This window comes from Acinetobacter sp. 25-47-122 (assembly GCF_056779695.1).
On sequence record NZ_JBWYIJ010000010.1, the window covers coordinates 1 to 115,343 of the forward strand.

Annotated in this window: 101 protein-coding genes (1 of these 101 running past the window's edge); 50 read left to right on the forward strand and 51 right to left on the reverse strand. The window is 39.6% G+C overall.

Annotated elements, in window-relative coordinates:
• Positions 1-307 precede the first annotated feature (307 nt).
• The 5 genes from AC1M9P_RS10250 (at position 308) to AC1M9P_RS10270 (ending at position 4,388) form a co-directional block, all read left to right on the forward strand.
• Positions 308-1,282 (forward strand): MlaA family lipoprotein, encoded by a 975-nt coding sequence (locus tag AC1M9P_RS10250; RefSeq protein WP_481587538.1) that lies wholly within the window; start codon positions 308-310, stop codon positions 1,280-1,282.
• A gap of 117 nt (positions 1,283-1,399) precedes the next feature.
• On the forward strand, positions 1,400-2,368 hold the full coding sequence (gene gigA / locus AC1M9P_RS10255) for an RsbU family protein phosphatase GigA (RefSeq protein WP_481587626.1): 969 nt from the start codon (positions 1,400-1,402) through the stop codon (positions 2,366-2,368).
• A gap of 112 nt (positions 2,369-2,480) precedes the next feature.
• Entirely contained in the window at positions 2,481-2,987 is a 507-nt protein-coding gene (gene gigB, locus AC1M9P_RS10260; RefSeq protein ID WP_035268529.1) for an anti-anti-sigma factor GigB, read from the forward strand.
• 38 nt (positions 2,988-3,025) lie between these two features.
• Positions 3,026-3,853, forward strand: a complete 828-nt coding sequence (locus tag AC1M9P_RS10265) for a carbon-nitrogen hydrolase family protein (protein WP_481587539.1) — start codon at positions 3,026-3,028, stop codon at positions 3,851-3,853.
• 109 nt (positions 3,854-3,962) lie between these two features.
• The gene (locus AC1M9P_RS10270; protein WP_179998598.1) at positions 3,963-4,388 is read left to right on the forward strand and encodes an organic hydroperoxide resistance protein; all 426 of its coding nucleotides are present in this window, start codon (positions 3,963-3,965) and stop codon (positions 4,386-4,388) included.
• Between the two features lie 228 nt (positions 4,389-4,616).
• Here the strand turns inward: AC1M9P_RS10270 and gspE are convergent, their stop codons facing one another.
• Complete coding sequence (gspE, locus tag AC1M9P_RS10275) at positions 4,617-6,104, reverse strand: type II secretion system ATPase GspE (protein ID WP_035268540.1); 1,488 nt, start codon at positions 6,102-6,104, stop codon at positions 4,617-4,619.
• Positions 6,105-6,203: 99 nt separating this feature from the next.
• Here gspE and AC1M9P_RS10280 point away from each other — a divergent pair, with 99 nt between their 5' ends.
• Both AC1M9P_RS10280 and AC1M9P_RS10285 read left to right on the forward strand, forming a co-directional pair.
• Positions 6,204-7,022 (forward strand): hypothetical protein, encoded by an 819-nt coding sequence (locus AC1M9P_RS10280; RefSeq protein WP_092768367.1) that lies wholly within the window; start codon positions 6,204-6,206, stop codon positions 7,020-7,022.
• A 9-nt stretch (positions 7,023-7,031) separates the two neighbouring features.
• The gene (locus tag AC1M9P_RS10285) at positions 7,032-7,949 is read left to right on the forward strand and encodes a mechanosensitive ion channel family protein (RefSeq protein ID WP_180028502.1); all 918 of its coding nucleotides are present in this window, start codon (positions 7,032-7,034) and stop codon (positions 7,947-7,949) included.
• Positions 7,950-7,995: 46 nt separating this feature from the next.
• Here AC1M9P_RS10285 and AC1M9P_RS10290 read toward each other — a convergent pair whose 3' ends face one another.
• Positions 7,996-10,689, reverse strand: coding sequence for a DUF2339 domain-containing protein (locus AC1M9P_RS10290; protein WP_481587540.1), 2,694 nt, complete (start codon positions 10,687-10,689; stop codon positions 7,996-7,998).
• Between the two features lie 160 nt (positions 10,690-10,849).
• Between AC1M9P_RS10290 and polA the strand changes: the two genes are divergently transcribed.
• Entirely contained in the window at positions 10,850-13,609 is a 2,760-nt protein-coding gene (gene polA, locus AC1M9P_RS10295; RefSeq protein WP_481587541.1) for a DNA polymerase I, read from the forward strand.
• 78 nt (positions 13,610-13,687) lie between these two features.
• Here polA and AC1M9P_RS10300 read toward each other — a convergent pair whose 3' ends face one another.
• The 5 genes from AC1M9P_RS10300 to ppx all read right to left on the reverse strand — a co-directional run bounded on the left by AC1M9P_RS10300 (position 13,688) and on the right by ppx (position 18,813).
• Positions 13,688-14,236: a YggT family protein gene (locus tag AC1M9P_RS10300; protein WP_092768361.1), complete on the reverse strand. Its 549-nt coding sequence runs from the start codon at positions 14,234-14,236 to the stop codon at positions 13,688-13,690.
• Positions 14,237-14,259: 23 nt separating this feature from the next.
• Positions 14,260-15,090: a pyrroline-5-carboxylate reductase gene (gene proC, locus AC1M9P_RS10305; RefSeq protein WP_481587542.1), complete on the reverse strand. Its 831-nt coding sequence runs from the start codon at positions 15,088-15,090 to the stop codon at positions 14,260-14,262.
• A gap of 21 nt (positions 15,091-15,111) precedes the next feature.
• On the reverse strand, positions 15,112-16,464 hold the full coding sequence (gene tilS / locus AC1M9P_RS10310; RefSeq protein ID WP_481587543.1) for a tRNA lysidine(34) synthetase TilS: 1,353 nt from the start codon (positions 16,462-16,464) through the stop codon (positions 15,112-15,114).
• Positions 16,401-17,225, reverse strand: a complete 825-nt coding sequence (locus tag AC1M9P_RS10315; protein WP_481587544.1) for an acetyl-CoA carboxylase carboxyltransferase subunit alpha — start codon at positions 17,223-17,225, stop codon at positions 16,401-16,403. Before AC1M9P_RS10315 ends, tilS begins: the two co-directional genes overlap by 64 nt.
• Before the next feature lie 67 nt (positions 17,226-17,292).
• On the reverse strand, positions 17,293-18,813 hold the full coding sequence (gene ppx, locus AC1M9P_RS10320) for an exopolyphosphatase (RefSeq protein WP_035268561.1): 1,521 nt from the start codon (positions 18,811-18,813) through the stop codon (positions 17,293-17,295).
• Between the two features lie 269 nt (positions 18,814-19,082).
• On the opposite strand from ppx, the gene trxA reads away from it, so the two are divergent.
• From trxA to AC1M9P_RS10335, 3 genes are all read left to right on the forward strand, one after another.
• Positions 19,083-19,409, forward strand: coding sequence for a thioredoxin (trxA, locus tag AC1M9P_RS10325; RefSeq protein WP_035268564.1), 327 nt, complete (start codon positions 19,083-19,085; stop codon positions 19,407-19,409).
• Between the two features lie 319 nt (positions 19,410-19,728).
• Entirely contained in the window at positions 19,729-20,997 is a 1,269-nt protein-coding gene (gene rho, locus AC1M9P_RS10330) for a transcription termination factor Rho (RefSeq protein WP_035268567.1), read from the forward strand.
• Positions 20,998-21,398: 401 nt separating this feature from the next.
• On the forward strand, positions 21,399-21,683 hold the full coding sequence (locus AC1M9P_RS10335; RefSeq protein WP_035268570.1) for a hypothetical protein: 285 nt from the start codon (positions 21,399-21,401) through the stop codon (positions 21,681-21,683).
• Positions 21,684-21,826: 143 nt separating this feature from the next.
• On the opposite strand, the gene AC1M9P_RS10340 is transcribed toward AC1M9P_RS10335, so the two are convergent.
• From AC1M9P_RS10340 to pheS, 3 genes are all read right to left on the reverse strand, one after another.
• Positions 21,827-22,123 (reverse strand): integration host factor subunit alpha, encoded by a 297-nt coding sequence (locus AC1M9P_RS10340; RefSeq protein WP_035265376.1) that lies wholly within the window; start codon positions 22,121-22,123, stop codon positions 21,827-21,829.
• On the reverse strand, positions 22,120-24,501 hold the full coding sequence (gene pheT, locus AC1M9P_RS10345) for a phenylalanine--tRNA ligase subunit beta (RefSeq protein ID WP_481587545.1): 2,382 nt from the start codon (positions 24,499-24,501) through the stop codon (positions 22,120-22,122). Before pheT ends, AC1M9P_RS10340 begins: the two co-directional genes overlap by 4 nt.
• A gap of 120 nt (positions 24,502-24,621) precedes the next feature.
• A complete protein-coding gene (gene pheS, locus AC1M9P_RS10350) occupies positions 24,622-25,602 on the reverse strand; it encodes a phenylalanine--tRNA ligase subunit alpha (protein WP_035265373.1) in 981 nt (326 codons plus the stop codon).
• 169 nt (positions 25,603-25,771) lie between these two features.
• Here pheS and AC1M9P_RS10355 point away from each other — a divergent pair, with 169 nt between their 5' ends.
• A complete protein-coding gene (locus tag AC1M9P_RS10355) occupies positions 25,772-26,797 on the forward strand; it encodes a hypothetical protein (RefSeq protein WP_481587546.1) in 1,026 nt (341 codons plus the stop codon).
• A 607-nt stretch (positions 26,798-27,404) separates the two neighbouring features.
• Here AC1M9P_RS10355 and rplT read toward each other — a convergent pair.
• The 5 genes from rplT to AC1M9P_RS10380 all read right to left on the reverse strand — a co-directional run bounded on the left by rplT (position 27,405) and on the right by AC1M9P_RS10380 (position 29,540).
• Positions 27,405-27,764: a 50S ribosomal protein L20 gene (rplT, locus tag AC1M9P_RS10360; protein WP_004867327.1), complete on the reverse strand. Its 360-nt coding sequence runs from the start codon at positions 27,762-27,764 to the stop codon at positions 27,405-27,407.
• A gap of 11 nt (positions 27,765-27,775) precedes the next feature.
• Complete coding sequence (gene rpmI, locus AC1M9P_RS10365) at positions 27,776-27,970, reverse strand: 50S ribosomal protein L35 (RefSeq protein WP_004278281.1); 195 nt, start codon at positions 27,968-27,970, stop codon at positions 27,776-27,778.
• A 158-nt stretch (positions 27,971-28,128) separates the two neighbouring features.
• Entirely contained in the window at positions 28,129-28,554 is a 426-nt protein-coding gene (locus tag AC1M9P_RS10370; protein WP_035265367.1) for a YqaA family protein, read from the reverse strand.
• Positions 28,551-28,850, reverse strand: a complete 300-nt coding sequence (locus tag AC1M9P_RS10375; protein ID WP_035265366.1) for a hypothetical protein — start codon at positions 28,848-28,850, stop codon at positions 28,551-28,553. Before AC1M9P_RS10375 ends, AC1M9P_RS10370 begins: the two co-directional genes overlap by 4 nt.
• 72 nt (positions 28,851-28,922) lie before the next feature.
• Positions 28,923-29,540 (reverse strand): glutathione S-transferase family protein, encoded by a 618-nt coding sequence (locus AC1M9P_RS10380; RefSeq protein ID WP_481587547.1) that lies wholly within the window; start codon positions 29,538-29,540, stop codon positions 28,923-28,925.
• 270 nt (positions 29,541-29,810) lie between these two features.
• Here AC1M9P_RS10380 and AC1M9P_RS10385 point away from each other — a divergent pair, with 270 nt between their 5' ends.
• Positions 29,811-30,281, forward strand: a complete 471-nt coding sequence (locus tag AC1M9P_RS10385; protein WP_179998611.1) for an Hsp20 family protein — start codon at positions 29,811-29,813, stop codon at positions 30,279-30,281.
• Between the two features lie 435 nt (positions 30,282-30,716).
• On the opposite strand, the gene infC is transcribed toward AC1M9P_RS10385, so the two are convergent.
• Both infC and thrS read right to left on the reverse strand, forming a co-directional pair.
• Positions 30,717-31,268 carry a translation initiation factor IF-3 gene (gene infC / locus AC1M9P_RS10390; RefSeq protein ID WP_081403231.1) on the reverse strand — a complete coding sequence of 184 codons (552 nt, stop codon included), beginning with the start codon at positions 31,266-31,268 and terminating at the stop codon, positions 30,717-30,719.
• 5 nt (positions 31,269-31,273) lie between these two features.
• A complete protein-coding gene (gene thrS, locus AC1M9P_RS10395; protein WP_092768341.1) occupies positions 31,274-33,196 on the reverse strand; it encodes a threonine--tRNA ligase in 1,923 nt (640 codons plus the stop codon).
• 325 nt (positions 33,197-33,521) lie between these two features.
• On the opposite strand from thrS, the gene AC1M9P_RS10400 reads away from it, so the two are divergent.
• Positions 33,522-35,141 (forward strand): glutamate synthase-related protein, encoded by a 1,620-nt coding sequence (locus tag AC1M9P_RS10400; protein ID WP_481587548.1) that lies wholly within the window; start codon positions 33,522-33,524, stop codon positions 35,139-35,141.
• A gap of 58 nt (positions 35,142-35,199) precedes the next feature.
• On the opposite strand, the gene AC1M9P_RS10405 is transcribed toward AC1M9P_RS10400, so the two are convergent.
• Genes AC1M9P_RS10405 through AC1M9P_RS10415 form a run of 3 tightly spaced genes read right to left on the reverse strand, consistent with a single transcriptional unit; the run spans position 35,200 to position 39,431 of the window.
• On the reverse strand, positions 35,200-36,399 hold the full coding sequence (locus AC1M9P_RS10405; protein WP_481587549.1) for an alanine racemase: 1,200 nt from the start codon (positions 36,397-36,399) through the stop codon (positions 35,200-35,202).
• Between the two features lie 3 nt (positions 36,400-36,402).
• Entirely contained in the window at positions 36,403-37,692 is a 1,290-nt protein-coding gene (locus AC1M9P_RS10410; RefSeq protein WP_481587550.1) for a D-arabinono-1,4-lactone oxidase, read from the reverse strand.
• Positions 37,689-39,431: a neutral/alkaline non-lysosomal ceramidase N-terminal domain-containing protein gene (locus AC1M9P_RS10415; RefSeq protein WP_481587551.1), complete on the reverse strand. Its 1,743-nt coding sequence runs from the start codon at positions 39,429-39,431 to the stop codon at positions 37,689-37,691. Before AC1M9P_RS10415 ends, AC1M9P_RS10410 begins: the two co-directional genes overlap by 4 nt.
• A 264-nt stretch (positions 39,432-39,695) precedes the next feature.
• On the opposite strand from AC1M9P_RS10415, the gene AC1M9P_RS10420 reads away from it, so the two are divergent.
• Complete coding sequence (locus AC1M9P_RS10420) at positions 39,696-41,336, forward strand: acyl-CoA synthetase (RefSeq protein ID WP_481587552.1); 1,641 nt, start codon at positions 39,696-39,698, stop codon at positions 41,334-41,336.
• A 57-nt stretch (positions 41,337-41,393) separates the two neighbouring features.
• Here AC1M9P_RS10420 and yjgA read toward each other — a convergent pair whose 3' ends face one another.
• The 9 genes from yjgA to mazG all read right to left on the reverse strand — a co-directional run bounded on the left by yjgA (position 41,394) and on the right by mazG (position 48,072).
• Positions 41,394-41,927 carry a ribosome biogenesis factor YjgA gene (gene yjgA / locus AC1M9P_RS10425; RefSeq protein ID WP_035265351.1) on the reverse strand — a complete coding sequence of 178 codons (534 nt, stop codon included), beginning with the start codon at positions 41,925-41,927 and terminating at the stop codon, positions 41,394-41,396.
• A 2-nt stretch (positions 41,928-41,929) separates the two neighbouring features.
• The gene (locus AC1M9P_RS10430) at positions 41,930-42,199 is read right to left on the reverse strand and encodes an HPr family phosphocarrier protein (RefSeq protein ID WP_035265349.1); all 270 of its coding nucleotides are present in this window, start codon (positions 42,197-42,199) and stop codon (positions 41,930-41,932) included.
• Positions 42,196-43,047, reverse strand: coding sequence for an RNase adapter RapZ (rapZ, locus tag AC1M9P_RS10435; protein WP_035265345.1), 852 nt, complete (start codon positions 43,045-43,047; stop codon positions 42,196-42,198). The genes AC1M9P_RS10430 and rapZ overlap by 4 nt, the downstream gene beginning before the upstream one ends.
• Before the next feature lie 39 nt (positions 43,048-43,086).
• Positions 43,087-43,926, reverse strand: coding sequence for a pantoate--beta-alanine ligase (gene panC / locus AC1M9P_RS10440; RefSeq protein WP_035265343.1), 840 nt, complete (start codon positions 43,924-43,926; stop codon positions 43,087-43,089).
• Positions 43,927-43,928: 2 nt separating this feature from the next.
• A complete protein-coding gene (panB, locus tag AC1M9P_RS10445) occupies positions 43,929-44,738 on the reverse strand; it encodes a 3-methyl-2-oxobutanoate hydroxymethyltransferase (protein ID WP_179998618.1) in 810 nt (269 codons plus the stop codon).
• A gap of 40 nt (positions 44,739-44,778) precedes the next feature.
• Entirely contained in the window at positions 44,779-45,267 is a 489-nt protein-coding gene (gene folK, locus AC1M9P_RS10450) for a 2-amino-4-hydroxy-6-hydroxymethyldihydropteridine diphosphokinase (RefSeq protein ID WP_035265339.1), read from the reverse strand.
• A complete protein-coding gene (pcnB, locus tag AC1M9P_RS10455) occupies positions 45,264-46,721 on the reverse strand; it encodes a polynucleotide adenylyltransferase PcnB (RefSeq protein ID WP_092768327.1) in 1,458 nt (485 codons plus the stop codon). The genes folK and pcnB overlap by 4 nt, the downstream gene beginning before the upstream one ends.
• A gap of 153 nt (positions 46,722-46,874) precedes the next feature.
• The gene (locus AC1M9P_RS10460) at positions 46,875-47,285 is read right to left on the reverse strand and encodes a ComEA family DNA-binding protein (protein ID WP_092768325.1); all 411 of its coding nucleotides are present in this window, start codon (positions 47,283-47,285) and stop codon (positions 46,875-46,877) included.
• Positions 47,278-48,072 (reverse strand): nucleoside triphosphate pyrophosphohydrolase, encoded by a 795-nt coding sequence (gene mazG / locus AC1M9P_RS10465; protein ID WP_481587553.1) that lies wholly within the window; start codon positions 48,070-48,072, stop codon positions 47,278-47,280. Before mazG ends, AC1M9P_RS10460 begins: the two co-directional genes overlap by 8 nt.
• Before the next feature lie 107 nt (positions 48,073-48,179).
• Between mazG and AC1M9P_RS10470 the strand changes: the two genes are divergently transcribed.
• Positions 48,180-48,956 (forward strand): SDR family oxidoreductase, encoded by a 777-nt coding sequence (locus AC1M9P_RS10470; protein ID WP_481587554.1) that lies wholly within the window; start codon positions 48,180-48,182, stop codon positions 48,954-48,956.
• Between the two features lie 79 nt (positions 48,957-49,035).
• A complete protein-coding gene (locus AC1M9P_RS10475; RefSeq protein ID WP_035265332.1) occupies positions 49,036-49,467 on the forward strand; it encodes a hypothetical protein in 432 nt (143 codons plus the stop codon).
• Between the two features lie 54 nt (positions 49,468-49,521).
• Here the strand turns inward: AC1M9P_RS10475 and AC1M9P_RS10480 are convergent, their stop codons facing one another.
• From AC1M9P_RS10480 to cysM, 4 genes are read right to left on the reverse strand one after another with little or no spacing between them, the layout of a single operon-like run.
• On the reverse strand, positions 49,522-51,828 hold the full coding sequence (locus AC1M9P_RS10480) for a RelA/SpoT family protein (RefSeq protein WP_035265331.1): 2,307 nt from the start codon (positions 51,826-51,828) through the stop codon (positions 49,522-49,524).
• Positions 51,829-51,881: 53 nt separating this feature from the next.
• Entirely contained in the window at positions 51,882-53,249 is a 1,368-nt protein-coding gene (rlmD, locus tag AC1M9P_RS10485; RefSeq protein WP_481587555.1) for a 23S rRNA (uracil(1939)-C(5))-methyltransferase RlmD, read from the reverse strand.
• 9 nt (positions 53,250-53,258) lie between these two features.
• Positions 53,259-54,080, reverse strand: coding sequence for a 3'-5' exonuclease (locus AC1M9P_RS10490; protein ID WP_481587556.1), 822 nt, complete (start codon positions 54,078-54,080; stop codon positions 53,259-53,261).
• 16 nt (positions 54,081-54,096) lie between these two features.
• The gene (gene cysM, locus AC1M9P_RS10495) at positions 54,097-55,017 is read right to left on the reverse strand and encodes a cysteine synthase CysM (protein ID WP_481587557.1); all 921 of its coding nucleotides are present in this window, start codon (positions 55,015-55,017) and stop codon (positions 54,097-54,099) included.
• Positions 55,018-55,168: 151 nt separating this feature from the next.
• Between cysM and AC1M9P_RS10500 the strand changes: the two genes are divergently transcribed.
• From AC1M9P_RS10500 to AC1M9P_RS10525, 6 genes are all read left to right on the forward strand, one after another.
• Complete coding sequence (locus tag AC1M9P_RS10500) at positions 55,169-57,973, forward strand: GacS-like sensor histidine kinase (protein WP_481587558.1); 2,805 nt, start codon at positions 55,169-55,171, stop codon at positions 57,971-57,973.
• Between the two features lie 110 nt (positions 57,974-58,083).
• A complete protein-coding gene (locus AC1M9P_RS10505) occupies positions 58,084-58,872 on the forward strand; it encodes a crotonase/enoyl-CoA hydratase family protein (RefSeq protein WP_481587559.1) in 789 nt (262 codons plus the stop codon).
• A 39-nt stretch (positions 58,873-58,911) separates the two neighbouring features.
• Positions 58,912-59,784, forward strand: a complete 873-nt coding sequence (locus AC1M9P_RS10510; protein ID WP_481587560.1) for an NAD(P)-dependent oxidoreductase — start codon at positions 58,912-58,914, stop codon at positions 59,782-59,784.
• Positions 59,785-59,796: 12 nt separating this feature from the next.
• Complete coding sequence (locus tag AC1M9P_RS10515; protein ID WP_481587561.1) at positions 59,797-60,570, forward strand: hydroxypyruvate isomerase family protein; 774 nt, start codon at positions 59,797-59,799, stop codon at positions 60,568-60,570.
• Between the two features lie 99 nt (positions 60,571-60,669).
• Positions 60,670-61,077, forward strand: coding sequence for a ribosome silencing factor (gene rsfS, locus AC1M9P_RS10520; protein WP_179998710.1), 408 nt, complete (start codon positions 60,670-60,672; stop codon positions 61,075-61,077).
• Positions 61,078-61,180: 103 nt separating this feature from the next.
• A complete protein-coding gene (locus AC1M9P_RS10525; protein WP_179998631.1) occupies positions 61,181-61,798 on the forward strand; it encodes a GNAT family N-acetyltransferase in 618 nt (205 codons plus the stop codon).
• 41 nt (positions 61,799-61,839) lie between these two features.
• Here AC1M9P_RS10525 and AC1M9P_RS10530 read toward each other — a convergent pair whose 3' ends face one another.
• From AC1M9P_RS10530 to AC1M9P_RS10540, 3 genes are read right to left on the reverse strand one after another with little or no spacing between them, the layout of a single operon-like run.
• Complete coding sequence (locus AC1M9P_RS10530; protein WP_481587562.1) at positions 61,840-63,285, reverse strand: NAD(P)(+) transhydrogenase (Re/Si-specific) subunit beta; 1,446 nt, start codon at positions 63,283-63,285, stop codon at positions 61,840-61,842.
• Between the two features lie 3 nt (positions 63,286-63,288).
• Positions 63,289-63,612, reverse strand: coding sequence for a proton-translocating transhydrogenase family protein (locus AC1M9P_RS10535; RefSeq protein WP_035265316.1), 324 nt, complete (start codon positions 63,610-63,612; stop codon positions 63,289-63,291).
• Positions 63,613-63,623: 11 nt separating this feature from the next.
• Complete coding sequence (locus AC1M9P_RS10540) at positions 63,624-64,751, reverse strand: Re/Si-specific NAD(P)(+) transhydrogenase subunit alpha (RefSeq protein ID WP_481587563.1); 1,128 nt, start codon at positions 64,749-64,751, stop codon at positions 63,624-63,626.
• 798 nt (positions 64,752-65,549) lie between these two features.
• On the opposite strand from AC1M9P_RS10540, the gene AC1M9P_RS10545 reads away from it, so the two are divergent.
• Positions 65,550-66,473 (forward strand): DMT family transporter, encoded by a 924-nt coding sequence (locus tag AC1M9P_RS10545; RefSeq protein WP_481587564.1) that lies wholly within the window; start codon positions 65,550-65,552, stop codon positions 66,471-66,473.
• Between the two features lie 53 nt (positions 66,474-66,526).
• Here AC1M9P_RS10545 and soxR read toward each other — a convergent pair whose 3' ends face one another.
• A complete protein-coding gene (gene soxR / locus AC1M9P_RS10550; RefSeq protein WP_035265311.1) occupies positions 66,527-67,027 on the reverse strand; it encodes a redox-sensitive transcriptional activator SoxR in 501 nt (166 codons plus the stop codon).
• Between the two features lie 66 nt (positions 67,028-67,093).
• Between soxR and AC1M9P_RS10555 the strand changes: the two genes are divergently transcribed.
• The 5 genes from AC1M9P_RS10555 (at position 67,094) to dusA (ending at position 71,893) form a co-directional block, all read left to right on the forward strand.
• Positions 67,094-67,546 (forward strand): RidA family protein, encoded by a 453-nt coding sequence (locus AC1M9P_RS10555; protein WP_481587565.1) that lies wholly within the window; start codon positions 67,094-67,096, stop codon positions 67,544-67,546.
• The gene (locus tag AC1M9P_RS10560; protein ID WP_035265309.1) at positions 67,539-68,741 is read left to right on the forward strand and encodes an MFS transporter; all 1,203 of its coding nucleotides are present in this window, start codon (positions 67,539-67,541) and stop codon (positions 68,739-68,741) included. The genes AC1M9P_RS10555 and AC1M9P_RS10560 overlap by 8 nt, the downstream gene beginning before the upstream one ends.
• 153 nt (positions 68,742-68,894) lie before the next feature.
• Entirely contained in the window at positions 68,895-70,064 is a 1,170-nt protein-coding gene (locus AC1M9P_RS10565; RefSeq protein WP_481587566.1) for a zinc-binding dehydrogenase, read from the forward strand.
• A 154-nt stretch (positions 70,065-70,218) separates the two neighbouring features.
• Positions 70,219-70,710 (forward strand): GFA family protein, encoded by a 492-nt coding sequence (locus tag AC1M9P_RS10570; RefSeq protein ID WP_481587567.1) that lies wholly within the window; start codon positions 70,219-70,221, stop codon positions 70,708-70,710.
• 172 nt (positions 70,711-70,882) lie between these two features.
• On the forward strand, positions 70,883-71,893 hold the full coding sequence (dusA, locus tag AC1M9P_RS10575) for a tRNA dihydrouridine(20/20a) synthase DusA (RefSeq protein WP_035265303.1): 1,011 nt from the start codon (positions 70,883-70,885) through the stop codon (positions 71,891-71,893).
• Positions 71,894-71,948: 55 nt separating this feature from the next.
• Here dusA and AC1M9P_RS10580 read toward each other — a convergent pair whose 3' ends face one another.
• From AC1M9P_RS10580 to AC1M9P_RS10610, 7 genes are all read right to left on the reverse strand, one after another.
• A complete protein-coding gene (locus tag AC1M9P_RS10580) occupies positions 71,949-72,722 on the reverse strand; it encodes a tRNA threonylcarbamoyladenosine dehydratase (protein ID WP_481587568.1) in 774 nt (257 codons plus the stop codon).
• A 67-nt stretch (positions 72,723-72,789) separates the two neighbouring features.
• Positions 72,790-73,623 (reverse strand): TatD family hydrolase, encoded by an 834-nt coding sequence (locus AC1M9P_RS10585; RefSeq protein ID WP_481587627.1) that lies wholly within the window; start codon positions 73,621-73,623, stop codon positions 72,790-72,792.
• A gap of 7 nt (positions 73,624-73,630) precedes the next feature.
• Positions 73,631-74,578 carry an RsiV family protein gene (locus tag AC1M9P_RS10590; RefSeq protein ID WP_481587569.1) on the reverse strand — a complete coding sequence of 316 codons (948 nt, stop codon included), beginning with the start codon at positions 74,576-74,578 and terminating at the stop codon, positions 73,631-73,633.
• A gap of 130 nt (positions 74,579-74,708) precedes the next feature.
• Positions 74,709-75,533 (reverse strand): hypothetical protein, encoded by an 825-nt coding sequence (locus AC1M9P_RS10595; RefSeq protein WP_481587570.1) that lies wholly within the window; start codon positions 75,531-75,533, stop codon positions 74,709-74,711.
• A gap of 83 nt (positions 75,534-75,616) precedes the next feature.
• Complete coding sequence (locus tag AC1M9P_RS10600; RefSeq protein WP_035265298.1) at positions 75,617-77,209, reverse strand: peptide chain release factor 3; 1,593 nt, start codon at positions 77,207-77,209, stop codon at positions 75,617-75,619.
• Between the two features lie 120 nt (positions 77,210-77,329).
• Entirely contained in the window at positions 77,330-79,396 is a 2,067-nt protein-coding gene (locus AC1M9P_RS10605) for a putative bifunctional diguanylate cyclase/phosphodiesterase (RefSeq protein ID WP_481587571.1), read from the reverse strand.
• Positions 79,397-79,610: 214 nt separating this feature from the next.
• Positions 79,611-81,794, reverse strand: a complete 2,184-nt coding sequence (locus tag AC1M9P_RS10610) for a carboxy terminal-processing peptidase (RefSeq protein ID WP_481587572.1) — start codon at positions 81,792-81,794, stop codon at positions 79,611-79,613.
• Between the two features lie 196 nt (positions 81,795-81,990).
• On the opposite strand from AC1M9P_RS10610, the gene nagZ reads away from it, so the two are divergent.
• Together nagZ and AC1M9P_RS10620 are read left to right on the forward strand one after the other, a co-directional pair.
• Positions 81,991-83,010, forward strand: a complete 1,020-nt coding sequence (nagZ, locus tag AC1M9P_RS10615; protein ID WP_481587573.1) for a beta-N-acetylhexosaminidase — start codon at positions 81,991-81,993, stop codon at positions 83,008-83,010.
• Between the two features lie 70 nt (positions 83,011-83,080).
• Positions 83,081-83,926, forward strand: a complete 846-nt coding sequence (locus AC1M9P_RS10620) for a class I SAM-dependent methyltransferase (protein WP_481587574.1) — start codon at positions 83,081-83,083, stop codon at positions 83,924-83,926.
• Between the two features lie 63 nt (positions 83,927-83,989).
• Here AC1M9P_RS10620 and AC1M9P_RS10625 read toward each other — a convergent pair whose 3' ends face one another.
• Positions 83,990-85,312: an alpha/beta fold hydrolase gene (locus AC1M9P_RS10625; protein ID WP_481587575.1), complete on the reverse strand. Its 1,323-nt coding sequence runs from the start codon at positions 85,310-85,312 to the stop codon at positions 83,990-83,992.
• 287 nt (positions 85,313-85,599) lie between these two features.
• On the opposite strand from AC1M9P_RS10625, the gene AC1M9P_RS10630 reads away from it, so the two are divergent.
• The 7 genes from AC1M9P_RS10630 to AC1M9P_RS10660 all read left to right on the forward strand — a co-directional run bounded on the left by AC1M9P_RS10630 (position 85,600) and on the right by AC1M9P_RS10660 (position 95,321).
• Positions 85,600-86,865 (forward strand): glutamate-5-semialdehyde dehydrogenase, encoded by a 1,266-nt coding sequence (locus tag AC1M9P_RS10630; protein ID WP_481587576.1) that lies wholly within the window; start codon positions 85,600-85,602, stop codon positions 86,863-86,865.
• Positions 86,866-87,253: 388 nt separating this feature from the next.
• Positions 87,254-88,477: an acetate/propionate family kinase gene (locus AC1M9P_RS10635; protein ID WP_035265285.1), complete on the forward strand. Its 1,224-nt coding sequence runs from the start codon at positions 87,254-87,256 to the stop codon at positions 88,475-88,477.
• A 56-nt stretch (positions 88,478-88,533) separates the two neighbouring features.
• Entirely contained in the window at positions 88,534-90,675 is a 2,142-nt protein-coding gene (gene pta, locus AC1M9P_RS10640; protein ID WP_481587577.1) for a phosphate acetyltransferase, read from the forward strand.
• Between the two features lie 139 nt (positions 90,676-90,814).
• Complete coding sequence (locus AC1M9P_RS10645) at positions 90,815-91,411, forward strand: phosphatase PAP2 family protein (RefSeq protein ID WP_180028334.1); 597 nt, start codon at positions 90,815-90,817, stop codon at positions 91,409-91,411.
• Positions 91,412-91,543: 132 nt separating this feature from the next.
• A complete protein-coding gene (locus tag AC1M9P_RS10650) occupies positions 91,544-92,923 on the forward strand; it encodes an LLM class flavin-dependent oxidoreductase (RefSeq protein WP_481587578.1) in 1,380 nt (459 codons plus the stop codon).
• Positions 92,924-93,180: 257 nt separating this feature from the next.
• Positions 93,181-94,707, forward strand: coding sequence for a fumarate hydratase (locus AC1M9P_RS10655; protein WP_481587579.1), 1,527 nt, complete (start codon positions 93,181-93,183; stop codon positions 94,705-94,707).
• 71 nt (positions 94,708-94,778) lie between these two features.
• Positions 94,779-95,321, forward strand: a complete 543-nt coding sequence (locus AC1M9P_RS10660) for a DUF2059 domain-containing protein (protein ID WP_035265277.1) — start codon at positions 94,779-94,781, stop codon at positions 95,319-95,321.
• Between the two features lie 27 nt (positions 95,322-95,348).
• On the opposite strand, the gene AC1M9P_RS10665 is transcribed toward AC1M9P_RS10660, so the two are convergent.
• From AC1M9P_RS10665 to tig, 4 genes are all read right to left on the reverse strand, one after another.
• Complete coding sequence (locus AC1M9P_RS10665; protein WP_035265274.1) at positions 95,349-96,101, reverse strand: DUF2846 domain-containing protein; 753 nt, start codon at positions 96,099-96,101, stop codon at positions 95,349-95,351.
• 138 nt (positions 96,102-96,239) lie between these two features.
• Positions 96,240-97,550, reverse strand: a complete 1,311-nt coding sequence (clpX, locus tag AC1M9P_RS10670; protein ID WP_035265272.1) for an ATP-dependent protease ATP-binding subunit ClpX — start codon at positions 97,548-97,550, stop codon at positions 96,240-96,242.
• A gap of 33 nt (positions 97,551-97,583) precedes the next feature.
• Positions 97,584-98,195: an ATP-dependent Clp endopeptidase proteolytic subunit ClpP gene (gene clpP, locus AC1M9P_RS10675; RefSeq protein ID WP_035265270.1), complete on the reverse strand. Its 612-nt coding sequence runs from the start codon at positions 98,193-98,195 to the stop codon at positions 97,584-97,586.
• Positions 98,196-98,387: 192 nt separating this feature from the next.
• On the reverse strand, positions 98,388-99,719 hold the full coding sequence (gene tig, locus AC1M9P_RS10680; protein ID WP_481587580.1) for a trigger factor: 1,332 nt from the start codon (positions 99,717-99,719) through the stop codon (positions 98,388-98,390).
• A 264-nt stretch (positions 99,720-99,983) separates the two neighbouring features.
• Between tig and AC1M9P_RS10685 the strand changes: the two genes are divergently transcribed.
• The 7 genes from AC1M9P_RS10685 (at position 99,984) to AC1M9P_RS10715 (ending at position 109,993) form a co-directional block, all read left to right on the forward strand.
• On the forward strand, positions 99,984-102,215 hold the full coding sequence (locus tag AC1M9P_RS10685; RefSeq protein ID WP_481587581.1) for a TonB-dependent receptor domain-containing protein: 2,232 nt from the start codon (positions 99,984-99,986) through the stop codon (positions 102,213-102,215).
• A gap of 281 nt (positions 102,216-102,496) precedes the next feature.
• Complete coding sequence (locus AC1M9P_RS10690) at positions 102,497-104,788, forward strand: TonB-dependent receptor (RefSeq protein ID WP_481587582.1); 2,292 nt, start codon at positions 102,497-102,499, stop codon at positions 104,786-104,788.
• A gap of 64 nt (positions 104,789-104,852) precedes the next feature.
• Entirely contained in the window at positions 104,853-105,536 is a 684-nt protein-coding gene (locus AC1M9P_RS10695; RefSeq protein WP_481587628.1) for a Fe2+-dependent dioxygenase, read from the forward strand.
• Between the two features lie 317 nt (positions 105,537-105,853).
• Entirely contained in the window at positions 105,854-107,551 is a 1,698-nt protein-coding gene (gene leuA / locus AC1M9P_RS10700) for a 2-isopropylmalate synthase (RefSeq protein WP_481587583.1), read from the forward strand.
• A 101-nt stretch (positions 107,552-107,652) separates the two neighbouring features.
• Positions 107,653-108,813 (forward strand): homoserine O-succinyltransferase MetX, encoded by a 1,161-nt coding sequence (gene metX, locus AC1M9P_RS10705; RefSeq protein ID WP_035265259.1) that lies wholly within the window; start codon positions 107,653-107,655, stop codon positions 108,811-108,813.
• A complete protein-coding gene (metW, locus tag AC1M9P_RS10710; RefSeq protein ID WP_092766759.1) occupies positions 108,813-109,406 on the forward strand; it encodes a methionine biosynthesis protein MetW in 594 nt (197 codons plus the stop codon). Before metX ends, metW begins: the two co-directional genes overlap by 1 nt.
• Positions 109,403-109,993: a tetratricopeptide repeat protein gene (locus tag AC1M9P_RS10715; RefSeq protein ID WP_092766758.1), complete on the forward strand. Its 591-nt coding sequence runs from the start codon at positions 109,403-109,405 to the stop codon at positions 109,991-109,993. The genes metW and AC1M9P_RS10715 overlap by 4 nt, the downstream gene beginning before the upstream one ends.
• Positions 109,994-110,110: 117 nt before the next feature.
• Here AC1M9P_RS10715 and AC1M9P_RS10720 read toward each other — a convergent pair whose 3' ends face one another.
• Entirely contained in the window at positions 110,111-110,491 is a 381-nt protein-coding gene (locus tag AC1M9P_RS10720; RefSeq protein ID WP_481587584.1) for a GNAT family N-acetyltransferase, read from the reverse strand.
• Between the two features lie 94 nt (positions 110,492-110,585).
• Here AC1M9P_RS10720 and rdgB point away from each other — a divergent pair, with 94 nt between their 5' ends.
• Positions 110,586-111,215 (forward strand): RdgB/HAM1 family non-canonical purine NTP pyrophosphatase, encoded by a 630-nt coding sequence (gene rdgB / locus AC1M9P_RS10725; protein ID WP_481587585.1) that lies wholly within the window; start codon positions 110,586-110,588, stop codon positions 111,213-111,215.
• Here the strand turns inward: rdgB and AC1M9P_RS10730 are convergent.
• Positions 111,212-112,087, reverse strand: a complete 876-nt coding sequence (locus AC1M9P_RS10730; RefSeq protein ID WP_092766755.1) for an AEC family transporter — start codon at positions 112,085-112,087, stop codon at positions 111,212-111,214. The two genes, rdgB and AC1M9P_RS10730, sit on opposite strands and share 4 nt — an antisense overlap.
• Positions 112,088-112,259: 172 nt before the next feature.
• Here AC1M9P_RS10730 and tatA point away from each other — a divergent pair, with 172 nt between their 5' ends.
• The 4 genes from tatA to AC1M9P_RS10750 form a co-directional block, all read left to right on the forward strand.
• Positions 112,260-112,487 (forward strand): Sec-independent protein translocase subunit TatA, encoded by a 228-nt coding sequence (gene tatA, locus AC1M9P_RS10735; RefSeq protein WP_035266725.1) that lies wholly within the window; start codon positions 112,260-112,262, stop codon positions 112,485-112,487.
• A gap of 15 nt (positions 112,488-112,502) precedes the next feature.
• A complete protein-coding gene (gene tatB / locus AC1M9P_RS10740; protein WP_481587586.1) occupies positions 112,503-112,967 on the forward strand; it encodes a Sec-independent protein translocase protein TatB in 465 nt (154 codons plus the stop codon).
• The gene (gene tatC / locus AC1M9P_RS10745) at positions 112,964-113,746 is read left to right on the forward strand and encodes a twin-arginine translocase subunit TatC (RefSeq protein ID WP_481587587.1); all 783 of its coding nucleotides are present in this window, start codon (positions 112,964-112,966) and stop codon (positions 113,744-113,746) included. Before tatB ends, tatC begins: the two co-directional genes overlap by 4 nt.
• A gap of 165 nt (positions 113,747-113,911) precedes the next feature.
• Positions 113,912-115,343 carry the 5' portion of a PhoX family protein gene (locus AC1M9P_RS10750; protein WP_481587588.1) on the forward strand. The gene runs 776 nt beyond the window's last position, so the window shows 1,432 of its 2,208 coding nt (coding positions 1-1,432); the start codon lies at positions 113,912-113,914; the stop codon falls past the right edge of the window.

Here is a 115,343-nt window from a genome sequence, read left to right on the forward strand (position 1 = left end):
CCTAGATCCAACCTATTCAGCTAAACCTTTGTTTTTCAACAAGTTTTAATCAACATCACCGCCGATGGATGTGCATTCTACAGCATTCCTCTCCCAATGCAACCTCTTTTTTAAAATTTAATTATATTTTCTTAACAAGTGATTATATTTTCTACAAAATCACTCTTTTTTCACGGTTAATTCACATTTTTTGTGCAAATATACTTTAGTAAACTGCTTTCAACTCTCGCTATAATGGCGTTATTCTGTTCGTACTTACTATTTATTTAATAAGACTAATATTCAGCTTTTATTCTAGGATGTTTTTATGCAGTACTCTCAACTTCTTTGGGTCAGTATGTTAAGTATTGGTTTAGCTGCACCCGCTTACGCCAAACAACCTGAGATTGCAGGCAATAAAATTGCTGACGATACTGCATTATCAACATCTGATAAGTTGTCTACCTCAAACGATAATAACCAGCCTTTAAACAACGATATTGCTAAGGCTTCACAACCAGCTTTAGAAAATTCAGTTAACACCAATGGATCTATCAAAGATTTAAAAAATTTAAAAATTGATAATTTCAAAGTCAATGCAACAGCAGCATTACCTGAAAATGAAAAAGATCCACTTCAACCTTTAAATAGACAAATCTACGCATTTAATGATGTTGTCGATCAAAATGTCTTGCGCCCTATAGCCGTGCAGTACGCTGATAAAGTTCCAGAACAAGTTAGAGATTCAGTACGTGGCTTCCGAGACAATTTGGGTGAGCCATGGAATGTTGTAAATCAGGTTGCTCAAGGTCGCTTTAAACGTGCCGCACAAACGTTTGGTCGTTTTACATTAAATACAATTACAACGCTTGGTTTCGCTGATCCTGCACGACGCTTATCTCTCCCAATGGAAGATGAGGATTTTGGAACTACTCTAGGCTATTACGGTGTCCCTTCTGGTCCTTACCTCGTTCTTCCTTTTATGGGACCAAGCACCCTCCGTGATACTGTTGGTCGCGTAGTAGATAGTCAGGCACGCCCTCAAAAATATTTACTCGATGGTCATGATCGCATCTATTATAGTGACTGGGCACTTAGCGCATTAGATACACGTGCTCAACTTTTAGAGATTGAACAAGTCTTGCAAGGTGACAAGTATGCAGCAATGCGTGATGCCTACTTACAACGAAAAAACTATGTTATTGCTGAAAAACGCGGTCTAGAAACGGGTTCTGGACTATTTATTGAAGATGATTTTTCAGATGATGAATCCTTCATGGATGAATCTATGGAATCCGAATAAAAGCCATATGTAAGTTAAAGTCTAAATCTTTTGTTTTTAGACTTTAACTTGGCGTTCGATATAAGTTCGTCTAAGATAGTTTTATAAATAAAGCATTTAGGATTGATTCTTTCATCTATGTATTTCATTCAACCCACTCGTGATATCCATCTTCTAGATAGCTTTCTAGAGGCTCTGCCGAGTTTACAAATGATTCATATAGATGATCTTCATCTTTACGATTCAACCATCATTGCCATTAGTGATGTTAATGATTTTCTACAATATAAATGGACCCTCCCTACGATCGTAATAGGTCATGCAGATGAGGGACTTCAACTCTCGCAAGCATGGGAACTTGGTGCACTCGCTGGCTGGATTTGGGATCGTCTTCCAAAAGACCTCGCAAAATCGATTGCTAAAATTGAAGCAAAATACAAACGTAATCAGGACAGCCGCGACCTGCCCTCCGCAGCCGAATTACAAAAAAAACTATTACCCAACCCAATCGACCTACTTAATTATAAAGTCGAGACTTTATTTCAACCGTCAGCTTACTTATCTGGTGATTGGTATGATTATTGGAAACTCAGTGATCGTGAAATCTTATTTTATCTCGCGGATGTTTCTGGACATGGTGTAACAAGCTCACTTCTTACCTCTTGGATGGCTGCATTTCACGGTAGATCGAAAACCCCACGAGAACTCCTCAAAAAACTTAATGGCATGCTTTTACAAGAGAACATCGAAAAGCATATTACAATGATTGCAGGCACATTGAATCTAGAGACCCACCAGCTTAAGTGGTCAAGCGCAGGGCATTACCCTCCAGCAATTATCTTTGAACCTAATCAGGATGCTCGCATCCTCAACACCAGCAGCTTTCCCTTAGGTCTTACTGAAGATCTCGAAATTGAAGAGTTTGAATGTACTTTGAATCGTGGAGCTCGTTTTATTATTTGCTCAGATGGTGCACTTGAACCTTTTGATGGTGGATTGAATGAACAATTTACACAATTGGTCTATCACTTGCAAAATCAATCATTCGAAGTTCCTGAACATGTTGCAGATGATATTGCGATACTCAGCTTCCAGCGTCTAAATTAAGTTAATAATCAGTAGTGTAGCTGTTTAGAAATCGATCTACGACTGAAGACTACTTGAGTATCGACTTGCGCTATGTGATAATTTTAGCATCCTTTCTGCAAATGGCATTTATATGTCAACAGGTCATGTTGAATATGCAAGCTTGGATGGTACGCACATTTTCAAACTCATTGGAGAAGTGCGCGCTCAATCTTGTATAAGCCTTGATAAATTATTATCTCGGATTGAACAACAACAAAACGTCGTAGGCGCAATTGTTGATTTAACCCAAACTACATTCATAGACAGTACTGTGCTTGGAATCCTCGCAAAACTAGGATTAAAGCTCAAACAAGTGCATCAAGTTCAAGCTGTTATGTTATCTACTAACCCAGATATCACTACACTTGCGAACAGTATGGGTCTTGGTCAGGTTTTCGTAATTTTAAACTATTGCGGAGATCCGAATGTGTGCACGCGCGCTTTATTGGACGAACACATCACACATAATGCAATGCTTTCAACTGTATTAGATGCTCATCGTACATTAATGAAATTAAATGCTGATAACCAAAATATGTTCGAGCCTTTGGTTAAACAATTAGAACAACAACAAGATACCATCGATCACAGCATCTGATATTCTCTTAAGCATACTGAGCGCTTAAGGAGAACCTCATGACAACCTTACTTTCTGTCACCCAAATGAACTCCCAAAATGATATTGAAAATAACTTTCAAGTCATTGAATCATTGTTAGCAAAAAGTAAGAATCAAGGGGCCTCCTTGATCGTTTTCCCGGAGAATTTCGTTTGTTTTGCGGCAGGCAAACAGCGTGAGACTGCTGAACGATTTGAAGAAATACAATCTCGTTTAGAACAACTTGCTCATCAATATCAAATGTGGATTGTTGCTGGGACACTCCCCTGTCCTTTTCGCCCAGACGGCACCATTGTGCCAGATGGTCGTGTCAGAACAACCAGTCTTTGTATTAGCCCTGAAAAGACAGAAGCACGTTATGACAAGATTCATTTATTCGATGTTCAAGTCGGTGATGCGGTAGGTGGATATCAAGAATCTAAGTTTTTTGAACCAGGTGATCAAACCGTCATTGCTAAAACTCCATTTGGCAATATTGGTTTAATGGTCTGCTATGACCTTCGTTTTCCTGAACTTGCTTTAAAGCTGCGCGCACAAGGCGCAAATATTTTAACAGCACCTTCTGCTTTTACTTACACGACAGGTCAAATGCACTGGCAATTACTTTTACAAGCTCGTGCCATGGATAGTCAATGCCAAGTTTTAGGCTCAGCTCAACAAGGGTGGCACGGTGAAAAAAGACAAACCTGGGGTCACTCTGGTGCTGCGAATTCTCGTGGTCAATTGTTAGATATCATCTCTGAAGAAGGTGCTCAAATGATTACAGTTCCGTTTGACATCGATGAACAGAAAAAAATTAGAGAATCGATGCCATTAATTCAGCATCGTAAACTTATTCAGCTTTGACCTGCTCACACATAAAAAATTGAATACTAAGCTTTACAAAATTACCGCTTATCATTCCTTTTAAATCAGAGAGTATAGATATTCACCTATACTCTATCTGGAAGGAATCATGTCATTAGAAAAAGTTGTTTATACCGCACATGCAAAAGCTACTGGTGGGCGTGATGGTCGTGCTACATCATCAGATCAAATTTTAGATGTTCAGCTCGCTGTACCAAAAGAAATGGGTGGTCCCGGTGGTGGAACAAATCCAGAGCAATTATTTGCTGCTGGTTATTCTGCATGTTTCTTAGGTGCGATGAAATTTGTTGCCAACCGCGATAAATTGAAAATCACACCAGATGCTTATATTGAAGGTGAAGTGAGTATTGGTCCTATTCCAACTGGTTTTGGAATAGCAGCCACTTTAAATATTCATCTGGAAGGCTTGGATAAAGAGCAAGCTCAAAAGCTAGTAGATGCTGCTCATATCGTTTGTCCATATTCAAATGCAACACGTGGCAATATTGATGTGACCTTGAATGTGATTGTTTGATCCAGTTGTTTCAATCCTAAAAATCACGCTGATATGCATATGGCATCTCAGCTTTTTTAGCGTTGTAGGTTAAATTCATGTTAGAACCCATTTAAAATCAGTTGTTTAACCATATAAAAAAAGCCCTTTCATCTCCGATTGGGCTCTTTTATTGAATCCTCAGCTTTCGGGCTTAATTTCAAATCAGCGCTTCTTCGTTTTATCGAGAATTATCAAATAATCTCTGAATCACTCCGCCGCTTCGTTTGTTACTCGAAGTACTTCCTCTAATGTGCTCTTACCTTCAAGCACCTTTCTTAACCCATCATCACGTATCGAACCTGACTGCTGACGAGCATAGTTTTCAACTTCAAACTCTGCAGCATTCCCATGAATCAGACGGCGCATTCCATCATCAACAGGGACGATTTCATAAATGGCGGTACGACCACTAAAACCTGTATGCGCACAATGTTCACATCCCTCTGGTTGAGGCAGATTGAGTGCAGTACCATCATGGACATTCTTAAAAATTTCTTTTTCAAAATCATCCGCGGCACGCCAACTATGACAATGCGAACACAAAGTACGAACCAATCGTTGCGCAATCACACCAATTAAAGAACTCGATAGAAGGAATGGCTCAATCCCCATGTCTTTTAAACGCGTCACTGCACCAATCGCAGTATTGGTATGCAAAGTCGACAATACCAAATGACCCGTCAAAGATGCTTGCACAGCAATTTCTGCAGTTTCTAAATCTCGGATCTCCCCCACCATTACCACATCTGGATCTTGACGAAGCATCGCTTTCAATGCACGCGCAAATGTCATATCCACTTTAGTGTTAACCTGGGTTTGTCCAATACCTTCAAGTTGATATTCAATTGGATCTTCCGCGGTCAAAATATTCTTAGATCCGTCATTTAAATCCGAGAGTGCAGCATAAAGTGTCGTCGTTTTACCAGAACCTGTCGGTCCAGTCACGAGAATGATACCGTGAGGACGATGCACTAATTGGGTTAATCGCTCGTAATCATCTTTCATCAGACCCAAATGGGTCATATTTAAACGACCTGCTTGCTTGTCTAAAAGACGCATTACTACGCGCTCACCATGTGAAGAGGGTAAAGTCGAAACACGGACATCCACCTCACGACCTGCCAGTCGTAAAGAGATACGACCATCCTGAGGTATTCGCTTTTCAGCAATATCAAGTTTTGCCATTACTTTAATACGTGAAACCAACAATGGGGCAAGTTCACGACGTGGTTGCACGATTTCTCGAAGTTGCCCATCAACACGTAAACGAACTGATAACTTTTTTTCAAAAGCTTCAATATGTATATCTGATGCACTCACTCGAATGGCTTCGGACAATAATGCGTTAATCAATCTAACAATCGGAGCATCATCTTCCTGATCCATCAGATCTTCTGCTTCAGGTACTTGATCAGCTAAACTTAAGAGGTCAGGATGATCTTCTAAACCAGCAGCCACTTGCTGAGACTCGCCTGTCTCACCAGCATAGCTTGAACTGAGTAACTGACTAAAATCTTGTTCAGTCGCCAATTGATATTGGGCCGTACGCCCCACGTAACGGCGTGCTTCTTGCAAAGCAACCAAAGCAGTATCTTGACGACGGACAATAAAAACTTGATCCCCTTCATAACGCAACAAAACGCCATGCTTTTTTGCAAAACTATACGGTATTTGTATTTGTTTAAGTACTTGCATAAGGGATGATAATCATGATTAAAATTACCTCGAGTGTACTCTAAGCATTTGACAGCGTGAAGACAGTTTTTTAATGAATTTATTTAAGGATATTCCCTATTGTCTCTAGATCAGAAACTTGAGCAAAACCCTTCGACTTTAAGATGGTGGGGTGAGCAGCATTTTGAACTCAATCAAGTGCGTGCTTGGCAATTTGGTTCATTGCTCTTTCGACTCACTCGTGGCTTACAAGAATGGCGCATGGAGTACTACCGTCCTCAAATTCAATACGACTACGAACAAAAGTGGCAGGAAATGGATGACCCCCATTTTTCATTTCCTCGTCCAGTACATGTTGAACGTTACATGTTCAGGGAAACTCACCCTAAAATTCAATTGATACCACGTCTTGCAGATCGATCTGTCGTGATCCGTCCTGTAGACCCAATTTACATTCCAGCTGGTCAACGTGGCACGCTTTATATTAGTACCCCTCTGTGGCTTTCAGGTTATGTCGAAAGTCAAAAAACCCCATTATTCGATATACCGGTCATTATGCCTAAAGATACATGGTTCGGTCCTGATCAACGCAGTGGTGAAATGTGTTACGCCACTTCAGTTGATGGTCGAACAGAACTCAAACAACTTCGTCCACGTGCATTTCGTGCAGTCACTCCAATTGACTTTCACAATGTCAGTGGACATCAACTCCGTTTCGATCGAATGAATGTACCTGTTCCTGCTCTACCTTTGTTTTATAGTGAAAGTACCGAGAGATTATGGACGTCACAAATTAAAGTCATTCACGAAGGGATGGATCGACCAGCACGTATTCGTATTGAAAATCGCACCCCACCATTGGCAGGTGATGTAATTTATGTCAATCCAGCACGTGCCCCAGGTAGTACTTTATTTAACATGTTTGATTCATTCTTCTAAGGGGGGCATATGGCAGATAGTCTTACCGGCACCATTGCTGATAGCCTCAAAAGTATATTTACCAATATCAATACGGATCGCCTAACTGAAATTATTATTGCGATTGTGCTTTGCTTTATTGGATTCCTTTTTGCTCGAGTCGTTTCCAATACTTTTGTGAGAACGATCGGTGCCAAATTTAATGCTCATCAGCGTTTGGTATGGCGGCGCGGTATTTTTTATTTTATTTTCCTCATCTTTGTGATGGCGAGTTTAAAAGAAGCAGGTTTTAAATTAAGTGTATTTCTAGGTGCTGCTGGTATCTTGACCGTAGCGCTGGGTTTTGCCTCCCAAACCTCTGCGACGAACTTGATTAGCGGTTTATTCTTGATTGGTGAAGGTTCTTTTGAAATTGGTGACACCATTCAAATTACGTTAATTCGTGGACATACCATCGAAGGCGAAGTGATCTCCATTGATTTACTGTCTGTGAAATTACTGACTCAAGATAATGTCTATGTCCGTTTACCTAATGAGCAATTAATTCGTGCTCCCGTACATAACCTCTCTAAATTCCCGATACGGCGCATTCCCATTACACTTGCAATCAACTTTCATGAAGACATCATTAAAGTACGAGAAGTTTTATTAAAGGTGGCGAACAGCTATCCTTTAGTGTTAGCAGATCCTAAACCTGCTGTGACGGTAACCGCATTCCGTGAATCTTCAATCGAATTGTTATTCGCCATTTGGTGCCAACAGGAAAACTTTTTGAAAGTACGTGATGAAATGCAAGAGCGGATTCGAAATGGTTTTGTTGATCACCATATTGAAATTCCTGTACCTAAAATGGGTTTTGTTGATCGCCCTCCACAACCCTCGTTGACAGATGAGGAAATAGACCAATACGCCAATGATAAGGAAATCAAAAGAGAGCCTAAATTATAATGAATTAAGGTTAATGCTTGATCTCAGGATCAAGCATTAGTTTCTTCTACTCGTTTTGCTCTGGCGCTCGGGCGATGTACGCAATAATCAACATTAATCCTCCTGCACCTAAAAATGATAAAACTCGACTTAGAGTGCCGATATGGGATAAATCTAACAACACCAACTTAAAAGTCACGATCGCCAAAATACTTGCACCAAACATCCATACCACTCGATTATGGATGACAGCGGCATATTTCATCACAATGAATGCCATGACCACCCACAATAATGTCAACGCCAATTGCACTGCTGAATCTTGCCAAATGATCCACTGGTTATAAGGTGTAGCAAAATAAAAATGTAAGGCTCTAAGAAGTACATAACTACTTACCCATAGCACAGCGAGTAAGATCAAGAATGCGCCAAGTGTTCGCTCTAGCCCCATTCTGATTTGACTGCGAAGCACTTGAATAAGCACCCACAAACCAGCCAGACTGACGACATCTATAGGATTTAAGATTGGGATAAAATATTTCCAAAAGGGTTCTACCACCCAAATTTGTGAGCTGACAATCCAGCACAATAATAAAATGAGGCTAGTCTTTGTTAACCAAAGCTTATTCAGATCTGTTGTTTTAGAAGCACTATAGCCATAAAGTATCAACGGTAAAAGCACAGCTCCCATCATAGGTGATATTGAAACTACACCCACACTCGCACAAGCTAAAGAAGTGAGTCCACCAAAGGCGATCCATTCATTTTCATACTGAGCATTTGAAATTGGTTTTAACCACAGATAGCTCAGGCCCAAACAAGCCAAGACAAACAAGCCTTGCTCACCAAATGACTGCCAGATGATGACTCCTTGAGTGTATTGATCGATCAGCATAATAGCTGCGAACAATACAATAGGAATCAGCCCCAACCATTTTGGTAATAACCATGACCATGAGACTACTTGGCGCGGTTGTAAGACTAAATTAGCAGCAAAATAAATCGCAGTTGTGAATGCAAGTGTGTAGATTAATCTCATCGGTTCACTAAAACTTTCCACACCTTGATAAAGCAGTAAAAGACTCGCAAAAAAAGAAAAAATAGACAGGAAAATTTTATCTGACAGTGTCAGCTGTTTTTGATAACGCATAACAACATTGGAGACCGCAATCGTAAGGATATAACTTAGACCTAGTAACCATGGGATGATATTTGGAATTGATGCTAACTCGATCAAATAGTATAAATACGAAAATAATCCAACTGCTAACAACGTATAACCTAATGTTCGCCCTACCCTAAACTCACGATGCAAGCCCCACATTAAAATAAGCAGTCCTTCAATGATCCACCCGATCACACTCCATGCTTGTGGAATCAAGATCGGCGGGATAAAACTTAGAAAAATAAAACCTAACATTAAATAATTTTGTTTAATCGCCGTATCAAATTTCGCGTGCTGCACAACTTTAAAAATCGCAAAGTGAGTCAATGCAAAACCCAAACACAAGGCAATTTGAACCGATGTTTGATCTAAATACATGAGATGTAAAAATGCATATGCGACCAAGGGACTGACATAAATCAATGCGGAGTCAATAATACGCTGACCTAAATGAGCTTGATTTTGATGTGTAGCGAGCTGGTTAAATCTAAAACCCGACCAAATAAATACACTCGCATGTGCAATAACTAGACAGGATAAAATGAATCTCTCTGCAACACCGCCATTCAAAAAGGCATAACCACCACCGATAACAATAATGAGCAGCAACGCTATTTGAGTGAGTATTTTCCATGGATGTAATGTACAAATTACACCTACAACACAATTGACCGCTAGATAATAAGACAGTAATTGAGCTGAGGAAAAATCTGCATGAGGTAATGTGAACGATGCAATATAAGCAACCAAAACTCCCATCAGGGAAAGCTCCACTGACCGCTGTTTTAAAATCAGCATGACCAACGACAGCATGCTCAAGCTGTAAAGCGTAATCGTATTAATGAGATTTAACAGATCATAGTGATAAGCAAATAGAATACTTAATAACAATCCCGCAAAACCCAGTCCTTGTAAAGCAAGACCAAAGCCGCGGTTTTTTTTCTGTATATGATAACCAAAGGCAACACATAGGACGGCGATGACAGCGACAGCCAAAAGTTTGATTGAAAGACTTAGGGTCCAATGCTCAACCATATATCTCAATAATAAGACGACCCCAATCACTAGGACGGTAATCGCAACTTTCAGTACAGGATTCCCATGAAAGATCCATCGTCTGATTTGCGCCCAACAACCCAAATCATTCTGCTGATTTATCTGGATTCCCTCTAAACCTTGTAAAATACTTGGGGTACTCGTCTGATCGTCTCGATCTAGTTTTATTAGCTTTTCCTGCAAAGCACCGATTTGAATTAATCGACCCTCAAGTTGTCGCAACCAGTTTAGAAAAAAATAAATCCAGAATGTTAAACCTAATCCAACCAACCATGTCCAATCGAACAAACTACCAATTAGTGCAAAAAATGATGAAATATATAAGGGCAATCGTGATGTATTCTGCTTCGAATAATGAGTCTGTTGCTCAATGTTGGTAAGCGGTTTTTCAACATGATGGGCATATTGCATAACACTTATGATGAATGCAGCAACACATAAAAACGTAATGATCGGCAACGCTAGAACCCAAGCACTGATCGCTACTATGATGAGTAGCATCAACCAAATCATTTTTATTTCACTATGTTGCTTCAGCATACACATCATTCCTTTTTAGCTAGATTGATGATACCTCAGCAAGAATTAGCATTTTGCGTTTTTCATCGCATATTCTGTACACTTGATTGCAAATCTTGTATCAGCGCAACTGCTGAAAATCACGTACAATAAAAAAGTTAATTGGATTAGGAACGTTTCAATGCCACCATTTGTCTTGGTCGATGGGTCATATTTTTTATTTCGTGCTTATCACGCACTACCACCGCTAACGACGTCAACAGGTTTACAAACCAACGCAATTCGCGGAGCTATTTCTGCTATCCAAAAATTAATGCGTCGTGTTCAACCTACACACATGGCTGTCATTTTTGACACACCTGAACCAACTTTCCGTCATCAACTTTCCCCAATATATAAAGGGGATCGACCGAGCATGCCTGACGAACTCGCTCAACAAATTCCATATTTACATAATTTAATACGCGCTTTAGGTATCCCACTCCATGCCATTCCAGGCGCGGAAGCCGATGATATCATCGGTACGCTGGCAAAACGTGCAGAAAAAGAAGGCTATCAAGTCTTGATTTCCACAGGCGATAAAGACATGGCTCAATTGGTCACGGACAAAGTGACACTTGAAGACAGTTTTAAAGACAAGCCCATGGATGTGAATGGCGTTTTTGAAAAGTTTGGTGTTTGGCCGAACCAAATTATTGATTATTTAACCCTCATGGGAGATGCCTCTGACGGCATCATGGGCGTTCCTGGTATAGGGGCAAAGACTGCGGCTAAACTGCTGAATGAATATGGTTCAATTGGCGGCATTCTTGAAAATGTAGATAAAATTAAAGGCAAAGTAGGCCAAAATATTAAAGACAATGCAGATGGTATTGCGCTAGATCATCAGCTAGCAAGTATTGTTTGTGACTTAGACATGAATCTGACCTATGATGATCTTAAACTCCGAGATCCAAATGTTGCAGAGTTACGTCAGCTTTACACCGAACTTGAGTTTAGAAATCAACTGCAGTCTTTAGATCATCCCAACAATCCAAATAGTGCTGCGTATAAACAATTGAGTCAAGTTGTCGCAAAACCGAGTACTGCAACGTCGAAAATCGAAGACCAAGCGGTTCAGACTAGTGTAGATGATCAGCTTGGCGAGGCAACTTACCATACCGTTTTAACACCAGCGGATTGGGAAAAACTCTTTCAAAGATTGACTACTGAGAAACGCTTTGCTTTCGATACTGAAACCACAAGTTTAGATTATCGTGTTGCAGAGATGGTAGGCTTCTCTGTGGCATTTGATGCCCAAGATGCATATTACGTTCCGCTTGCTCACGATTATGAAGGTGCTCCAGAGCAATTGGATCGCGACGCTATTCTTGCGCAAATCAAACCAATTTTAGAAAACGCTGAGATTGAGAAAATTGGTCATCATTTAAAATATGATGCTCATATTCTCGAAAATCATGGAATTCATTTACAAGGCTGGTACTTTGACACCATGCTTGCCTCGTACGTGCTCAATGCTGTGACGACGCGCCATGGTATGGATGACGTTGCGCGCGTTTATCTTAGCCACTTAACCACCACTTACGAACAAGTGGCGGGCAAAGGTGCTAAACAAAAAACCTTTAATCAAATTGAAATCGAAACAGCAGCGCATTATGCCGCTGAAGATGCCCATGTAACCTATCGTTTGTATGAGGTATTGGAGCGTAAGCTTAAAGAAATCCCAGAGCTTCTCAATATTCTTCATCAAATCGAAATGCCGACAGCTGCAGTTCTGACGACGATGGAAGAAAATGGAATTCAGCTCGATTTGAGTTTCCTCGATCAATTGGGTCAAGAATTTTCTAATACAATTCTAGAGTTAGAAAATCAGATTATCGAAATCGCGGGTCAACCTTTTAATGTCAGCTCACCTAAGCAGGTGGGTGATATTCTTTTTGATAAGTTAGGTTTAAAAGGTGGTAAGAAAACTTCAACAGGTCAATACAGTACCAGCGAAAGCATTCTTGAGAAAATTGATCACCCGATCGCTGCACTTATTTTAGAATATCGTGGCTTGTCTAAATTAAAAAGTACCTATACTGACGGTTTAATCAAACAAGCCAATAACGAAAGTCATCGTGTTCATACCAGCTACCATCAAGCTTTAACCGCAACTGGACGATTATCTTCTACTGATCCTAATCTTCAGAATATTCCAATTCGTGAAGAGATCGGTCGTCAAATCCGAAAAGCTTTTGTTGCACCTGAAGGTCGGGTTTTACTTGCTGCCGATTACTCACAAATTGAACTACGTCTTATGGCACATTTTTCACAAGATGAGGCTTTAGTTGACGCGTTTAATCACGGCCAAGATGTTCATCGCCGTACTGCTGCAGAAGTATTAAATATTGCTTTGGATGATGTAACCAATGATCAACGTCGCCAAGCCAAGGCAGTCAACTTTGGATTACTTTATGGCATGTCTGAGTTTGGTTTAACACGTCAGTTGGGATTCACACGCGAAGAATCTCAAAATTACATTAAACAATATTTCCATCGCTATCCTGGCATTTATGAATATATGCAACGCACACGACAAGTCGCATTAGAACAAGGCTTTGTTGAAACCATTACAGGACGACGCTTATACACCCCAGATATCGATGCACGCAATATGATGATTCGAAAGGCAGCTGAACGCGCTGCAATTAATGCGCCTCTTCAAGGTTCTGCTGCGGAGATTATCAAAATGGCAATGATCGAAGTAGATAAAATTCTACCTAAAGATCAGGCCAAATTATTATTGCAAGTTCACGATGAATTAGTGTTTGAGGTAGATGAAGCGATCGCTGACGAGATCGCTATTAAAATCGCAGATGCAATGCAAGGTGTTGTTCAACTCTCTGTGCCACTTGTTGTTGAAGTCGGCAAAGGGAAAAACTGGGGCGAAGCGCACTAATTTCTAAGATTCTTAGATTGTAAAAAAGGACTCAAATGAGTCCTTTTTTATGAAATTGTTTAAATCCACAATTTAGATTTAACCAATTGATTTCAACATGATTTCAGCAATATAAAGTGTAAAGAACGCAAGGATTGGAGAAAGATCAATCATCCCTAAATTTGGCATTACTTTACGGAATGGTGCCAACATCGGTTCAGCTAATTCTTGAATCACTTCAATATAGGGTGAACGTGTTTGTGAAAACATCAAAATCCAACTACATATGATGTAAGCGAACAGTAAATATTTAAGAATTGAAATTAATGCCTGCAACATTGAAAGTACTGTTGAACCAATAAAATACAATGCATCGCCTGTTGGTAAGGCATTTAAATATTTATAACCAAATACCTTAAGAAAATACAACAACACGATCAGCACTAAAGCTGCTAGATTTACACGCCCCTGTGCCACAGTTGGCAAGATTCGTCCAAACACATCTACAATTTTTGTTGCTTTCACTGTCGATAGCACAACAGGGTTATATGGACTGACTGCAGCCAATTGCATTAAAAAACGGAAAAATACCAATAAAATCGCAACATTAATGATAATGTCAAAAAATAGCGCAGAGTTCGCACCCATACTTCAATTTTCCTAAAATTTAGTTATTTAGAACTATCACTTAATTCCTGAGCGAGCTCCTGACTGCGTTTTTTTGCAGCCGCAAGAGCAGCTTGAATATTCTGTGAAATTTGCGCTCGATCAAAAACTTCCAAGGCCGCTTGAGTTGTACCATTTGGTGATGTCACATTTCTACGCAGTTCAGATGGCGTATTAGAACTGGTGATCGCCATTTGTGCAGCACCGAGAGCTGTTTGTAGCGTTAATGCTGTTGCAGTTTTCTCATCCAAGCCTAAATTTTTCCCAGCACGAATCATACTTTCCATCATATAGAAAAAGTACGCTGGACCTGACCCCGATACCGCAGTTACTGCATCAATTTGCTCTTCTGAGTTTACCCAAAGTGTTAAGCCTGTTGCAGCTAAAATCTGACTTGCCAATTCACGCTTTGCTTGGTCAACAACGTAATGAGCATATAAACCATGGGCACCTGTTTGAACCAATGCAGGTGTATTAGGCATGACACGAACGATAAACTCCGTCCCCGTTAATGCAGCAATCGTTGCAATTTCAGCCCCTGCTACAATCGAAACAATTAACTTATTCTCAAATTTACCTTTTAACGGTTTAAGGACTTGTGCCAGTACTTGTGGTTTCACCGCCAGAACAACAACATCAGCATTTTGGATCGCGTCTTCATTATTGTCTGTAACTTGAATTTCTTTTTCTTTTAATAACTCTCTCACACGTTCTACAGGATCGGAAACTGTAATACGCGTTGTTGGTAAACCACGACTAATCAACCCTCCAATTAGGGCTTGAGCCATATTACCACCACCAATGAAACAAATATTACAGTTTAACGCAACACTCATGAACGACTCTCAACCTTGATTTTATAGCGATGAAACTAACTTTGGCTGCCAACCACCGACTTCACAATACTCTGATTCAGCCAGCCAAAACCCTTTTGGCGTGAAAACACCAAGCATAACATTATCTAAGCTTAAAATTTGAATAGTATGACGCTTCCATGGAAAAATTTGTGCCTCTTGAATTGCTTTTTTTAATGGCCATTTCCCCACACGTCCATGCAAATGGACTTTTTCCCCACCTTGACGATAATGCAATGTCAAAGGCTGATTTAAAAGTTCTATACGCAGACCATACTCTTCCTGATGTTGGCAGATCTTAAATTGACCCGAAGCTAAATTTACAACATGCTGGATTTCAAATTTTATTTCTGAATCAGTTGTATTTGATGCTGCTAAGTATTCATCCTTAGGAACTCGATATAAGATATTTTGGAAACGAACATAATATTGTCCATTCCAATGCAATGCTGCTTGTGCATCAGGTTTCGCCAAAATAACTTCTTCAGTCAACCGCTCTACCATCTCAAATGCAGGACGGTATTGGTCTTGTCCTTTCATCCAATTGGATAAAAGTTGTCTTCTTCTTGCTAAACTTAATTGATTGAGTTGTCGTAAATCTAGATGATCATCATCGCCACAGAATGCCAAATCCTGTTGTAAAACCTCTTGCAAAATTTCATTCGCATCTTGCATCAGCACACTGGTTCTCACAATCGCCTGTTGCATTTTAGGGAATCGGCTTTGCAAAATATTCCAAAGCTCATGACGACACCAAGCTCGATCATAATGCGTATCAAAATTGGTCGGGTCATCCACGTAGGGCAATTCGAGTTGCTCTACCCATTGGCAAATCTGCTCACGACTTAGATTCAATAATGGTCGCCAAATAATGATGTCTTCACGTGAATCTAATAATTTCATCGCGGACAACCCCTGTATTCCAGCACCAGAGAACAAACGTAATAATACGGTCTCAGCTTGATCCTGCTGATGATGTGCCAGTACTAAAATATCTGTGTCGGATAAATGATGTTTAAAAGCTTGATAACGTGCTGCTCGAGCTTGCTGTTCCAAATTCCCTTCAGCAACTTGAACTGTCTCGAGAACCACAGGGATGTGCGCTGCCATACAAAATTGATGGACGAATTCAGCCCATTCCTGATTTGCAGATTGCAACTGGTGGTTAATATTAATCGCACGGATTTTTTGGGGAATTAATTGAGACATGACATACAGCAACAGCATGGAATCCATGCCGCCACTGCATCCCACTAAGAACGTGTGTTCATCACCAAATTTGGCAATTTGTTTTAAGAAGCTAGACCTGAATTGTCGCTGCCAAACTTCATTAAACGTTGGTAACGTGCTTCGCATCTTGCATTTGCATCCATTGGAACAAGCTCATCAAGTGCAGCTTGTAACACATGTTTTAATTTATCCATGACTAGGTCTGGCTGAAGATGAGCACCCTCACCTTCATCTACAACATACTCAACAATACCAAGTTCTTTCAGTTTATCTGCAGTGAGTGCAAGTGCTTCACTCGCTTGCTCAGCTTTTTCAGCAGTTTTCCAAAGAATTGAGGCACAACCTTCAGGTGAAATCACAGAGTAAATACTGTGAGAAAGCATAATCACACGATCTGCAACGCCAATGCCTAATGCGCCGCCAGAACCACCCTCGCCTAGAACAGTCGCGATGACAGGTACTTTTAAACTTGAGAGTTGAGCTAGACTCGTAGCAATTGCTTCTGCTTGTCCACGCTCTTCAGCACCTACACCAGGGTATGCACCCATGGTGTCAATAAATGTGAAAACTGGAAGATTAAATCGTTCAGCCATATCAAGTAAACGCTGAGACTTGCGATAGCCTTCTGGATTACTCATCCCAAAATTATGCTGTAACTTTTCACGTGTACTACGACCACGATGTTGACCAACCACCATCACAGCCTGACCATTAAAACGTGCTAAACCGCCAACCATTGCACCATCATCACCATATAAACGGTCACCATGAAGTGCATCAAATTCTGTAAAAATTTCGCTCACATAATCTAAAAATTGTGGGCGATCTGGATGACGCGCAATTTGAACCGTTTTCCATGCTTTAGATTGAGCAGCTTTATTTTTCATAAGTCGATGAATATCCCTAAATTAACTATGACGTAGTTAACTAATAAAATTCGCTTATCAGCTTCTGTTAGCCAATAAATTGTTCCGACTGAATATTCAAAACGATATCCCAATGTTTAAATTGCACCTGCTCATCATGCAGCTCTGCAACCAACAAAGGCCATTGTTTTGCATCACCAGAAACTTTCAGTTGCCATTGTTGCTCATCTAATATCTTTAATTCAATGGCAGGAAGCATCTCATCGCTTCGGCTGTGATTCAGCAAAATTGCGAGACGAAGGAGCAAACATAGATAGACAAGTTTAATTCCACCGACTTTCGTCACATCATTTTTTGCTTCAGCACGCAATTTACGGCGATGATGAGCGACCAAATGTGACAAATGATTTTGATCAATTTGTGAAAAACCAGCAATGTCAGAATGCTGAAGCAAATATGCGCCGTGACGATGATAACCACTATGACTAATCGCTAAACCTATTTCATGAAGATAAGCTGCTCGACGTAGCAAATCACTATCGTCATTATTTAGACCAAGCGTTCCTGCCACGCTATCAAATAATTGTTGAGCCGTTTCAACAACACGCTCTGCTTGTTTTTGATCAGCACCATAACGCCCCATCAAGGCTTGTACGCTACGATCTCGAATATCTTCATGCTGGAAACGCCCGAGTAAATCGTACATTACACCTTCTCGTAAGGCGCCATCTGAATAGACCAGCTTATCAACTTGAAGAACTTCAAATACAGCGTATAAAATCGCAATACCCGCAGGTAGGACTGCACGACGATCTTCCTTAAGACCCTCGAATTCCATGTCTGAAATATGCTTGTATTTGAGTAACTTATCTTTAAGTTTTTCCAAGCCTTCTCGCGTCAAGTTTTCCTGATCATCGCTCCAACCCATATTTACCGCAATTTGACGACAAGCTTTAATGGTTCCACTTGAACCAACAACAGTATCCCATCCTGCCGCACGGTAAGTAGTCGCGATACCCGAGATTTCTTTGCGTGCGGCAGTCACCGCACGATCGAAAGCTTTTGGATTAATATCGCCGTCTGCAAAATAGGCCTTCGTAAATGCAACGCATCCCATTTGCACGGATTCAGTATGAATTGGCTCAAACTCTTCACCAATGATTAACTCGGTCGAGCCACCACCAATATCAATGACCAAACGGCGACCGCTGTTCGCCATAGTATGTGATACACCTAAATAAATTAAGCGTGCTTCTTCACGACCAGCAATAATTTCAATAGGTTTAGGCAGAATTTCAGCTGCTTTTTGAATGAATTCATGCCCATTTTTAGCTTGGCGCAAAGCATTGGTGGCCACAATTCTTAAACGATTCGATTGGACTGAACTTAGGCGCCCTACAAATCGAGCCAAGCATGCTAAACCACGTTGTTGAGCAGCTTCTGTCAAATTTTTATTTTCATCTAAACCTGCGGCCAATTGGACCTTTTCAGACATCGATGCGACTTTTTTTACCTCACCATGATCAACTCGAGCAATCGCCAAGTGGAAGCTGTTTGAGCCCATATCAATGGCTGCAAGGAGTTCTTCATCAATCAAAAAATCAGACATTGTTGCGCTAAGTTCAACCAGAATTGTGCCTAGATTAATTCACATAACTGTAATTTAAAAGCCATTTATTTAGTCAATTTAACGACTATTTAAAAAATCATCATATATGACAATTGTGTTACACCGATCATGGAAATCGTGAGCATCAATTAGACATTTACAGAATTTAGTCCGAAAATAAACCCTATCCCCTACTTTGTTAAAGTGGTCTATGTAATACTTATATACATAGATAGACCGTTTTCAAAAAATTATTCGGAGCAAATTCCATGTCTGCTAATATCGTTAATACAACTGATGCTAATTTTGAAGCTGACGTTTTAAATTCTGACACGCCAGTTCTTGTTGATTTTTGGGCAGGCTGGTGTGCGCCATGTAAAGCTATTGCTCCTGTACTTGAAGTTTTAGCAACTGAATACGAAGGTAAAGTTAAAATCGTAAAAGTTGACGTAACTTCATGCGAACAAACTGCTGTAAATTACAATATTCGTAATATCCCAGCTTTATTGATGTTCAAAAATGGTGAAGTTGTTGCTCAACAAGTTGGTGCAGCTCCTAAATCAAAACTTGCAGCTTTTATTGAAGAAAATATCTAATTCTTTCAATTTTAATGGCTTTGAAAGCGTCAAATTTTTGGCGCTTTTTTTGACGGTAAAATTGACAAAGAGCCATATCTCACTTATATTGCATGATCAAGAAACACTTGGACAATTTCTCCTCGTTTCTTACAATACACAAAACATAAGATCGCCGCTCGGCTAAAGAAATTGTTTACACATTTCTCCTCGAAAGAACTTACTAGATTCTGAGTTTGTTATTGTGCAAATCAATTGCTGCTCTTTTCTTGCACTGCGGATGTCTTTTGCTTCTATTCTATCTGTGTTCCACACTTCCTTTTAATTCAATCGACCATTTATGAACTTAACTGAACTCAAGAAAAAACCGATAGGCGAACTCATCAAAATTGCTGAGTTCATGGGCCTTGAAGGAATGGCACGTAACCGTAAGCAAGACATTATTTTTGCCATTTTGAAACGCCATGCTATGAATGGTGAAGAAATTTTCGGCGATGGTGTTCTTGAAATTCTGTCTGATGGTTTCGGTTTTTTACGTTCTGCAGCAGGGTCTTACCTTGCGGGTCCAGATGACATTTATGTCAGCCCTTCTCAAATTCGCCGCTTCAATTTGCGCACTGGGGATACGATTACAGGTACGATTCGCCCACCAAAAGAAGGCGAACGTTATTTTGCACTTTTAAAAGTGAATCAAATTAACTACGACACGCCAGAAAACTCTCGCAATAAGATTCTTTTCGAAAACTTAACGCCTTTATTCCCAACTGAACAATTAGTGATGGAGTTAGGAAATGGTTCGACTGAAGATTTAACTGCGCGTGTTGTCGATTTAGTTGCTCCAATTGGTAAAGGTCAACGTTCAATTATTGTTGCACCACCCAAAGCTGGTAAGACAATGTTGATCCAAAACATTGCTCAATCTATTGTTCGTAATAATCCTGAATGCTTCCTAATCGTTCTTCTCATTGATGAGCGTCCAGAAGAAGTAACAGAAATGGAACGTACCGTTCGTGGTGAAGTTGTTGCTTCAACATTTGACGAATCACCTGCACGTCACGTTCAAGTCGCTGAAATGGTGATTGAAAAAGCTAAACGTTTGGTAGAACACAAAAAAGACGTTGTTATTTTGCTTGACTCAATTACACGTTTAGCACGTGCATATAACACGGTTATTCCATCATCAGGTAAAGTTTTAACTGGTGGTGTTGATGCCCACGCTTTAGAACGTCCAAAACGTTTCTTCGGTGCTGCACGTAATATCGAAGAAGGTGGTTCACTTACGATCATTTCTACTGCTTTAATTGAAACTGGCAGTAAAATGGATGAAGTCATCTACGAAGAATTCAAAGGTACAGGTAACCAAGAGATTACGCTTGATCGCCGTATTGCTGAGAAACGTGTATTCCCTGCGATGAATATCAAGAAATCTGGTACACGTCGTGAAGAACGCCTCATGGATGAAGATAAACTACGTAAGGTTTGGATTTTACGTAAGCTTCTCCATCCTATGGACGAACTTGCTGCGATGGAATTCTTACTTGATCGCATGAAGGAAACCAAGACTAATGATGATTTCTTCGATCAAATGAAACGCAAAGCTGCCAACTAATACGCAAAAGGCCATCATTTATTGATGGCCTTTTATTTAGGTTGACACCATTTACATAAATACACAATACCGACTTTTGAATGTAACTTTTCTTGCAAGTATGTGATTTTTATCATCTTGTATTTTAATTCCCTTTATTTTTTAAGTATTTACTTAGTATTTATCCAATTCAAAATGCAAAAATGATTGTAATTTTCTGTTAAAAATAGGGTCAAATTTCTCATTTTTTAAGCATTTTTTCATTTCGCCTAGTAGTAATTCAAAATACTCAGTGATAGCATGTCGGCATACCAGTTAGGCTGCTCCATGCGTTATTAACCTTACTAACGTTAGGAATAATAAAAGCACACAACAGACTAACCGGGTTTTTTGTCTCAATTTATTTTAATGAGAGTGATGCCATGTTATTCAAAAAAATTGCTATTGCTGCTGCCGTTGCTACTACTTTAGCTTTCGTTGGTTGTGCTAAAAAAACTGAAGAAGCTGCTGCTGACGCAAACGCTGCTGCATCTGAAGCTGTAGAAGCTGCTTCTGAAGCTGTTGTAGCTGCTGACGCTGCTGCTGTTGAAGCTTCTTCTGAAGTTGCTGCTCAAGCTGACGCTGCTGCTGCTGAAGCTACTGACGCTGCTGCTGAAGCTACTGACGCTGCTGCTGACGCTACTGCTGCTGCTTCTGCTGCTCAATAATCTAAACTTTAGATTATTCGAAAAAAAGAGAACCAAAGGTTCTCTTTTTTTATGCGCTGAATTCTATGAATTCGCATAAAGTTAAGAGCATAAAAAAACCTGAGCGGAGCTCAGGTTTTTTTAAATGTTATTTGATCAAGCGATTAATCGACTTGCTCTGTCCCTACACGCTGTCTAAACTTTTGACCAGCACGGAAGGTCACTACACGGCGAGCAGAAATAGGAATCTCCTCACCTGTTTTTGGATTACGCCCTGGACGCTGACGCTTGTCACGCAGTTCGAAATTACCAAAACCCGATAATTTGACATGTTCACCTGCAATTAATGCCTGGCTAATTTCATCAAAAAACAACTCAACCATTTGTTTAGCTTCACGACGATTTAAACTCGTCAGCTCACTCAAATGATCAGCCATTTCTGCTTTTGTTAATGCTGTCATGAGGCCCTCAATGTCGCTTGGTAAGTGTTTTCTAACACTTGTAAAATATTATCCATACCAGATTTAATTTCAGCATCCTCAAGCGTGCGACTCGGATGCTGCCATAAAAGTGCAAACGCCAATGAACGTTTACCCTCTTCTACACCTTGACCCGTATACACATCGAATAACCAAGAAGAATCAAGTAACTCTCCTCCAGTTTTTTCGATAAGTTGCTGAATTTCACTAACATTAATCTTATCACTAATTAAAACTGCAATATCACGTCTCACTGAAGGAAATCGTGATAATTCTGTAAAATTAGATACATAAGTTTGCAAAACAGACGATTGATCGAGTTCTGCTACCCATGTCGTTGCGAGATCAAGCTCATCTTCAAGCGATGGATGTAAACGACCAATATAACCAATCGATTTTCCGTCCACTAAAATTTCAGCAGATTGACCTGGATGTAACCATGAACGCTCTGAACGTACATATTCTACTTGAACTCGCCCAGCTGCCAATACAGCCTCAATTTCACCTTTAAAATCGAAGAAATCCATTGGCTGAGGTTTAGCATGCCAAGATTCCTGATTCTTCGCACCTGTTGCCACAATCGCAAGTGTAGGTATTTGCTTAAGATCATGAATACTGGTTGCTTCTTGATAATCAAAACGTAAGCCAAGCTCAAAGAAGCGTACGCGACTTTGTTGACGATTAACATTGTATTGGACACAAGGAATTAAGCTTGAAAGTAAAGTCGAACGCATTACAGCCAAATCACTTGAAATTGGATTTGCCAATGCCAAAGGATTTACACTTGGATTTAACTGTTTTTCAAGTTTTAAATCAGCAAAACTAAAGCTGATTGCCTCTTGGTAACCAAGTGCAACCAAAGTTTGACGTAATTGTGCAACTTCAAATTGATCTTGGTATTTTGCAAGTTTCACATCAATCACAGGCAAGCTGATTTGAATGTTGTCATAACCATGAATACGCGCAACCTCTTCAATTAAGTCTTGGTAGATTGCCATATCATAACGATGTGATGGCGGTACGACAGACCATTGACCTTGTGCTTTAATTGTTACCTGACAACCTAGACGTGTTAACGCATCAGTAATAAAGTCAGAGTCAACTTTATAACCAAGAAGTTGATCAACTTGCGCCTGCTCAAGCTCGATTGCTTCGCGTGTTGGCAATACTGTTGGATTTTCTGCTACAGTAATTGGACCAAATTCACCACCTGCAAGCTCAGAAATCAACTGAGATGCACGGTGCATTGCGATCATTGGAAGTTCGAAATCCACTCCACGCTCATAACGCTGAGACGCATCTGTATGTAAACCGAAGCTACGCGCACGACCCGCAATATGAAGTGGTGCAAAGAATGCTGATTCAAGGAAGATTTCAGTCGTTGCGTCTGTCACCGATGAAGACAAACCACCCATGATGCCCGCAATTGCTAATGCTTTTTGGTCGTCTGCAATCACCATCACGTTGTCTTGCATTTCAACTTCTTGCTCATTCAATAGAACAAGTTTTTCACCTGCAGTTGCTTGACGAACGTGTACCGCACCTTGAACTTTACCACCATCAAATGCGTGAAGCGGTTGACCCAACTCCATCAATACATAGTTGGTAATATCAACCAAGATACTGTGCTGACGGATACCAGAACGAGCCAGTGCACGCTCCATCCATTCAGGAGTTGGCGCTTTGGTGTTGACATTTTTGATCACACGACCTAAGTAACGTGGGCAACCTTCAGTAGATACAACGACCTTCTTTTCATCAGCAATCGTTTCAGCCACTTCTTTAATTTCAGGCGCAGTCACAGGAAGTTGGTTAATCACACCAATTTCACGTGCAATCCCACGAATACTGAAACAGTCACCACGATTTGGTGTGATACTAATATCAATCACGTTGTCATCAAGGTCTAGATATTCACGTACGTTTACACCGACTGGCGCGTCCGCAGGAAGCTCAAGTAGACCATCGATTTTATCTTCTAAATCAATTTCAGATGCACCGCACAGCATACCTTGTGATTCAACACCACGAAGCTTACCTTTTTTGATTTTAAAATCACCCGGTAATACTGCACCAATGGTCGCTACAGGTGCTTTCATACCTGCACGTACATTTGGCGCGCCACAGACGATTTGTAATGGTTCACCAGAACCAATGTTGACAGTCGTTACACGTAAACGATCTGCATCTGGGTGCTGTTCTACCGTAAGTACTTCACCTACAACCACACCTGTAAATGGTTTTGCAGCAGGAGATAAATCATCTACCTCAAGGCCAAGCATGGTCAGTTGGTCAGATAAAGTATCGCTATCGATGGCTGGGTTAACCCATGTGCGTAGCCAATTTTCGCTAATTTTCATTGATATAAAACCTGTAATTCAAATCTCTAGAATCCTCCCTCTAACCCCCTTTGCTAAGGGAGAGAACCCCAAATAATTCTGTGGAGTTCCTCAAGTTAGGAGAGGATTTAATAAAAAGTTTTAAGCAAACTGGCGTAAGAAACGCACATCATTTTGGTAGAACATACGCAAGTCGTTTATGCCATAACGAAGCATTGCAAAACGTTCAACACCTAAACCAAATGCAAAGCCTTTGTACTTATCTGGATCAATACCCGCTGAACGAAGAACATTTGGATGCACCATGCCACAACCTAATACTTCTAACCATTTTCCTCGCTCATCCATGATGTCGACTTCAGCACTTGGTTCTGTGAATGGGAAGTAAGATGGGCGGAAACGTACTTTCAAGTCTTTTTCAAAGAACTCATTCAGTAAATTAACCAATAATCCTTTCAATTCAGCAAAGCTCGTATTTTCTGCAACGTACAAACCCTCAATTTGGTGGAACATCGGAGAATGTGTTTGGTCTGAGTCACAGCGATACACACGACCTGGACATACAATACGAATTGGTGGTTGCTGTGTTTCCATCGTACGAATCTGTACACCAGAGGTATGCGTACGAAGCAAATGGTTTACATCGAAGTAAAAGGTATCGTGCATTGCACGCGCAGGGTGATGACCCGGAATATTTAATGCCTCAAAGTTGTGATAGTCATCTTCAACCTCTGGACCAGTCGCAACAGAAAAACCTGCTTTCGTGAAGAATTGACAAATACGCTCTTGTACTTGGGTCACTGGGTGGATACTACCCACCTGTTGACCACGACCAGGCAACGTGATGTCTATCTGTTCACTTGCTAATTTTTGTTCTAGTGCAGCTTTTTGTAATGCAGTTTGACGCTCAGTTAATGCACCATTAATCGCTTCTCGAACTGAATGAATCTGCGCACCAAAGACCTTACGCTCTTCCGGATCCATTTTACCCAGTGCTTTCGATTGTTCAGCAAGCTGGCTTTTCTTACCCGTAAATTGCACTCGAACCTGATCGAGTGTTGCAAGGTCTTGAGCTGCTGCAATGGCAGCGAGCGCTTCAGTGGTCAGGGCTTCCAGTGACATAGTAACTCTCAAAGCAACAAATATAAAAAATAATATAACTGCGCATTCTAACAGCTTTTATAGCTCCGTATGAAGATCAGCAAGTGTTAAAATTGGATGTGGAATTAAATTGGAAATTACATTTATAAAAAGTTTAAGATATCCTCAATGATCATTGAGAAGATATGTCATGGCATTAGATCAAATTTGGAAACAACAGCTCACACTCGTGACTTATGGCAATGAGTTTTTAAGTCAGGATTTAAGTTTTCAACACTGGAAAAATCATGCGATTTTTAATCAGCACCATTTCCTTTTTCGAGATTTAAATACACAACACTTATTGGCACAACACTTCCAAGTTTGGTTAGAAAGCTTAAAACGTCAGGGTGTCACACGCTTAAGCCTACATAACTCAAGTTTATTAATCGATGAAAAAAATCCCAATCCAAATGTTGAACTTTTACCATATCCCCATTTCATTGTCAGTCATCACCGTAATGTAAAAACAGCATGGATCTGTGGTAAAGAACTTGCCGAATGGTATAGCTCTGAACAAGACTTCGACATACCAAACAATCAAACACTCCCCGCACGAATTGAAACATTTTGGCGTTTTGATCTATCCACCCAGCATATCAAACGTGTTGAGGCAGATCTTCAAGCACCTAATTGGAATGATATTCACGACTACACAGAGAATGAGCTGTTCGATCGCGCATTAGCACAAGGTGTGCAATCCGTTGAGCGTGGTGCAATCTTTTATGGTACTGACGATCAATCGCCCTGCAACATTGGAGTTGCCTTACCATTACTGCCACAAGATTATGCAGCACCTTATGCCAATGAAACCTTAGTCCGTTTCATGCATCTAGAACAACATTTAAATATTCAAAAACGAAAACTTTTGGAGCAAGATCATCAAGAATCTCTTGAGGAAGAAAAACAACTGAAGGTATTTCAACAAAAGTTAGATGACCTGAGTGCAAAATTCATCACTAAAGTAGCAAATCACTATAAATCTGCTCATTTAAAAAGCTCCGAAATTCACTCCCCTTTGGATGAAGCCTCAACACATACTCAACATGGAAAACGCTTTTTTTACAATGATTCCTCTCCTCACCAACCCACACCTAAAACAGGTAAATCAAATGTGTTTGCCCTCATTTTAGTCACTGCAATAATCTGTTTCTGCGCTTACTATTTTGGACTGTGATGTTTTAAAAATTCATCTAATTGTTCAGATTTATGAAAATGTAGCCACTTTATATGATGATATTGAGTGGCTTTCATCATCTGCGAATATTTAAGTCTATTTTTCCCATGCGTTTGGACTACCCACAATATTATTGAGTCTTTACTTAACAATTTCGCCCAATGTTCTCTATTGTTAGAATTTTTCCATATTTTCTTTTGGCTAATCACACGATATAGCGACCTCTTAATCACACGATAAAGATTTACGCGTAGTGAAAAATCCAACCAAATCACAGTGTCGATCTCACTTAAGATTAAATTTTGAATCAGGGAATAATTACCATCAATTACGAAGCCCTTATTCATAGACCTAACACGACTTATAAATTTTTCTTGAAATTGTATTGAAGATGACTCAGTCCAGTTATCCAACCAAAAGAGATTATCAAGTTCAATATGATCGACTTACAGTTGAGCAGCCAACTTACGTGCAAAGGTTGTTTTCCCAGATGCTGCTGTACCGACGACCATAATTTTATTCATGCTGATCTCTTGGCTTTATTTGGTCGTAAACAATGAAAATAAAAAAGACCGCTAAAAAGCGGTCTTTTTCTCATCTACGATGATTAAGCAGCTAATGCGCCTTTAGCTTTTTCAGCTAAAGCAGCAAATGCAACTGCGTCATGCATAGCGATGTCAGCAAGTACGCGACGGTCGATGATCACTTGAGCTTTTTTCAAGCCATCGATCATACGGCTGTACGACAAACCATTTTGACGTGCACCAGCATTGATACGCGCAATCCATAAAGCACGGAATTGACGTTTCTTTTGACGACGGTCACGGTAAGCATATTGACCTGCTTTGATTACCGCTTGGAACGCTACGCGGTAAACACGTGAACGAGCACCATAGTAACCTTTAGCGCGAGCAAGAATTTTTTTGTGACGGCGATGAGCCTGTACACCACGTTTTACACGAGCCATTTATAATCTCCTTAGATGTACGGGCACATACGACGAACTGAAGCAACGTCACTTACGTGAACCATTACACAGCCGCGCAATTGACGAATACGCTTAGCAGATTTTTTGGTCAAAATGTGGCGTTTGAACGCTTGTTTACGCTTAAAACCGTTAGCAGTCGCTTTGAAGCGTTTTGCTGCACCACGGCGAGTTTTCATCTTAGGCATAACAACCTCTTTTGAACACCTGTTCGGCTCGTTTGCACCATTACAATACGACCTGCAGGTAAGGGAGCGAGTATTCTATAGCATCTTTGCGCAAAACAAAAGCACCGTTAATCTTGATTCAGACAAATTAATCTTGATGAGTTTTACTCTACGAAAATTTAGAACAAACCAAGATACACCCAGTAGATAAATAGATATCGACCTGTTTTCGCTATACCCACCACGAAGATAAATTTCCAGAATTTTTCTTTCAAGATTCCTGCAATTAAGGTGATTGGATCACCAATGATAGGCACCCAACTTAAAAGAAGTGACCATGTACCATACTGCTGATAAGCCCGTTGAGCACGAATCATTTGATCTGACTTAAATGGAAACCACTTTTTGGTTTTAAACTGCTCTATTTTTAAGCCCAACCACCAATTAACGCATGAACCCATCACATTCGCTACACTTGCAACAAAAATAAGCATCCACGGCGAAAATTGTTTTAGAGCAAATGACCCCAACAATATTGCTTCGGACTGTAAGGGCAATAAAGTGGCGGCTCCAAAGGCACTTAAGAACAATAAAATCAGATTCATTTACTGGACTTATTCACCGCTAGAAGTTTCTGAGTTTTACGATATTCTTTTATCGACCAAGCAATTGCTAACACTACTATGATGGCACGTAGCACCGTATATTTACTCGTTGTCGCTGGAATCACCTGTTTTAATTGATCCCTAGAATCTGGTTCGATTGCTGCAATGATATTTTGCACATGAAATATTTCGACGATATAAGAAGCAACACAGAGTAAAATACCAGCAATAATTGCCCAGTATACTTTTGAATTAGATTCAACAATTTTGCTAAAATTTAAAAAAAAATCCTTCATGGCAGTTCTCCATAAAAAAACCACCGAATGGTGGTTTAGATATGTAGAGTTTATCACACTTAAATCCGTGATCTACTTTAGTAGTGCAAGCGCCTTTTGTACCGCTGGTCTCTGTTGGATACGTTGAATATAAGCTTCCACTTCAGGAAACTCTGCTAAACGAATACTTTGCCACTCGTGCCGCATCAACCAAGGGAAAATTGCCATATCCGCGATAGAGTACTCACCTGCCACATAGTCTTGCCCAACTAACTGCTTATTGAGCACTCCATATAATCTTTTGGTTTCTGTAATGTAGCGCTCGATTGCATAAGGGATTTTCTCTTTAGCAAATTTAGCGAAATGATGATTTTGACCTAACATCGGTCCTAGACCACCCATTTGCCACATCAACCACTGTTCGACCTGAATCCTCGCGATTTCGTGCTGAGGATAGAATTGTCCCGTTTTACGTCCTAAATATTGCAGTATTGCACCAGATTCGAAAATCGAAATTGCTTGATTATTCGGTCCATTTTGATCAACTATCGCAGGAATTTTATTATTAGGAGAGATCGTAAGAAAGTCAGCTTGGAACTGATCATTTTCTAAGATATTGATTGGATAGATTTGATAATCTAAAGCCATTTCTTCGAGTGCAATTGTTATTTTTAATCCGTTGGGTGTTCCCCAATAATATAAATCGATCATTACAGTTCAGGCTCCATATGCCCTTTGTTGATTGATTTATCCACGATAAATCATTTCAAACCAAACAACAAGGATAGAAATTTTTTATTTATAAGTTATAAAAAATCAATTATTTATAAAATATTTTTAAATTTATTATTGAAAAATTTCGGTCTGAACCTATATAAAAAATTGCCAGATTTATGATGATCATCTGGTTCTGTTGATGATAGTCATGACAGAACAACATTCTTATTTTTATGACTTTGCTGACCTCAGGAGGTTTTAATCATGAGTAACTTAAATCTTCATCCATTGTTTCGTCGTAGCATTGGTTTTGATCGTTTAAACGATTTTATTGATTATGCAATGCAAAGTGATGCTCCAAACTACCCACCTTATAACATTGAAAAAAAAGGTGAGAATAAATATCGCATCGTGGTCGCTACTGCAGGCTTTAGTCAAGATGAGTTAAATATCAGTCTTGAAAATCAGCTTCTCTCGATCACAGGAAAACCAGAAGCTATTCAATCTGAACAAACCGAATATCTTCATAAAGGAATTGCGCGTCGTTCATTTAAATTATCGCTTCGCTTAGATGAACATATTGAAGTTCAACAAGCAGATTATGAAAATGGCTTATTAGTGATCGACTTAGAGCGTATCATTCCAGAAGAGAAATTACCTCGACAAATTCCAATTGGCAAAAAACTTCTGTTAGAAAATACAGAGTCTACTGAAAAAACAGTTCATGTCGAATAAAGCATCGAACTTAATGAGTCACAAAAAAAGCCGATGCAAAAGTATCGGCTTTTTTTATAGATCAAATCTACAGGTACTTTGAGCAACGAATTTCCTGATGTGCAATATAAAAAATCCTTTTTGGGTCATCTTTCAAGACAGTAAATACTCTAAACCTATTCAGTTTTACCATCCATCTAGAATTTTCTATGCATAAGTACGAGTTTACCTGTCGAAATAATTACATTTTCTACTCAAGCCACAAAATGATTCGAGAAGTTTAAAATATACGTTTATTAGACTTCACTAAAGTACTGCCTGATGGAAATATTCAACTGATGATTTATACCCCAACTACAGTCGTTCCTCTCTTTACTAACTCAGGATGTACCTATATTCCTTCAATCAACATATAAAAAAGCCCTGCATGTGCAGGGCTTTTTCTCTAAATCGGTTTTACTTTTTCTTTTTAGGACCAAGTAACATACCCATTTGACGGCCTTCCATTTTTGGTGCTTGTTCCACTACACCGATTTCAGCCACATCAGCTTCAATCTTTTGTAATTGAGCAAGACCCAATTGTTGGTGAGCCATCTCACGACCACGGAAACGTAGAGTAATTTTAACTTTGTTGCCTTCTTCAAGGAATTTCAGAATAGCACGCAACTTAACATTGTAATCACCAACGTCTGTACCAGGACGCAACTTGATCTCTTTAACCTGAACTTGATGCTGTTTTTTCTTAGCATCTTTTTGCTTTTGCTTCAGATCAAATAAATGCTTGTTGTAATCCATGATTTTACAAACAGGCGGCTCTGCATTCGCAACGATCTCAACGAGGTCAAGATCAACTTCTTCTGCAGCACGCAACGCTTCAGCAAGTGAAACGATGCCTTTTTGTTCTCCGTCAGCGCCAACGAGACGTACTTCTTTCGCACGAATCTCATCATTTAATGCAGGACGATTGCTTTTAGCACCTTGTTGTTGGTTACGGTCAGGCTGTTTAATCTTTCTTACTCCACAATATACCGGCCGCGTTCGGCTACGGCTACTTTCACTAAGTCAACGAATGCATCGATAGACATAGTACCTAAATTTGTTCCAGAGCGAGTACGTACATTCACTGTACCTTCCTCTACTTCTCGATCCCCAAGCACCAATAGGTATGGAATACGCTCTAAAGTACGCTCACGAATCTTAAAGCCGATTTTCTCATTTCTCAAGTCTGAAATCGCTCGAATGCCATTTTCTTGCAATTTAGCGACGACTGACTGACAAGCATCTGCTTGAGAATCGGTAATATTCATCACACATGCTTGAATTGGTGCCAACCATGGTGGCATAAATCCAGCGTAGTGTTCAATAAGTATACCAATAAAACGTTCAAAACTGCCAAGAATTGCACGATGAAGCATCACAGGATGATCACGATCGTTGTCTTCAGTGACATAAGATGCATCTAAACGTAATGGCAAGTTAAAATCGCATTGGATTGTACCGCACTGCCAGATACGACCTAAACAATCTTTCAAAGAAAATTCAATTTTAGGACCGTAGAACGCACCCTCACCAGGTTGTAAATCCCAAGCGAGACCCGCTGCATCCAGTGCGTCAGCTAAAGATTTTTCAGCAACATCCCAAAGCTTATCATCCCCTACACGCTTTTCTGGACGTGTTGAGAGTTTCATTTGCACTTCTTCAAAACCGAAATCTTTATAAACATCTAAAGTCAGTTTAATAAAGTCAGCAACTTCTTGACCAATTTGCTCAGTTGTACAGAAAATGTGTGCGTCATCTTGGGTGAAACCACGAACACGCATAATCCCGTGTAATGAACCCGATGGTTCGTTACGGTGACATGAACCAAATTCAGCAAGACGAATTGGTAAATCACGGTAAGATTTTAAACCTTGGTTAAACACTTGAACATGACATGGGCAGTTCATTGGTTTAACGGCATAGTTACGGTTTTCAGAATGTGTAGTAAACATGTTTTCTGCATAGTTTGCAGCATGTCCTGATTTTTCCCACAGACTAAAATCGACCACCTGAGGTGTGCGAATTTCTTGATAACCATTGTCCTGTTGAACTTTACGCATGTATTGTTCTAAAACTTGATAGATCGTCCAGCCATTTGGATGCCAGAACACCATGCCTGGTGCTTCTTCTTGCATGTGGAACAGATCAAGCGCTTTACCAATTTTACGGTGGTCACGCTTTTCAGCTTCTTCAATACGTTTGATATAAGCAGCCAACTGCTTCTTATCCGCCCAAGCCGTACCATAAATACGTTGAAGTTGTTCGTTTTTCGCATCACCACGCCAGTAAGCACCTGACATCTTCGTCAACTTAAATGACTTTAAGAATTTAGTGTTTGGTACGTGTGGACCACGACACATATCCACATATTCTTGATGATAATAAAGACCCATTTGAGTCTCATCTGGCATATCTTCGATGAGGCGTAATTTATAATCTTCACCACGCTCAGTGAATACTTTGATCACTTCATCACGAGGTGTCATCTTTTTAATGACATCATAATCTTGATCGATGAGCTTTTTCATACGCTCTTCGATGGCAGCCATATCATCTGGTGTAAATGGTTTTTCACTGTAGATATCGTAATAGAAACCATCTTCAATGACAGGTCCAATCACCATCTTTGCTTCGGGGAAAAGCTGCTTCACTGCGTGACCAACTAAATGGGCACAAGAGTGACGAATAATTTCAACACCTTCATCATCTTTAGGCGTAATGATCTGCAACGTGGCATCATCAGTGATTAAGTCACATGCATCAACTAGATGGCCGTTTACACGACCTGCAACCGTATTTTTTGCAAGACCTGGACCGATGCTTTGAGCAACTTCCATGACAGAGACAGCTTGATCAAATTGTTTTTGATCGCCGTTTGGCAAAGTAATAATTGGCATAAAAAATCCTTAAGGAGTGATGCCCCGTACAATGGAGCATGTCACCGCGAGATTATGATCGAGGCGAACCTCAAAAGATAAAAACGGTGGATAAATAAAATCGCTAGAGATTTTACACGTGTCACGTTGTTTAATAAACCGTTAATCGAGCATTAGGCGATAGCAGTTTTAATTGTGACAAAAATAGTTAAAATATATTCCCAATTTAATATTTAAACCAATATTATCCCAATTATAGAAAAATAATCTTTTATACTTTCTATTAGATGATCAACATACTTTTAAACAAATAAATATAACCCACTGAAATCATTAGGCAGGTCATATGAAATCTCACCCACTAATTGCTTGGTCTACACTCCAGCCGCTTAAACCCGCATATGCTTTAGCAGCCAATGTGGATCTTGTTGTTCTTCGTCTTGAAGATCATGATGAAGAAAAAGTCGTTGTCATGTATGGTCGTTGTCAGCATCGCGGAGCACTCATGTCCGATGCCCATATTCAAGGCGACAAAATTGTATGTGGCCTTCACGGCTCTCATTACCTCTATAAAACTGGCATTAACCCGAGATATCTCAATAAAAATCTGCAAAAATTTAAAGCTTGGATTCATGATGATCATGTCTATGTTGACTTAGAAGAAATCGAAGCTTGGGAAAAAAGAAATCCACAGCAATTCAATCGTGATCGTTATCAAGGACTCTACGCAGATTCTCAGCCTGCTCCTGAAGAGCCACACAATAGATTCATCTTAGAATTAGCTCGAAATGGTCTAAAAAATTTCGGTCATCATGGTCCTACCGCAGCCATGGGTGTGCCTTTTGACAAACTTCCAAAATGGGAAGATATTCAACTGGTCACAGCTCAACTTTGGAAAGTTCCTCTACTGGATGATGCCCCCGTTGCAAGCGAAGTGATTATTGGAGCAAATGCAAAAAAACCATTGAGACTCAATATTCCATTATTTGTTTCCGACATGAGTTTTGGAGCTTTATCGCAAGAAGCAAAAACTGCACTGGCAATGGGTGCGGAAATGGCAGGTACTGGCATCTGTTCTGGTGAAGGTGGAATGTTAGATGATGAACAAGCCTCGAATTCACGATATTTTTACGAGTTGGCCTCTGGTCGTTTTGGCTATGACATTGAAAAAGTAAAAAAATGCCAAGCTTTTCACTTTAAAGGTGGACAGGCAGCAAAAACAGGAACAGGCGGACATCTACCCGGGCATAAAGTGGTCGGAAAAATTGCAGAAGTACGTGGTTTAGAAGAAGGACAATCTGCGATTTCTCCCGCAACCTTTCCGGATTGGACTGAACTTTCACAGTACAAGGAGTTTGCAAACTATATACGCGAGCAGACAGGTGGCATTCCGATTGGCTTTAAACTGTCTGCACAGCATATCGAAAAAGACATTGATGCTGCGATTGCGATAGGTGTGGACTACATTATTTTAGATGGTCGTGGTGGTGGTACAGGTGCAGCACCAACATTATTCCGTGACAATATTTCAGTGCCGACCATTCCTGCTTTAGCACGGGCACGTCGTCATTTAGATCGTTTAGGACGTCGTGACATTAGTTTGGTCATTACAGGTGGCTTACGTGTCCCTGCTGATTTTATTAAAGCCTTAGCGCTGGGTGCAGATGCCATTGCCGTGTCTAACTCTGCCATGCAGGCAATTGGTTGTTTGGGAATGCGCGCGTGTAATACAAATGAATGCTCTGTCGGTATTGCAACACAAAAAGATCATTTGCGTCGAAGACTCGAAATAGAAAAATCAGCACAGCAACTCGCCAACTTCTTCAATGCTTCAGTCGAGTTGATGCAAGTAATGGCGCGTGCTTGTGGGCATGACCATTTAAGTAAATTTAATTTGGATGACTTAACCACTTGGAAAAAAGAAATCAGTGAATTAACGGGCATCCATTACGGCGGCGTCCAATAAATTTCAAACCAATGCTAAAAAGGGATGATTAACTTCATCCCTTTTTTTCTTTTAATCACTACTCTCTAAAATTTTCCCAAGGTTCAAATCTACTCGTTTCCAAATCAGATGAATTCCACTCATTTTCTTTTCGATAAAGGTACGTGCGATTGAACTGCGGGATGACCACCTCACTCTGGCTCGGTCGAATAAATACATAGTCATCAGGATGGATATCAATTTTACGATCGACACAAATCATTTCCTGGTTGGTGCTTCGTCCATACAATAAATGAGGATGAGATTTTGCTGGATAAACATATTGACCCATCCAATAGCCACCGTAGATAAAAACCGCTTGATGCTTCTGAAAGAATTTTATTTTTTTAAATGAAGGTATCCCTGGCAATGAGACTTCGTCTAATACTTTCAGTACGGGACTCGCAATATATAAAGCGGGTTTAAGCAAAGAAAGATGTTCAGAATCAAAATCGCTGGGCTTTAGCAACATTGAGCCAAATGACAGATCATTACACACACTATGTTTCACGTGAAAACTAAAGGTTGGACTTCCTCCTCCGTTAAAACACAGCTGAGCATGATTTAAATCTGGGAATTGGTGTTTTAAGATGTGCTGATAATTTTGATAAATATGTTGAGACTCAGCATAAGCTGTTTCTGGACGCTTCACCATCTTAGGTAGTTTAGTAACATGCGCATCGTAGCCCATTAAACCACTCAAATTTAGCGTTTTTTGATGCTGCTGAATATAATTGAGCATTTGTATAAATTCAGCAGAATTTTGAACGCCTCCACGATGTAATCCCACATCAATTTCAAGATTGATATTGAAGCTAAATCCCAGTTGATCAGCCAAGGCATGATATTGTTGCAAACGAGCAAAGGAATCAATTAACCAATGTATCTTGCATTTGATTGGCGTGTGATGGTTTTGATAAAACCTTTCTACTGCACGAATTGGCATCGGCTTGCCAAAGAGTAAATCAGCTTGATCAAAATGATTGAACATCAATTGTAAGTGATCAATATGAAATACCATAAAGTGTTGGGTGTCTAAATCGAAACTTAGCTTTTTTAACAAAGGCAAACAAGCCAAAGATTTAACGACTAACCGCGGTTTTAAGTGCTTTGCCGAAGCTAGCTGCTGTTTTACATAAGCAATATTAAAGTTTAATGCATCGTCATCGATCAAGAGCATAGGTTGACCTAAACCATGTGCCCGCAAATCATCATTCATTTGATTAAAAAAACTATTCATCTCTCATCCTTGTTGCCCAAGTAATAGTTTTTCAAGATAGGGATTGAGAAACTTTCGATGGGGATCGAGCGCTTCTCTGATTTGCATAAATTCATTCCATTTCGGATAAAGAGCTCGCATCTCTTGGTGAGACAGTTGATGCATCTTAGCCCAGTGTGGACGGCCTCGATATTTTTGAAAAATCGGCTCAATAAGATCAAATACTTTTTGAGGTGACTGCTTATAATATTGATGGATTGAAATCGAAATACTGTCTTGCTGATAGAAAGGACTTAGCCAAATATCGTCCCCTTTGACCACGCGGAATTCGATAGGGAAAAAAGAATTTATTTGATATTTTCTAAACGTTGCAATCACTTCTTTGATGCATTGAATACCATTCTCAATTGGAATTTGATATTCCATTTCATTGAATTTGGTATTCCGAGGTGTTGCAAAAATATCACTCGACCAATCAATGAATTCTGTTGGCTTCACAAAAACACCGACTAATTTTTGAAGATATTTCGTCAAAAAAGGGGCTTTTTTAGAAATTTCACAACACCATGTTAAAAGTTGATCCTCAGATGGCCAAGAAGTTTCTCTTGGCTTCACCTCACCCTCTGTAACATCAAGTGTTTTAAAAATTAATTGATCTGTAAAAGGGAAAATAAAATATTCCAAATGCCGATGTTGGTGCATCAATTGGAGAAATTGATCAAGGCTTTCTTCTACAGGGGCTAAATGAATTTTCTCTTTCAATTTATATCTAGGGCGGTTTTGCATGGTTATTTTCGTTAATATCCCGAGCGATCCCAACGATACTCTACCTGCCTGAAAAATTTCAGGGTTCTCCGTCTTTGAGCATTGGATTAAATCCCCATTTGCCTGTAATAGCTCAAAATCTTCTACATAGCCTGAAATAGAATATAGCGCTGCACCTGTCCCGTGTGTTCCTGTAGATACAGCACCAGCTAAACTTTGTTGATCAATATCACCCTGATTCATAAGCGACTGCTCATAAGGCGCAAGATGCTGGCCTAAATTGAATAGTCGAGTACCTGCCCATAACGTCGCTTGGCATTTAGCCTGATCAGCATTTAAGACACTTGAAAATCGGTCTAAAGAAATAATAGACGCATCCGTTTTTACCAACGGAGTAAATGAGTGCCCTGCACCAACCACACGAACTTTAGGATGTTGAATCACAATATCCTGTAATTCATGTAATTGGTCTGGATATAAGATATGTTGCGGGTTTGAGTGGCAATATCCCGACCAGTTAGACCAATAATGATGTGTCAGATTACTCATGTTGCCAACTCCTTTTGTGCAACGGCGGTTTGAACATTTCCCCGATTGGTTCTTTTCTCTAATTCTTTTTGAGGTACTGCTTTAGGTACGCAATTTGATAATTGACGTTGTTCAGGTGGCAAACAAATCTGTTTAGCCAAATGTTTAAAATAGGTTTGAAAAGCTGCCAAAGTCCATTGACCAAATAAAGTGTGTCCACCTTCATAGGCTTGTTCTTGATATTCTTCGAATGTCGTGACATAGCCCATATAGTCATTACAATAAGATGCAAACCAAATTTTTGCGTTAGGAAATGTCGGTAATACACTTTTCTGAATGGTATTTAATACGCGCTTACCTGAAGTTGTTGTAAACTCTCCGGGAACACATACCAAAAAAAGTTGACCGATTCGAATGAGCTGAATTGGCACAATATGTGGCACTAAATCGCTTTCTTGAATTGCGCCAGCGTGAACTTGAGCATTCATTTCAGCAATGAGTGGATCTAAAACACCAGGAAGTGAACCTAATTTTTTTCCTAATATCCGATGCTGACCCGATTCAAAAATAATATTTTTGGGTCCTTGAGCATGATAAAGCTTCTGATAATAAGCACTTTCCACTGGATCTTTTGAATTCAATTTACTTCGTTTGAATTGTTTTGAAAGTAAATTCATAGCCATGATCAATGGCTTTGCAGCACCCACACCATCGACTGGTGTGCCCGCAATAAATGCTGTCCCATGACAAGCTTGGCTTGTTATCGCATTGCTATATCCACCTGAAAACTCTGGATCAGCCACAGTATTTGCCATATCCACATACTCGAGTACTGCATCCAAATCTTGATATTGGATGTTTTGATTCTGTTTCTCAAGTAAAGCGGCTAAAGCATACTCACTCTGTATACGACCATTGTTTCTCGCATAGATGTATTCTGCTTCTCCTTTTATCTTTTTTCTGATCTTAGTCTGATTCTTTCCATGGAAGTGTGGTGACACATCGCCTGCTGTTGCTTGCGCAAATATACAAACTGGTCCATACACCCCAGCAGCACTTAAGGTCTCTTCCGAAAGTGTTGCGGCATAGCCTTTATTATCACCATCATGAGCGTCTAATTGATTGCCCAAACATGTCGCATGCACACCAAACAGTGACAACAGAGAATGAAGCTTTTCCCCACGATAAAAGCCAAGGACTTGCATTTGTCGATTGATTGCTTTGTAAGTTTCAGATTCATCGACGAATGCAGTATCGAGATTTCGATTATACGCTTTTATCGAGCGATTCCATGCCACAGGGACTTGCTCAGGAATGTCAATTGTCGCTAATCGAATCTCTGTAAAATCGCGATTGGATAATGCCTGTTGAATACTGGATTGCACAGCATCCACAACTGCATCAAGGTGCTCAGGCACAAATCCTGGTGTCGGCATATTATAAAGAGCTTCATAACCACAACCGCCTGGACCTGAATGGGTATGCGTTGCCATTAGAACCAAACGATGCGGATCGAAACAATCCCTCAACGTTTCATTCAAGCGTTGGATTACATTGATTCGAATTGCTGAAGTAATACAGCCAAAATCTAGACAACATAATATCAATGGGGCATCTTGATCTTTTTGAATGGTCACTGTTCTCGCATACAGCGAAGTTCTTTTTTTATAGGCACGGTGATGCCACATCCCATAGCCAAACATGGCATAGCCTTTGGGTTCGATGTTAATTTCATCTTTCCCCCACCCAACAATATACATATGCAAAATCCTTTTGCTTTTATTATTCGATTTTGAAACTTAAAATCTGTTTAAAATTTACCCCATTTCTCGATCAATTACATTATTCAGCACAAATAAATATCACCAACTTCACGAATAAATCGCAATAAAATGAAGTTAAAAAATATGAAATTTCGCCTAATTGACAAAATGTCACGTTTGCTCGACTAAAGGATAAATGTATTCCGTTTATTTTTTGCTTATCTTTTACTCAGGATTATAAAAATGAAGATGGATACTAAAATGAATTTAAGTCCGTATGACGAACTACCTAGAACGCCAGCAAATTTTGTTGCCCTTTCTCCACTCAGATATTTAGAGCGTGCGGCCTATATCTACCCTCAGCAAGATGCAATTATTCATGGTACACGCCGGATTAGCTGGAAAGAAAAGTACAAACGTTGCCGTCAATTTGCCGATCAGCTGCAAAAGCTTGGTATTCAAAAAAATGATACTGTGTCGGTATTACTTCCAAATATTCCAGCCATGATCGAAGCGCATTTTGCAGTGCCTATGGCAGGCGCTGTACTCAATACATTAAATACGCGCCTAGATGCAAAAACACTCGCATTTATGCTTGAACATGCTGAATCAAAAGTACTTTTAGTTGACCCTGAATTCTCAGAATTAGCACAGGAAGCTTTAGCACAAGTTCCTCAGGACATTTATGTTATCGATGTTGCAGATACTGAATATGAATTCAATGATCAAGCGCCCCGTATTGGAAAAATTGAGTATGAATCTTGGCTTTCACAAGGTAATCCTGAGTTTGAGTGGCAATTACCACAGGATGAATGGGATGCCATCAGCTTAAACTACACCTCAGGCACAACTGGGAATCCAAAAGGTGTGGTCTATCATCATCGTGGGGCTTATATTAATGCAGCGAGTAATATCATTGCTTGTGGTATGACACCCCGTGCCACCTATTTATGGACTTTGCCTCTGTTCCATTGTAATGGATGGTGTTTCGCTTGGACCATGGCCGCCAACGGTGGCACAAATGTTTGTCTTCGAAAAGTTGATCCAGCACAGATCTATCAATTGATCGCGGATCATCAAGTCGATTACTTCTGCGGTGCACCAATTGTATTGTCCATGTTGATCAACACACCAAAAGAGCAACAACGCGAAATTAATCATCGAGTCGAAGTGATGGTTGCTGGTGCAGCGCCACCAGCTGCCATTATTGAAGGTATGCGAAATCTAGGAATCAATGTTACCCACGTCTATGGTCTCACTGAAACCTATGGACCATCAGCGCTATGTGCTTCGCAAGCAGGCTGGAGTGATTTAAGCATCCAAGAACAAGCTCAACTACATTCACGCCAAGGTGTACCTTATCCACTTCAAGATGGGATGAAAGTATTGGATCCTGAAACGATGCTGCCTGTACCGAACGATGGTCAGACCATGGGGGAAATTATGTTCCGTGGCAACATTGTCATGAAAGGTTACTTGAAGAATCCTGAAGCCACCGCTGAAGCATTTGCTGGTGGATGGTTCCATACTGGCGATCTTGCCGTATGCCAGCCTGATGGTTATGCCAAAATCACAGATCGCTCGAAAGATGTGATTATTTCTGGTGGTGAAAATATTTCTTCACTTGAAGTGGAAGAAGTACTTTATCAACACCCTGCCGTGCTGACAGCTGCAGTTGTTGCAAAACCTGATCCACGTTGGCAAGAAGTTCCATGCGCATTTATTGAATTGAAGCAAGGGCAACAAGCTACACCTGAAGAAATCATTGAATACTGCAAACAACATCTTGCTCGATTCAAGGTACCTAAAGACGTAGTGATTACTGAAATCCCTAAAACTTCAACAGGTAAACTGCAAAAGTTTGTGTTGCGAGATTGGGCAAAAGATCGTGCTGCACTCTAAATATTAAGCATCTAAGAAATAAAAAAGGTCTGAAATATCAGACCTTTTTTTTGACCATCAACGATCAGAGATAAGTGCAACTTGCTGAACGTAATTCAGCAAATTTAACTTAGATTGTGCAACAGCATCCTCACCTAAGTTTTTTTGAATATCACGTTCAATACGAAGTAAATGCTGACGTATTGCATGATGCTCTGCAGCATTGTAAGTCTTCATAAATTCTTTAATAACAGGCTCACCTTGTGCAATCATACGATCGACCCAACGGTGCAATTGTGCTGTCTTTTTCGCCCCTTGTTGAGGTGTCAAATAAGATAAGATCATGCTCTCGTCTTCATTGCGTAATAATTTACCAATACGCAAAAATTGACGACGACGAGCCTCACCTGATGTTATCAATTGAACATCCAATAAAGCTTCAATTAAGCGCTCTTCCACAGGAAGGCTTTCAATCTTTTTTTTGGGTAACTCAGCAAGTTGAGCCCCTAAAGCAGCCATACGTTGTACAGCTTTCTTTTGTTCAGTTTTACTTGCACGTCCTTCTAAAGACTCAAAATCATCTTCAGTAAAACGTTGCGATCGACGTGCCACGATTATTCAGCCTCGTAAAATTTTGCTGCGAATAATGCTTGAACTTCAGACAAAGCTTTCTCTTCATCTGCCCCTTCAATCACTAGTCTTAATGTAGTTCCTTTGCCTGCACCGAGCATGAGCAAAGACATAATATTTTTGGCATCGACTAATTTATCGCCCTTACCAATTTTAATCGAACTTCGAAATTTGGTAGTGACCTCAATGAGCTTGCCTGACGCACGCGCATGTAATCCTAATTTGTTAATTACGTCAACAGTTGTGTCAATCATGACCAGTGCTTCATTTCTCTATGCAAGACCTGAATAGACCATTGTGCCTCAAGCGCCTTTTTGAGTCTATCCACAATAAATACAGAGCGGTGCTGACCACCTGTACATCCAATCGAAACCGTAATGTAATGGCGATGCCCTTCTGCAAAGGCAGGCAACCACTTCTCTAAAAATTGCTTTAAATCCTCAAACATCATATTCACTTGGTCAAATGATGTCAGGAATTTTTCAATGGGCTCATCTAAACCCGAATATTTTCTAAGCTCTAAATCCCAATGTGGATTGGGTAAATGCCGCACATCAAAAATAAAATCAGCATCCAACGGAATACCATGCTTATATCCAAAAGACTGTAAAATAACAATTAAGTTATCTACCTGCCCTAAGCGGGATAATAATGTATCTTTAAGATCATGGACACTTTTATCTGATGTATCAATCTGTACAGTTGCTCTTAATTGAATCGGCAACAGTAATTGTTTCTCTTCCTGAATGCACTCATTCAGACTTTTAAAACGATTCGCCAGTGGATGAGGTCGACGCGAAGCACTAAAACGAGCAATTAACTCTTGATCTTTGGTGGTGAGATAAATCACCTCGACCTCACCATGTTTTTCCAGTTGCTGATAAACTTGCTCAAATTCTTGCAAATCAGCGCGTGTACTCCGAACATCAACCCCTAAAGCCAATTGTTCTAAATTATTTTCTTGATCTAACTTTCCAACGATCTCAGGAAGTAATGCTAGCGGCAAATTATCGATACAGTAATAACCTAAATCTTCGAGAACCTGCAATGCAGATGACTTCCCTGAACCGGATTGTCCTGTAACAATAAGAATTCGCTTCATGCACCACACCTGACGATCATCATCGAGTTTAATCCTGTTTTAAAGACTGATTTGTAAATTGTCGATCAAGCGTGTCGAACCAATTTTCGCAGCAACAAATAACACAATATCTTGGTCAAATTGCTCTACTGCCTGCAACATTGGATTACGTGCTTCAACATAATCCACGACAAAGCCAGCATCACTTAAAGTTGATTTTATCTCAGCAAGAACCTCTGTAAGCGCTTGACCTTGTTTTAAATTTGTTTCAGCAGTTTTTAAAGATTGATAAATAACTGGTGCAATTTGACGATGTTCAGCCGAAAGATAACCATTACGTGAACTTAATGCCAAACCATCTTCAGCACGTGCAATTGGCACACCAATAATTTCAATCGGCATGTTCAAGTCACGTACCATTGTCTTAATCACAGCCAACTGCTGGTAGTCTTTTTGACCAAAAAATGCAAAATGTGGTTGTACGATATTAAATAACTTCGTTACCACTACCGCAACACCATCAAAGTGCCCCGGACGTTGAGCACCACATAAATCATTGGTAATTTGACCGACACTAATGTTTGTTAAGCGAGGTTGACTGCCATACATTTGCTCAACTGAAGGTGCAAAAATAATGTCACAACCCTCTTCAGCCAACAACTGACTGTCTTGATCAAGTGTGCGTGGGTAACTGTCATAATCTTCATTTGGGCCAAATTGTATCGGATTCACAAAAATACTGACCACAACCACATCACATAATTTACGTGCTTCACGTACTAAATTTAAGTGACCTTGATGTAGATTCCCCATGGTCGGGACAAAACCAATAGTCTTTCGTGCTTGACGAGCAGCATGAAGTGATGCGGTTAAACCATGGATTGTTGTTTCAGTTTTCATGATTAAAGCTCAACTTGGAACGTATGTTCTTTAGCAGGGAAAGATTGATCTAGTACAGCAGCATGATACGATTTGATTGCATCAAGAATGGCCGTTTCACCAGACTGTTCTTTCATAAAATTACGTACAAAACGTGCAACACGACCGAAGTTTAATCCCAGCATATCTTGAACAACCAGAACTTGGCCATCGGTTTGTGCCCCAGCACCAATACCAATCACAGGTACATGCGGAAATAGTTCTGTAATTTCTTGACCCAATTGTGCAGGTACACACTCTAGCAGTAACACTGCAGCCCCAGCCTCAACAACGGCTTTACAATCAGCAATCAGCTGATCCGCAGCTTCACGCGTTTTGGCTTGTAATTTATAGCCACCAAATACATGAACGGATTGTGGCGTTAATCCAAGATGGACACACACTGGAATACCATTGCGAGTCAATACTTCGACCGTTTCAGCAAGCCAAGCACCACCTTCAAGCTTGACCATTTGTGCGCCAGCTTGCATCACTTTTTTCGAGTTTACTAGTGCATCATTGAGTGTGGCATAACTCATAAAAGGCAGATCAGTTAAGATGAAAGCATGGTTATTTCCACGACGTACAACTGAGGTGTGATAGACCATATCTTCCACATTCACAGGCAACGTTGAATCATGGCCTTGAATAGTCATCCCAAGCGAATCACCAATTAAAATGGTATCTATTTCAGCAATTTCCATTGCCTTCGCCATACTGGCGTCATAACAAGTCAGACATGAAAATTTTCGACCTTGCTGTTTGAATTGTCTTAAATCGCTCAGACTGATCATAAGATGTCCTCTAACACAGTTCCTTAGAACATTTTAAAGTTTAAATATTGATCCAAGATGAATCTGCTAAAACATCCAATTGGCTGTGTTTTGCAATATTCGTTTCTCGAATTTTCTGTCCATGAATTTCTAATTCGACATCCAGATCTAATAACGGCAGTATGACAAAATCTCGCTCAAATATCCCGATATGCGGAACAGTTAAGCGATCATTTTGAATCGTTTGATCACCATATAACAATAGATCTAAATCGAGTGTGCGTTCACCCCAACGACGTAAACGCACCCGCCCTGCTTCATTTTCTATTTTTTGTAATTCATCTAATAATTCAAGCGCCGTTAGACTCGTATCTAAACGAACGACCGCATTGTGGTAATGTGGTTGGTCTTGAGGACCCATAGGTGGACTATGATAAAGCCTTGATGCTTTCACCACACCCAGCATTGCCAGTTTCGTATAGGCTTCTGCCATCAACTGCTGAGAATCACCTAAATTACTTCCCAGTCCAATATATGTTCGTACTGTCATTGGATAGGACCAAACACCACTGTATTTAAATCGCGTTTGACACGTTTACGCTTCAAAATAGGATGATCAGCTGCAATACCATTATCCAAAGCGATACTCGCATTTTGCTCTGTTCTTCGCTCATTCGCTGAAGCGGCCTTACGACTGCGGCGGCTACGTGACTCCGTCTCTTTAACTAGCGGTTCAATCTGCTGAGGCTTTGTTTCCACAACATCTTCGGTCACGGCAACTTTACGTCGTGATTTAGTCCGTTGACGATTGTACTGCGCAATCACACGCTCTTTTTCGTCCAAAGACATCAACTGATAAGCATCCCACCATTGACCCATGCCATTGGTCGTCTGATCTCCAGACTTTTCACGCAGCAACATAAAGTCAAAACCTGCTCTAAAACGAGCATGACCTGAGAGTGCTTCAATTTGCTGAGGTTTTGGGTTCAACAAACGAGTTTGCATTTCCCAAACTTCACGAATAAAGGTTTCTGCAAAACGCGGAATAATCGTGCGTGTCGCTTGGCGCTTCAGCACATCTAAGCCAGCTTGAGCACGTGCTTCAGCTGCCACAACACCTTTATGCATATAAAAATCACAACGCTCAAGGAATGGTTTCCACAACAATACCGCATAGAAAAATGCAGGGTTAATCGTTTTACCAATTTGAATTCGCTGATCTGTATTTTTCGCTGCACGTTCAATAAATGCATCAATATGAGGAGGGATATCTGCAAATAATTGTTTCCAGATTCCAAACTCAATCAACATTGGGAGCACACGATTCAAATGCCCCATTGTGAATAACTTTTGAGATTCATCATATAAACGATGTGGTGATACATCACGTAAAAGCAAGGTTGCTTCAGGTGTAAATACGTCTAAAATTGCAGGATCAATTTTAAAGTTAAGTTTCGCAGCAAATCTCAGTGTTCGTAACATACGAACTGGATCTTCTTCAAAACGTAACTTTGGATCACCCAATAAACGCAATGTTTTTGTTTTTATATCATCAATAGCGTTACAGAAATCAAGAACGATACCCTTACGCGGTTGGTAATACATCGCATTGATTGAGAAATCTCGACGAGCAAAATCTTCTTCAATTGAGCCCCAATTATTATCTCTTAGAATCATCCCTGCAGCAGAAGTCACTGCTTTTTTAGGAGGAGCTCGGAAAGTGGCCACTTCAATTAATTCACGACCAGAATAGACATGAGCCAACTCAAAACGACGACCAATAATTCGGCAACGACGACCAAATACTTCTTTAATTTGTGAAGGTGTCGCATTGGTTACAGCATCGAAATCTTTAGGGGCAAGTCCAAGCATCAAATCACGGACACCACCACCGACGATATAGGCTTCATAGCCGGCTTTAGTTAAAGAATCAATAACATCTAAAATGGAAGAAGGTAATTGTGCAGTGGATAAACCGCACTTTGACGCGTGCAAAGTTTGCAAAAGACGCTGTCTCCTACGTCAGAACGTAAAATCATAATTGTGCTAATCATAGCTCTAACACAATCAAAGGGCAATTTTATTCTCCAAGATTCACCGTCAAAATTGATTAAATTTCAACACCCCTTAGTGCCATTTGATCTCTATAAAAATGTGTTAGAGGGCTAACTGGTTGCGATTCTTTTCGATAAACTTTGGACCTATTCCTTTGACATTTTGAAGTTCATCTACTGACTTAAAACTGCCATGCTTTTGCCGATACTCAATAATTGCAGCAGCTTTCTTCTCACCCACTCCTTTAATCATTTGTAGTTCAACCATTGAAGCCGTATTAAGACGAACTTTAGTTGATTGCCCGACACCACCAGCTGCTTGCTTTGATGATGTATTTACGGCTGGTCGAGATAAATAATGGTTCGCACTTTGCCGGTTAAGTCGTTGATCATGAGCTTCTTGCTCTGCTTTCCATTTTAAGTAAGATTGATCAAACTGTTGTGGATATGCCGAACTGATTAAACTCACACATGCAGTAAATATCAGAAGAAGAAAAGAAATGATGCTATTCATGTTGAACCTGAATTTTATTGTTATGTTGCTTTAGATACACTTTTGCCTGATCCCACAATTGGTCCATTTCTTTGAGACTCATATTTTCAATGGGCGTATTTCTATTTTTTGCCTGCAACTCAATGTATGAAAAACGTTGTTTAAATTTATGGATGGTTCCAAGTAGAGCCATCTCACTTGAAATGCCGATTTTACGTCCAACATTGATTAAAGAAAATAAACAATCTCCAAACTCCTCTTGTATTTCGTCGGAATTTTGATGGTTGAGCGCCTCTCTCAATTCAGATAACTCTTCATCTAACTTTTCATACGCTTGCTCAACATTTTCGAAATCAAATCCAATCTGAGCTACATTTTTTTGAATTTGCTCGGCTTGATCTAAGGCAGGACCCGCTTTAATTTCATCTAAACGTGATTTAGTTTTGTCTTTTTTCTCTTCAGCCTTAATTTTTTGCCAAAGTTCACTCACCTGCTGTTCATTTAGTTGTTCAAATTGAGCCGATTGAAAGACATGAGGATGTCTTCGAATCAACTTGTCGCACAGTGTTTCCACCACATCATGAAAATTAAATGCTCCTTGCTCACTATACATTTGCGATTGAAATACAACTTGCAGCAGAAGATCTCCCAATTCCTCTTTTACATGCGCTGTATTTTGTGATCGAACTGCTTCTTCTACCTCATAAGCCTCTTCAATCGCATAGCGAGTCAAGCTTTCAGGCGTTTGTTTTTGATCCCATGGACATTTCGCACGAAGCTCTTGCATGATATTTAAAAGTTTTTCCATGAAAGTTGATCTCTAGTGAATGATGAGTTTAAAGATATTGTTGATTCAATGAACAATCTTATGCTCAACTAGGAACATAAAATGATGTAAAACAACAAGGATTTTCGATGACATCTAGCATTTTTATCAGTGGCGCGGCTCAAGGGATTGGCGCAGCTACCGCAAAACTATTCTATCAGCAAGGTTATAAAGTCGGTATTTATGACATCAATCTCGAACAAGCTGAACAATTGGCTCGATCTTTAGGGCCAAATGCTAAAGCGGGTTTGCTAGATGTTTCCCAATACGACCAATGGCAAAGTGCTTTAACTGAGTTCAACGAATGGGCTGGTGAAATAAATATATTATTAAATAATGCTGGCATCTTATATTCAGGGGCATTCGAAAATACAGATATCTCATCGCATCATCGAACATTTAATATCAATGTTAACGGCGTTCTCAATGGCTGTCATGCTGCGCTCCCTTTCTTAAAACAGGCCTCCCACGCACGTATCATCAATATGTCCTCTGCTTCTGCTATCTATGGTCAAGCTGATTTAGTGTCCTATTCAGCAAGTAAATTTGCTGTTCGCGGCATTACAGAAGGTCTTGATGTTGAATGGCAAAAATATGGAATACGCGTATTAGACATCATGCCATTATTTGTTCAGACTGCCATGGTAAAAGGCATGGATGCGGGTACGATTCAAAATATGGGAGTCAGTCTCAGCGCCCAAGACGTTGCTCAGGAAATTTACCGTGTCGCACGTTTAAAAAACCATCACTTAACCGTGACTCACCATACGGTTGGCATCAAAACTGAACTGATGTATCACCTGTCAAGATTCAGTCCTCAATTGATCAATAGAGTGACAAATTTAATATTAAGTAAAAAGAAATGACAAATTAGTCGCATTTGTGTAATATTCCCTCGCCCCAACAGGGGCATTTATAACAATGCGTTACAAATGAGAATATATAATGAAAAAAATTTTAACTTTAGCTATCGCTACTGCTTTAACAACGACTCTTGCTCAAGCTTCGGGTGAACTACCAACGAAACAACACTCAACTGCTGAACTCAAGGCAATGGATTGTGCAACACTAGCTGTTGAAAAAGCCAATGCTAAGCGTAACTTAGAAAATGCTGATAAAAATATTGCAGCTGCTGCAACCCAAACGCCAGCTAAATCATTGAGCAAATGGGCGGGTATGGCAGGTAATGCATTATCTACTTTCGGTGGCAACTCAGAAAAAGCAACAAAAATGGGGCAAGTTGCAAACTCTGTAGCGGGTGAAAGCGATACTTCTGATGCTGCAAATATTCCATTACAGCAACAGATCAAAGCTGCATCGCAAGCAAACATCGATAATATTGGAATCTATCAAGGTTCTAAAAAATGCAAAATCTGATTTAACTCTATTTGAGTGATCAGTCATAAAAAAGCCTGCTAAAGCAGGCTTTTTTTAATTTCCTTGAACCAAACGTCTTGCGCTAATGATGCCTGGTTGCTGTTCCAATCGAGCCAACAAGCGAGACAATTGAGCCAAACCTTTGACCTCAATCAATAGTTTCATATTGGCAATACCATCCGCTTCGGAAATGGTATTCACTTGGCGAATATTAATCTGATCTGAAAAAATCACTTGGGTTAGATCCTTCAGCAGTCCTCGACGATCATAAGCCTCAACCACAATTTGGACACTCTGCCCTCTTGTAGGTTGCATTTCCCAATCTGCTTCAACAGCGCGTTCAGGTTCTTGGCTGATCATACGTACATAATCCGGACAAGCCACCTTATGAATACTCACCCCACGATTGAGTGTGATATATCCAGCAATCGACTCACCATGAACAGGCTGACAACATTGTGCAATATGTAGTTCAACATTATCCAAACCGTCAATCAGAATCCCATGCGCTGATAATGTATGACTCGCCCGTGGATTTAATGCTGGCTTCAGCACTAACTCAGGCTCATCTTGATCCAAGTGCATATGACGATTGACTTGATTAATCAATGCATGAAGACTGATATCTCCACTCACCAAGGATACAAGAATGTCCTCACCTGTTTTAACGTTAAAATGAGCACAATAATCACTCAAATCAATACTTTTTGGGTGAATTGCAAGACGTGATAATTCCTTGGTGAGAATCTCTCGACCGACTTCTAAGTTCTTACTACGGTCTTGCTGTCTGAACCAATGGCGCAACTTGTCTCTTGCACGTGCTGTCTTGATATAACCTAAAGAGTTCACCAACCAATCACGATTTGGCTCACGATCTTTCTTGGTCAAAATCTCGACTTGTTCACCTGTTTTTAATGTATAAGTCAGTGGAACATAACGTTGGTTTACACGTGCTGCATAACACTTGTTGCCAACCTCCGTATGCACATGGTATGCAAAATCTAAAACGGTTGAATTACGTGGTAATTCTTTGATGTCACCATCACGACTAAAAACATAAATTTTTTCAAAATCTTCAAAATCTTGAAGCTGATTGAAATTTTCAGTTTCGTCTTCATTCGGATGCGCACCTGCTTCATTTCGTTCTTGATAATGCTCAAGCACGGAACGTAAAGAGTGTAAACGATGATTAAATGAATAATCTGTAGTTTTCGCACCTTCTTTATAATTGAAATGAGAACAAACGCCTAACTCAGCTTCTTCATGCATTTCAGTGGTTCTGATTTGTATCTCTAAAGATTTATTTTCAGCAATCACTGCAGTATGTAAAGAGCGATAACCATTGGCTTTCGGGTTAGTGATGTAATCATCAAATTGATGGGGAATATGACGCCAGATTTGGTGTACGATCCCCAAAGCGTGATAACACTCAGATACATTTTGAACTAATACACGAACAGCTCGAATGTCATATAGCTGATCGAAACTTAAGTTCTTGCTTTTCATTTTTCGATAAATCGAATAAATGTGTTTCACACGACCTGAGATTTCAGCCTCAATGCCATGCTTCAACAACTCACTTTTCAGCTTATCGACCACGAATTGAATATATTGTTCGCGCTCTAAGCGTTTTTCATTGAGTAAAGATGCAATTTCTTTATAGCGCTCTGGTGCTAAATAACGGAACGCAAGATCTTCAAGTTCCCATTTTAACTGCGCGATACCAAGACGATGCGCCAAGGGCGAGTAAATGGTCAAAATTTCTCGTGCGACACGCTCTTGACGCTCTTTTGGAGAGTTTGCCAACTCACGCAAAGCCAGCGTACGCTCAGCCAACTTGATTAATACAACGCGAACATCCTCTGTTACTGAGATCAACATCTTGTAGATCCCAGTTAAATGTTCACGCTGATTATTATTGAAGTGATCTTCTAAACGTTTATTTTTTTCGATCAGCTCTGACAACTTACCCATTGCCAAAGTGCCTTTCACCAAATTGTAGACACTTTCACCAAAGCTTTTACGAATCTCCTCAAGCGACGTCATGCCCTCACGCACACTACGATAAAGCATCGCTGCTGACAAAGTATCTTCATCAACATGTAGGTGAGCCAAAATATCTGCCATACCTAAGCCAGTCGCGAAGGTATTGGTTTTATGATGGTGATCAGAAGTCAGTTCTTTTTTTAAAACACTAAGAGCGACTTCTTCTAATTTTTTAAGTTCTGCACCGTCTAAAATAATCCGCGCACGGTCTAGCCAAGTTGCTAAACCAAGTTGCGCTTCAGCGGCATGTTCTACAGTCGTTTCCTCAGACAACTCAGTCAGTCGTCCAGGTAACTGCTCACGTACTGTGACCATACCCTTCTCCTTTTTTAAATCTAATCTTCATTTTATTAAATCAACACTTAGCACTAGCTTTTTTCAAATAAAGCAATAGATTCAACATGGCCTGTATGACTGAACATATCCATCACACCAGCTTTCTTCAACTGATAACCATGTTGTACTAAAATCCCTGTATCACGTGCTAATGTAGCAGGATTACAGGAAACATAGACGATTTTTTTTGCACCAAAATTTGGCACATAGTGCATAATTTCTTCAGCTCCAGCGCGTGGTGGGTCTATTAAGAGTGCATCGAACCCTTGATTTGCCCAAGAATGTTGCGAAAAATCTTGCGTTAAATCCTGAGCATAAAATTTTACGTTTGTGATGCCGTTTTTCAGTGCATTTTCTGTCCCACGCATCACCATTTCCTCACTTCCCTCCACCGCGACGACCTCACCCCGTGTTACAGAACGTGCAAGTGGCAATGAAAAATTCCCTAGACCACAGAATAAATCAAGAACACGCTCATTTCCGCTCAGGTCAAGCAATTCACATGCCAGCTTCACCATTTGAGGATTAATGGTGGGGTTAACCTGAGTAAAGTCAGTCGGTTTAAATCCAAACGTCACATTAAAATCCGGTAGTGAGTAATGTAATCGCTCAGATAGGTCACCATCCGCACGATGAACACTACTTACACCAGCTGGTTGCAAATAAAGCTGCCATGATCTTTCTAACGCAAATTCACGCAGTTGGTTGACATCATTTTGCAGTAATTTGTTGGTATGACGTATCAAAAGTGCAACCTCTTGATCTCCTTTCGCCAATTCAATATGACCTATATCTGCTTTTGACTTCAGTTTTTCAAGGAGTACCTTGAGGTGAGGTAACGCAGCATCTAGCTCTGCATCTAAAATTTTGCAGGTTTTAATTTCAGTAAGCTGATTAGATTGAGCCTCACGAAAACCCATGACTAATTTATTTTTTTTAGCAATGTAGCGAACGCCAATACGAGCCTTGTGACGATAATCTTCACGTGTCGAACGCAATGGTTCTAGCCACGACTCTGGAAGAGCACCTGCAAAGTGGGTGAGATGCGACTCTAAAACTGATTGTTTTAAACGAATTTGTTCATCTAATTTTATGTGCTGCATATTACAGCCTCCACATTTTCCAAAATGTGGACAAACTGGCTGTGTACGAATTGGACTCGGCACCCCAATCAACTGCACACAATCAGCTTCTTCTAATTTTTTTGCCTGATGGGTAATTTGAGCTTCTACTGTTTCTCCTGGCAGTGCAAAACGAATAAAGACCTTTTTACCCAATTTGTCTTGAGGATGTTCCTGTCCTTGAAAATGTGCGATCCCTCGCCCTTCGTGTGAAAGTCTCTCAACTGTAAATGTATAACGAAGAAGTTGAGATGAGCGATGTGCGGCACGTTGTTTCAAAGAGATAACCTAATGTTGAGTTGATTTAAAATCCGAAGCGGTGAAGTCAGTTTTTTCAGCAGTTTCTTGCCAAATACGCAAAAATTCTGTTTGCTGGGGTTGACCTTGAAGATAATGAATCGTCGCTTGAATCCAGAGACGATGATCTTCAGGCAAAATCTGTCCTTTTAACAATACATAGCGCAGATAGACTAACCATGTGTTTAAAACATCTCCTTCACAATAACTGGTTAATTCTATCCAATTATTGTTACGAACATATTCAGGGATAAAATAACCTGGTGTTCCGCGCTTACCCGGGTAACCGAGCATATAGGCGACATCATCCAGTTTTTGGAAGTGACGCGCATTAAACATTGCCATAAAATCCATCAAATCAATATGACGATGATGGTAACGATTCTGGTAGTTATTATAGCGCTTTTGTGTATCAATTTCGCCTTGATCAAACAGACTTGGCGCAGACAACCCATGATACATTGCTCTATACATAATAACAGGCAGATCAAATTGGGAGCCATTCCAACTGACTAAAGTCGGATTACGTTTATCAAAAATTGATATAAATTTTTGTAAAATTTCAGGTTCTGAATAATGTTCACGACTGAATGAAAATAATTTCATTCCCGCCTTTTCATCAATCCATAGTCCTGAAATACAGACAATTTCATGTAAAGCAAGTCGCTGAAAGTCAGTGCCCGCTTCTTGACGTCTTAACTTACTCAGCGCTTGTTCAATACTATCTTCTGGTAAATCTAAGCCATATAGATGCGCTCCTGATTTAAGATCGGTCAATGTTTCAATATCAAACACTAAAACAGGTAAGCGCATATAGATTTACTCGAATTTATTGTTCATCTTCTACAGAGAATAAACCCGTAGAGAGATAACGATCACCACGATCACACACGATACATGCAATCACAGCACCAGGATGTTGTTCAGCGATTTTTATTGACGCCCAAACTGCACCACCAGAAGAAGTACCAGCACTAACTCCTTCCTTACGTGCCAATTGACGAGCCATTTTTTCAGCTTCAATTTGTGGAATATCCATAATTTGATCAACACGAGAAGCATCAAAAATCGTCGGTAAATATTCTTGAGGCCAACGGCGAATACCTGCAATATTCGACCCTTCAGATGGCTGTAGACCAATAATTTGAATATCTGGATTTTGTTCTTTGAGGTATTTTGAAATCCCCATGATGGTTCCCGTTGTTCCCATCGAACTAACAAAATGCGTAATTTTACCGCCAGTTTGTTGCCAAATTTCTGGACCAGTTGTCAAATAGTGTGCTTGGACATTGTCTGGATTACCAAACTGATTGAGCACCAAACCTAGACCATCTTTTTCCATTTGCAATGCGATATCACGAGCTTCTTCCATATTCTCGGATTCAATAAGCTCAGCACCATACGCACGCATTGCATCTTTGCGTTCTTGGCTAGAACTTGCAGGCATAATCAATTTCATTTTATAGCCACGCATTGCCGCTACCATGGCTAATGCAATACCTGTGTTACCGCTAGTCGCTTCGATCAGCGTATCACCTGGCTTAATGTCACCACGTTTTTCAGCTTGCATGATCATGTTATATGCTGGGCGATCTTTAACAGAGCCCGCTGGATTATTCCCTTCCAGTTTTGCCAATACAGTCGCTTGAGTATGACTTGCCAGACGCTGTAACCTAACCAATGGGGTTTTACCCACATAGTGGTCTAATAAAAAATCGTCTGATTGAAAATCTACTTGTGTATTACTCATTATTTGCACCCATATTGAGGTGCAGGTATTGTATGAAAAAAAGTATCTCACTGCATCAATTTCAAAGGCTTTTTAATGAGGGTGATTAAAGCACCATCATTTTTTTAAAGCGTGCTAATATGCCCAACATGGGGAATGAGTCACTCTGCACATGTCGAATTTGAATAAAAAAATCTTCAATCGCTTAAAACTAAACCATGCTTATGGGCAATTGATTGCCCTCATTTTTGTACCCATTGCGGTACTGGCAAGCGTCGGCTCTGCACTGGTGCTCACAGAAACGTCTAATTCCGCAAAATCAGAACAACGCTTTGCCGCAAATGCAATTTTAAGTCGTTATAAATACACGACAGAAAACCTACTTATTGCGCTTGAAAAAAAACCCTCACAAGCGCAACAAGACCGCGCTAAAAGCATCTTACAAAAGATGTTTAATGAAAAATATTTACTCAGTGTCGCAGTCCTAGACCAACAACAAAAACCTTATTTTGGGTTAGGCTATCGCAATGAAAAACCTTGGCCTAGCTTCCCGACCAATGTACAAACATTTGGTCCGATTAAAGATCAACATAATCATATTTATGGCTTAGCATTAAATACGCCTGATCAAAGTAAAAAATGGCTTGTTATCGAGCTAGATAATCAACCTCTAGCCATTTCTCAATATCGTGTTTTCATTGTACTGATCACGACGGGTTTGTTGACACTTTTACTATTATTACTGTGCTTGAACTTTTATTCACGACGTTGGATTGCACCTATGTACGAAATACGTATGCAATTACAGCGACTCAATGCAGACACACTCGACCAACACATGGTCATCAATAGTACTGGCGAGTTAAGGTTACTCCAACGTGATATTGCGAATGTCGTGAAGCGTCTACATTTCAGCTTTTTAGAGCTGAAGGAACATACCGAGCAGACCGAAGACGATTTAAGACGTACGCTTGATACACTTGAAGTGCAAAATATTACTTATAAACAAGCACGCGATCAGGCCATCTCATCCAATCAGGCAAAATCTGTTTTTCTTGCCAATATCAGTCATGAGTTGCGTACCCCGCTGAATAGTATCGATGGTTTTATTCACTTGTTATTGCGCCAAGAGAATCTCAGCAATGATCAAAGCCTGTATTTGCAAACGATTCGCAAATCATCAGCACATCTTTTAGCACTGATCAATGATGTCTTAGACTTTTCAAAAATTGATGCCGGTAAACTTGAATTAGAAACCGCATCATTTGATTTAGAAGAAGCGATCTTCGATGTTATGGACATGTTGTCGCCATTAGCCGCCCAAAAAAATATCGATATGGCCTTCTACTATGCCGATAACATTCCAAAGTATGTGATTGGCGATGCTTTACGTTGTAAACAGATTTTGACTAACCTGATTTCAAATGCCATCAAATTCACTCCTGATGGTGAAATTATTGTACGTGTTCGCATGGAGCATGACGATCTAGAACATTGCCTATTGCATTTCAGTGTTCAAGATAGTGGTATTGGATTAAGTGGTACAGATCGTAAACGGTTATTTGAATCATTTTCTCAAGGCGATGCTTCCGTTACTCGTCAATTTGGTGGCACAGGTTTAGGGTTAGCAATCTCAAAACAATTGGTTAATCTGATGCATGGCCAAATTGGCTTTGAAGATAACCAAGAACGCGCCCCAACTGAAAAGGGTTCAACATTCTGGTTTACTGCGAAATTTGCGGTTGATGAATATGAAATTATTCATCCGCAATTCCATGACATGCGTGTCATCTCCTATTTAGCCCACCCTGCAACTGCGAATGTTTTACGTCATTATTTAGAAAATTACGGTGTTGAACACACAGAAGCTCAATCCATTCTAGATTTATTCAGCCGTCTAAACGGTTTGACACATCAACCTGAAAATACGTGGTTGATTGTAGATCACAGTGGTGATCCAGAGGCTTTATTAAAAGAGATTCGCGGACGTTATCAAGGTCACTTAGCCGTATATGGCTATCAGATGGCGCTCGACCTCAACATGTTGAATGAATACAAAGCGAGACCACTGTATCAACCTCTGAGCCGTTCATCATTAATTCAGCTTTTGGAAAATCAGCCAATATTTGAAGTAGAACCTCATGATAACTTTAAAGCCCTTAATTTACATGTACTTGCAGTAGACGATCATCTACCAAACTTAATCGTTTTAGAAGCTTTGCTCGGCGAAATTAATGTTCAAACAACTAAAGCGCAAAGTGGACAAGAGGCACTACAAATTTTACAACAACAGATTCAAAATGATGAAAAGCCGTTTGATCTGATATTTATGGACATTCAAATGCCAGTGATGTCTGGCATCGATACGACTCGTGCGATCAGATCGTTAGAATCCACCATCGAGGGACGTCACACACCAATCATTGCACTCACAGCACATGCTTTAGCAGATGAGAAACAAAAATTACTTAAAGTCGGCATGGATGACTATGTCACCAAACCAATCCAAATGGATCAGATTATTCAGATTCTGACGCATTGGAGCAGTGATAAGTTTATTCATCCAATTAAATCCCAAGAAAAAACTTTACGTATCGAAACCTTAGATCATCAGGTTTTAGATTGGAAACAGTGCGTTCAATTGGCAGCGAATAAAGAAGATTTAGCACAAGATTTATTGAAGATGTTGGTGGACAGCTTCCCGAATGAACTTGCTGAAATAGAACAACTCATCGAACTTGAAGATTATCCGCAGCTCGAACATGTATTACACCGTTTATATGGGGCAACACGCTACGTCGGCACTCCGAATTTACAAAGCATCACAGGTGAATTTGAACAGTTCGTTTCAACGCTGCGTAAAGAGCGTAGAAAAGCAGATGAGCAATTTATTGAAAATGTGATGAAACTGTTGGATGAATTAAAACATGCGATTGGACAAGTAAAAGAAGCAGCCGAGTCTATTCTGAATCATTAATAGACGATCAACACCCTGTCTTAGGCAATACGTGATGACTCTAGTGTCACGACAGTCTATTTTGGACATGTTATGCTTAAAACAAGGAACAATAAACTCGAGTCACAATAATGGCTGTAATACGTGTAGAAAAAAATAATGGAATTGTGACGGTTTTTCTGAACCGTCCCGACAAACGTAACGCGATGAGCTTTCAACTTTTGAAAGAGTTGGTGCAAGTCGCAAAAAAAATTAAATCTGATCGTACTATCCGCTGTGTCATTCTCACTGGTGAAGCCAACGTATTTAGTGCAGGTATTGATTTAACGGACCTGAATAATCCACAAAATCGTGCTTATGCCGCATGGGAACTTATCAAGCCTGGTCAAAGTCTATTTCAAAAAGCTTTTTTAATCTGGCAAGAGCTCCCTGTTCCAGTCATTGCAGCTATTGAAGGGTATTGCTTCGGTGCAGGTATGCAATTGGCTTTAGCGGCTGATATTCGAATTGCTCACCCCAACACCCAAATGTCGATTATGGAAACCCGTTGGGGCTTAGTTCCAGATATGGGGTTAACGCGCTCAATCAAAGGTATTATTGGAGTCGACCTAGCCAAAGAATTATCATTAACAGCACGTGTATTTGATGGTCAATATGCCAAAGAAATTGGATTGATCACACATGTTGATGACGCGCCGATGCAAAAAGCTCAACAGCTTGCCGACGAAATGTTGCAGCGCTCACCTGATGCCTTAGCCGCAGTCAAACAGGTCTTAGATGCGATGGAACACGCACCAAAAAAATCACTTCGTCTTGAGAAAATTTGGCAACTCAAATTACTCCTTGGCAAAAACAGTCAAATTGCGCGTAAAAAAGATAAAAATCCAGATTTGGAATTTTTACCACGTCAATTTAAATAAATTGGTTTTCAAAACTTAGATCAGGGATTAGCTTCAACAATGATTAACGGTCAAACTAAAATCGCGTTCTTAGGTATGGGTTTAATGGGTAGCAGAATGGCGACTCGATTGATACAGGCTGGGTTTTACACTGCTGTTTGGAACCGAAGCCCCAGCGCATGTGAGCCGTTAATCCAGCTTGGGGCACATCCCCTTCAACTCTCTGAGATAGCACAATTTGATCTGATCTTAACTTGTTTAGCCGATGACAATGCGGTAGAGGCTGTTTTTTCTCAAATTGAATCACTGATTCAACCCGAGCAGATTATTGTGGACTTCTCGAGTCTATCTGTGGATAAAACTAAAAATCTTGCACAACGTGCCGCTGCGAAATCAGCGCATTGGATAGATTCTCCTGTGTCAGGCGGAACAGCTGGTGCCGAAAATGGCAGTTTAGTTATTTTTGCTGGCGGACCATCGAGCATCATCGGATCTTTACAACCAATCTATCAAGTTCTTTCACAACGTGTAACCTGTATGGGTGGAACTGGGACAGGACAAGCCACCAAAATTTGTAATCAACTCATCGTTGCTGCAAATAGCACACTCATCGCAGAAGCTGTTGCTTTAGCAGATCAGGCGGGTGTTGATACTCAACTGCTTGCACCCGCCTTAGCAGGTGGATTCGCCGACTCTAAACCTTTTCAAATTTTAACACCACGTATGGCAACGCATGAGTTTGAGCCTGTGCAATGGAAAGTTCAGACGCTGTCTAAAGATTTAAATAACGCCTTGAGTTTGGCTCGACAATTTGACCTTAATATTCCTGTCGCTCAACAAGCCTTAGAACAATTGAAAGCGCATCAATCCAACGGCTTTTCTGAATCAGACCTTGCCTCAGTCATTCTGCAAGTTGAACAAAACAATAAATAGGTTGCATTCAATATGAAGCTCGCTGTCAATTTATCGATGATCTTTACAGAAGTTCCACTCATTGAACGCTTTGCGCTGGCTGCTGAATATGGGTTCCAACATGTAGAAATTCAATTTCCATATGAGCTGAGTGTTAAGCAAATTCAGCATGAACTTAATGAACATCAACTTAGCTTGTGTCTCATCAACGTTCCTGCCGGAGATTTAATGCAAGGCGGATGCGGATTAGCGAGCATCCCAAGTAAAACTGATGAATTTAAACAAGCTGTTGACCTTGCGATTGAATACGCATGTTCACTCAATGTTCCTCGAGTGAATATTTTGGCTGGCAAGCAACCAAATAATGTTGAATATCAGATCTGCTATGAAACCTTAGTCTCAAATCTTAAATATGTCAGCGAGATCTTCACAGCGCATGGGATTCAACCCGTTTTTGAGATGATTAATGGCTTTGATATGCCAAATTTCATGATTCAAACAATGCATCAAGCCAAAGAATTACTGAAAGACGTCAATCATCCAGCTTTAAAAATGCAATTCGATTGCTATCATATGGCTAGAATGCAAGAAGACCTGATTCTGTCACTCAAAGAAAATATGCAACACATTGGGCATATACAATTTGCAGATGTACCAGGTCGACATGAACCACTCACAGGGACAATTGACTATTCCACTATTTTTGAATGCATTGCAAATAGCATGTATGAAGGATTTGTCGCAGCCGAATATCGCCCCCAATCTCATTCAACAAATTCTTTCACATGGAAAAATAAACTTCTTTAATATCATCATATTGTGGTATGAAATTTGTTCAAAGTTTGAATTTTCAAGCAGAAAGCGCTATAGTGAAAGATGAGTTATAGTCAGGAAAATACACTTCTCATGAATTTAGAACCATCGCCCGGCGCTTCTAATTCTCACGAACTCTCTTTGAATTCTCCAAAACAAGACGTTCAAGCTTGCTTAAAAGTTGTTCAAGAAGCATTGCTTGACGTTAAAGCAAAAGAAATCACAACGATTGATGTTAGCGAAGTGAGCAATGTTGCAGATGCAATTGTCATTGCTTCAGGTACTTCTACACGTCACGTGAAAGCGCTTGCAAACAACGTCGCTGATGAAGCACGTAAAGCAGGTTTTCGCCCTATCGGTATTGAAGGTGAAAGCGATGCAGAATGGATCCTTGTTGATCTTGGCACTGTTGTAGTACATCTCATGTTACCTACAGCACGTAAGTTTTATGATTTAGAAAACTTATGGCGTAATGCTTCAACTACAGAGTCTGTAGCATAAACATATTAAAGCGACCTTCTGGGTCGCTTTTTTATACTTTGCATTTTATATTAATAACAATAAAGCCAACAAAAACACAATCACTGATTTGGTTTACCTTGATATGACCATGATAAAAGCCACAAGAGCAGATCACGATGCATTAGTCGAAACATTAATGCAATCCTTTTGGAACGAAGAGTTTTGCAACTGGGCGATCCAAGCTGAAAAACTGAGCTTCCAACAAAAACATGCAAAACTTGAGCAATTTTTTAGTATCCAATTGAAAGATATCGCTCAACCATATAATGAAGTCTATACCAATCCCGATCGCTCAGTTGCTGCACTTTGGATTCCGCCAAATCAGTGGGATTTAAACCTCATTCAGCAGGTTAAACTCCTCCCTCAATTAACGAAGATTATCGGTTTAAGACAACTGGTGAAATTTATTCACATCATTAATCTGGTGCAGAAACATCATCCCAGTGAGGCGCATTATTATTTACAACTCATAGGTGTAAGTCCTGATCACCAAGGACAAGGCTTAGCCAGCAAAGTCTTAACACCTATTCTCACAAAGAGCGATCAACACGGTATCCCATGTTATTTAGAAACTGCAACACCAAGCAATGTTGGACTCTATCGTCATTATGGATTTGAAGTGATCTTTCACCTTCGCGATCTGCCCTACGATGCACCTGAAATTTGGGGAATGTGGCGAAAACCTACACATGAAAAATAAAAAAACCACCCGAAGGTGGTTTTTTAAAAACAAGCTATGAATTAGTGACCTGTACCGTTGATGGCTTTCGTCATATCTTCAACAACTTTCTTCGCATCACCAAAGATCATCATTGTTTTGTCGTTATAGAACAAGTCATTATCAAGACCCGCATAACCTGTCGCCATAGAGCGCTTGATCACCATAATGGTACGAGCTTTATGTGCTTCAAGAATAGGCATACCATAAATTGGTGAGTTTGGATCATCTTTCGCTGCAGGGTTAACGACGTCATTCGCACCGATGACCAATACCACATCTGTTGCTGGGAAGTCTGAGTTAATCTCATCCATCTCTAAGATGTCTTCGTACGGAACATCTGCTTCAGCTAAAAGAACGTTCATGTGACCAGGCATACGACCAGCCACTGGGTGAATCGCAAAACGTACTGTTACACCTTGCTCTTTCAATAAATTTGCAAGCTCTTTCACCGCATTTTGAGCACGACCTTGCGCCATACCATAACCCGGTACAATAACAACACTGTCTGCATTTGACATTAAGAAGCCAGCATCATCAGCAGAACCAGAACGGTAGTTGCGTTGAACTGCTGCACCAGCTGCTGCTGTCGGTGCTGCAGCACCACCCATTGCACCACCAAACAATACGTTGATGATTGAACGGTTCATTGCTTTACACATAATGTAAGACAGAATTGCACCTGATGAACCTACAAGCGAACCTGCAACAATTAACATGTTGTTTTCAAGCGTGAAACCAATCCCTGCTGCCGCCCATCCAGAGAATGAGTTAAGCAAAGACACCACAACTGGCATATCACCACCACCAACAGGTGCAATCCATACCCAACCAAAGGCTAAAGCAAGTGCTGTCATTGCCCAGAAAGAGGTCATGTTACCCGTCAAGAAAAAGTGAATCCCTGCTGCTAGCATCGCAATAAAAATCAAAGCTTGAACAGGTTTAACCCATGCACCTGAAATCGTTTTTGCCCATTTCTTTGCCGCCAATTTACCATAAGCAAATACCGATGCAGTGAATGTAATGGCACCAACGAAACATCCTACGAATAATTCGAATAAATGTACGCGACTCATTTCATGGAAGTTCACACCATTTGCAGCCAGTAAGTCTGGCCCAAGCTCGACGAGCTTGTTGTTGTGAATAATTGCAGCGATCGCAATCAACACTGCAGCAAGACCCACGAGTGAGTGCATGAGAGCAACTGTTTCTGGCATTTGTGTCATAGGCACTGTACGAGCTCGAGCAATACCAACAATCGCACCCAATACCATTGCACCGACAATCATCCATACCACAGGATTATCAGCAACAAAGAAAGTTGTTAACACGGCGATTGCCATTGCAATCATACCGTAACGGTTACCTGCAATTGCTGTCTTAGGACCAGACAAGCCACGCAAAGTTAAGATAAAAAGAACGGCACCGATTAGGTAAAACCAATCCGCATACTCACGAATAAATTCCATGTATTAACCCTCTTTTTTCTTTTGCTTTGGCTTAAACATTTCAAGCATACGAGCGGTTACAGCGAAGCCACCGAAAATATTAATGCTTGCTAAGAAAACAGCGATCGCACCTAATACACTCACCACATTGATGGTTTGAAAATCAACAGCCCCCTCAACACCCATAACAGGTAGACCAACAGTTTGGATCATCGCGCCGACAATAATAATTGAAGACAATGCATTCGTTACGGCCATCAGAGGCGTGTGAAGCGCAGGTGTCACTCCCCAAACAACGTAATAACCTACGAAGATTGCGAGGACAAAAATTGTAATAGTTTCAACCATGATCAGTCTCCTTAACCACGCTTCAACAGCACTTGACCACCATGAGTGACAAGCAATGCTTTTTGGATTTCGTCTTCTTGATTGATACTGTAGTTTTTATCTTGATCAAAAAGCGTTTCAACAAAGTTATAAACGTTACGTGCATATAGCGCTGAAGCTTCTGTAGAAACGGTCGCTGGAATATTTGGGACACCCAAAATTTTCACGCCATTATCAGTCACAACAGTTTCGCCGCATTTTGAACCTTCAACGTTTCCACCAGTTTCAACTGCCATATCGAGGATGACTGAACCAGGTTTCATTTTGGCAACTGTTTCAGCTTTAATTAAGCGCGGTGCATCACGACCTGGTAAAAGAGCCGTCGTGATCACGATGTCAGCATTCGATACCGCTTTGTCTACAATTGCAGCTTGGTCTTTAATATATTGTTCACCAGGCATCCAACCATAACCATTTTTAGCAGCTTCATCAGCACGCGCTTGTTCTTCTGCTGACATTGGTACGTCCAACCATTTACCGCCTAAAGATTCAACTTGATCTTTGGCTGTCGGACGTAAGTCTGTCGCTTCAACAATAGCACCTAAACGTTTGGCTGTTGCAATCGCTTGTAAGCCTGCTACACCAACACCCATGATGACTACACGAGCTGGTTTAACCGTACCTGCCGCTGTCATTAACATTGGGAACATACGTTGGTACTCTGCCGCCGCAAGAAGCACAGATTTATAACCTGCCAAGTTTGCTTGTGATGACAACACGTCCATATTTTGGGCACGAGATAACGTACGTGGTAATAACTCAAGTGCAAATGCAGACACTTGCTGAGCAGCGAATTGATCAAGTTCCGTATTACGGTACGGATCAAACATCGCAACCACTGTGGTGTTTGGGGCTAATTTTTGTATTTCTTCGCCTTTAGGTGCGCGAACTTTTAAAACCAATTGACTGCCGGTATAAGCATCATCAACAATTTTTGCACCAACCTGTTCATAGGCACTATCAATATAAGCAGCTTTAACACCTGCATTACGTTGGATAACGACACTGTGACCAGCACCAATTAACTTCTTTACTGTTTCTGGTGTCGCAGCTACACGACTTTCACCAACTACAGTTTCGGTAGGGATTCCGATCTGCATGAGCATTCCTCAAGCTAATTTTTTTTAAAGTAGATATCGCATTCCTGCGATATACCCCTGGATGTATTCATGTGAATTTTTTGGATTCTAATTGAACTTTTTTAAATTACCACCCAATATTTATTTAATAAATACCCTCATTTTGAACTCATGATTCACGATCATCACAAAATTTCATGGTACTTGATCTATCATTTTCATAAAAAATAGTTCCAGTTTCGTTTAATTTTCGATCCATTTTTTAACAAAAAAGAAACTTTTTTCTAATTTATCGTCAGTATAGGGAGCTTGACTTTATTAAGCTTTGATCATTCTGACATTTTTTAGCTTTCTTTTTATCCCTTTTGATTGTGTTAAAGCGCCGTGCATGTCACATTTTTAGTTGCTTCTTTCATTCTCATAAATTTCAATTTGCCGAATTGACAAAAAATCAGACTAATCGATTCAAATTCTCACGACATTCTTAAAAATTATAAATAAGACAAAATTTAGATAAATCTAGGTTTACACATTGGGCTTAGATTTTGGCTTAAAGATGAAATACAAGATGACAGATTCTTGAAAAGAATGCTTACAAACCGTGCAAAAAAAATTTGAAATATTTTTTTGATGTATTTTTTGGGTTGATAGACCACTGTTTTTTTCATATTACGCACCACAATGATGCATTTAAACAAAAAATCAAAACTTCTTATGTCGCTAGGTAGGTGATTTAGCGAAAATTAGAGATTGAATTTTAGAGCTTACAATGAAGATTGGCTTATACTTCCATTACTTAAAAATTGATTTTTAACATTTATGGTACTTAAGCTGACTCCCACTCAGTTAGGGAGTTTATGTGCGCTGTTGGCAGCATTCTTGTTTAGTAGTAAAGCGATCTTAATCAAACAAGCTTATGCAGTTTCTGAAGATGTTGATGCAACATTGCTGGTTGCCTTAAGGATGCTCAGTGCCTTACCCGTTTTTCTTTTTATTTGTTGGTTGAACCGACACCGTAATCGTGGATTTTCAGCGCAGGATTGGGCCCTACTCCTCGTTGCTGGTTTGATTGGATATTATTTTTCAAGTTGGCTCGATTTTATGAGTCTGATGTACATCAGTGCCTCTTTGGAGCGTATTATCCTATTTCTATATCCTACCATGACAGTAATTGCATCAAGTGTAATTTTCAAACATCCTCTTTCAATGAAGACTATTTTTGCGATTGGACTAAGTTATGGCGGCACGCTTATAGTGATGCTCCAAGAACAAAGCAATGTGCCTCATGAAAGTAATTTTTGGCTAGGTGTGAGTTTAGTTTTCGCAAGCGCGATTTGCTTTGCGAGTTATCTATTGATGACTCCAAAATTAATCCAAAAATTTGGATCGTGGAATTTTACGGGCTTAGCAATGTCTATCGCCTGCTTAGGGACGATTCTTCACTACTTTATTGCTCAGCCAAGTCCTATATCCAATATCCTTCAACAACCCATAGAAATAATCGGATATGGTGTTGCATTAGGTATTGGGGTAACGGTGATTCCAACTATTCTCATTGCGCAAAGTATTGCTCGTTTAGGTGCTTCTCAAACAGCCATGATTGGTTCACTTGGTCCAATTCTGACCATTATATTGGCAACTATCTTTTTAGGGGAATCAATGAATATGATTCAATGGTTTGGTTGTGCGCTGAATATATTGGGTGTGATGATGATTACGCTTTCCAAAACTAAACTGAAATAAAGACAACATTAACCTCACAGTTCAAATTTCAAAATAATGCTTCACGATGAAACTTAGTCTTCATAGTGAATTTCTATTTTCCCTTGATCATCGTCAAATTTAATGTCGAGTGGAACAAAGTGGGAACCCGACGATGTAGACCCCATTTGATCATTTTCATTTCTTAGTGGGCATTCAGTTAAAGATAAGCACCCACAACCAATGCACCAATCCAGTTGTTGACGAAGTTGAAGCATATTTAAGATTTTTTGATCTAAAATTTTTTGCCATGCACTCGATAATGCGGTCCAATCTGATTTAGTCGCGGTTTTATTCTTAGGGAGTATGTTAAATGCTTGCTTCACTTCAGAGAGTGAAATCCCAACCTGCTGTGCCACTTTGATGATGGCAATCCTTCTCAGCATATATCGAGGATATCGCCGTTGATTTCCTTCCGTCCGCACACTCCAAATAAGAGCTTTGTCTTCATAAAATCTGAGTGCTGCGACCGATACACCACTTCGAGCAGCTAACGCGCCTATACTGAGCCACTGTTGTAATTTTTGTTCTTCCATGCTCTTAACCTCAAGTTAAGTTGAGCTTTCATAATTCTTTTCTAAGCTTAATCCAGAGAAGATAGAATGACAAAACCAAATAAGCCACCATTTAGTTTAACCACTAAAAATCCACCTCAGCTTTATTCCCCAAGGCAATTTGGATATAGCCACATCTGTGAGGTCAAACACTTCAACACAGTCGTTCATATATCAGGTCAAGGTGGTGAAAATGCCGAAGGACATTATTCCACTGATTATTCAGAACAACTCAACCAAGTCTTCGAAAATCTCAAAATCGCTCTCAGCTATGCACATATCGACTTTTATAACATTGCTGTTCTAAGCGTATTGATTGTCAATTTTGACCAACAAAAACATCACCTGTTAAATCTGAAAATGAATACAATATGGAAAGATCAAAATTTCCCAGCATGCACACTAATCCCTGTGTCTCGCTTGGCATTAGACGCCATGCAAATTGAAATCGAAGCCACAGCTTACTGCTCCTCATCCACTGAGCCATTTATTCATGTATAACGATCTTGACGATTTAAATAAAAAAGACATCACGAATGACACTGCTTTACTTTGGTTGATGGCCATTGCTTGTGGTATTTGTGCAGGCGCTAATTATTATTCGCAGCCCTTAATTCACTCTGTTCAACTTTACTTTAATGCCCCTGCAACAGATGTGGCATTAACTGTTACTTTGGCTCAAGTCTCTTATGCTGTCGGACTACTTTTTATCGTACCACTTGGTGATATTCTCAATAAAACGAAATTAATCCCATTTTTAATGTTCTTTGCAGCAGTGGGATTATTTATTTGTGCTTTTTCGCTCAACCTTTATATGTTATGGGCTGGCACAATTATCACTGGGCTTTTCTCAGTTGCAGCACAAATTTTAATTCCGTTTGCCACGATGGCGGTTCGACCAGAACGAACAGGCGAAGTCGTCGGGTTACTGATGAGCGGATTATTGGTGGGTATTTTGATTTCGACCAGTTTAGCTGGCTTGTTATCCAACCTATTTAATTGGCAGCTCATTTATATTGTCAGTGGAATTTTGATGTTAATGGTCGCTGTGGTACTCAATATCCGTCTGCCTTATATTCCTAGCTCTAAAATTAGTTATTTTGCTGTGTTTAAATCGATGGGACTGCTACTTAAAGAAGAGCCTCGTTTAATCTATCGCTCTATCATTGGTGCCTTTGCATTTGCAACGATGAGCATCCTCTTCTCCACCATTTCTATTTTACTTAAATCCTCTTTTTCTCTTGAAGATGTCATGGTGGGTTTAGTCACTTTGGTTGGCGTATTTGGCGCCTTGTCCACCAAGAAAATTGGTAAGATCGCCGATCGTGGTTACGTCAAACAAATCACTTGGTTTGGCATTTTAATCCTAGGTAGCGCATGGATATTCCTTTATTTAGGTGCATTCTATTTAAGTTGCTATATCATCGGTTTTGGACTGATGAATCTCGGGCTAGCATTGGTGCATAGTAGCAACCAGAATGTGATTTTTAATTTAAGACCGGATGCTAAATCTCGTGTAAATTCACTTTATATGACCAGCTATTTTATTGGTGGCGCAAGTGGTTCCGCGCTAGGAATTTATGCTTGGGATCATGGTGGATGGGCAATGGCGTGTATCGTAGGATTAATCCTGGTCAGTTGTACTGCACTATTCACGCTAGTGGATCAACGTTATCATCGAACCCAACTCAGTTAACTCATAAAATATGCATGTTAAGCCTCTATAAATGGAGGCTTTTTCAATAATTTAGCCTCTGCAGTCATCATTCAGTCCTCTAAAGCTGTGTATCTCTTGTGCGTAATCACACACACTGTTCACTATCATTATAAAAATTATTCGTGGACAAGAATGAAAGCTGTTGTATGTCATCAAAATGAATTAACACTTGAAAATGTCAGCCATCTAACACCATCACAAGGACAAACTTTATTAGAAGTTGTGCGATGTGGTATTTGTGGCAGTGACTTACATATGCAACATAGTTGTGACCACATGCATGAACTTACAGCTAAAGTGGGTCTAAAAGGTGTTGCAAAGTCAACAGACCGTTTTGTCATGGGGCATGAATTTTGCGGTCGTGTTCTAGATTATGGTCCTAAAACTAGAAAAAAATTTAAAACAGATACCTTAGTTTGTGCGATGCCACTCTTGAAAGTTGATCAGTGGAGTTATCAAGCGACTGGTCTTTCCCCTCAAGCTTCTGGTGGTTATGCCGAACAAATCTTGGTGCAATCTCAACTCATGTTTGCGGTGCCAAATGGATTACATCCCGATCTTGCGGCAATGACCGAGCCAATGGCAGTTGCTTTACATGCAGTACGTCGGAGCAGAATAAAGAAATCAGAACCCGCAATTGTTATTGGTTGTGGTCCAGTAGGCTTAGGTGTCATTTTAATGCTCAAAGCGATTGGTGTGAAAAAAATTATTGCCAGTGATTTTTCACCAAATCGCCGTCGGCTGGCTCAACTTTGTGGCGCAGATGTCGTCCTTGATCCTAAACAATCCTCGCCTTTTGAGAGTTGGAAAGAATACGGTTTATTGGGTGATGCTTCTGAAGCGATTAACTATGGAATCGGTATTTTTGAAAAGATTCAGTCTATGCATATTCCATGGTGGCATGCGTGGCGTATGGCTGACAAATTAGGTGCTTTACCCAAACGTCCTGTGATTTTTGAATGTGTCGGGATGCCAGGCATCCTTCAACAGATTATTAACGGTGCACCGTTATTTTCTAAAATTATCGGTGTGGGTGTATGTATGCAATCCGACAGCATCGAACCCGCTTTGGCTTTAAACAAAGAAATCGAAATCCAGTTTGTGATTGGTTATACGCCACTTGACTTCAGAGATGCGCTCCATATGATCGCTGAAGGTCAAATTGATTGTTCTCCTCTGATAACGGGCGTTGTAGGTCTTGCAGGAGTCAAAGATGCTTTTCAGGCCTTAGGTGATCCTGAAAAACACGCTAAAATTTTGGTCGACCCCCAAAAGATCGGATCTGATATCAGTGCACTTTAGATAATCTTTAGGTTCTATACGACATAAGTGCTCAGCGATTTTTTTACTATGGGGCTCAAACTTGATCAGAGTCCCTTATTCATCCTGCGTGATACTCAATCGAACTTTAAAATTTTAATTTCATCTATGAATAGATCTTAAACAAGGAAGTTTTATGTCAAATTTAAATCACATGCCTTTCAATGTTGAAGCAAGTTGTTCTTGTGGCGCAAATACTTTTCGCTTTTCTCATGCACCCATCGCACATTTTATTTGTCACTGCCAAGTTTGCCAAGAATATACAGGTAAGGCATTTTCAGATGTTTTAGTATTCTTGAAACAAGATGTTTGTGATTTAAATATTAAACAGACTACTTTTAAACGTTTGAAGTCACCACCCAATATCCGTCGTGGGATATGCAAACAATGTCAGTCCCCTTCTATTGAATTTGGAATATTAGATCAGTTGGTATTTATTCCTAAATGGAACTTAAAAGACTTCTCGCAAGTTCCCCCTGAAAATATGCATATTTTTTACCATCGTCGTGTGCAAGATGTAGCTGATGATTTGCCAAAATTTAATGGTTTTATCCAGAGTCAAACTCAAGCAGCTAAGTTTATTTTAAAAGGGCTTAAAGAGAGAATATTGTCTTTAAATGAACATTAAAGTTTAGATTAGTAAGGTAAAATTAATCAAGGTGTACTCGGTAAGGTATGAGAGGTTATTGAATTCCTTGAATGTTCAACCTATTTAAATCTCAATTGTGCTTCAATGACCCATTTTCCAAATTATGGTAAGATGCCGAGCTTTTCACGATTTACTAAATCTAGGTTTCACCATGTCTGATATCCAATCCTTACAGCCTCGAATTTCCGTCGCACCCATGATGGATTGGACGACCCGTGATTACCGCTTTTTTGCACGTCTATTCAATCCAAATATCATCATGTACACCGAGATGGTGACCACAGGCGCAATTTTATTTGGCGATGCAGCCCGTCATTTAGATTACAGCAAAGAAGAACACCCTATTGTGTTACAGCTTGGTGGATCAAATCCTAAAGACCTCGCAACCTGTTCTAAAATGGCTCAAGATTGGGGCTATGATGAAATCAATTTAAATGTTGGTTGCCCTAGTGATCGTGTTCAAAACAATAAAATTGGTGCTTGCCTCATGGCTGAGCCTGAGCTGGTTGCTGAATGTATTGCTGAAATGCAAAATGCAGTTGATATTCCCGTCACGGTAAAACACCGAATCGGCATCGATGATATGCAATCGTATGAAGAGATGCTGCATTTTGTCGATACCGTTGCAAAAACGGGATGTCAAAATTTTATCGTGCATGCACGCATTGCTTTACTACAAGGTTTGTCACCAAAAGAGAATCGAGACATTCCGCCTTTACGTTATGAAGATGTCTATCGTTTAAAGCAAGATCGCCCAGAACTATTGATCGAAATCAATGGTGGGATCAAAACATTTGCTGAAACTCAACAACACTTACAACATGTGGATGGTGTCATGATTGGTCGCGAGGCTTATCACAATCCTTATCTACTGGCTGAACTAGGACAATTATGGAATTTGTCAGCACCTGACCGTTTTGAGATCATGCAGGAAATGATGCCATATATTGCAAAACGTTTAGCTGATGGTGCGCCACTATCAGTGATTACACGTCATATTTTAGGCTTATTTCAAAACCTTCCTGGTGCACGAAAATGGCGTCAAGCCCTGAGTGGCGGTAACGCGAAAACATTAAAAGATATTGAAAATGCCTTAATCGGTATGCAACAAGCCATTCAAAGACATGCTGAACAAGAAAGCTTAAAAATCAATGCTGAATAAACAAATAACATCAGTAAAAAGGTCTCTTGATAGAGACCTTTTTTGATAATCACCTTTAGGCTTGTTTTGCTTGAATCGAATCTAATCGTTTTAACACTTCAGCCACAGCTACCATTGCAAAACTTGATGTCACCACCACGGCTGAACCATAACCACCACATCTTAACCCAGCACTCGCACAAACATCAGCATTCGAAAAAGGATTATCCACCGAATAAATACAGGTGATACCGAACTTCTCTTTCGGCTTTTTACAGATACCTTTTGAGCGTAACTGACTTCTTAATTTTGCCAGCATCGGGTCGTATTCTGTTTTTGACAAATCTGCGACCCGAATTTTGAGTGGATCTAACTTACCACCAGCACCACCAGATACAATCAAGGGGACTTTATTGAAACGACAATGTAGCATCAATGCGAGTTTTGCTTTGACATCATCAATGCAATCCAACACAACATCTGGATTTGAACTCAAAATCTCCGTTACATTTTCAGGCGTTAGATAATCATCAATTAAATTGATTTTTATACGTGGATTGATTTGGCGACAACGCTCTGCCATCACTTCAATTTTTTCATGACCTAATGTTGATGTCATCGCAGGTAACTGACGATTAATATTTGATGCTGCAACAGAATCCATATCCACTAATGTGAGCTCGCCCAAACCTGTTCTAGCCAAAGCTTCGACAGCCCAAGAGCCAACACCGCCAATACCGATCACCATGACATGACTGTTTTCATAATGCTGAAAATTTTCTTCGCCATAAATTTTGGCTACACCGGTAAAACGGCGTTCATATTCATCATCATGAACTAAGTCAGTCATATTGCTCTAACACTATTTGGAAAAGGCGTATTTTAGCAAAACTTCAGAGGAATAGAGAGTTTTGAACTCACGACAATTTCAGTTCATTTTTTAGGTTGAGTGCAGACACACTATTCTCCCAAACACGTTGCGCAATGTCTTCGACTCTCGTATTTAGACTATGTGCCAAACCATCTAAAACATAAATTAAATTCTGTGGGGTATTACGGGTACGGTGTTCAGTTGAAGCTTGACAACATAATGGCGTCATATCAGGACAGTCTGTTTCAATGACCAGATGTTCAATGCCAACATACTGAACTATTTGGTGTAATTTTTTAGCATTGGGATTGGTAATCTGTCCCGTGATACCTAACTTAAATCCAAGTTGAATAAATGCCTTTGCTTCTTCTACCCCTCCACTAAATGCGTGGGCGATACCGCCCTGAACAAATTGCTTTGCTTTTAACAGTCTTAATACTTCAGCATGAGATTTACGAATATGTAACAACACAGGAAGCTTAAATTGTTGAGCCAAATCGAGTTGTTGCGCAAAAAAATCCTGTTGCTTAGCGAAAACTTCCGACTGCTTATGTTGCTTGAGAAAAGTATCTAAACCAATTTCACCAACGGCGATGCATTGTTGTGCTTCAAGAATTTTTTTTAAATCGTCTAGATGATGAGGCTGATGTTGTTCGATATAAAAAGGATGTAGACCAGGAGCGAGATAACTCCTCGGTGCCTGATCTAAACCATTTAACCAATGGTGTGTTTCAATCAATGTATGAAAGCGTTGGTGTTGAAACCCGATCAGTACAAGAGCATCCACTCCCTTCTGTTTAGCCTGATACGCAAGTTGCTCACGATCGAAGTCAAAATCTTCTACATCAAAGTGCGTATGCGTATCAAACAAACGTGGCATGGGCATGTTATTTTGCTTCACCTGCAGCTTGAGGTACAGCATCTTGAACCGCAGGATGAACAGCTTCCAGCATTTCAGGTTTAATCACACCCTGTAGCTTTTCATAAGGAATGGTGAGTCTTGGCAAACCCACCACATAAGGGCCAATTTCATATTCACCGTATTGAAGAATTAAACCCTTTTTACCCAAATAATAGTTATCAGTGAGTTTAAATTTCCAAGCCTCTTCATACTCTTCAACGTTATCTGCTAACTGCGAATCTATGACCCATTTTTTAAATTCTTCATGGGCCAATTGATTTAATTTATTCTTTTGGTCTTTCACTAAAATTTGATCCAGTGACACTTGTTTCTGCTGTTTCAAATCAAAATTAAAGTAAGTTTGTGAAGAAGAACCATGTGCACCTCCTAAATAGTTACTCGTATTCAATACGACGGTTGCAAGTGGTCCTTGTGAATTTAAAATTTTAGGACTAATACTCAAACTAATTTGATGTCCAACCCCCAAGTGCTTTAACTCTTTATCTAAACCCACAAAATTATCAATATAGGGCTGAATCTGCTCTGCAAGTAACTGCGCTGCAGTTTTATATTCAACAACTTCACTTGCGGCTTGAGTATCTTTGTCTTTAGGCAGCGTCTGCTCAGGTTCGAACAACTCTAGCGTTTCTTGTAAATTTTTGATAATCGCTTGATCAATTAAGCCATCTAACACAAATTGATTCGTTCTCAATCGATCAATTGAAATTTCTGGACAATTGTTACCATCACATTCTACCAACCGAACAGGCACTTTTTCAGTTTCACCCTGAAGCACGAGTATCTGAACTTCCGATGCTGCTTGAGTTTGAGTGTCAGGTGACTCTTTAGGCCCATCCCCTTTTGGCTGACATGCGCTCAGCGTAATTGCGGCAGTAAGTACAGATACAGTCCAAACTATTTTATTTTTTAACATCTCACAACCTTGAGGAGAAACGGTCATTTATCATTGATTTAAGCCTAACCCGATGAAATTGATAGCTCAAGCTTCGTTTGTATGGGTTTAACTGCAATTGTATATGCTACATTACAATATTTGTAATATTTCAAAACATCTTTTGGAAGATCTGCGGCACAACCACTTGCTTGGTTTGAGCATGATTCAAATAGATATCCAATTGCTCACCACCTTTGACAATTTCGTTCGCGCGAATATGAATACCAATCCCTTCACCATCAAAGAACCACTCCTGATTTTTCCAGCTAAGATTCACTGGAGCGATACTTCTCACTTCACTGCTCTGGGCCTTTAACCATTTTTGATAGGACAACTGAAGTATTCTTTCAAAATCATTTATTTGGTTCTTTTGAATCACATCCTGCAACTGTAAAACTTTTTTCTGCTTTCGATCCAATACCATAAAGTAACCACGATCTTTAACGATCACTTCAGCTTGTTTTGTGTTTACGATGAATTGGATCAACACATATTGATTTCGTTGGGTGGCGACTTGCGTCAGTATATCCAACTCATAAGGCTGATTCAGTGAAAACTCCTTCATCCATGATTCAGATCGACTTATATAGGTTTCGATGGATTGATCCAAACTCAATTTTGCTTTTTCATTGATTTGATCTTGAATCACAAAAGCCAAATGGTTGTTAAGTTGTTGATTGACCCACTGATCTGCTGTTTTTAGACTTAAAATTTCAATTTTTTCGCAGACCGATTTTGTACAATTTTCGCTCTTTATTTCAACTTGAAACGCGTCATCATTTAAGTAAGGTAACACATCAGCGTTTTTAACTTGGGCAGACTGCCCTGACTTTTGTGTCGTAGACTCTGGTTGTTTTTCACAAGATGCCACCCCAATGACTAAAGTAGCAAGAAGAATACGCAATCGTTTTTTTTGTAAGTTTAGAGTAATCACAAGAATCAACCAAAATTAAAGCATTGGTTATTCTGATACAAAAACAGCTTCACGAGGAAGCTGTTTTACATTTTCAAGCAAAATTAATGTTCACGTGTATTACGGAAAACAATATCAGGATAACGCTCTTGCATTAATTGTAAATTGACACGGCTAGGTGCTAAGTACGTTAAATGCCCACCACCATCAACTGAAAGTTGGTCATGTGCTTTTTTCTTAAATTCATTAAATTTTTTCTCATCTGGACATGAAACCCAACGAACAGTGTTAATGCTCACAGGCTCGTAAATACAATCTACTTTGTATTCTTCTTTTAAACGATAAGCAACAACTTCAAATTGAAGAACACCCACAGCACCGACAATAAGATCATTACTGTTTTGTGGCATAAATACCTGAGTTGCACCTTCCTCTGAAAGCTCTTTTAAACCTTTTTGAAGTTGCTTTGATTTCAAAGGATCTTTTAAACGAACACGGCGGAACATTTCAGGAGCGAAGTGAGGAATACCTGTGAATTGCAAGTTTTCACCCGAAGTGAAAGTATCGCCGATTTGAATCGTACCATGGTTGTGTAAACCAATAATGTCGCCTGGCCATGCCTCTTCTAAATGCTGACGATCACCCGCCAAGAACGTTAATGCATCTGAAATACGCACATCTTTCCCAATACGCACATGCTTCATTTTCAAGCCTTTTTCATATTTGCCTGAACAGATACGCATGAAAGCAATACGATCGCGGTGTTTAGGGTCCATATTGGCTTGAATTTTAAAGACAAAACCAGAGAAACCCTCTTCAGTCGCTTCAACTTTACGGTCTTGGGTAGGATGTGCTTTTGGTGGTGGTGCATATTCACTAAATGCATTCAAGACATGGTCTACACCAAAGTTACCCAACGCTGTACCAAACAATACTGGAGTTTGACGCCCTGCTAAGAATTCTTCACGATCAAGCGGTTCATTTGCCATTTGAACTAATTCTAGTGACTCTTCAAATGCAGCCCAAGCTAATTCACCGACTTTTTCACGAAGGTCAGCATGGTCATAACCGTCACGAATTTCAATATCTGTAATGGTTGAACCAAAACCTGCTTTATAGACATAGAATTTTTCTTCGATCAGATTAAAAACACCCGCGAAGTCACGGCCTGTACCTAAAGGCCAAGTTAAAGGTACGCATTTAATTTTCAGGACATTTTCGATTTCGTCGAGGAGCTCAAGCGGCTCACGGATTTCACGGTCCATTTTGTTGACGAATGAAATAATTGGTGTGTCACGCATACGACACACGTCCATTAACTTAATAGTACGATCTTCGACACCTTTCGCACCATCAATCACCATCAACGCTGAGTCTACGGCTGTAAGGGTACGATATGTATCTTCAGAGAAATCTTCATGCCCCGGTGTATCGAGCAGGTTGATCATTTTGTCTTTATAAGGGAACTGCATCACAGAGGTCGTGATCGAGATACCACGCTCTTTTTCCATTTCCATCCAATCTGATGTCGCAGCACGGTCAGATTTACGGCTTTTTACCATACCTGCAACTTGGATCGCTTGCCCCCACAACAATAACTTTTCCGTCATTGTGGTTTTACCCGCATCGGGGTGGGAAATAATGGCAAATGTACGTCGCTGAGCAACTTGCTCCGCTAACTCTTGCTTAAAGCTCATGAATAACACCTACTGCAGACATGCAGTTTAGAAGATCAAAAAAGATCAAAATAAAAATTGGCGATATTGTAGCAGATCAATACCGAATGTGAATGTGATGAATCAGAAACTGACCAGAAGTTAATAGTTCTTAAATGTGCTTTCTAAACGATCCACAGGTAATGGCATACCCAATAAATAGCCTTGTAATTGCTGACAACCTAAACGTTTTAAGATATCGGCTTGTTTTTGAGTTTCAACGCCTTCAGCTGTCACCACCAAACCTAAACGTTTAGCCAATACAATAATACTTTCTAAGATAATTTCATCTTTAGTATTGGGTGAAAGATTTCGAATAAATTCACGGTCAATTTTAAGCTCATCTACCGGGAGATTCTTTAAATATAAGAAGCTAGAATGACCAGTTCCAAAATCATCAATCGCAAGCCCAATCCCCAAATTACGTAGGCTCTCAAAAGTACGAATACTGACATCGATATGATGCATTGCTGTCGATTCAGTAATCTCAATAATTAAATGGGCTGGATCGATCTGGTATTGCATGATTAAACATCTTAATGTATCTACCAGCGCTTTATGTTCAAATTGTACAGCTGATAAATTTACAGCGATCGGACAGAAAGGCAATTTCTTTTTTTGCCAAGCTTGAATCTGTATACACGCTTGTTCAAGAGCCCAGTAGCCCATTTTAATAATAAGACCTGTTTGCTCCGCACCCTCAATAAACATATTTGGTGCTAGAAGTCCTAGACTTGGATGCTTCCAACGAATTAAAGCTTCAACGCCACAAATTTTAAAATCTGCTGTGAATTTCGGCTGATAAAATAAAATGAATTGTTGTTCTTCAACAGCACGATACAAATCATTAATAAGTTTTGATTGGCTACGTGCGATTTCTTGTTGATCTAATGAATAGTTAAACACACTGTAAGTATTGCGACCTTGCTCTTTGGACATCAGCATTGCAGCATCAGCATTCACCAACAAATCATGTAAATCAGCACCATGATCTGGATAATAGACCACACCTAAACTTGCTGAGATATTGATTTCCTTCCCAGAAATCACAAAGCCTTCTTGGATTTTACTCAATACTAGATTGGCAACTTGATCAATTTGGTCTGTAGAAAAGTCTTCAACAACCAATAAAAACTCATCACCACCAATACGAATTAATTTTTGGTTTTTTTCGAGTAATGCATGAAGTCGATGTGCTAAATTCACTAAAAGCTGATCACCAATATGATGTCCAAAAGCATCATTTACTGCCTTGAAACGATCCAAATCAATATAAATGAATGCAACTTTATGATCTTTAGATTGGTGAAGTGAAAATAATGAAGTGGTGTAATCAAGCAAAAAAAGTCGATTTGGAAGTTTGGTCAAATTATCTTGAAGGGCAAGGCTTTCCAATTCCTTATTCATTTTGATTAGTTGTTGATTTCTCTCTTCAAGTCGTAATTCTAAAATAGCGACAAAAAAACTGACCACTAAAACCAAGCAGGTGACAAATATAATGACAAAAAGTAATAAACCTTGACCTTCATGGAGTTGATTCAATGCTGCATATTTGGCATCCACGGGTTGGAAAGTCGCAGCCGCCATACCAATATAATGCATTCCCACAATACTAAAAGCGATCATGAATGCCACGGCAAGCTTGAAAGCCAATTTATTGTGATAGGTACGCTTATATTTAAACATCAGCCAGAATGACAATCCTGAACCACATACAGCAATCAGTACAGAAAAAATCACCAAAATGGTGTCATAACGAATAATGTAGTTGGGAACGATCAATCCCGCCATTCCAGTATAGTGCATACCTGAAATACCGAAACCCATCAGAAGTGCACCCAAAACTAATCTAGCTAAAGGAAGTGTAGATCTAGTCGTGAGCCATATGGCAAAAATTGAAGCGAGAGCTGCGATCACATAAGAGAATAGCGTTAAACCTATATCGAAACTATGATCTTCGGGTAAATGACAAGCCAGCATTCCAACAAAATGCATGACCCAAATCGCAAGACCAAATATCATGCCACTTACACCGAGCAGCACTTTTTGACCAACTGGGTTTTTGTGGGTACTAATGAGTTGTTCAAATGAAATAGCAATAAAGCAGACGATCACTGCCGCCACAGCAGAACCCGCCACCATTGCATAATCGTAACTCATATGAATCATATAGAGACTTATCCGTACCTGAACCTGTTTTTATTTTATTTAAACCCCAAAAGTACAGCAAATAAATGTAAGAAGGTTCAACTTTTTAATGAGCATTTGTCGCCTACAACAATATCACCATCTCATTGAACGTCAAGTTGTTTTTCGGCGATATCCATAAAAAATGGCGTATCGAAATACGCCATTTTTAAGTAAAACTTAACAATAAATATTTTTATTTTTGCAAGGCAATGTAATCGAGCAAGATATGAGCTGATTCAGTAACAAATGCTTCTTCTTCAGGTAAAGGTGGGCGTTGATTAGTTTTCATCTTAGCACGCGATTCAGCCAAAGCTTCCATCGATGCCTGATAACTTTCCCAATTTGGATAAGCAGTTTTACCCATTGCTATACGGCGTTTGTTTTCTCCTGCCAACGTTTCTTTTTCCAAAGCGATGAGTTCAGCTTTACGTTGATCGATATCCAACACGATTTGTTTATTCTCTTTAGCTTTCTGCGAAATCGCTTTACGCGCTTCTAAATACTTAAATTGAATATCATTCGCAACACGCTGTTTTGAATGAGCAGCTAATTTTGGTACAAAGGCCTGCACCTCTCCCTCACGTTTGAAAGGAGCTGTAGGGATGGTATCCCACTCTAAAGCATTCTTAGCTTTACGCTCCCCAAACTCTTCATCGTAGATATCAACCAATTGAATATCAGGCACAACCCCTTTATTTTGTGTGCTTCCACCAGTAACACGGTAAAACTTTCGTTGCGTCAATGTCGCTTGACCATACGCTAAGCTGTCCAATTGAACTTGAGCTGTACCCTTACCTGTCGTAGTACTTCCAATCACAATCCCACGACCATAATCCTGTACAGCAGCTGAATAGATTTCACTTGCTGATGCAGAAGCCAGATTCACCATGACCGCTAACGGACCTGCGTAGGTTTGAGCGCCTCCATCACGATCTTCGAAGACACTGACGTTACCATTCCCATCCCGAATTTGAACCACTGGACCAGATTTAATCACTTGCCCAATCATCTTTGCCACTTCTTCGAGTGAACCGCCAGGGTTATTACGAAGATCGACGATAATGCCATCGACATTTTGCGCAGCTAAACTTTTCAATGCATTATTGGTATCTTCAGATACTGAACGATAGCTTTCACCAGCACGACGGGCACGGTAGTTGTAATAGAACGATGGAATTTCGACTACCCCAACTTTATGTTTCTTGCCATCTCGTACAATTTCTACTGTTCTTGAACGTACACCTGAATCCTCTTCTTGAATCACATCACGTACGATAGTTACGGTACGTGCCTGACTCATAGATGCTCCAGGTCCGAGCAATTTAATGGTGACTTTAGTCCCACGCTTACCTCGGATCAATCCAACGATTTCAGAACTGGTCCATCCAATGACGTCGACCATTTTGTCACCATCTTGCGCGACACCAATAATACGATCACCAGACTTGACCTGTCCCGTCTTAAACGCAGGACCACCATCTACGATCGTCTCGATACGCGTATAGTCTTCATTCCCGCGTTCTGGACGGATCGACACACCAATCCCCTCAAGCTGCAATGTGGTCTGACGATTTAACTCAATCGCATCGATTGGCGGGAAATAATTACTGTGCGGGTCATAGGTCGCTAACATAGCATTGAGCGTTTTTTCTAAAACGTCATCGCTTTTAGTACGCTTCATACGTTCTAATTGACGCATATAGCGCTTGGTCAAAGTCTGAACTGGCGTTAAATCTTCAGCTGAAGTGAGATCCTGTCCTGCTGCTAAAGAGGGATCATCTTTCAGCGCTTTTTGCTTAGCCAAATCTTCTTCTTTAGCAATCGTTAAATTGATTAACTGAGACACCAACATTTTGCGCCATTGATTTTCTTGCTCAGCTTTATTTTTGAAAAATGGAGCCTTTTCACGATCAGACTCGATAAACACATTAGGTTGATTTAGGTTTTGCGGTTTTTTTAACTCCGCCAACATAAACTCATAGAATGACTTTAAACGATCACGATATTGAGCGTGAATGGCATAAGGTCCTTCAAGGTTACCCGCTTTGAGCGCCGCTCCAAAAGTTGGTCCGTATTTTTTCTTATAGTTTGCCACTTCATCTGCCAAGAAAAGGCTATGGTCAGGATCAAGACTATCAATATACATATCAAAAATACGTTGTGAGGTCGTAGCATCTAAACGCATATTTAAATAGTGCTGACGATCCACCAAAGTTGCTAATTGTCTTGAAACTAAAGCTTGTTCTTGTGTGGGCTTTATATTCTGAACCTGTTGAACCGCTGGTTCATTCGCTGCGATCGCAACATTAATTGTATGACCAAAAAATAAACCACCAGTGGCAATGGCTACCGCGCAAGCGATTGTTTGAAGTTTCATAACGAATTTGTCTTTCCTTGGATAAACCAAATTTACACTATTGTTTTCAGATAGAAATATTAATATTCAAAACCTTAAACAACTTTTTTATTTCTGCCGTATAGTTTTATCATAATCTGTACGGAGAAAATGTAGCAAATCATTGCAAAATTCGGGTATTGTTTTCTCTTTTAAAATTAGAATCACGGATTCCACTATGATTGGCGCATTGATGCTTGATATTGAGGGCACAACACTTAATCAAGAAGATATTCAACTCCTACAATCTCCACAAGTTGGTGGAGTCATTTTGTTTGGAAGAAATATTGAATCACCTCAACAGGTTCGCGCCTTAACGGATCATATGCGCCAAGTTCGTCCCGATATTTTAATTGCAGTCGATCAAGAAGGCGGACGCGTACAACGTTTAAAACAAGGCTTCACTCTCCTTCCTGCCATGGGACGTTTCGGTGAGCTCTATTTAAGTCAGCCAGAACGAGCAATTGAATTGGCTGAACAATGCGGTTGGCTCATGGCTACCGAAGTTCTTGCAGTCGGGATCGATTTCAGCTTTGCACCTGTATTAGACCTTAACGACATCAGCGATGTTATTGGTGATCGTGCTTTTGCTAAAAATATCTCAGATATCATCCCTTTAGCCCAAGCCTTTATGCAAGGTATGAAACGCGCAGGTATGGCAACCACGGGGAAACACTTCCCTGGCCATGGCTCGGTTAAAGCAGATTCACATATTGCTGCAGCTGTGGATACACGAAGTTATGCTGAAATTGAAGCTCAAGATATGCAAAGCTTTATTCAACTCCAACCTCAACTTGACGCACTCATGCCAGCACATGTGATTTATGAAAAAGTAGATCCAAATCCTGCTGGTTTTTCTCAGTATTGGGTTCAAAAAGTACTTCGTGAAACACTTCAGTTCGATGGTGTCTTGTTTTCTGATGACTTAAGTATGCAAGCAGCTTGTGTTGCAGGTGGTGCAGATGCTCGCATCAAAGCCGCGCTTGAAGCTGGCTGTGATATGGGCTTAGTCTGCAATAATCGGGAATCTGCATGTGTCGCGCTCAGTGCCATAGAGAATTATCCATTGCCGAACCAAGAACGCTTAGAGCGTATGCGCGGTAAGATTCAAGAGATTCGCATTGGTGAACAACTTGACTTAGGCAACGAATGGAAATCTGTCAAAAAGGTCATTGAAGATTTTAGACAATCATTTTAATAATAAAGGGAGCATCTAAATGCTCCCTTTATCTTGACCAATCCAATAATAATCATAGCTAAGGATGTGTATGTCTCAATCAAAACAATCAAAGCACCGTCATATTTCGTTTACTGCTCACTACACTGGCTATATTTGGTACCAAATGGGTATCTCTCACGAAGCATTTGCGACTTCGAAAGGTAAAGCGTTGGCGCAATTCGCTCACCCTTTTGAAAGTATGGCTGAGAAGTTTATCGGTGGAAGTATGCGTTCAACTCTGAAGACACGACATACATTATTAGACGACCATTTAAAATTATTAATCAAACAATATCCAAACCTGCAAATTTTAGAAATTGCAGCGGGACTTTCACCTCGTGGTTGGTGGTTTAGATCTCATTATCCCGAAATAGATTATCGCGAATTAGATTTACCAGACATGGCTGCCACAAAACAATCCGCTTTGAATAAAATCGATCCCGAAAGCCCTAAAGTTTTATCAGCAGACTTATTCACGGATGATTTCAAAACAGCTTTTGACGAATTCGACCCAACACGACCGCTAGTGATTATCAGTGAAGGATTAATCAATTATTTTAATCAAGATTTACTCAAACAATTGCTGAATTCAATTGTACGTTTTGGTCAACCATTCCAAACGCTTCATTATTTAACTGACCTTTATCCCGAACCTGTCCAACATAAACTGGCTAACTTAATTTGGTCGAGCAGCAAATTACTCAAATACGCTTCAAGAAGTGCATTTACCTTCCACTTTAAAGACCCTTTAGAGGTACAGCACTTTTTTAAACTGTCAGGTTTTACTGAAGTTGAAGTTATTCAACCTCAACTGTATTTTGAAAAAAAGAATCAAAATATGGATACAGATCAGCATCTTGGTGATCTAGTATGGATGATTCATGCAATAAAATAATGATTCGTTCGTAGCAATATTACGAAGTATCTATTTTTTGATTCAAATGAATTCAATGACAGCCTAATCCACGCTGTCATTGTGTTTATGGGTATCTATAAATTGAAGTAAGCGATCAGCCACTTCAAAATAACCATGCTTGAATAATGCTCTTACTTCATTTCCAATAAAATCGAACATTAAGCATTCGACAGCAAAATGTCCTTGCTCATCCTCAAATTCAATTGCAAAACTTCGAGCATCTTCCTGTAAGACTTCAACTTGAGATGGGTCATCCAAAAAGAATGATACACCAAAGTAATTCAGGTCTTTAATTTCAACTTCAAAACGTTGTGCATTTGTTTGATGAATTAAAACAGAATGCGCATTTTTAAGGGCAAATCGAACTTCCCCCCTTCGATCCAAAGATTGCATTTGGTCTTTATCTAAATAAATGATTCCATCTAGATTGTGAATCGATTCGCCTTTTAAGAAACTGGTAAAAAGATTCATGGTTTCTTTACGACGTTGCAATTGAGGCACATGATCCGCATTTGCAATCATTGCAAACTCAACATCTGGACATTGCAAGGCAAAATTCGCATTCTCAAATGGCAAAGTAAAACTATCGAATTGACCACATGCTACTAATGTTTTACACATCGGAATTGGAACATGGGAAAGACGCAATAAACGATTACAGTTAATTTCATATCGCTCACGCTCAGCGATATCAAACTCAGACATCTGCTTATAAAAAAGTCGTTTAGCTGTTGGAGACATACGCGTTTGATCTAATTTTGCATGATTCACCAAGTACAAAATGACAGCCTGACCAAACTCATCCATACGTTGCTCTTGCATCAATATTAATGACTCTTCAAGCAACATACGCCAGCTTTTACGCGTCTTCTGCATGACGCCCATCAGAATCAATCGATCTACCAGTTCTGGGCGATAATGAGCAAAACAGGAAGCAACCACAGAGCCTAATGACATCCCCATGACAGAGACTTTCTTAATCTCCACCAAATCCAACCATTGACCTAACATTTTTGAAAGCTCTGGTAGCTCTAGAGTACCAGCAGAAATTCCAGTATCACGATTGTGGATTTGTTGATTTGAACCTAAAGATGGTAAGTCAATTAAGATAACAGGTCCTTTCTCAAAGAGCTGTTCAACGCAATATTTATATGAATTAAAATTTTGAAATGCGCCTCCGACAATCAGCGTTGGCGTCTGGTGCAGTGTTTCTGGCGATGCGATCGCCATATATTCAATTTTCCACCCATCGATCCACGTGGTTCGTGGCGGCTCTTTAAAACTATTTTTATGGTACAGATCAAAAAAATGAGTGCTGTCTTCAACTGAATAATCTTCAAGCTCCATTTTTATCATGGAATTCATTCCCTTATCTCCATTTGGCTTTATTGTTTTGTTTTCACAGCCGTTAATTTGATCATACTCTCAATTCGTTATGATTATGCAACATAATTAACATTCATTTCATTTTATACAGATGCATGAAATCTGCGCAATGCAAGAATTCACCTTTTATCTTTTTTAACTGCCGTTAGGTTCTAAAAATAGTTACAAGTTTTATCAACTTAGCTTTTTTCGCTGATAAACATAGATTGTTGTCATCTGCGCTGCTACTATTTGAATGAGATTTTAAAATGATCAGTTAAACTGCTATGCAAGACTCCATCGAACAGTACATGCAAGTCGTCGGTCAGAATGCGCGTGAAGCTTCGCGCTTTTTGGCTGGATCTTCGACTTTTGAACGAAATAATGCTTTGACGGCAATCCATACCGCTTTGGAAGACCATCAAGCTCAAATTTTAGCTGCGAATAAACTAGACATGACTCGTGGTCATGAAAACAATTTAGACAGCGCATTACTCGATCGTTTGGAACTTACACCCACACGCTTCAGTGGAATGTTACAAGGTCTTAAAGATGTCATCAGTTTAATTGATCCCATTGGTGAAATTACCGACCTAGCTTATCGCCCGTCTGGTATTCAGCTTGGAAAAATGCGAGTGCCTTTAGGTGTCGTAGGTATGATTTATGAATCACGTCCTAACGTCACTCTAGAAGCAGCCTCTTTAGCGATTAAGTCTGGCAATGCCATCATTCTTCGCGGTGGTTCAGAAGCATTAGAGTCAAACAAAGCCATTGCTACCGCGATTCAAAAAGGTTTAGAGCAAGCTGGTGTACCAATCAACGCAGTCCAAGTTGTGAATACAGCAGATCGTGCTGCTGTTGGACAATTGATTACACTCTCTGAGTATGTTGACGTTATTGTTCCCCGTGGTGGCAAAGGCTTAATTGAACGTATTACACGTGAAGCGACTATTCCTGTAATCAAACATCTTGATGGTAACTGTCACGTCTTCGTTGAGGCCCAAGCTGATCTACAAAAAGCATTGCCAATTGCGTTAAATGCAAAAACTCATCGTTATGGCGTATGTAATGCCATGGAAACGCTATTGGTTGATGAAAAAGTTGCTGATGACTTTCTGCCTCGCATTGCTGAACTTTATGCTGAAAAACAAGTTGAGCTGCGTGGTTGCTTGAAAGTAAAAGCAATTTTAGGTGAACAGATTAAAACTGCGACCGAAGAAGACTGGTATGAGGAATATCTAGGACCTATTTTAGCGGTTAAAGTGGTCAGTGGCGTTGATGAAGCAATTTTGCATATCAATAAATATGGATCGCATCACACTGATTCGATTATTACTGAAAACTTTAGCACGGCGCGAAAATTCCTTACACGCGTCGATTCAAGTTCGGTCATGGTCAATGCCTCTACTCGTTTTGCTGATGGTTTTGAGTATGGTTTAGGTGCTGAAATCGGTATTTCAACAGATAAAATTCATGCCAGAGGTCCAGTCGGTTTAGAAGGACTTACCTCACAAAAATGGATTGTCTTAGGCGATGGCCAGATCCGTCAATAAATAGAGCTTTTAAGCAAAAATAAAGCCCTTTGAGTAAAGGGCTTTATTTTTGAGTGATTCAACTCATCATAATGAAATAAAAAACGTATAAATTAAGTCAATTACAAAGTGGAAGCGGTATATAAAAAATACAATACATGCTATGTTTTACGCATACAATTTAATTAAAACATAACCATCATTTATTTAATAAATGAATACAGAAAGACTATAAATTTTAATTATTATTGCCTTAGTGGTCGATAGTGCTTAAGTCTAATCACCTAAAGTCTATCTAGGACAATAAAAAAACGCATGTTACAAATGCTTCACGATCAAGAAATAACATTTTTTGTTCATTTGGAAGACAACAAACGAAATATTAAAATTGCCAGTAAAGGAACACACCATGCCTCATTCAGTTCTTATCATCAATTGCGGTTCTTCTTCGATCAAGTTTGCATTATTACTTAAAGATCAAGATTTCCGAATTCATGGTCTTGCTGAAAACTTAGGTACGCCAGAAGCGCGCATCAAAGGCGTGACTGTAGGCAACGAACCAGTTGATATTCGTATTCCAAATGCAGACCACAAAGAAGCACTTGAAGTTGGATTATCTCGCTTAGCGAATCACAAGCCTGATGCCATTGGTCATCGTATTGTACATGGTGGTTCTTTAACTCAAGCAGAGTTAATCACCGATGAAATTATTGAAAAAATCCGTGAAGCAACACCTTTAGCTCCATTACATAATCCTGCACATCTTGTTGGGATCGAAGCGACTAAACGTTTGTTCCCAGACCTACCGCAAGTTGCAGTGTTTGATACAGCGTTCCATCAAACAATGCCAGCACATGCCTATCGTTATGCGGTACCAAAATTTTTATACACTGAACATAATGTTCGCCGCTATGGATTCCACGGTACAAGCCATGCCTATGTATCAGATCGTGGTTCTGAGCTTGCTGGTAGTTTCCGTGAAGGTGGTTGGCTCACCGCTCATTTAGGCAATGGTAGTTCTACTTGTGCAATTTGGAATGGTAAAAGTGTTGATACCTCTATGGGATTAACGCCACTCGAAGGTTTAGTGATGGGTACCCGTAGTGGTGATGTAGATCCAAGTTTACATAATTTTTTAGCCAAAAACCTAGGATGGGACATTTACAAAATTGACAGAATGCTCAATAGCCAATCTGGTTTATTAGGACTTTCAAACCTGTCAAACGATATGCGAACACTTATCGAAGCTTCAGAAGAAGGCAATGAAGATGCTGCACTTGCTATTGAAGTATTCTGCTATCGTCTTGCTAAATCATTAGCAGCACTCAGCTGTGGTTTACCTCGTCTTGATGGCTTATTCTTCACAGGTGGTATTGGTGAAAACTCAGCATTTATTCGTGAAAAAACATTATCTTATTTGCCACATTTTGGTTTTAACTTTAGCAAAGAAAAAAATGATCAATTAGCTCGCGGTACAGAAGGTCGTATTGATAATGGTACTGGTCCGCAAATTTGGGTCATTCCTACAGATGAAGAAGGACGTATTGCACAAGAAACAGAACATGTGGTGAATCAAATCGGAGATGTGAATTCATCTGAAAAAAAGTCTGAACTTGAAACCACGACTGCTTAAGTAGTCGCCCACGCAGACATATTTATTTTTTATTTTTAGATATAGATTTTGATGATATGAAAACAATTGTACTTGTTCCAACTGGTGAAGGTGTAGGTCTGACATCAGCGTGTTTAGGCTTAATTTATGCACTTGAGTGTCAAGGTGTAAAAGCTGGTTTTGTTAAGCCATTTTCACAAGAAGTACATGCTGAAAATTTCGATCGCACCACAGCGTTATTCCGCCATGTTTCTCAGAACGAAACAGTTGAACCAATCTCATATCAAAATGTAGTTCAGCAATTAAATGCTGATGAAAGTGATGAGTTATTAGAAGAAGCTGTTCGTCTACATCGTCAAATTGCTAAAAAACATGATCTTATTATTGTGGAAGGGTTAGTTCCAAATAGTCGTGATAGTTTTGCATCTGAACTGAATGCTCAACTTGCTCAAGCACTAGATGCGAAAGTCATCATTGTGAGCAATGCTGATATCAAACAACCTGCCTATACAGCAGAAAAAGTAGAAACCCAATTACGTAATTTTGGTGGAGCAAACAGCAACCGAACAGCTGGTGTGCTTTTCATGCGAACCAAAGGTCTGTCCGAGGAGTCTGCACAGATTCCAGTGACCATTGATCCAAGTCTGCGTCTGACACAAGAGACTCAACAATTTGTTGGGGAAATTCAAAAAACACATCCACTGATTGGTTCCGAACAACTTCCTGTTATTGCATTAGTACCATTTAGTAATACTTTAAGTGTGCCGCGAATGTCTGATATCGCGCAACATATTCAAGCAGAATGGATTAACTTAGGTGAGGCTGCACAACGACGTGTTCTGCATAGTAGCCTGATCGCTTCAAATATCGAGCGCGAACTGCACAAATTCACGGCAGGCGAACTGATTATTAGCGCATCAGATCGTATTGATGTCTTACTTGCAAGTAGTTTAGCAAGCAGCAATGGTATCCCTCTTGCTGGTTTAGTATTGACTGAACATTATGCACCTAATCAACAAGTACTGGCTTTCTGCCAAGCTGCGATAAAACAGGGCTTACCTATTTTACACACACCATTGAGTACATTTGAAACAGCGACTCAATTGGCTAATTTAAGCAATGAAATTCCTGTAGATGATACTGCTCGCGCTGAACAAGTCACTCGATTTGTATCTAGCCATATTGATACGGATTGGGTAACGCAGTTGCTGAATGGCTCATACCAACCACGTCTTTCTCCATCTGCATTCCGTCATGAGTTGGTACAAAAATCAATTGCAGCGAAGAAAAGAATTGTTCTTCCTGAAGGTGATGAACCTCGTACGATTCAAGCAGCCGCGATCTGCCAATCACGTGGTATTGCTCACTGTATCTTACTGGCAAAACCAGAAGCAGTTTTAGATGTAGCCAAAGCTCGAGGGATTGAATTACCTGATGATTTAGAAATTATTGATCCAGATCTCATCCGGGACAACTATGTTGCACCAATGGTTGAGTTGCGTAAAGGCAAGTTAAATGAACTGCAAGCGAAAGAACAGTTACAAGATACAGTTGTTCTTGGAACCATGATGCTAGCACTAGATCAAGTGGATGGATTAGTTTCAGGTGCAGTTCATACCACAGCCAATACAGTTCGCCCTGCATTTCAGTTGATTAAAACGGCACCTGATTACTCTTTAGTTTCGTCTGTTTTCTTTATGTTATTACCAGATGAAGTGTATGTTTATGGTGACTGTGCAATCAATCCAGATCCTAATGCAGAGCAACTTGCTGAAATCGCGATTCAATCTGCCGACTCAGCCAAAGCGTTTGGTATTGATCCACGTATTGCCATGATTTCATATTCAACTGGTACATCTGGTACAGGTGCTGATGTTGAAAAAGTTGCTGAAGCAACACGCATCGCAAAACAACGTCGTCCAGATTTATTGATTGATGGCCCCCTTCAATATGATGCTGCATCTGTCGAAAGTGTGGGACGTTCTAAGGCTCCTGACTCTCAAGTGGCTGGACGCGCCAATGTCTTTATTTTCCCAGATCTTAATACAGGTAATACCACCTATAAAGCTGTACAGCGCTCTGCAAACGTTGTAAGTGTTGGACCAATGTTGCAAGGTTTAAATAAGCCGGTCAACGACTTATCTCGAGGAGCTTTGGTCGATGACATTGTTTTCACTATTGCACTCACCGCTATTCAAGCAGATCAACAATCTGCTTAATTAAATTAGATGCCTTTTTATGATGATTAAAAAGGCATCTTCAAAACGTTTCTATGGTACACATAAAATGACAAATTAACCGTACGTTTCAAGTAATATTTTTGATAAAGATAGTTCATCTCATTCTTAATCTTCATTCATGACCCTACAACAATTTAATTATTTTCTATTCGATGTACTCAACGTTTCTCCTGACTCATCAACAGGATTAATTCGATTTGCATTTTTTATTGCACATGATCTGTTTTATTTTGTGATCTGTTTTTTCTTTATCGGATGGTTCTTAGTCAGTAAAAATACGAAAGAAACTCTGCTTAGAATATTCTTTGTGACTATTTTAGCATTCGCTACAAGTCAGCTAATTTCTCACTTTATTTATAGCCCTCGCCCCTTTGCCATCCCCATAGGAATGACGCTACTTGAACACAAAGCAAATGGATCATTTCCTAGCGATCATATGTTATTTTTCAGCTCTGTAGCTTTTGGTTTTTTATTTTCTCGATGTTTTAAACTTGCCGCAATCTTTTTTGTATTTGCATTAAGTGTCGCATGGTCGCGTATTTATCTTGGCGTTCACTTCCCTCTTGATATGATCGGTGCATTTTATCTTGCTTTTATCATCAACTTTTTTGGGATTTATATTTGGAAAAAATTTGGATCTCAAATATTTTTATTTATCTATGATATTTATCAACGTATTTTTAAGCATTGGATTAATATTGGTTTAATTCGTTGAGATTAATTTTTATACATAAACTATTCATTAAATCATAAATATTTTTATTATAAAAAGATTTCTAAATTAATTATTTTTTTTAAAAAAACAATCACATTAAGGTAGATGTATTCATAATGAGAGCATCAATCCATGTCGAAAAAACTTCATCTTGCTGGTTTCACCATGGCTTCACATGTCACGCATAGTCATTCTGCGTGGCGACATCCTGAAAGTCGAATTGATTTTACACGAGCCTCCTACTATCACGAAATTGCCAAGACATTAGAAAGGGGGAAATTTGATTTTGTCTTTTTTGCAGACATGCTTGCTTTTCCAGAACGATTTGGGAATTCAATTGAAGCATCGATTCAAAAAGGCGTTCAATTTACAGCAAGCCTCGACCCTCTTCACGTTGCAACAAGTATTGCCGCTGTTACAAAATATCTAGGGGTTGCTGTCACTAAATCAGTCACACATTTTAGTCCATTTGACATCGCTCGTGCGTTCGCAACGATTGATCATTTATCAAATGGTAGAATAGGCTGGAATATTGTTACTTCATTAAATGAAGCTGAGAGCAAAAATTTTGGACACTTAGATATTTTAGACCGATCCTTACGTTACGACCGTGCTGAGGAATTTGTTGACCTCGCTTTGAAACTTTGGAACAGTTGGGAAGCAGATGCAATACTTGCAGACAAAGAATCTGGTACATTTGCAGACCCTAACAAGATCAATATTACAGGGCATAAAACTAGCAACTTCAATGTGCAAGGTCCGCTTTCTGTTCCTAGATCTCCACAACGTCGCCCAGTATTTTTCCAAGCTGGGGCATCAGATCGTGGTCGTGATTTTGCTGCAAAATGGGGAGAAGCGATCTTTGAAATTGATCCAACCAGTGAAGGTCGTAAAGCATTTTATCAAGATCTGAAACGTCGAGCGATCTCCCATGGTCGTAATCCTGATCAAATTAAGATTTTTCCTGCATTCATTCCATTTATCGGCGAAACTAAAGAAGCAGCACTAGCACAGCAAAAATTTCACAATGAAAAGGCTGACCCAATTTCTGGTTTAATTACTTTGTCAGCTCATACTGATCATGATTTTTCTCAATATCATTTAGATGAAGGTATCTCCAACATTGAGGTACCAGGTTCGCAAGGCTTGTTCAATCTCGCTAAACGGCTTTCTGATAAAGATAATCTAACCATTCGTGATATAGGTCAACTTTACGCTCAAGGTGTTTTACTTCCTCAACTGATTGGAACTGCGGAACAAATAGCGGATCAGATTGAAGAAATTTTCCATAGTGAAGAAGCCGATGGCTTCTTGATTTCACCATCTTACACACCAGGTACTTTTATAGATTTTGTTGATCATGTTGTACCTATTTTACAACAGCGTGGTTTACATAAAACGGAGTACGAAGGTGAAACATTAAGAGAAAACCTAGGATTGAAAGATGCACCATATAGACCAACGGCAAAAAATAATTCAGATTTTCAGCAACATAAGCAAGATGTAGCTTGACTTCGAAATCTTAAAAAATTGAAGAATTTTAAAAATAAAATTTATTTCCAAACAGGATTAATTTATTCATTAATCCTGCTTTTATATGAGTTAATAAAGTTAGAACTAACTCTAACCTCTTTTAAATTATTTAGAAAAATAACCCTCAGTGTTCCCAATTAAACTTTCGCCCAATTCCTCAGCAAAAAAGCCACAATTGAATCATTTTGTCTTATAATTTAGCCCGCTAGCTATCAGCCCGCTCAAGAGATATTTGTATGACAACTATTATCAAGCAAGACGACTTGATCACATCCGTTAAAGATGCGCTTCAGTTCATTTCTTACTATCATCCACAAGACTTCATCCAAGCAATGAGTCGTGCGTATGACCGTGAAGAAAACAAAGCAGCCAAAGATGCGATCGCACAAATCTTAATCAACTCACGTATGTGTGCCGAAGGTCACCGTCCGATCTGTCAAGATACTGGTATCGTCAACGTATTCGTTGAAGTGGGCATGGACGTTAAATTTGATTTAACAATGAGCTTAGACGACGCGATTAACGAAGGGGTTCGCCAAGGTTACTTAGAAAACTCTAACGTACTTCGTGCATCTGTACTTGCTGATCCTGCTTTTGGCCGTAAGAATACGAAAGACAACACCCCTGCTGTGATCTACCATAAACTTGTTCCAGGTAACAAAGTAGATATCACTGTTGCAGCAAAAGGCGGTGGTTCAGAAAATAAATCTAAACTTGCAATGTTAAACCCATCTGATTCAATCGTGGACTGGGTACTGAAAACTGTACCAACCATGGGTGCAGGCTGGTGTCCTCCTGGTATGCTTGGTATTGGTATCGGTGGTACTGCTGAAAAAGCCATGATGCTTGCAAAAGAAGCATTGATGGAAGAGATCAACATGGACGAATTACTTCGTCGTGGTCCACAAAATAAACTTGAAGAACTTCGTATCGAAATCTTCGAGAAAGTAAATGCTTTAGGTATCGGTGCACAAGGTCTTGGCGGCTTAACGACTGTTCTAGACATCAAAATTAAAGACTACCCTTGTCACGCTGCGGGCAAACCAGTGGGTATGATTCCGAACTGTGCTGCGACTCGTCACGCACACTTCACACTAGACGGTACAGGTGTTGCGAATATTATTGCACCTAAACTTGAAGACTATCCTGAAGTCACTTGGGACTCATCTTCTTCTAAACGTGTTGACTTAGATAGCATCACACAAGAAGAAATGAACTCTTGGAAACCAGGTGATACGCTTCTTCTTAACGGTACAATCTATACAGGTCGTGACGCTGCGCACAAACGTATGGTTGATATGTTAAACAACGGTGAAGAGCTTCCTGTAGACCTTAAAGGTAAGTTCATTTACTACGTTGGTCCTGTTGATCCAGTGGGTGACGAAGTTGTAGGTCCTGCAGGTCCAACAACTGCAACACGTATGGATAAGTTCACACGTCAAGTTTTAGAAGCAACTGGTCTTTTCGGTATGATTGGTAAAGCGGACCGCGGTCCTGCTGCGATTGAAGCAATCAAAGACAATAAAGCAACTTACCTCATGGCTGTAGGCGGTGCTGCGTATCTGGTATCTAAAGCAATTCGTGAAGCGGAAGTTGTCGCTTTTGAAGATTTAGGTATGGAAGCAATCTATAAGTTCGTGGTTAAAGATATGCCTGTATCTGTTGCAGTAGACGTTAACGGCACATCAGTTCACGCAACTGCACCAAAAATTTGGCAGGCTAAAATTGGTAAAATTCCAGTTGTAGATGCAGCTGCACAATAAATAATATTCGACTTGTCTCAAGTTCAAAAAGCACTCTATCATTAGGGTGCTTTTTTATACCGAGAATACTCATGAAAATTTTAAGAACATTATTTTTGAGCGGATGCATGATCTGCTCACCTGCGGTTATGGCAGCTCAAGCGACTGATCAACAAATCGAAAAACTCATACAAGTATTGAATTTAGATCAGCTCTTACAAAGTACGCTTAAACAAATCCGACCTCAAATTGATCAACAGGCCTATAGCATTGTTCAAAATATTGTTAAGGCCGAAAAATTAACACCACAACAACAAGTTATTGCCAATGAACTGGCTGATAAAATTCACCAAGAAAATATTAAGCAAACTTCTTGGGAAAAACTTAAACCGATCTATCTCAAAATTTATAAAGATGTCTATGATGCCCAAGAAGTTCAAGCCCAGATCGACTTTTATTCCTCTCCAACAGGTCAATCCATTTTAAATAAAGGTCCACTTGTTGCTCAAGAATCCATGAAAATCCTGAATCAACAACTTGCAGGCTCTTTACAATCTACAGAAAAGAATTTTGCTGAAGTCCAAAAGAAATTAGAACAACTACAAAAACAAAGTATTCATACTGACTCGAAATAAGCTAAAAACCATTCTGCTGAATCAGAGTTACCATGTGCGTGGATCATATATCTTAAAAGGTTCTGTTAAGCGCACATCATCACTGGCTTTATATTCTTTATTTTTAATTTTTTCTTTTGATTTTTGCAATGTTCCGTTCGGTTGAATAACGGCAACATAGTTAAGCCCAGGCGTTTTCAACTGAGTCATGCCAATTTCTCTTAATGCCTGTTTTGTTGGCATTTGCATCAATGGTCCAACTCTGAGGAGATCTTCACTACCATTTGGTCCACCTCGAAACTGTTCTTCTTCATATTTTAAGAAATACTGCTGCCCCGCTTTAACACTAAAACTTGCAACCAAAGGTTTTTGAAAATGCATCACAGTTAAAGGTCGACTGATACTAAGTTGATAATCCCCTTCAGCCAGCTCTATCCAATAATAATGATTGCTGATTAAACTCGGAATGCGCTTACCATTTAGAAAAAAACTCGGTGCAATAATTTCCTGACGATTCCACTTACTATCAGGACGGTACAGATACAACACTGCGGCTTGCTGATGTTGAGGTTTTACACGGCTGAAAAACTGTCCTGGTTTTTGATTTACCCATGAGCCCAGATCAAATCCTGCAACTTTATATTGAGCTAGCTTCTGAGATACAAAAGTTTTTTTCTCACTAAAATCTACCGGTTTTAACGTTGAAACCACATGAGTTTGATTATTTTCGTTAAGCCCTTTATGTGTCTGACATGCCACAAGAAACAGACTCAAAGCACACACTGCTACGGTTGATCGCATGATTATCCCTCATCACGAATACTTTTTATTCTATGTCATATTTTTGTTATCGTTAGATTATCATCTCAATCCGAGATTAAAAACAAAAAACGCGCAAAAAGTGGGACTTTTTACGCGTTTCAGATGAATTACAATCAATTAAGCAGATTTAGTATCTAAAATCTTTAAATCGACCTTTTCTTCAACTTGTTGTTCTTGTTTAGGTTGGCGCTCAGTTCGATATTCTGGTTCAGCATTTTCATTGATCACAGCTTCATTGATCACAACAGTACCAATATCAGAGCGACTTGGTAAATCGTACATCGTATCGAGCAAGACGTTTTCAAGAATTGAACGTAAACCACGAGCACCTGTATTACGCTCAAGTGCTTTTTTCGCAACTGCTCGCAATGCTGAATCTTCGAATAATAGATCAACATCTTCCATTTCGAACAAGTATTGATACTGACGCGTTAATGCATTTTTTGGTTCAGTCAAAATTTGCATTAATGCTTCTTCGTCCAATTCTTCGAGCGTTGCAATCACTGGCAGACGACCAATGAATTCAGGGATTAAACCAAATTTCACAAGATCGGCAGCTTCTACCTGACTAAATAATTCAGATAACTTCTTAGAATCATCTTTAGTCTTCACGTCAGCAGTGAAACCAATTCCACCTTTTTCTTGACGCTGTTGAACGACACGCTCTAAACCAGAGAATGCACCACCGCAGATGAACAGAATATTAGACGTATCAATTTGAATGAACTCTTGCTGTGGATGCTTACGACCACCTTGAGGTGGAATTGAAGCTACCGTGCCTTCGATCATTTTTAAAAGCGCTTGTTGAACACCTTCACCTGAAACATCACGTGTTATTGAAGGATTTTCAGACTTACGGGTAATCTTATCGATCTCGTCGATATAAATGATACCCTTCTGTGCTTTCTCAACATCGTAATCTGCTTTTTGTAGCAATTTTTGAACGATATTCTCAACATCTTCACCAACATAACCAGCTTCAGTTAATGTCGTTGCATCAGCCATCGCAAATGGCACATCTAATAAGCGCGCTAAAGTTTGCGCCAACAAAGTCTTACCCGAACCTGTTGGTCCTATGAGTAAGATATTGCTTTTAGCAAGTTCTACACGATCTTCTGACTTTGCAGTTGATTGAGTCACTTTAAGACGTTTATAGTGGTTATATACCGCAACAGAGAGCGTTTTTTTCGCAGTGTCTTGACCAATCACATATTGATCTAAAGCTGCACGAATTTCATGCGGCTTAGGTAATGGACGAGTTGCCCATTCACCAGTTTCGACTTGCTGGCTCGTCTGAACTAAATCTAAGCATACATCTACACATTCATTACAAATGTAAGCGTCCTCGCCTGCAATGAGTTTACCCACTTCAGACTGCGTTTTACCGCAAAATGAACAATGCTTTTGTCCTTGAGGATTTTCAGACATCTTCACTCCAAATAAATTTCTATGCTTTACAGCTTAAAGTTGCGGACGTTTCGTTAAAACTTCATCGACCAAACCATATTCTTTTGCAGCTTGAGCGGTCATAAAGTTATCACGGTCTGTATCACGTGCAACAGTTTCATAATCTTGGCCACTGTGTTCAGCCATTAGACGGTTCAAACGCTCTTTAATAAATAGAATTTCACGTGCATGAATTTCAATATCTGAAGCTTGACCACGGAAACCACCCAATGGTTGGTGAATCATAACACGAGCGTTTTCTAAGCAGTAACGTTTACCCTTAGCACCAGCATTCAATAAAAAAGCGCCCATTGAGGCTGCTTGGCCCATACAATATGTCACGACATCTGGTTTGATGAATTGCATCGTATCGTAAATTGCCATACCCGCAGTCACTGAACCACCAGGTGAGTTAATGTACAGATGAATATCTTTTTCTGGATTCTCAGCTTCTAAGAACAACATTTGCGCAACGATTAAGTTCGCCATATTGTCTTCAACTTCACCCGTTAAGAAAATTACACGTTCGCGCAAAAGACGCGAGAAAATATCAAAAGAACGCTCACCACGAGATGATTGCTCTACGACAACTGGAACCAAAGCATTATCAATTGTTGGAACATACATACGTTATTTATTCCTGAATTTTTTGTCACTCAATACATTTTCACAATATGAGGGATAATTGTCGAAAATGCAAAATATTCACCATTAAATATCAGATATTTTTTGATTAAGCTTTGTGAATACAGGACAAGTTGATCCATATTTTTTACAAGAAAAAAGGCGCGTTAAGCGCCTCTTCCTTCGGATAATCGATTAGCCTTGTTGACGAGCTTGTTGTTCTTTCAACAATTCCTCATAGCTAACAGCTTTATCAGTTACTTTAGCAGACGCTAAGATGTGATCTACAACTTGGTCTTCTAAAACAACAGCTTCGATTTGTGCACGTTGTTGCTTATCATTTTTGAAGTATTCAATAACTTCTGTAGGATCTTCGTAAGAAGTCGCCATATCTTCGATATAAGCTTCTACACGTGCTTGATCAACTTCAATTTTTGCTTCAGCAAGAATACTGCTCACCAAAACACCTAATTTTACTGATTTTTCAGCTTGCTCTTTGAATAATTCATCTGGAAGCATGCTTGAATCAAAAGCTTTAGCGCCTTGAGCACCAAACTGTTGAGTAAACTGTTGAATCATTTGTTGACGTTGACGGTCAATTTCTTGAGACAACATAGATGCAGGCACTTCGATTTCGTTTGCAGCTACAAGCGCATCAAAAGTTGCACCTTTCACTTGATTGCGAAGACCGTTTTTCACTTCACGTTCCATATTTTTGCGAACGTCAGCTTTTAACTTCTCAACACCTTCTTCTTCAGTTAAACCAAAGATTTTTAGGAATTCAGCATCTACTTCAGGAAGCTTTTGTTTTTCAACAAGCTTAACTGTGATTTTGAATTGAGCTGATTTACCTGCAAGGTTTTCTGCTTGGTAATCTTCAGGGAAAGTCACATCAATTACTTTCTCTTCGCCTTTCTTCATACCAACGATACCGTCTTCGAAGCCAGGGATCATACGACCAGAACCTAGTACAAGTTTGAAGTCTTCAGCAGAACCACCTTCAAATTTTTCGCCGTCAATAGAACCTTCGAAATCAAAAGTAACTTGCATGTCTTTTTTAGCCATGCCTTTTGTTTCAGTCCAAGTCGCGCGTTGTTTTTGAAGATTTTCGATCATTTGATCTACATCTTTATCATTTACTTCAGTAGATTTACGTTCAACTTCTAAACCGTCAAACTTAACTGAAACTTCTGGGTAAACTTCAACAGTTGCTTCATAAACTAAAGCATCTTCTTTGTTTTCAACTTTTTCAATGTTAGGCATGCCTACAGCATTGATTTTCTCTTGTTGAATTGCTTCGAATACAGTGTCACGAATAACATCATTTACCACTTCTTGGTAAATGCTCGCGCCGTATTCACGACGAACAACATTTAAAGGCACTTTACCTGGACGGAAGCCGTTGATCTTAACTGTTTTAGCAGTACGTTTTAAACGAGCTTCGAATTGCTCATTAACACGGCTCGTCGGTACAGATACATTTAAACGACGGGCTACGCCCGAAACCGCTTCAGAAGTTACTTGCATGGCTTCCTCGATATAGAAATAGTAATTGCAATTTTTAAAGTGCCACATTATATGACAACAATCAAAGATATACAAAATACCTTTTTCAAACCATCTTTTTTATAAAGCTGAAAATATTTTTTGTTCACAAGGTTTAACCATATTCAATTCATATTTCTCAATTATTGTTTGTTTTTTATTGCTAATGATAAAGTTTATCATTAATATTTGCATCAAATTTGATCATGCCCTCAAGCATCACTCATACCAGCGGAAGAACATAATATGAGTAAGTTTAAGCTTCAACCTCTTACAGTTGCATTATTCGCTTTGTCTAGCGGTGCAACATTTGCAAATACCACAAATGAAAGTAGTGCTCATCAACTTTCGACAATTGTCGTTTCTGCTGCGGGTTTTGAGCAGGATCTTAAAAATGCACCTGCATCGATTAGCGTAATTACCTCTGATGATTTACAAAAAAAAGGCATCACTAGTATTGCTGATGCACTAACTGATATTCCAGGTATTGATGTCCGCAATGGTCAAGGTAAAACTGGTGGTTTAAACATTCAAATGCGTGGCCTTAACCAAGAATACACATTAATTCTTATTGATGGACAGCGTCAAAACACTGCAGGAAATATTGGTCCTAATGGATTCGGTGAGTTTGGTACAAGCTTCATGCCACCCTTAGCATCTATTGAAAGAATAGAAGTTATCCGTGGTCCAATGTCAACCCTTTATGGCTCAGATGCTATGGGTGGTATCATTAATATTATTACAAAAAAGGTAAGCAATCAGTGGAATGGTAATGTCTCTGTTGAACATAATATTCAAGAAAATAATGACATTGGCAACAACTGGAAAACAAGTGCTGTTGTAAATGGCCCATTGATTCAAGATAAACTCGGGATTCAAGTACGCGGTGAATTTTTCAACCGTGATGAGTCAGATCGATTGGTTTCACCTGCAAAAAATATAGATCAAGGAAATCAAGGGCGTGACCCACGTAATGTTGAAGCGAACAATTATTCTGTAGGTACAAAGTTAACGTATAATATTAATGATAGTATTTCTTCTTGGGTCGACTTCGATCATTCAGAACAACGCTACAACAATGAAGATTCAAGATTAGGTGAACAATATACTTATAGAAATAATGCTATCTCGGGTTTATCATCATATAGAGATGAAATTAAATTTTTAAGAGATCGCATCTCTGCGGGTGTCGATGCTGATTTAGCAATAGGCCAATGGAAAACTTTTGCAAGTCATGTCACTTCGGAGCAGAAAGGACGTATTCTTCCTGCAGGGAATGCACCAGAATATAACTACTATTCAGATGGAACAGGTGATCGTAAATTAGAAAATACTGATTTAACTATAGACTCTCGTCTTATTACATCAATCTCTAACCATAAATTAACTACTGGTATTGAATATAAAGATAATGAAACCGTTGATGCCTCTGCAGGTAATATTAAATTCAAACAAGATTCTTGGTCGGTATTTGCAGAAGATGAGTGGGCACTAACTGACTCATTAGCATTAACATTTGGTGGCCGTTATGAAGACCATAGTGCTTTTGGTAGTCATTTTACACCACGAGCATATGTCGTTTGGAATACAAATGATTATTGGACCTTAAAAGGTGGTGTGAGTACTGGCTACAAAGTACCTACAGCAAATGATTTAGCTGATGGTATTAATGGTTTTGGGTCACAAGGTCAAAGTGTCACTTTAGGTAATCCTGATTTAAAACCTGAAAAAACAACAAACTATGAATTAGGTTTCATTTATGACAACCTATCCAACTTCAATCTAACAGCTACGGGTTTCTATACCCAGTTTACAGATCTCATTATCTCCGGTGCTAATGTCATCGATAACTGTATTTGGGCAGAAAGACCTGCTGGAGAAACCCCAGCAGCAAACTGTATGACTGTTGGTAATTTCTCATATCAAGAAAATTTCTCTTTCCAAGGCAATGCTGATGAAGCTGAAAGTTATGGTGTTGAACTAAGCGCAAAATATGATATTTCTCCGAATATCAATCTAAAAGCAAATTATACTTGGCTAGAATCAGAAATTACGAAAGGCGTAGACAAAGGTCAACCAATTGAGAATACTCCTCGCCATGCTATAAATATGACTGGTACGTGGTTAGTTAATGACAAATTCTCTACTTGGTTAGAAGCTGAATATAAATCTAAACGTACTCGTTTTACAGATCCTGATGCGAATACAAATACCCAACGCGAGGTGGCTGTAACTAATAATGAACTTAAAGCATATGAACTATTTAATTTGGGTGCGTCCTACAAAGTAAATAACCAAGTTACCCTATCTGCTCGAATCAACAATCTCTTAGATAAAGATTTTGGCGAATATAAAACATTTACCAACACATCTGGTGATACTGTAAATGCTTTCCTATATACAAAAACTACGAGCAGTTCAGCAGGTACATATATTCCAGATCGCAATTATTGGTTATCCGTTTCATATAATTTCTAATTCTAGGTCGATTCTCTCTAGTAAAACCCTGCGCTAGCAGGGTTTTTTATTTTATTAAAAATTAATTCCCTATCAAAAATAGCCATACAAAAATGTAGAAACTTTAATTTTTCCAATATTATTTAAATTCATTTACTTATACATAAAATATTACATTATTACATTTAAGCTTCCGTTATTTAGTTTAACTTAAATCGCAAATATCAATTTTAAGACCCGTTAAAGCTAAAAAAGAATCATTATTATTCTCAACCTGAAAACAAATTCATATCAGGTTGAACATGGCCTTTATCAAGACACGTAAAAAAATCGTTTCATCTGCAATAGCAACGTCATTGGCTGTTATTTCAGGTCAAACTTTCGCACAAGAAGATACAGCGCATTTAGAAACAATTAAATCAGAGGCTCAATCAGAGCAGTCATTTAAAGTCGACAAATCCTCAAACGCTAAATACGTTGCTCCCCTACTCGATACTCCCAAATCAATCTCTGTTATTTCTCAAAAACAGATACAAGATACTCAAGTGACTACGCTGTCTGATGCTTTAAGAACTGTTCCAGGAATTACACTTGGTGCGGGCGAAGGTGGCAACCCAAATGGTGACCGTCCATTTATCCGTGGTTATAACTCTGAAAGTTCAATGTACGTTGACGGTGTGAGGAACTCTACTTCTCAAAACCGAGAAATGTTTGCCGTTGAACAGGTTGAAGTCACCAAAGGCTCCGCCTCTACTTTAGGTGGTGGAGGTTCCACGGGTGGTAGTATTAACCTAATTTCCAAATTAGCCAAATCTGGAGATGCTTTCCAAGGCTCTGTTGCTGGCGGTACTGATGCTTATGCACGTATCACATTAGATGCAAATAAAGATTTTGGGAATGGTATTGCGACTCGTGTCGTGGCAATGGGTCACCAGAATGAAAAAGCGGGACAACATAATGGCGCTGAATATGAACGTGCTGGTATTGCACCAAGTATTAGCTTTGGGTTAGACACGCCCACTCGAGCGACACTAGCCTACTACTACCTAAAGTCTGCTGATAAGCCAGATTCAGGTATTCCATATAAATACGACACTGACAGAAAAGCGACCGTCGGCTCACCCGTTGATGTTAAACAGGGTACATACTACGGTTGGTTAAATCGTGATTTTCAAAAGCAAGAAAATCAAAGTGGGACCCTTAAGCTAGAGCACGATTTTAGCGAAAATCTAAGCTTGATGAATACTGCTGTCTATAGCAAATCAAAAAATAATTACTTATGGACTCAACCAGATGACAGTCAGGGCAACGTCGCAAATGGAAAAGTTTGGCGTCGTCTAAATACCAACCTAACAACCACTGACAGTTTTACAGATCAACTCGCATTAACAGGTAAACTCCAAACAGGCATCATAAAACATAATTTCAATTTGGGTGCTGAATACAGTAAACAAGATTCTGAACGCGGCACAAACATTGTAACCGACCCTAATACCACGTTAATAGGCGGTAGTGGTGCTAATAATGCATGCTCATTAAATATTTCAAATGGTTGGTGTACTGATCTTTATAACCCCAATTCGAATGATGCTTGGCTAGGTAAAGTTCAAGCTAATCCAAATGTCATGAAGATTAAATCTGAAACACAATCAGTATATGCCCTAAATAATATTGAGCTTAATCCTCAGTGGCTCCTTGACCTTGGTATTCGCTGGGATGAATTCGAAACTGAAATGAAATACAATCAAGATACTGGTTCAGGCACTTCAGCAATTCAAGCAGGAACAAAATATAATTCAAAACACGATTTCTTCAATTATCAAGCTGGATTAACCTTTAAACCAAGAGAAAATGGATCAATTTATGCAAGCTATGCGACTTCAGCTAATCCCGTTGGAATCGATGCTGGTAATGGTTCAGAAGGGTTAAGTGTCCCAGGACGAAATACGACTGATGCACAAGCAAGAGCAATTAACAACCTCAAACCTGAAGAAGTCAAAACCTATGAAATCGGAACCAAATGGGACCTTTTGAATAACAGAATTAATCTCACAGCTGCTATTTTCCGTACAGAAAAAGAAAATACTCGCGCTTTAGATAGTGATGGATTTACAAGAAATATTGGTGAGACACGTGTTGATGGCGTTGAATTAGGCTTAAACGGCAATATCACAAATAAATGGGCTTTATCTGCAGGATACACATATTTAGATAGTGAAATTGTTGATGCAGGTTATGTCAAAAATAGCGATGGAAGTTATTCGGCTAGCCCAACTAATGGTAACCAAGTCCAAAATGTCGCAAAACACTCTGCCACTTTGTGGACAACTTACCAAGTTCTCCCTAAATTACAATTAGGTGCTGGTGTTTTAGCTATGGATCGAGTGTATGGAGATGCTGCAAATACCAAATTTGTACCAGGCTATGTTCGTTATGACGCCATGGCTCGCTATCAAGTAAATTCAGATATTGATCTTCAATTGAACGTCAATAATCTCTCAGATACACGTTATTTCACGAAAGCTTATGCTTCGCATTATGCAACTGAAGCTGAAGGTCGAAATGCTGTATTGTCTTTAAATTTCAAGTTTTAATTTCATTTCAGCATAGCTCTATACAAGCTATGCTTTTCATCACCTAAAGCAGTGAGTGATCGTAGTGATTCATCATATTCCAAATATTCTAAGCCCTGAACAAGTTCGATATTTTCGTGAAGAAATGTCTAAAGTAGATTGGGTCAATGGAAAGGTAACAGCTGGAACACTCTCTGCAACAGTGAAACATAATCAGCAACTTTCCAATGATCATCCCCTGACCAAACATCTAGGTGATATTATTTTAGAATCCCTAGGTCAACATCCTTTATTCTTATCAGCAGCAATTCCACTAGATATCATCCCTCCTCTGTTTAATCGCTATCAACAGCATCAATCATTCGGTTTTCATGTCGACAATTCGATTCGCAGAGTTCAAGGCTCACAAGAACGCTTGAGAACAGATTTATCTTGTACTTTATTCTTGAGTGATCCGCACGAATATGACGGCGGTGAATTAGTCATTGAAGATACTTATGGATATCACGAAGTCAAACTCCCTGCAGGAGATTTGATACTTTATCCATCTACTAGCTTACATGAGGTCATTTCTATCCAATCGGGTTGTCGCTTGGCATCATTTTTTTGGGTACAAAGTATGATTCGAGATGATTCAAATCGACATATGTTATTTACTTTAGATCAATCTATTCAGCAACTTCGTATGGAATTAGGGGATCAACATGAGCAAGTCATCAAACTCACGAGCCTCTATCACAATTTAATTCGAAAATGGGCAGAACTATAATTTATTTTTCACAGTTAATTTTTACAATGAAAAATATTATTAAAAAAAAATATATTGTGAAAAAAAATTTCACATTCATCATACTTTGATCTAAATCAGGGAATAATTCTCTTGAAGATCGCACTATACTAAAAGAAAGAATTTACAAGCACTGTGACGGTATAGCTAAGCTCTATATATTCAAAAGATTTTTAGGGAATTCAGCAAAATGATGCAGTAAGCCACTTGTAAATTGATAGAATAGACACAATCGATATAAATAGCGCAGTGCCTTTACACAAGACCCAAGCATGTTGTGCTATGAAAGGAGTTATCTCATGATGTTGGCTGATCCAAGCAAAAAATACCGTCGCATGTACCAACGTGTAGACTTACCTGACCGTCAATGGCCAAATAACGAAATTAATAAAGCGCCTATCTGGATGAGCACCGACCTCCGTGACGGTAACCAAGCTATTTTCGAACCAATGAACATTGAACAAAAGTTCAAGATGTTCCAAATGTTGGTGAAAATTGGTTTCAAACATATTGAAATTGGCTTTCCATCTGCCTCACAGATTGATTTTGACTTTACCCGTAAATTAATCGAAGAAAATCATATTCCAGATGATGTCTATATCGAAGTATTAGTTCAAGCTCGTGATCACTTGATTCAACGTACATTTGAATCATTACAAGGTGCCAAACGTGCAATTGTGCATATCTATAATTCAAACTCACCAACATTCCGTCAAAAAGTATTGAATGTTGATGTAGCGGGTGCGAAAGCCTTAGCGGTGAATGCGGCTCAAAAAGTGAAAGAATATGCAGCACAATATCCTGAAACTGAATGGGTGTTCCAATACTCTCCTGAATGCTTTACCGCAACTGAATTAGAAGTTGCAAAAGATGTCTGTGATGCAGTCACTGAAATTTGGGATGCTCGCCCAGATAATAAAGTTATCTTGAATCTACCCGCGACTGTTGAAGTTTCTGGGCCTCATGTTTACGCTGACCAAGTTGAATGGATGCATCGCAACTTACAACGCCGCGATGGTGTCATTATTTCTGTACACTGTCACAATGACCGTGGATGCGGTATTGCAGCATCCGAGTTAGCGATCATGGCTGGTGCTGATCGTGTGGAAGGTTGTGTATTTGGTAATGGTGAACGTACAGGTAACGTTGACGTTGCAGCGATTGCTTTAAATATGTATACCCAAGGTGTCGCTCCAAATCTAGATTTTTCAAATATTAATGAAATCATTTCTACTATTGAAGAATGTACAGGTATACCCGTTCATCCACGTCATCCATATGCGGGTGATTTAGTATTTACTGCATTTTCTGGCTCACACCAAGATGCGATTAAAAAAGGCTTTGAGTTCCAGAAAAACGAAGAAATTTGGGACATGCCTTACTTACCAATTGATCCTAAAGATTTGGGACGTGATTATGACGCAGTCATTCGTGTCAATTCACAATCAGGTAAAGGTGGTATCGCATACTTGTTAGAGTCGAACTACAACGTCGTATTACCACGTCGCTTACAAATTGAGTTCTCGCAAGTCGTGCAACAGGTAGCTGACGAAGAAGGCGTAGAAGTTTCTGCTGAGCAAATTTGGAGTTTATTCCAAAGTACATATGTAAATCAGAAAGATAAACATTATGTCGCGAAAAACTATCGATTATCTGATGAAAATGGCAATCAAGTCATTGAATTAGATATTGAAGTCGGTGGTCAAGTTCAACATCTACGTGGTGAAGGCAACGGACCAATCTCTGCAATTTTAGATGCTTTACAGTTGCCAATCGATGTTGTGAACTATGAAGAACGTAGCATTGGTGCTGGTGCAAATGCTAAAGCGTTGGCACTAATTGAACTTCAAGTCAAAGGTACAGGTAAATCAGCATTCGGTGCTGGTGTACATGACAACATCGTGACTTCATCTATTGAAGGAATTATTGCATGTACAAATCGTTTAATTGATCAAGGTGTTTTGAGCACAGATCAAGTGATCGCTGCGGCAGTATAAATATTAGCAATAATATTTAGCACGAAAATGACTTTAGAAGGATACCCTCAAGTGGTATCCTTTTATTTATTCATACTTAAGATTTTAGGCGAATTTATCCTGTGTCTTTTCCAGCTGACTCAGTGGGCATTGTTGTTCCACAAAAGTTCCAATTTGAAGAACCACTCGCATTAGAATGTGGCCGCGTTTTACCACGTTTCGAATTGATGGTCGAAACTTATGGCACACTCAATGCAGATAAATCTAATGCAATTTTGATCTGCCATGCGCTTTCTGGTCATCATCATGCTGCTGGTTATCACCATGAAGATGATAAAAAAGCAGGTTGGTGGGATGCTTGTATTGGGCCAGGCAAAGCAATTGATACCAATACATTTTTTGTGGTGGCATTAAACAATATTGGTGGTTGTAACGGATCAACAGGACCAACCTCCCCAAATCCTGAAAATGAAAATCGTCCTTATGGTCCAGATTTTCCATTAGTGACCGTGCGCGATTGGGTTAAAACTCAAGCAATGCTGTCTGATCGTCTTGGTATCACTGTTTGGCACTCTATTATTGGTGGCTCTTTGGGAGGCATGCAGGCACTTCAGTGGTCTGTAGATTATCCTGACCGATTAAATAATTGTGTCATTATTGCCAGTGCACCTAAACTTTCAGCGCAAAATATCGCGTTTAATGAGGTCGCGCGCCAATCCATTTTGTCTGATCCTGATTTTCATCATGGTCGCTATTTAGAAAAAGACAGCTATCCTAAACGTGGTCTTATTCTAGCGCGGATGGTAGGTCACATTACCTACCTTTCTGAAGAAGCCATGAAACAAAAATTTGGTCGTGATTTAAAATCTGGCAAATTCATGTATGGTTTCGATGTTGAATTCCAAGTTGAAAGTTATCTTCGCTATCAAGGTGAACAATTTAGTCGTAACTTTGATGCGAACACCTACTTGATCATGACTAAAGCTTTGGATTACTTCGATCCTTCTCGTGAGTATGAACAATCTTTAGTTAAAGCAATGTCGAATACAAAATGTAAATTCCTTGTGATTTCATTTACTACGGATTGGAGATTCTCTCCTTCCCGATCTGTTGAGATTGTGGATGCATTGATTACCAATCATAAGCCTGTGAGCTATGTTGATATTGATGCAGAACAAGGTCATGACTCGTTCTTGTTTCCTATCCCTTTATATGTCAAAACTTTAAGGGCTTTCTTAGGTGGTGTAGACCATCTTGCTTCAACCCCTAAGGAGACCGTGTAATGCGTATTGATCAGAAGCTTGCAGAAAAATGGATTAAACCTGATTCAAGCATTTTAGATCTTGGTTGTGGCGATGGTGAGTTACTGGCTCATATGAGCAAAAAGCACAACATTCGTGCATACGGATTAGAAATCGATCAAGAAAAGATTGCAATTGCAGTCAGTCGAGGGTTAAATATCATCCAACAAGACTTGAACCTCGGTTTGGGACGCTTTGCAGACCAGTCATTTGACTATGTTGTCATGGCACAAGCTTTGCAAGCTGTAGATGCACCTGATGTGCTTTTGCGCGATATGGTGCGTGTTGGGAAACAAGCAATTATTACTTTTCCTAACTTTGCACACTGGAAAACACGCTCTTTCCTTGCTTTAAAAGGGAAAATGCCTGTTTCGGATGCCTTACCCTATATGTGGTATAACACTCCAAATATCCATCTGTGCACGTTTAAGGATTTCGAAGCACTTTGTGCTGAGAATCAAATTAAAATTATTGACCGTTTAGCCGTGAATGGGAATCAACAAGGGAGTTTGCTCAGCAAGCATATCCCGAACTTGTTTGGCGAGGTCGCGATTTATCGAGTGAGCGCTCTATGAAAAAATTATTCTTAGGTACTTCATTATTTCTAGGGTTGTTGAGTTTCCAAGTTCATGCAGATTATGTACCTCAACAACCATCAACTTCTGCACTAGCTGCACAGTATTCACGTATGCCTGTATCTGAGCTCCAAAAAGCTGCTCGAGCAGGTCAACCGGCTGCCCAGTTTTATCTGGCAACACATTATCAACATGGTAAAGATGTTGCTAAAGACCTAAAGCAAGCTTTCGTTTGGTATAAGGCAGCAGCCGATCAAGGTATTTCATCTGCTCAGCTGAATGTGGGTCGTATGTATGCTGACGGTATTGGTGTTGCTAAAAATGAAACCTTAGCTCGCCAATACTTCGAAAAAGCAGCAAGTCATGGTGACAATCGTGCAAGCTTCAATTTAGCCGTTATGGAAGAGCAAAAGAAAAACTATATGGGTGCTTACCAATGGTATGAGCTTTCTACACGTGATGGCATGTTAGATAATAAAGTGATCAATATGTCTGAGACGAAAAAGACGGCTTTGGCTGCCAACCTGACACCAGAACAAATTCGTACTGCACGTGACCGTGCTGATCAATGGATTCAAAGCCGTTAATTACGCTTATAAGTTTGAAGAAAGCACCTATCGGTGCTTTTTTTTATTCGACCATCTTCTTCATTCTTATGAATTTCATATCTTCGAATATTTCCACTTCACTCTGCGAAGTAAAACCTAATTTTTATAAAAATGAACAGCCCCTATATGCGCATTGACTGTTATCTGTTGAATCTCCGTTTGAGTTAATTGATCTAACACATAATTAAATAAATGAGTTCCAACGCCTTGAAATTGCAGATTTGGATGAACAAAAAAATGAAAAATATGGGCGGGTTGTTTGTAAGCAATCACCCCCACAAGCGACTGCTCTAATTCTGCAACAAAGTATTTTATCTCTTGATGATTGATGTGCGATACAAGAGCTTCTTTTGAAAATAGGGACTTACTTTTTGGCATCTCATCAGAGTGATTCAAAGCAAAAGCAATACAGGACGCAATATTTTCAGCATCCGCGATCTCTACTTGACGAATATGAATGGTATTTAAATTTCTCATTTTTAATGATTGGTTATTTTAGAGATGAGTTCATCTGTATCATCGCAAATATCCGTTAGAATAGCTTCAAATTTGAAACAGAAAGTGATTCAACATGGCGTCTAAAGATTGGTTAGATCAAGGTACTTTGGTTTTAGCGAGCAACAATAAAGGGAAAATAGCTGAGTTCGAAAAGTTATTTGAAGAATTAAAACTCCCTGTTAACGTTGTTCCCCAAGGACAACTGAACATTGAGGATGCGGTGGAAGATGGATTAAGTTTTGTAGAAAATGCCATTATCAAAGCACGACATGCTTCTAAGATTTCGGGTAAACCAGCTATAGCAGATGACTCAGGTATTTGCGTCCCTGCACTTGGTGGTGCTCCTGGTATTTACTCTGCACGTTATGCTGGTGAGCATGGCGATGATGCTGCCAATAATGCTAAATTACTGGCAGATTTAGCACCATTACGTAACAATGGTGACGTGATTGAAGGGATGTTTGTGTGTGTACTCGCCTTAGTTCAACACGCCGAAGATCCTTTACCTCAGATTTTCCAAGGAATCTGGAAAGGTGAAATTTTGGAAGTAGCACGTGGCAAAAATGGTTTTGGCTACGACCCACTGTTTTGGCTACCTGAACTCAATATTAGTAGCGCTGAAATGACCAAAGAAGAAAAAAATAAGATCAGTCATCGTGGTCAAGCCATGCAGTTATTCAAAGCAAGCCTCGAAACGAACTAAACGATCAGTCCATGATAAACCATGGCAAATAAACCAATTGTCATGCAACTTACGATGGTACCCGCTGCGATATATTGGGCTGAAACACCTGTTCCTGAATAATGTGTTTCTAAAGCAACAATATTCGCTGCGGGTGGTAATAAAAAAAACATAGACATCAGTGCAATTACAACCAGTTCGTGAGGAATCGGTAGAAGAAAATAGGCTACCGCACAGCACACTAAACCAAATAGAAATTTAATCAAAGCAAGTTTTAAACTTTCAATTAAATCGGACAAGTGAATTTTTACTTGAGATAACCACATCCCAAGGATACACATCCCTGTAAAGGTCATTAACCACTTATCCAATATATACAATGATTGAATCATTGCATTCTGCTGAAAATGACTTACATTCCATAACGAAAGAAAACCAGCAACTAATAAAGCTAAAATCGGTGGAGAGAAAGTCAATTTTCTCAAAATCTCCATCGCAGACTGCTTTTCAGCACTTAATACGGTCACTGCACAAATATTACCAAAAATAGAGCCCCCGACATAAAGTGCAACCATAGGACTAGATGCTTGCGCACCAAAAATAGCGAATGCAAATGGAAAGCCAAGCCAAGCCATGTTGAGGTAACTGGAACATAAGGAGACTAATTTGTCTTTTGTACGGTAATAAACAAATAAATACAGCAAAAATGAAGCGATAAAACTAAATAACATCAACCATATACTGCCCTCTTGGTAAAACACCATATTGTAAATAATGATGAGAGGAATCAGCACTTTCGCCAACAACATCGCCATAAAGGGACGAATTTTTTGTAAATATTCTACGCCAAAATAGCCGATAAGAAAGGAGACTAGTGGGAGTAGAAGAACCATATTAAATATGAAATAGATTTTTTCTCATCTTAGCACAACATCTATTTCACTTCAGAGTAAGTCTCTTGCACACTTAAAAAATCCATGACTTCAAACTGAAATAATTCCGTCAACTTGCTGTCATAAAGAACTGTTGAAATCATTCAAGATCATTTTCAATAAGGAATATATCATGGCTGGATTATCAATTTGGCACGTACTTATTTTCGCAATTGTCGTTTTACTTTTGTTCGGTACGTCTAAGCTAAAAAATTTGGGTAAAGATGTTGGTGGTGCGGTTAAAGATTTTAAAAAATCAATTAAGGATGACGAAGACCAGAGCACATCTGCTCAATTAAAAGAACCACGCACGATTGAACATCAAACATCTCATGATTTGAATTCAACAGCGAAACATTAAAGGTAGGTAACAGTAATGCTGAATATTGGTATGGCTGAACTATTAATGTTTGGCATCATTGCATTGCTTGTTCTTGGACCTGAAAAGCTTCCTGAGGGTGCGCGATTTGCTGGTAAATGGTATGGCAAAATTAAACGTATGGTCAGCAATGTACAAAATGATATTGATCGTGAACTAAGAATGTCTGAACTTAAAGAACAAATGCAGACTGAAATGAAGCGCATTCAAGAATTAGAAGAAAAAATGAAAGCGCAAATGCAGGAAATTGAAAAACACACAGTATTAAGCGATGAATATTTAAATCCACCTATCCATCAACAGATTCGCTCTGAAACAAGCCCTGTTTATGTGTATTTAAACGTTCAGCAAAGTACAGCAGTTCCTTTTAGAGGACACGCTACACCTAAGCAAAGTTTTATTCATATTCAAAATTCCGCGCAACACAATAAACCGTATGTCGTCTTAGCGGAGGCAGTATGAGTCACAATACTCTCCCAAATATCATCTCTTCAAATGAGGAAAATCCTCAGCTTGAAGAAATGCCAATAACCAAGCATCTTATTATTTTAAGAAAATATTTATTTAGAATAGTTGGGGTCATTCTCGTTTTATTCTTTTGTTTATTACCATTTGCAAATCAAAGCTATCAAATGATGTCTGAGCCTCTTAGAGCTCAACTCCCAATAAATTCATCAATGATTGCAACTGATGTCACCGCGACATTTATGGCACCATTTAAGTTAAACTTCTTCGTTGCTCTAATGATCGCCATGCCATTTATCATTTATCAAATATGGGCTTTTGTCAGACCGGCGCTATATAAAAATGAGAAAGCTTTAGCTCTACCATTACTCATCGGAAGTATTACATTATTTTATGCAGGTGTTGCTTTTGCTTACTTTATAGCCCTCCCTTCGATTTTACATTTTTTCATTAGCGTTGCACCTGAAACGGTTGCACCCATGACTGACATTAATAGCTATCTGAGTTTCTGTTTAAAATTATTCTTGGTTTTTGGTTTAACTTTTGAAATTCCAATTGTGACTTTATTACTCATTATGATTGGGGTCGTTACCACAGAACAATTGGTTGAAAAAAGACGTTTTATTATTGTAGGTTGTTTCTTCGTTTCTATGTTTGTGACGCCGCCAGATGCACTCTCGATGATTATGTTAGCGATACCAATGTGGATGTTATTTGAATTGGGACTTTTCTTTGGAAAATTACTCGAAAACAGAAGAGCAAAGTCAGTACTTTGATATCTTGACCCTTTTACACATAGGCGAGTCTAAAGACTCGCCTTTTTCATACTCTTTAAATAAAAGCTTAATTCAACTGACATAAATCTATCACTTGATTGTCATGATTGCGCATTAAGTTGTTTGTGACGCTAAAAACTACCAAGCAAGATGCTAGGAACGAACATGACTGATTTAACACCTTTTAACGATGATTACGATAGCAATGATTCGGGGAATCCAGAATTTCACCATTTACTTGAAAAGCAAATTACGCGTAGAGATCTCATTAAGAAGACTGCTGGTGGTGCAGTAGCATTGACAGTAGCGGCTTCAGTCGCAGGCTGTAACAGTGACGACAATAACAATAACAACTTAAATCCTTCTCTACCTGAATTCGACAAATCAAAAACGCCAACTGAACTAACATTTAAAGCGGTTGATAAAAATATTAAAAATGAATTCACAGTGCCTGAAGGGTATGAAGCACGTGTTATTTATGCACTAGGAGACCCGCTTTTTGAAGGTATGCCTGAATGGGATGCAGATAATATTCCGAGTGGTGCTTCATTTACCATGCGCTCAGGCGAATGTCATGACGGTATGACATATTTCGGCATGAAAAATAGTCGTTATGATCAAAATGAGTCAAATGTAGGTTTACTGGTACTCAACCACGAATATGTAGATAACAAAGCGATTTTGCATCCAGCGAATAATACCATTTCAGCGGATATTCGTTCTGAAGATGAAGCATTACGTGAAATCAATTGTCACGGCGTTTCAGTGATTGAAGTACAAAAAAATCCTACAACTCAACAAGTCACTCTAAACAAACGCTCTGTATTCAACCGTCGAATTACAGCTGCAACACCGATCGATTTCGCTGGTCCTGTAAAAGGGCATGAATTGGTACAAACCAAGATCAGTCCAGAAGGCACATTTACATTAGGTACGATCAATAACTGTGGTAACGGTTATACGCCTTGGGGCACATACTTAACCACTGAAGAAAACTTTAACCAATACTTTACTCGCGATGATAAAGATCGTTCTGAAAAGGATTTGGAGTCGTTAAAACGCTATAAAATTGCTTCAAATAGTTCTTATAAGTGGCACACAGTTCAAGCACAACTGTTCCCTCAAGATGTTTATGAGCGCTGGTTAACTAAAGTCTCTGCATCTTCTGCAACTCAAGATTTTAGAAACTCACCAAATACATTTGGTTGGATTGTTGAAATTGACCCGTTTGATGGTCGTCAACGCCCAGTAAAACGTACAGCTCTTGGACGTTTTGCACATGAAGATTGTCGTGTCAGTCGTGCCATTCCTGGGCAACCACTAGCCTTCTATATGGGGGATGACTCTCAAGGCGAATATATCTATAAATTTGTTTCAGATGCGGTTTGGGACCCTAAAGATATCAACGGTGGTTATGCTGCTGGCGATAAATATATGAATAACGGTAAATTCTATGTTGCTAAATTTAACTTTAATGAAGCAACTCAAAAGACGTCTGGTGAGTGGATTGAACTCAATATCTCCAATCCACTAATTGCTAGTTATTCAAAATACAAATTTACAGATCAAGCTGATGTATTGGTAAATGCCCGTTTAG

What these genes read in the sequence shown, in the direction of transcription:
- proC (WP_481587542.1), bottom strand. Translation starts at nt 15,090, where the DNA reads ATGAGTGTTGCGTTAAACTGTAATATTTGTTTCATTGGTGGTGGTAAT.
- tatB (WP_481587586.1), top strand. Translation starts at nt 112,503, where the DNA reads ATGCTGAATATTGGTATGGCTGAACTATTAATGTTTGGCATCATTGCA.
- AC1M9P_RS10555 (WP_481587565.1), top strand. Translation starts at nt 67,094, where the DNA reads ATGACAAAACCAAATAAGCCACCATTTAGTTTAACCACTAAAAATCCA.
- gspE (WP_035268540.1), bottom strand. Translation starts at nt 6,104, where the DNA reads ATGCAAGTACTTAAACAAATACAAATACCGTATAGTTTTGCAAAAAAG.
- pheS (WP_035265373.1), bottom strand. Translation starts at nt 25,602, where the DNA reads ATGTCACTGGAAGCCCTGACCACTGAAGCGCTCGCTGCCATTGCAGCA.
- AC1M9P_RS10505 (WP_481587559.1), top strand. Translation starts at nt 58,084, where the DNA reads ATGGCTGTAATACGTGTAGAAAAAAATAATGGAATTGTGACGGTTTTT.
- AC1M9P_RS10690 (WP_481587582.1), top strand. Translation starts at nt 102,497, where the DNA reads ATGGCCTTTATCAAGACACGTAAAAAAATCGTTTCATCTGCAATAGCA.
- leuA (WP_481587583.1), top strand. Translation starts at nt 105,854, where the DNA reads ATGATGTTGGCTGATCCAAGCAAAAAATACCGTCGCATGTACCAACGT.
- pheT (WP_481587545.1), bottom strand. Translation starts at nt 24,501, where the DNA reads ATGAAAATTAGCGAAAATTGGCTACGCACATGGGTTAACCCAGCCATC.
- tilS (WP_481587543.1), bottom strand. Translation starts at nt 16,464, where the DNA reads ATGCGAAGCACGTTACCAACGTTTAATGAAGTTTGGCAGCGACAATTC.
- AC1M9P_RS10620 (WP_481587574.1), top strand. Translation starts at nt 83,081, where the DNA reads ATGTCTCAATCAAAACAATCAAAGCACCGTCATATTTCGTTTACTGCT.
- AC1M9P_RS10370 (WP_035265367.1), bottom strand. Translation starts at nt 28,554, where the DNA reads ATGAATCTGATTTTATTGTTCTTAAGTGCCTTTGGAGCCGCCACTTTA.
- AC1M9P_RS10375 (WP_035265366.1), bottom strand. Translation starts at nt 28,850, where the DNA reads ATGAAGGATTTTTTTTTAAATTTTAGCAAAATTGTTGAATCTAATTCA.
- AC1M9P_RS10515 (WP_481587561.1), top strand. Translation starts at nt 59,797, where the DNA reads ATGAAGCTCGCTGTCAATTTATCGATGATCTTTACAGAAGTTCCACTC.
- AC1M9P_RS10625 (WP_481587575.1), bottom strand. Translation starts at nt 85,312, where the DNA reads ATGAATTCCATGATAAAAATGGAGCTTGAAGATTATTCAGTTGAAGAC.
- AC1M9P_RS10415 (WP_481587551.1), bottom strand. Translation starts at nt 39,431, where the DNA reads ATGTATATTGTTGGGTGGGGGAAAGATGAAATTAACATCGAACCCAAA.
- AC1M9P_RS10475 (WP_035265332.1), top strand. Translation starts at nt 49,036, where the DNA reads ATGAAAAAAATTTTAACTTTAGCTATCGCTACTGCTTTAACAACGACT.
- AC1M9P_RS10580 (WP_481587568.1), bottom strand. Translation starts at nt 72,722, where the DNA reads ATGACTGACTTAGTTCATGATGATGAATATGAACGCCGTTTTACCGGT.
- AC1M9P_RS10335 (WP_035268570.1), top strand. Translation starts at nt 21,399, where the DNA reads ATGTTATTCAAAAAAATTGCTATTGCTGCTGCCGTTGCTACTACTTTA.
- AC1M9P_RS10605 (WP_481587571.1), bottom strand. Translation starts at nt 79,396, where the DNA reads ATGATTCATATGAGTTACGATTATGCAATGGTGGCGGGTTCTGCTGTG.
- AC1M9P_RS10635 (WP_035265285.1), top strand. Translation starts at nt 87,254, where the DNA reads ATGCCTCATTCAGTTCTTATCATCAATTGCGGTTCTTCTTCGATCAAG.
- panB (WP_179998618.1), bottom strand. Translation starts at nt 44,738, where the DNA reads ATGATCAGTCTGAGCGATTTAAGACAATTCAAACAGCAAGGTCGAAAA.
- AC1M9P_RS10420 (WP_481587552.1), top strand. Translation starts at nt 39,696, where the DNA reads ATGAATTTAAGTCCGTATGACGAACTACCTAGAACGCCAGCAAATTTT.
- AC1M9P_RS10730 (WP_092766755.1), bottom strand. Translation starts at nt 112,087, where the DNA reads ATGGTTCTTCTACTCCCACTAGTCTCCTTTCTTATCGGCTATTTTGGC.
- cysM (WP_481587557.1), bottom strand. Translation starts at nt 55,017, where the DNA reads ATGAGTAATACACAAGTAGATTTTCAATCAGACGATTTTTTATTAGAC.
- rho (WP_035268567.1), top strand. Translation starts at nt 19,729, where the DNA reads ATGAACTTAACTGAACTCAAGAAAAAACCGATAGGCGAACTCATCAAA.
- tatA (WP_035266725.1), top strand. Translation starts at nt 112,260, where the DNA reads ATGGCTGGATTATCAATTTGGCACGTACTTATTTTCGCAATTGTCGTT.
- AC1M9P_RS10645 (WP_180028334.1), top strand. Translation starts at nt 90,815, where the DNA reads ATGACCCTACAACAATTTAATTATTTTCTATTCGATGTACTCAACGTT.
- AC1M9P_RS10460 (WP_092768325.1), bottom strand. Translation starts at nt 47,285, where the DNA reads ATGAATAGCATCATTTCTTTTCTTCTTCTGATATTTACTGCATGTGTG.
- AC1M9P_RS10470 (WP_481587554.1), top strand. Translation starts at nt 48,180, where the DNA reads ATGACATCTAGCATTTTTATCAGTGGCGCGGCTCAAGGGATTGGCGCA.
- rsfS (WP_179998710.1), top strand. Translation starts at nt 60,670, where the DNA reads ATGAATTTAGAACCATCGCCCGGCGCTTCTAATTCTCACGAACTCTCT.
- AC1M9P_RS10405 (WP_481587549.1), bottom strand. Translation starts at nt 36,399, where the DNA reads ATGAATAGTTTTTTTAATCAAATGAATGATGATTTGCGGGCACATGGT.
- rapZ (WP_035265345.1), bottom strand. Translation starts at nt 43,047, where the DNA reads ATGAAGCGAATTCTTATTGTTACAGGACAATCCGGTTCAGGGAAGTCA.
- polA (WP_481587541.1), top strand. Translation starts at nt 10,850, where the DNA reads ATGCCACCATTTGTCTTGGTCGATGGGTCATATTTTTTATTTCGTGCT.
- clpP (WP_035265270.1), bottom strand. Translation starts at nt 98,195, where the DNA reads ATGTATGTTCCAACAATTGATAATGCTTTGGTTCCAGTTGTCGTAGAG.
- AC1M9P_RS10430 (WP_035265349.1), bottom strand. Translation starts at nt 42,199, where the DNA reads ATGATTGACACAACTGTTGACGTAATTAACAAATTAGGATTACATGCG.
- nagZ (WP_481587573.1), top strand. Translation starts at nt 81,991, where the DNA reads ATGATTGGCGCATTGATGCTTGATATTGAGGGCACAACACTTAATCAA.
- AC1M9P_RS10685 (WP_481587581.1), top strand. Translation starts at nt 99,984, where the DNA reads ATGAGTAAGTTTAAGCTTCAACCTCTTACAGTTGCATTATTCGCTTTG.
- AC1M9P_RS10600 (WP_035265298.1), bottom strand. Translation starts at nt 77,209, where the DNA reads ATGAGCTTTAAGCAAGAGTTAGCGGAGCAAGTTGCTCAGCGACGTACA.
- soxR (WP_035265311.1), bottom strand. Translation starts at nt 67,027, where the DNA reads ATGGAAGAACAAAAATTACAACAGTGGCTCAGTATAGGCGCGTTAGCT.
- AC1M9P_RS10565 (WP_481587566.1), top strand. Translation starts at nt 68,895, where the DNA reads ATGAAAGCTGTTGTATGTCATCAAAATGAATTAACACTTGAAAATGTC.
- AC1M9P_RS10340 (WP_035265376.1), bottom strand. Translation starts at nt 22,123, where the DNA reads ATGACAGCATTAACAAAAGCAGAAATGGCTGATCATTTGAGTGAGCTG.
- rpmI (WP_004278281.1), bottom strand. Translation starts at nt 27,970, where the DNA reads ATGCCTAAGATGAAAACTCGCCGTGGTGCAGCAAAACGCTTCAAAGCG.
- AC1M9P_RS10250 (WP_481587538.1), top strand. Translation starts at nt 308, where the DNA reads ATGCAGTACTCTCAACTTCTTTGGGTCAGTATGTTAAGTATTGGTTTA.
- AC1M9P_RS10315 (WP_481587544.1), bottom strand. Translation starts at nt 17,225, where the DNA reads ATGAAAAATAAAGCTGCTCAATCTAAAGCATGGAAAACGGTTCAAATT.
- pta (WP_481587577.1), top strand. Translation starts at nt 88,534, where the DNA reads ATGAAAACAATTGTACTTGTTCCAACTGGTGAAGGTGTAGGTCTGACA.
- AC1M9P_RS10715 (WP_092766758.1), top strand. Translation starts at nt 109,403, where the DNA reads ATGAAAAAATTATTCTTAGGTACTTCATTATTTCTAGGGTTGTTGAGT.
- AC1M9P_RS10510 (WP_481587560.1), top strand. Translation starts at nt 58,912, where the DNA reads ATGATTAACGGTCAAACTAAAATCGCGTTCTTAGGTATGGGTTTAATG.
- trxA (WP_035268564.1), top strand. Translation starts at nt 19,083, where the DNA reads ATGTCTGCTAATATCGTTAATACAACTGATGCTAATTTTGAAGCTGAC.
- AC1M9P_RS10355 (WP_481587546.1), top strand. Translation starts at nt 25,772, where the DNA reads ATGGCATTAGATCAAATTTGGAAACAACAGCTCACACTCGTGACTTAT.
- rplT (WP_004867327.1), bottom strand. Translation starts at nt 27,764, where the DNA reads ATGGCTCGTGTAAAACGTGGTGTACAGGCTCATCGCCGTCACAAAAAA.
- AC1M9P_RS10630 (WP_481587576.1), top strand. Translation starts at nt 85,600, where the DNA reads ATGCAAGACTCCATCGAACAGTACATGCAAGTCGTCGGTCAGAATGCG.
- AC1M9P_RS10545 (WP_481587564.1), top strand. Translation starts at nt 65,550, where the DNA reads ATGGTACTTAAGCTGACTCCCACTCAGTTAGGGAGTTTATGTGCGCTG.
- AC1M9P_RS10480 (WP_035265331.1), bottom strand. Translation starts at nt 51,828, where the DNA reads ATGGTCACAGTACGTGAGCAGTTACCTGGACGACTGACTGAGTTGTCT.
- AC1M9P_RS10610 (WP_481587572.1), bottom strand. Translation starts at nt 81,794, where the DNA reads ATGAAACTTCAAACAATCGCTTGCGCGGTAGCCATTGCCACTGGTGGT.
- rdgB (WP_481587585.1), top strand. Translation starts at nt 110,586, where the DNA reads ATGGCGTCTAAAGATTGGTTAGATCAAGGTACTTTGGTTTTAGCGAGC.
- ppx (WP_035268561.1), bottom strand. Translation starts at nt 18,813, where the DNA reads ATGTCTGATTTTTTGATTGATGAAGAACTCCTTGCAGCCATTGATATG.
- AC1M9P_RS10540 (WP_481587563.1), bottom strand. Translation starts at nt 64,751, where the DNA reads ATGCAGATCGGAATCCCTACCGAAACTGTAGTTGGTGAAAGTCGTGTA.
- gigA (WP_481587626.1), top strand. Translation starts at nt 1,400, where the DNA reads ATGTATTTCATTCAACCCACTCGTGATATCCATCTTCTAGATAGCTTT.
- clpX (WP_035265272.1), bottom strand. Translation starts at nt 97,550, where the DNA reads ATGTCTGAAAATCCTCAAGGACAAAAGCATTGTTCATTTTGCGGTAAA.
- gigB (WP_035268529.1), top strand. Translation starts at nt 2,481, where the DNA reads ATGTCAACAGGTCATGTTGAATATGCAAGCTTGGATGGTACGCACATT.
- AC1M9P_RS10380 (WP_481587547.1), bottom strand. Translation starts at nt 29,540, where the DNA reads ATGATCGATTTATATTATTGGGGAACACCCAACGGATTAAAAATAACA.
- mazG (WP_481587553.1), bottom strand. Translation starts at nt 48,072, where the DNA reads ATGGAAAAACTTTTAAATATCATGCAAGAGCTTCGTGCGAAATGTCCA.
- folK (WP_035265339.1), bottom strand. Translation starts at nt 45,267, where the DNA reads ATGACAGTACGAACATATATTGGACTGGGAAGTAATTTAGGTGATTCT.
- AC1M9P_RS10535 (WP_035265316.1), bottom strand. Translation starts at nt 63,612, where the DNA reads ATGGTTGAAACTATTACAATTTTTGTCCTCGCAATCTTCGTAGGTTAT.
- dusA (WP_035265303.1), top strand. Translation starts at nt 70,883, where the DNA reads ATGTCTGATATCCAATCCTTACAGCCTCGAATTTCCGTCGCACCCATG.
- AC1M9P_RS10285 (WP_180028502.1), top strand. Translation starts at nt 7,032, where the DNA reads ATGGCAGATAGTCTTACCGGCACCATTGCTGATAGCCTCAAAAGTATA.
- AC1M9P_RS10570 (WP_481587567.1), top strand. Translation starts at nt 70,219, where the DNA reads ATGTCAAATTTAAATCACATGCCTTTCAATGTTGAAGCAAGTTGTTCT.
- tig (WP_481587580.1), bottom strand. Translation starts at nt 99,719, where the DNA reads ATGCAAGTAACTTCTGAAGCGGTTTCGGGCGTAGCCCGTCGTTTAAAT.
- AC1M9P_RS10300 (WP_092768361.1), bottom strand. Translation starts at nt 14,236, where the DNA reads ATGGGTGCGAACTCTGCGCTATTTTTTGACATTATCATTAATGTTGCG.
- tatC (WP_481587587.1), top strand. Translation starts at nt 112,964, where the DNA reads ATGAGTCACAATACTCTCCCAAATATCATCTCTTCAAATGAGGAAAAT.
- AC1M9P_RS10665 (WP_035265274.1), bottom strand. Translation starts at nt 96,101, where the DNA reads ATGCGATCAACCGTAGCAGTGTGTGCTTTGAGTCTGTTTCTTGTGGCA.
- AC1M9P_RS10655 (WP_481587579.1), top strand. Translation starts at nt 93,181, where the DNA reads ATGACAACTATTATCAAGCAAGACGACTTGATCACATCCGTTAAAGAT.
- AC1M9P_RS10720 (WP_481587584.1), bottom strand. Translation starts at nt 110,491, where the DNA reads ATGAGAAATTTAAATACCATTCATATTCGTCAAGTAGAGATCGCGGAT.
- AC1M9P_RS10410 (WP_481587550.1), bottom strand. Translation starts at nt 37,692, where the DNA reads ATGAGTAATCTGACACATCATTATTGGTCTAACTGGTCGGGATATTGC.
- AC1M9P_RS10490 (WP_481587556.1), bottom strand. Translation starts at nt 54,080, where the DNA reads ATGCGCTTACCTGTTTTAGTGTTTGATATTGAAACATTGACCGATCTT.
- AC1M9P_RS10385 (WP_179998611.1), top strand. Translation starts at nt 29,811, where the DNA reads ATGAGTAACTTAAATCTTCATCCATTGTTTCGTCGTAGCATTGGTTTT.
- AC1M9P_RS10660 (WP_035265277.1), top strand. Translation starts at nt 94,779, where the DNA reads ATGAAAATTTTAAGAACATTATTTTTGAGCGGATGCATGATCTGCTCA.
- AC1M9P_RS10590 (WP_481587569.1), bottom strand. Translation starts at nt 74,578, where the DNA reads ATGTTAAAAAATAAAATAGTTTGGACTGTATCTGTACTTACTGCCGCA.
- AC1M9P_RS10560 (WP_035265309.1), top strand. Translation starts at nt 67,539, where the DNA reads ATGTATAACGATCTTGACGATTTAAATAAAAAAGACATCACGAATGAC.
- panC (WP_035265343.1), bottom strand. Translation starts at nt 43,926, where the DNA reads ATGAAAACTGAAACAACAATCCATGGTTTAACCGCATCACTTCATGCT.
- AC1M9P_RS10525 (WP_179998631.1), top strand. Translation starts at nt 61,181, where the DNA reads ATGACCATGATAAAAGCCACAAGAGCAGATCACGATGCATTAGTCGAA.
- AC1M9P_RS10585 (WP_481587627.1), bottom strand. Translation starts at nt 73,623, where the DNA reads ATGCCACGTTTGTTTGATACGCATACGCACTTTGATGTAGAAGATTTT.
- metW (WP_092766759.1), top strand. Translation starts at nt 108,813, where the DNA reads ATGCGTATTGATCAGAAGCTTGCAGAAAAATGGATTAAACCTGATTCA.
- thrS (WP_092768341.1), bottom strand. Translation starts at nt 33,196, where the DNA reads ATGCCAATTATTACTTTGCCAAACGGCGATCAAAAACAATTTGATCAA.
- AC1M9P_RS10400 (WP_481587548.1), top strand. Translation starts at nt 33,522, where the DNA reads ATGAAATCTCACCCACTAATTGCTTGGTCTACACTCCAGCCGCTTAAA.
- AC1M9P_RS10290 (WP_481587540.1), bottom strand. Translation starts at nt 10,689, where the DNA reads ATGCTGAAGCAACATAGTGAAATAAAAATGATTTGGTTGATGCTACTC.
- AC1M9P_RS10270 (WP_179998598.1), top strand. Translation starts at nt 3,963, where the DNA reads ATGTCATTAGAAAAAGTTGTTTATACCGCACATGCAAAAGCTACTGGT.
- AC1M9P_RS10500 (WP_481587558.1), top strand. Translation starts at nt 55,169, where the DNA reads ATGTCGAATTTGAATAAAAAAATCTTCAATCGCTTAAAACTAAACCAT.
- AC1M9P_RS10650 (WP_481587578.1), top strand. Translation starts at nt 91,544, where the DNA reads ATGTCGAAAAAACTTCATCTTGCTGGTTTCACCATGGCTTCACATGTC.
- AC1M9P_RS10530 (WP_481587562.1), bottom strand. Translation starts at nt 63,285, where the DNA reads ATGGAATTTATTCGTGAGTATGCGGATTGGTTTTACCTAATCGGTGCC.
- AC1M9P_RS10265 (WP_481587539.1), top strand. Translation starts at nt 3,026, where the DNA reads ATGACAACCTTACTTTCTGTCACCCAAATGAACTCCCAAAATGATATT.